A 115,075-nucleotide genomic window follows, 5' to 3' on the forward strand; every position below is an offset into this window, starting at 1 on the left:
CGTGCGACCCTTTCGCTTTTTTACGACATTTCAACAGCGCTGATTTTCGGAGGCACCCCATGAATGAACGACCCGATCGGAACGAAGCCTCGGATCGTGGACCCCGAAACCAGCGCAACGACTCCCGTGGGGGAGGCGCGCGCCGCGATGATCGTGGAGGCCGCCAGCCCTACGACCGCGATCGACGCGACGGAGGCTCAGACCGTCGCCCCCAGCGCGATGGCGATCGCCCGCGTCGCGACTTTGGCGACCGTGATGATCGTCCGCGTCGTTCGTTCGATGACCGCGGCGATCGTCGTCCGCAGCGTGATGGCGACCGTCCGCGTCGTGATTTCGGCGACCGCAACGATCGTCCGCGCCGTGACTTCTCCGACCGTGATGATCGTCGCCCGCAGCGCGATGGCGACCGCCCGCGTCGAGACTCCGGCGATCGGAACGATCGTCCGCGTCGTCAGTTCTCCGACCGTGATGATCGTCGCCCGCGGCGTGACGGTGATCGTCCGCGTCGCGACTTTGGTGACCGTGATGATCGTCGTCCGCAGCGTGATGGCGACCGCCCGCGTCGTTCGTTCGACGACCGAGGCGATCGTCGCCCGCAGCGCGACGGGGACCGTCCGCGTCGCGACTTCGGGAACCGTGACGACCGGCCGCGTCGCGATTTCGGCGATCGCAACGATCGTCCACGTCGTGACTTTGGCGATCGTGATGATCGTCGTCCGCAGAGTGATGGCGACCGTCCGCGCCGCGATTTTGGCGCCCGTGACGACCGTCCGCGTCGTTCATTCGATGACCGCGGTGATCGTCGCCCCCAGCGTGACGGCGATCGTCCGCGTCGTGATTTCGGGAACCGTGATGACCGTCCGCGTCGCGACTTTGGTGACCGTGATGATCGTCGTCCCCAGCGCGATGGCGATCGCCCGCGTCGTCAGTTCTCCGATCGCGATGATCGTCGCCCGCAGCGCGATGATCGCGCCGACTACGGTCGCGGCGGCACCCGTGGCGGCGGCCGAAGCGACCGTGGCGGCAAAGACCGCGTGTTTACCGAGGCGGAGCGCCTCCAGCACGAGCTCCGTCCGGTCCGCGCAGACCACCAGGATCCGGTACTCCCGGAGACCGTCGAGCCGCGCGACCTGCACCCTGCCGCACGCAATGAACTGAAGACGTTGCAGGCTGACGTGCAGGAGCGCGTCGCGCGCCACCTCGCAATGGTGGCGTTCCTGATCGACGATGATCCCGAGCTGGCGCACCAGCATGCGCTCTCGGCAAGTCGACGTGCGGGGCGCATTCCCGTCGCACGCGAGACGCTCGCGATCACGGCGTACCGCACCGGCGACTTCGCACTCGCGCTCCGGGAGCTCCGCACGTACCGACGACTGAGCGGTCTCGATGGGCACGTCGCCATCATGGTCGACAGCGAGCGCGGCCTCGGGCGCCCTGATAAGGCGCTCGAGACCGGTCTGGCCGTCGACGCGTCGGCGCTCGACACCGACCAGCGAGTGCACCTGGCGATTGCGATGTCAGGCGCGCGCCTCGATCTCGGGCAGACCCAGCAGGCGCTGTTCGAGCTCGAGATTCCAGAGCTGAACCCGACCAAGGCGTTCTCCTGGAGCCCCGACCTCTTCTCGGCCTACTCCGCAGTGCTCGAAGACTTGGGTCGCTCGGAAGAAGCCGCGAAGTGGCTCGAGCACGCGAACCACGCCGCGCGGGCGCTGCAGGCGCACCACGGCTCGCAAGACGAACTCGAGGTATTTGAGGTGTACGAGTCCGAGCCCGAAGAGTTCGCCGCTGACGCCACAGACGACATCGCAGACAGCACCCACGATGATGACGCGACCGCTGGAGCTGAGCCCAGTGCCGCGAGTGAAGCAGTCGAGGCCGAGGCTGAGGCCGAGGGTGAAGCTGAGCCCAGCGTCTCGCCGATTGACGCGGCTCGCGCTGAAGAAGCCCACCTGCCCGAGGACATGTCGATCGAAGATGAGGTCGACGAACTGCTCGCCGCGGCCGGCATCGGCGCGCTCGACGCGGATGAGTCGGATGACGACGCGGATCGCAAGAACTGATGGGGTTGTTCGGCAAACGCTCCACAGCCCTCGGCGACACCCCGATCGCGGGGCGCGAGCTGCTGCTCGCGGACCTCGATGGGGTGATCTATCGCGGGCCGAAGGCGATCCCGCACGCGGTTTCCGAGTTGAACCGCGCGGGTGAGCACCTGCGACTGGGCTATGTCACGAACAATGCCTCGCGCACCGACGCGACGGTGGCGCACCACCTGCAGGAACTCGGATTGCGCGTCACGCCCTCGGACGTCGTGACATCTCCGCAGGCGGCCGTGGCACTGCTCGCGCGCACGGTCCCCGCAGGCTCGCGCGTGCTGGTGATTGGTGGAGACGGGCTCGTCGATGAGCTCACGAAGGCCGGGTTCGAAGTCACTCGCAGCGCGGATGACGCGCCTGCCGCGGTGGTGCAAGGATTCGCGCCCGACGTGGGCTGGGTACATCTCGCCGAGGCCGCGTTCGCGCTTGCCGAGCAGCCGGGTCGCGAGCCGCTGCCCTGGATCGCCACGAATACGGACTGGACCATCCCCGTCGAGCGCGGTCTGGCCCCGGGCAACGGCACCCTGGTCTCTGCGGTGCACACCGCGGTGCAACGGCTTCCTGTGTTCGCGGGAAAGCCCGAGACGCCGATCTTCGAGGCCGCTTTCGAGCGATTCGGCACGCGCAATGCGCTGATGATCGGGGATCGTCTCGACACCGACATCAAGGGTGCGGTGGCGGCCGGTATTCCTTCGCTCCATGTGCTCACCGGGGTCGATCGCCCAAAGCAGCTCGTCGCCGCGTCGCAAGACATGCGCCCGGAGTTCATCGTCGCGACGCTGGCCGAGTTGCACGAGCCCTATCCGACGACCGAGCGCCTGAAAGACGGCACGATGCAGGTGGGCACGGCGAAGGTGCGGATGGACGGACACATCGCCTCGGTCGTCGCCGAAGGCGATTCGCCGATCAACCTGCTGCGGGCGGGGTGCGCGGCGATTTGGGCCTCCGGTCTCGCGATCTACGGGCTGCAAGTGCCAGAGATTCTGTATGAGGATCACTGGCGCGTTTAGCCTGTGGACAGCGCGGGTGGATGTCCCCGGTCATCGCTAGTCTGGAGTCATGAACGAATCAGCCGCTCCTGACACCGACTCGGGTTCTGCCGGGGCTCCGGCGACTCCGGCGGTGTCTGAGGACGGGCTGATGAGTCGTCTCGATGTGATCGAGTCGCAGCCGCTGGCGCAGCGGGCGGCAGGTTTCGAACAGGTGCACGATGAGTTGCTCTCCGAACTCCAGAGAGGCGACCGGGGTGAAGGCTGACGTCAACCGATCGTCGGGCGCTGCCGAGCACACTCGCGAGGCGGTGTGGAGTGCGGCACCCGAACGTCTTGATCGGGTGCTCTCGGAGCTCGGCCTCGCTCGCTCCCGCAGCCGGGCAGCCGAATTGATCGCAGCCGGTGGTGTCACGGTCGATGGCAGCGGCGCTGCGAAGGCTTCGCTGAGCGTGCCTCGTGGGGCCCGGGTCGAAGTGTCGGGTGACGATCACTACGTCGGGAGAGCGGCACACAAACTCATCGCCGCACTCGAGCAATTCGACGTCGAGCCGGCAGGCCGTATCGCCCTCGATTTGGGGGCGTCCACCGGCGGGTTCACGCAGGTGCTGCTCGAACGTGGGGTCACCGCGGTGCAGGCCATCGACGTCGGGCATGATCAACTCGCCGCGCAGTTGCGGGGCGATGCGCGCGTGCATCTGGTGGAGGGGCGCAACGCCCGCGATCTCACCCCTGAAAATCTCGCTGCCGACACCGGGCTCGACGAGCGCCCCAGTCTGGTGGTCGCCGACCTCTCATTCATTTCGCTGAGTCTGGTGCTCCCCGCAATCTCGGAGTGCGCGGCTCCCGAAGCCGAGCTCCTGCTGCTCATCAAACCGCAGTTCGAAGTGGGGCGCGTGCGCGACGGGGTGGTGACTTCGCCCGAGCAATGGGCCGAAGCAATTCGCATCGTGCTCGATGCCGCGGCGCGATACGGTTTCGCGGCCCGTGGCATTGCCGAATCTCCGATCGAAGGCGGGGCGGGCAACCGGGAGTATCTGGCGCACTTCGAGCGCGCCGCGGCACCGGTTCCGACAGAATGGGAGTCGCGCATCGCTGCACTCACCGGTGCGGCGGCGACGGTTGAGCCCGATGCGGGTGCGGTCGAAACGGCCGGCACGCAATCGACAGCGGATGGAGGGCGATGAACGTGCAGCAGCAGTCCGAGCAACGGCGTATTTTGATCGTCTCGCACACGCACCGCGATGAGGCGGTATCGGCGACGGTCGAAGCGGTGACCACGCTGATCGGAGCAGGAGTACTGCCCGTCTTTGATGCGCCGGATCGCGAGGCGTTCTCCCCGCATCTCGAAGTCGAGCAGATCGGCCGACTCAGCGACGACGTCACGATCGATGAGCTTGAAGCGGCGATCGTGCTCGGAGGCGACGGCACGATTCTTCGCGCTGCGGAACTGCTTCGAGGCTCGGAGTGCCCCATCATCGGGGTCAACCTCGGGCACGTGGGGTTTCTTGCAGAGATGGAGAGCGTCGATCTCACGACCACGATCGATCGCGTACTGCGTCGCGACTACACCGTCGAAGAACGCTTGACGGTCGACGTGCAAGCCAGCCACGACGGCGTCGTGATCGCTGAGACCTGGGCGCTCAACGAAGCCAGCGTCGAGAAGCAGCGGCGCATGCTCGAAGTCGAGATCGGCGTTGACGGCAAACCTATCTCGACCTTTGCCTGCGACGGCGTCGTGCTCGCGACCCCGACCGGGTCGACGGCGTACGCGTTCTCTGCGGGCGGCCCCATCGTGTGGCCGTCGGTGCAGGCGATGCTGCTCGTGCCCATTGCCGCGCACGCACTCTTCGACCGCCCGCTCGTCACCGGCACCGACTCCGAACTGCGCGTACGCATTCTCCCCGAGAACATCGGCCCGGGAGTGCTGTGGTGCGACGGACGCCGTCGCACCGAGCTGCCAGCAGGATCGATGGTCACGGTGCGACGCTCGGACCTCTCCGTGCGCCTGGGGCGCCTCACCGGGGGCGTGTTCTCGGACCGACTCGTGCGCAAATTCCACCTGCCGACCTCGGGGTGGCGGGGCAGCCGACGCGGAGGGGAGATCGCGTGATCGAGGAACTGCGCATCAGAGACCTGGGCGTGATCGTCGATTCGACCGTGCCACTGGGGCCGGGCTTCACCGCGATCACCGGTGAGACCGGCGCCGGCAAAACAATGGTGGTGAGCGCGCTGGGGCTGCTCATGGGTGAGCGCAGCGACGCCGGCGCCGTGCGATCCGGTGCCGCTCAGGCCCGCGTGCACGGCATCGTGCGTACGCAGGATTCCGTGGTCATCGACCTCGTCGACGAGCTCGGCGGAGAAGTCGAAGACGGTGAACTCGTGCTCAGCCGCACGGTGAGCGCCGAGGGGCGCAGCCGCGCCGGCATCGGCGGAGCGAGCGCACCGGTCGGCAGCCTCGGCAAACTGGCTGACCGGCTCTTCGCGGTGCACGGCCAGTCCGAGCAGCTGCGCCTCAAATCAGCGTCGGCACAACGAGAAACGCTCGACCGTTTCGGCGGCGAGTTGCTTGCGACGACGCTGGCGGAGTACCGCGAGTCGCATCGAGAGCGTCAGCTCCTCTCCGCACGCGTGCACGAACTCACCGAAGCACGTGAGGAGCGTGCCGCAGAGGCGGTGCGCCTGCGCACGGAGCTCGATGAGATCGCCGCGGTCGACCCGCAAGCGGGCGAAGAGATCGAGCTGTCGGGCCGTATCGAGCTGCTCAGCAATGTCGAGGCGTTGCGCTCCGCAACCGCGACCGCCCACGAGGCTCTGGCGAGCGAATCCGACGACCCGCTCGCGCGCGATGCCTCGGGGTTGATCGACGAAGCCGCCCGCGAACTCGAACGGGTCGCGGAGTATGACCCGCGCCTCGCCGCCGTGCTCGAATCGCTGCGCGCAGTGAGTTTTCAGGTCGCCGATGCGGCTCGAGAACTCGCCGCGTACGCCGGCGACCTCGATGAGGAAGGCCCCGGAGAACTCGCGCGAGCGAACGAGCGCCTGGCCGCGCTGAACGTGCTCTTCCGCCAATACGGCCACGATTCGGCCACCGTCATCGCTGCTGCCGAAACGGCCGCACAGCGACTCGCGGAGCTCGACGGAGACGGTGATCTCGTGGACGAGCTCGCTGCGCGTCTCGACTCCGAGGCGGCCCGTGAGCGCAGCCTCGCCGAGCGGCTGACCGAGCTGCGCACGGCCGCAGCCGAACAGCTCTCGGAACTCGTCAGCGCCGAATTGCGCCAGCTGGCGCTGCCGGATGCCCGATTCGTCGTGCAGGTCGCGCCCTTGCCAGCGCTCGGTGGCTCTGGAGCCGACGAGGTGCAGCTGCTGCTCAGTCCGCATGCCGGAGCGGCACCTCGCCCGGTCGCGAAGACAGCCTCCGGTGGTGAGCTCTCGCGCGTGATGCTCGCACTCGAGGTCGTCGTCGCGGCGGTCGATCCGGTGCCCACATTCGTCTTCGACGAGGTTGATGCCGGCGTCGGCGGGGCGGCCGCGATTGAGATCGGGCGTCGTCTCGCGCGCCTCTCGCGCACGTCGCAGGTCATCGTGGTGACGCACCTCGCGCAGGTCGCCGCGTTCGCTTCGAATCATCTGCAGGTCATTAAAGACTCTGCGGGCGGATTCACCGAGAGCAGCTGCCAACGGCTCGAAGGAGACGCGCGGCTTGCCGAGATGGCGCGACTGCTCTCGGGGCTTAGCGACTCCGGGAGCGCGCTCGAACACGCCGCCGAACTGCTCGCACTGCGCGACGCCGCGTGAGGCGGTACCGGGTGTCCATGGTCACTGCTACGCTCCCCACATGGTGAAGTTCCTCGGCCGTCTGCGGCCCTCGGCGCCGAGAAAGCCCGACCTCAACGACAATGCCGCGACGAAGGCGGCATATCTCGATTCGCATCCCGATGTGAAGCACGCCGACATCGAGCAGATGGACGCCGACACGCGAGAGATGTACCGCGACGCCCGAGAAGCCGCAGTCGATGCGCGCGAAGAGCGGGCGAAGGCGCAGACCCGTGAGTTCGTCGTGCGCGGGCCGTTCCAGCTCGGGTTCACCATCACCCTGGGCGTGCTCGTCGCGATGCTGTTCGGCGGCATGATCGAGCAGCTGACCACGATCATCATGTACGTCGCAGCGGCGCTCTTCGTCGCGCTGGGGCTCGACCCGGTCGTGCGATCGCTCGAACGCCGCGGGCTCAAGCGCCCGCTGGGCATCGCCGTCGTGTTCGGCGGCTTCGTGCTCGTCATCGCCGGTCTCCTCGCGATCATCATCCCGATGATCGCGAGTCAGATCACGCTGCTCGTGCGCAGCGCACCGGGGCTCTTCCGCGACATCACGCACCAGCAGTGGTTCCTCGACATCAACGACCGATTCGGGCAGTTCGTCGACTTCGACGGACTGCTGCAGATGGGGCAAGATCTCGTCAGCAAGCCCGAGAACTGGGCGCAGGTCGCCGGTGGGGTGTGGCAGGCCGGCATCGGCATTGCCAACGGGCTGACCGCGGGCCTCATCGTGCTCATTCTCACGCTGTACTTCCTCGCCTCGCTGCAGTCGATCAAGCGAGCGTTCTACTCCCTGGTGCCGCGCTCCGGCCGGGCCAAGGTGATCGACATCACCGAGCAGGTCACCAAGTCCGTCGGCGGCTACGTCAACGGCATGGTGATCCTGGCATTCGTGAACGCCGTGCTCGGCTTCGTCATGATGACGATCGTCGATGTGCCGTTCGCGGGCCTGGTGGCGGTCGGCGTCTTCTTCCTCGCGTTGATCCCGCTGATCGGTTCAGTCATGGCGACGGTGCTCGTGACGATCGTGGCGCTGTTCCAGTCACCCTCCGCCGCGATCATCGCGGCGGTCTACTACCTCATCTACATGCAGATCGAGTCGTATCTGCTGACCCCGCGCGTCATGAATCGGGTGGTCTCGGTTCCGGGCGCGCTCGTGGTGATCGGTGCGCTCGCCGGCGGCACCTTGCTCGGCCTGCTCGGTGCACTGATCTCCATTCCCGTCACTGCGATGGTGCTGATGATCATCAAGCAAGTCTGGGTGCCGCGGCAAGAGCTGCGATAGGCCCGAAGCGAACACGTCCGAGTTGAACTGATAGGATTGAAGCCCGTGGGAACAGAGCAGAGCGCGGACCAGGCCGGAATCACCAAACACATCTTCGTCACCGGAGGTGTCGTTTCATCGCTGGGCAAGGGCCTTACGGCTGCAAGCCTCGGAAATCTGCTCACCGCGCGCGGGTTGCGCGTCGTGATGCAGAAGCTGGATCCCTACTTGAATGTGGATCCCGGAACGATGAACCCGTTCCAGCACGGCGAGGTGTTCGTCACCGACGACGGGTCGGAGACCGACCTCGACATCGGGCACTACGAGCGATTCCTCGGCATCAACCTCTCGGAGGCGGCAAACGTCACCACCGGGCAGATCTACTCGACGGTGATCGCCAAGGAGCGTCGCGGCGAGTACCTCGGGGACACGGTGCAGGTGATCCCGCACATCACCAACGAGATCAAGCGCCGTATGCGCCTCCAGGCGTCGGAGACCCCGCGCCCCGACGTCATCATCACCGAGGTCGGCGGCACGGTGGGCGACATCGAGTCGCAGCCGTTCCTCGAGTCGGCGCGCCAGGTGCGTCACGAACTCGGACGCAAGAACGTGTTCTTCGTGCATGTCTCGCTGGTGCCCTTCATGGGGGCTTCGGGCGAGCAGAAGACCAAGCCCACCCAGCACTCCGTGGCGGCCCTCCGCTCGATCGGTATTCAGCCCGACGCACTGGTGCTGCGCAGCGATCGCCCGGTCACCGACGACAACCTGCGCAAGATCGCGCTGATGTGTGACGTCGATGAGAACGCGGTCGTCAACGCGATCGACGTACCGAGCATCTACGACCTGCCCCAGCTGCTGAACTCGCAGGGGCTCGACAGCATCATCGTCGAGAACCTCGGGCTTTCGGATCGCTCGAGCGACGTCGACTGGACCGGCTGGCAGCCCGTGCTCGACGCCGTGCATCAGCCCAAGGGCGAAGTCACACTGGCGCTCGTGGGCAAGTACATCGATCTGCCCGACGCCTACCTCTCGGTGACCGAAGCGCTGCGCGCTGGTGGGTTCGCGCACTCGACCAAGGTCAACATTCGTTGGGTGCCCTCCGACAACTGCGAAACGCCCGAGGGTGCGCGTGAGGCGCTCGGAGACGTCGACGGCATCTGCATCCCAGGCGGCTTCGGCATCCGCGGCATCGAAGGCAAGCTCGGCGCACTGCGATTCGCCCGCGAGAATCACGTTCCGACCCTCGGCCTGTGCCTCGGCTTGCAGTGCATGGTGATCGAGTACGCCCGCAACGTCACGGGTCTCGAAGGTGCCTCGTCGACCGAGTTCGACCCCGAGACGACGGTTCCGGTCATCGCGACGATGGCCGAGCAGGTCGACATCATCGACGGCGGCGACCTGGGCGGCACGATGCGCCTCGGCTTGTACGAAGCTGCGCTCGCCGACGGGTCGCTGGCCGCGAAGCTCTACGGTGCGCCGAGCGCCAGCGAGCGTCACCGTCACCGCTACGAGGTCAACAACCGCTACCGCGATCAGATCGCGGCATCGGGCCTGTCGTTCTCGGGCACCAGCCCCGATGGCGCGCTGGTCGAGTACGTCGAACTGCCGACCGACGTGCACCCGTTCTACATTGCGACGCAGGCCCACCCTGAGCTGCGCTCGCGCCCGGGCACCCCGCACCCGCTCTTCGCCGGGCTGGTCGGTGCCGCAATCGATCGCCGCGAGGCCGCGAGCCTCTTCGAGGTCGAGCCCGAGGAAGCCGCCGAGCACGGTGAGTGAGTCGTTCGGCACGGACATCGTCGGCGAGGCGGGCCGCAGCGGCGGCCTCCTCGCCGACTCCCGTGCCGACGACGTCGTCGTCGCCGCGAGCGAGGTGCTCGCCGAGGGGCACGTCTGGGACATGCGACGAGATCGCTTCCTGTTCGGCGACACCGAGCTCACTCGCGACTACCTCGATCACACCGGCGCCGTGTCGGTGCTCGCACTCGACGCCGACGATCGCGTCCTGCTGATCAAGCAATACCGTCACTCCACCGGGCACCGGCTCTGGGAGATCCCCGCAGGGCTCATGGACGTCCCCGGTGAATCGGGCCTCACGGGAGCTCGCCGCGAGCTTGCCGAGGAAGCCGATCTGCAGGCGGACTCTTGGCATCTGCTGCTCGATCTGTTTCTGGCGCCCGGCAGCTCGACCGAGGCCATGCGCGTCTTTCTTGCCCGAGACTTGACGCCGATAGCGCACGACTACGTGCGCTCGGAAGAAGAAGCCGAGCTCACCCCGGAATGGGTGCCGCTCGACGAAGTCGTGGCAGCAGTGCTCGACGGCCGAGTGCAGAACACGGTGACCGCGAATGCCGTGCTCGCCGCAGAGGCCGCACGGGCGCGCGGGTGGTCGACACTGCGCGATCCCGCACTCCCGTGGAATGGCCGCGCGGCCGTGCGCGGAGAACGTTCGCGCTGATGCCGCTGAGCCCGGAGCAGGGTGCGGAGCGCTATCTGCGCCACGTCGCGCTCGAACTCGGGCTGTCGGCCAACAGCCAGGCCGCGTATCGCCGCGACCTCATCGCCTATGGCAGCTGGTTGCGGGAGCGCGGCATCGATGACCTCGCCGAGGTGCACCCCGACACCCTCGCGGCCTACGTCGCCGACCTCGCCGAACCGCCTCGGCCGAGCGAGGGGCACCCGGTGCCGGCACTCGCTCCGGCGTCGATCACGCGTCGACTCTCGACGGTGCGCGGAATGCACCGCTTCCTGTTCGAGGAGGGGCTGCTCGCCGAGCACGCCGGCAGCGGACTGCGCACCCCGAAACGCGCGCAGCGCCTGCCCAAGGCCCTGCCCTTCGAATCGGTGGAGGCGCTGCTCGGCGCGGTCGGCGGTGACGATCCCGTGGACCTGCGCGACCGTGCCCTGCTCGAACTGCTCTATGCGAGTGGCGCGCGCGTGAGCGAGGTGACGGCGCTCGACGTCGACGATCTGCTGGCGGTTCCGGGCCGTGCCGACGCGGTAAGCGAACCCGAAGCCGCGCTTGGCGACGGCGGGTTTCTGCGGGTGACCGGCAAAGGATCGAAGCAGCGCATCGTGCCCTACGGCAGCTACGCGGGGCGCGCGCTCGCCGCCTACCTCGTGCGCGCCCGTCCGACCATGGTCGCGCGTGGCCGGGGCACACCGGCGCTGTTCGTTGGCCCGCGCGGGGCGAGATTGTCGCGCCAGAGCGCCTGGCTCGTGATCCGAGCCGCCGCCGACCGCGCCGGCATCACGCAGGAAGTGTCTCCGCATACCCTGCGGCACTCCTTCGCCACGCACCTGCTCGCCGGAGGCGCCGACGTGCGCACCGTGCAAGAGCTGCTGGGGCACGCCTCGGTCACCACGACGCAGATCTACACGCAGGTGACCGCCGATACGCTGCGCGAGCACTACCTGCTGTCGCACCCGCGCGCGAAGTAGACGCCGTCTGGGACCGGTGGGTGTTGGGTGCCGGTGGCGACTGTGCGGGTGAGGCGCGCTGGCAGCGCCCGTCAGGTGAACGCAGGGTAGCCAACAGGGAAAGACTCGGTGCTGCGAGCGGAAATCTCGGCAATACGGGCCTGCGAGCTCTCGTGCGGGTGACATTCTCGAAGCAGCACCCGCGCGCGCCCGACCGGTCGCGTCGCGCCCGAACGACTGCGAGAAGACGCCGCCTCTTGAACGACTCACTGCGCGAAGATCCTCAGATCCCGCTGACCCGCGGTGCGCACGCCGCCCCCGAACGCACACTCATCGACGTGCTGCGCGCGACAGCAGCGGCGTACCCCGAGGCCTCGGCGATCGACGCCGGATCGGGTGCGCTGAGCTACCGTGAACTCGTCGCAGCGGTCGATGAGCGTGCCAACGAACTGCGGGCGGCCGGGGTGCAGGTCGGCGATCGCGTCGGTGTGCGTGTGGACTCGGGATCGCAAGATCTTTACATCGCGATCCTCGCGATCATGCGCGCGGGGGCGGCGTACGTGCCGGTCGACGCCGACGACACCGATGAGCGGGCCCGCCTGGTATTCGGCGAGGCCCGAGTGGTGGGCATCGTCGGCAACCACGGCTTCGTGCCGCGCGCGAGTGATGCATCGGCAACTGATGCGCCCGCGGTCATCGAAGCCGAGAGCGAGGTGCTCACAAGCGAGGCGATTGAGGCCGAGGCAGCCCCCCCTAGTCGACCCGACCCCGGATGATGATGCGTGGATCATCTTCACCTCGGGGTCGACGGGCGTACCGAAGGGCGTCGCCGTAACCCACCGATCCGCCGCCGCATTCGCGGATGCCGAGGCGCGCATGTTCTTGCAGCGCGAGCCTCTCGGCCCCGGCGACCGGGTGCTTGCGGGCCTGTCGGTCGCGTTCGATGCCTCGTGCGAGGAGATGTGGCTCGCGTGGCGGCACGGGGCCTGCCTGGTGCCGGCTCCGCGGGCGATCGTTCGGGCCGGTGAAGACCTGGCGCAGTGGTTGGTGCGGCAGAGCATCAGCGTCGTGTCGACGGTGCCGACGCTCGCCGCCATGTGGCCGCGAGAGGCGATCGAGCACGTGCGCCTGCTGATCTTCGGCGGCGAGGCGTGCCCGCCCGAGCTCGCCGCCCGCCTCGTGGAAGACGGTCGCGAGGTCTGGAACACCTACGGCCCGACCGAGGCGACGGTGGTGGCCTGCGGGTGCCCGCTCGACGGCGTCTCGCCGATCAGTATCGGTCTGCCGCTCGACGGCTGGGATCTGGCGGTCGTCGACGCCGAGGGCCGCCGTGTGGCGCCGGGGGAGTCGGGCGAGCTGATCATCGGCGGCGTCGGCCTCGCGCGGTACCTTGACCCTGCGAAAGACGCGGAGAAATACGCGCCGATGCCCGAGCTGGGCTGGGAGCGCGCCTATCGTTCGGGCGACCTGGTGCGGTACGAGCCGACGGGGCTCATGTTTTTGGGCCGTGCCGATGACCAGGTGAAGGTGGGCGGTCGACGCATCGAGCTCGGCGAGGTCGAGAACGCGTTGCAGGATTTGCCCGGCGTGACGGCCGCTGCCGCCGCGGTGCGCTCGAGCGACGCCGGTGTGCCGGTGCTCGTCGGGTACCTGGTCGTCGAGGGGGAGGCACCGCTCGATCGCGCACTCGCCCGTGAGCATCTCGCCGCGCGACTCGCGGCCGGAGTGATGCCGTTGCTCGCCGTGGTCGACGAACTCCCCATTCGTACCTCGGGCAAGGTCGACCGCGCGGCGCTGCCGTGGCCGTTGCCCGGAGTCGACGCTCCGGCGGCCGAGGGGCTGAACGCGAGCGAGGCCTGGCTGGCGGAGCAGTGGCAGGCCGTGCTCGGGGTGCCCGTGCCGGGCGCCGACGCCGACTTCTTCGATCTGGGCGGCGGCTCGCTGCCCGCCGCGCAGCTCGTCTCGCGCATTCGCACCCGGGTGCCCGAGTTCACCGTGGCCGACATCTACGATGTGCCACGTCTCGCAGCGATGGCGAAGGCGATCGCGGCGGTCGATGACGCGGGTGATGCGAGCAGCTTCCACCAGCCCGCCCCGACGCCGCGCGGCACGCAGTGGGCGCAGACGCTGGCCGGTGTGCCGCTGTTCATCGCGAGCGGGTTGCGCTGGCTCGTGTATCTGCTGACGGCGGGCACGATCCTGAATCTCACGACCGGGTTCGAGGTGCTGCCGAGCGTGCCGATCTGGATGCTGCTCCTCGGCATCCTGGTGCTGTCGACGCCGTTCGGCAAGATGGCGATCGCGGCGATTGTGGCGCGCGTGCTGCTCGTCGGGGTGCGCGCCGGCGATTACCCGCGCGGCGGCGTGACGCACATGCGCCTGTGGCTTGCGGAGCAGTTCGCGCAGCAGATCGACGCGGTTGGGCTCGCGGGTGCGCCCTGGATCACGATCTACGCCCGTGCCCTCGGCGCGCAGATCGCGCGCGATGTCAGCTTGCACACGCTGCCGCCCATCACGGGAATGCTCGAGGTCGGCGCGCGCTCGGCCATCGAACCCGAGGTCGACCTCACCGGCTATTGGATCGACGGCGACCTGCTGCGCATCGGCGGTGTGCGCATCGGCAGCGATGTCACGGTCGGCTCGCGCAGCACGCTTGCGCCGGGCACCCGAATCGATGACGGCGCGGAGATCGCGCCCGGTTCGGCGGTGTTCGGTCGCGTGAAATCGGAGCAGACCTGGGCAGGATCGCCGGCCGTGCGCATCGGTGGCAATCGAACGGAGGAGTGGCCCGATGGCCAGCCGCATCGCGAGCCCGTGTGGCGCTTCGCGTACGCGGGGTCGTCGATCGTGCTCGCCCTGCTGCCGTTCGTCTCGTTCGCCGTCGGCGGCCTGCTCATCGCTGCCGGAATGCGCGGCGCGGAGTCGCTCGGTGCTGCATTCGGTGCGGCACTGCTCTGGTTGGTCCCGGCTGTACTGGTCACCGGTGTCGTCTACGCCGGCGCGGTCGTGCTGTTCGTACGGCTGCTCGCGATCGGGCTCGACGAGGGCACCTTCCCCGTGCACAGCCGTATCGGCTGGCAGACCTGGACGACGGAGCGCCTGCTCGACGCGGCGCGCACCTTCCTCTTCCCGCTCTACTCGAGCCTCTTCACGCCGGTGTGGCTGCGCCTGCTCGGCGCCCGCGTCGGCCGCAATGTCGAGGCGTCGACGGTGCTGCTGCTCCCGAAGATGACGCGCATCGACGATGGCGCCTTCCTCGCCGACGACACGATGGTGGCGTCGTACCAGTTGCACCGCGGGTGGATGCGGATCGGCCGCGTGCGCATCGGCAAGCGCGCCTTCCTCGGCAACTCGGGGATGGCCGGCCCAGGGCACCGCGTGCCCAAGGACTCGCTCGTCGCCGTACTCTCGGTCGCACCCGGCAAGGCGAAGGCTGGCTCCTCGTGGCTCGGTTCGCCACCCGTGCGACTGCGCCGCCTGGCGCAGGACGGGGACGACAGTCGCACCTACCACCCGGGTGCTGCACTGCGCATCGCACGGGCACTCTGGGAGCTCGGACGCATTCTCGCCGTCTTCGCGACGACCGCGCTCGGCCTCACCGTGCTCTTCGCGTTTGCGTGGCTCTGGACGTCGGTCGGAGCGGTCTGGACGATCCTGCTCTCGGGACTCGTCATGCTCGCCGCGGGCGCCGTCGCCGCCGGCATCTCGACCGCGGCCAAGTGGATCATCGTCGGGCCGATCCGGGCCGGCGAAGCGCCCCTGTGGTCGAGCTTCGTCTGGCGCACCGAGGTGAGCGACACGTTCACCGAGATGCTCGCGTCGCCCTGGTTCGCCCGCGCGGCCGCCGGTACCCCCGCGCTCGCCGTCTGGCTGCGCTCGCTCGGAGCGCGGATCGGCGCGGGTGTGTGGTGCGAATCGTACTGGCTGCCGGAACCCGACCTCGTGACACTGGGCGACGGATCCACCGTCAACCGGGGGTGCGTCGTGCAGACCCACCTGTTCCATGATCGAATCATGAGCATGGATACCGTCGAACTCGCCGCGGGCGCGACCCTCGGGCCGCACAGCGTCATTCTGCCCGCCGCCGTCATCGGCGCCCACGCGACCGTCGGCCCCGCATCGCTCGTCATGCGCGGCGAAAGCGTGCCCGTCGGTTCGCGCTGGAGCGGCAACCCCATCGGACCCTGGCGCGCCATCAAACTGCGCGCCTACCAGTCGACGAAGTAGTCGACGATGCACCTGCGAAAGACCGGCATGAGCGACCCCTACACTCCCACCAGTGGCGACCCGAGATACTCGGTCGCGCACTACGACCTCGACCTGCGCTACACCCCGCGCACGAACCGGCTCGAAGGCCGCGCCTGCCTGCAGGTGCGCGTGCTTGAGGCCACCGACCAGCTGCGCATCGACCTCATCGGGCTCAGCGCGAGCAAGGTTCGCGTCGACGGCGCACTCCAGCGGCAGGCGAAGCAGGGGCCGCACGCGCTGACGATCCGGCTCGACGACCCGGCTGAGCCCGGTGCCGAACTGCAACTCGACATCGAGTACGCCGGCCGCCCCGCACCCCGGCGATCGCGCTGGGGCCAACTGGGCTGGGAAGAACTCGAACACGGCGCCCTCGTCGCCTCCCAGCCAACCGGCGCACCCACGTGGTTCCCCTGCAACGACCGCGTCGACGACCGCGCCACCTACGACGTCTCGTTCACCACCGATCGCGGCTTCTTCGTCGCCATCACAGGTGTGCCCGGCACCGTGACCGGGCGATCCGGCAAAACTCTGCGCACATTCTCGACGACCGTGCCGACCGCTACCTACCTGCTCGCCGCACACATCGGCGAATACGCCGAATACCGCCTCGGCGACCGCGCCCGACTCATCGCACCACCCGGACGATCACGCGCCGTGCAGCGCGCCTTCGCACCCGTGCCGCGCATCATCGACATCTTCGAAGAATGGTTCGGGCCGTACCCGCAAGAAGACCTCACCATCGTCGTCACCGAAGAAGAACTCGAGATTCCCCTCGAAGCGCAAGGCATGGCGACATTCGGCCGCAACCACGAAGCCCCCAGCGAGCAACGCCTCATCGCGCATGAACTCGCCCACCAGTGGTTCGGCAACTCCGTCGGCCTCGCCCGCTGGCAAGACATCTGGCTCAACGAAGGCTTCGCCTGCTACTCCGAATGGATCTGGTCAGAAGCCTCAGGCGGGCCGAGCATCGCCGACCTCGCCGAACAGCACCACGCACGACTCGCCGCACTGCCGCAGCACCTCGTGCTCGCCGATCCCGGCCCCGCCGACATGTTCGACGACCGCGTCTACAAACGCGGTGCCCTCGTGCTCGAAACGCTGCGACGCACCCTCGGCGACGACCTCTTCCGCGCCGTACTGCTGCGCTGGGCCACCGAACGACGCCACACCCTCGTGCGCACCCCTGACTTCATCGCCCTCGTGCAAGAGATGAGCCCCGTGCCGATCGACGGGGTGTTCGACTCCTGGGTGTTTGCTGCGGCGTTGCCTGCGCTGCCGGATCGGTAGGTCTGCTGGGCGTCCGCGGGCCCGTGCGCCCTCCGGCGTCGCTCATTGCGTAATCGTCGCGTGCCGCTTCGCACGCTCCTCTTCCGCAAATGCGACACCGGAAGGCGCACGGGCCCGCGTCCGCCCGGCCGCTCGTGTGGGGCGGTGCTCAGCGACTGCCTGGGTGGGCGCTTGTCGGTCAGCGTGTTGGGCGGCGTGGGGTTTGTGCGGCGACGGTGAGGATCGCCCGGGGCATGGGGGACGGGAGCGTCAGGGGCAGGTCTGCGCCGACGAGTCGGGGCTCCTCGGTGGTGTGCCAGGTGCCTTCGGTGCGAGTCTCGACTACTGGCTCGCGCAGCGACGTGCCCAGCCCCGCGCCCGAGGCCTTCGCGATGGCTTCGAGGCGGGTCCAGGAGCGGGTATCGGCGTCGGACGGGTGCAGGTCGAGCGCTTCCGCAATGCGGGCGCGCGTGCGGTCGTCGTCGAGCTCGACATCGATCGCGAAGGCCATGGCCTCGGGCGGGGCGACGCCGACCGCGACGAGGCCTGCGGCGTAGCTGATGCCGATGCGGGGGAGCGCCTGGGCGGGCGAGCTGTGCTCGCCGACGAGGCGGGCGCTCGGCATGCCGTGCGCGGTGCTGCCGCACGACGGGCACCGGCGCACGAACACGAATGCCTCGGGCGCGATGCCGTGGTGCAGCTCGTGGAGCAGGCCCGCGAGGAGTTCGTGGGCGATCGCTTGGCGATCCGGCGCGTGCGTGTCATTCGACTCGTCGACGGGATATGCGCGCCACGCGAGGTGCGCCCCGAGGGGGGTCTCGGTGTGCGCGACGGGTGTCATTCGCCCAGCAGCGCGAGGCGGCTGACGGTGCGGAAGAGGTCGGCCGGCGGGTCGGCGATATCGACGAGCCCGGCCCGGTCGGTACTCGCGAACACCGTCAGCGGCAGGTCGGCGTGCACGAGCACGTCGAGCAGCGCGACGAACCGCTGACGTGCCTCCCGGCTCGCGCGCGACAGCGGCGGCACGTCGACGAGCACCCAGCGATCGTGCTGCGCGGCGAGGTCGAGGAAGTCTTCGGCGATCGACGACGCCTCGAGCAGATCGTCGAAGGCGAACCAGATCTCCGAGGAGGAGGGAGAAGCCGCGGAGTCGATCGGGCGCACCGCGAGCGCGCGCAGGGCGCGGTGCCCATCGAGCACCTGCGTGGCCTCGGCGGCGGTCGGCGGGGTGAGCTGGGCGGCGCTGACGGCGCTCGCCGCCGGAGTGCCGGTGGGCACCGCGATCCAGCGCCCCGATGCGAACCCGGTCGCGGGCCGCGCATCGCCCGCAGCGGAGCCCGCCGTGCGATAGTCGGTGCCGCCGTCGAGGGTGCGCACCGCGAAGTGCTCGCGGATGAGGCGCACGCTCGGCTCGACGACGTGGTGGAACACCGGGTTCGCGAGCAGCCCCTCGGGGACGTAGTTCGAGGTGAAGAGCGTGGGGATGCGGCGCTCGACGAGCTCCGCGATGAGCCGGTTGAGCAGGCTCGCCCCGCCCGGATCGTGCACGTGCAGCTCGTCGAAGAAGAACAGTTCGGCGCCGTCAAGCAGTTCGGCGACCGTGTCATCGATCGCCTCGCGCGCGGTCATCTGCGCGCCGAAGCGGCGCTGCAGCTCCTGGAAGAAGGTGTGGAAGTGCACGCGGCGCTTGGCGGCCTCGGGCACGTCGACGGCGGTGAAGATCTCGCTCGTGAGCCAGGTCTTGCCGCGACCGGCGGGCCCGTGCACGAAGGCGCCGACGGGCGCTGCGGGATCGGCCCAGTGCTCGGCGAGCTCCGCGATCTCGGCGAGCAGCTCGCGCTGCGGCGCATCGAGGTCGATGCCGCGAGCGGCGGCGGCGTGCCCCACCCGGTCGGTGAGCTTCGAGAGCGTGGGTGCGTCGGTTTCGGTCACGTTCCCCGATCCTAGCGACGGCCGCTCCAGGCTAGGATGGAATGTCAGCGAGCGGGAGGAGGCCGGGTATGGCGAAGCAGGTCGAACTTGGGCCCACCGGGCGACCCGATCGCATCATTCCGGCGCCGAAAAAGCTCGACCGCCACGGCCCCGCGCGCATCATCGCGATGTGCAACCAGAAGGGTGGCGTCGGCAAGACGACGAGCACCATCAACCTGGCCGCCGCGCTCGCGCGCTACGGTCGCCGCGTGCTCGCCGTCGACTTCGATCCGCAGGGTGCGCTCTCGGCCGGCCTCGGTGTCCAGGCGCACGACGTGCCCACGATCTACGACCTCATGCTCGGCAAGGTGAAGGATCCGCGTGAGGCGATCCAGCACACCGAGACGGCGGGGCTCGACGTGATCCCGGCCAACATCGACCTGTCTGCCGCAGAGGTGCACCTCGTGACTGAGGTGGCGCGCGAGCAGATTCTCGCCGGCGTGCTGCGCAAGGTCGCCGGCGACTACGACGTCATTCTGATCGACTGCCAGCCCTCGCTCGGGCTGCTCACGGTCAATGCGCTGACGGCGAGCCACGGCGTGCTCATTCCGCTCGCCTGCGAGTACTTCGCGCTCCGCGGCGTCGCGCTGCTCGTCGAGACCGTCGACAAGGTGCGCGATCGCCTGAACCCCGCGCTCGAGCTCGACGGCATTCTCGCGACCATGTACGACGCCCGCACGCTGCACGCGCGAGAGGTGCTCGAGCGCGTCGTCGACACCTTCGATGACAAGGTCTTCGACACGGTCATCGGCCGCACGGTGAAGCTGCCCGACGCGCAGATCGCCGCGAAGCCGATTCTCGACTACGCCCCCTCCAACGCCGCATCCGAGGCGTATCTCAAGCTGGCCCGCGAGCTCGTGCAGCGCGGCGTCGTCGCCTAGCGCCATGGTGGTGAGCACCGATCCGGGCGCCGCTGCGGCAGGTACGGATCCGGTGCCCGCGGCGAATGCGGCCGCGCCTGCAGGGGGAGCGGCCGATCCGGCATCTGCGTCAGCAACTGCACCGGCGACCGCGGAAACGACCGAGACCGCGCCCGCCGGCTTCCGCGTCAGCCTCGAAATCTTCGACGGGCCCTTCGACCTCCTGCTGAACCTCATCGGCAAGCACGAGCTCGACATCACCGAGGTGTCGTTGAGCCTCGTGACCGACGAGTTCATCGCCTACCTGGCAACGATCGAGGGCGAGGGCGTTGAGCATCTCGACCGTGCCTCGGAATTCTTGGTCGTCGCCGCAACCCTGCTCGACCTGAAGATCGCGAGCCTGCTGCCGCAGGGCGAGGCGGTCGACGCCGAAGACATCGCGCTGCTCGAGGCGCGCGACCTACTCTTCGCGCGTCTGCTGCAGTACCGGGCGTTCAAACAGGCGAGTGCCTGGTTCCGCGATCGGCTCGAGGCCGAGGGGGCGCGGCACGCGCGTCTCGTGCCGCTCGACGCGAAGTACCGCGACCGCGGGCCCGAGCTCGTCTGGACGCTGAACGCCGCCGACTTCGCGGCGCTCGCGACGCTGGCGTTCGCGCCGCGCGAGATTCCGACGGTCGGGCTCGACCACCTGCACGCGCCACTCGTGTCGATTCGCGAGCAGGCGGCGGTCGTCGTCGCCCTGTTGCGCACCGGCGGCGTGCGCAGCTTCCGGGAACTCATCGCGGGAGAGCCCGAGCGGGGTGTGGTGGTGGCGCGCTTCCTCGCCATTCTGGAGCTGTATCGCCGGGCCGCAGTGACATTTGAGCAGGCCGAGCCGCTCGGAGAGCTGCACGTGCAGTGGGTCGGCGAGAGCTGGTCAGACGACGAACTTGCTACGTTAGGGAACGATTATGACTGAGGCGACACTTGAGCAGACGGCCGAGCCGGGCGCGAACCCCGAGCTCGAGCGCGCCCGCGCCGCGCACTCGCTATCGCAGCAGCTCGAGGCGCTGCTCATCGTCGCCGACGAACCGCTCAGCGCGGTCGCCCTGGCGACTGCCACTGACCGGCCCGTGCGCGAGGTGCGGGCGGCCTTGTCGGCGCTCGTTGCCGAGTTCAACGGTGACGCGGTGGGGTCTGGTGCTGCGGGCGGGGCGGTCGCAGCAGGCGATGGCGCGGGTGCCGGATCGCCCCGCGGGTTCGAGCTCCGCGAGGTCGCGGGCGGATACCGCTTCTACGTGCGCGAGAGCCTCGACCCCGTCGTCGCCGATTTCGTGCAGCAGCAGTCGCCGTCGCGCCTCTCGCAGGCGGCACTCGAAACGCTCTCGGTGATCGCCTACCGTCAGCCGATCTCGCGCGGCGCGATCGCGTCGATTCGTGCGGTGAACGTCGACTCGGTCGTGCGCACGCTGCTCGGCCGCGGCCTCGTGACCGAGGTCGGTCAAGACGGCGAGACCGGCGCAATTCTCTACGGCACCTCTGACGCGCTGCTGGGGTACCTCGGCATCGGCGACATCTCGGAGTTGCCGCCCATTTCACCGCTCCTCGATGAGCCCACGGAAGGATTCGACGAATGACGCGCTCGGAGGGCCTCGGCGGATCATTCTCCGTCGACGGCGAGAACATCGAAGTCGACCTCGCGGAGTTCGGGTGGGATCGGCCCATCACCGGTGCCGGTTCGGGTGCTGCTGGTGGCGAGGGCGGCGACTCGGCGCACGACGATGATGGCCGCGTTCGCCTGCAGAAGGCGCTCGCGCACGCGGGGGTCGCCTCGCGCCGTGCCTGCGAGACGCTGATCACGAGCGGTCGCGTCACCGTGAACGGCGTGGAGGAGCGCGAGCTGGGCTCGCGCGTCGATCCGGATACCGATGAAGTGCGCGTCGACGGCGTCGTCGTGCAGCTCGACGTCTCGAAGCGCTACTTCGTGCTCAACAAGCCCACCGGCGTCGTCTCGACCATGAGCGACGAGAACGGCCGCCCCGACCTGCGCGAGTTCGCCGATCAGGTCGAAGACCGCCTCTACAACGTGGGTCGCCTCGACGAAGACACGAGCGGCCTGCTCATTCTCACGAACGACGGCGATCTCGCGCACCGCCTCGCGCACCCCAGCTTCGGGGTGCAGAAGACCTACATCGCGAAGGTGCGTGGGCGGGTGACGGCTGCGGTGATCCAGCAACTCAAAGACGGGGTCGAACTCAAAGACGGGCGGATGCACGCCGATCGTGCGAAGCTGCTGCCGAACGGCACGGGCACCGCGCACTCGCTGGTCGAACTGACGCTGCACTCGGGGCGCAACCGCATCGTGCGCCGCATGCTCGCCGAGGTCGGGCATCCGGTCGTCGAGCTCGTGCGTCGCCAATTCGGGCCGCTGCACCTTGGAACGCTGCGCTCGGGCGAGCTGCGCGAGCTGGCGCCGGCCGAACGCGGGGCGCTGCTCTCGGCGGTTGCCGACGGCGGTGCTTCGGGCGACAGTGCTGAGGGCGGTGCCGGATCGCAGAGCGCCGACACCCGCGGCCGCGCGGGCGGTGCCTCGTCCGACGCCGGCAAGCCCGCGAAGAAGCGTCGCGAGGTGACCGCGGGTCGACCGGGCGACGGCGCCGGCGCGCGCGGCATGCGCGGCACGGCGGCGCGCGGCAACCCGCATGGGCGCGGCGGCCCGAAGGGTGACGGGGCGCGTGGCGCGAGTGGCGCGGATCGCGCAGGCGGTCGCGGGCGTTCGAGTGACGGCAACGGCGGCTCCGGTGGCTTCGACGGTTTCAGTGGGCGCGGCGGTTCGGGCGGGCCCAAGCAGCAGAACAACGGTCGAGCCCCGCAGCGCGGTGGCAGCCAGGGACAGCAGCGCGGTGGCTCGAACGGGCCGCGCGGTGGCCGGAAGCAGGGTGGACGATGAGCGCGGAACCACAGGCGACGGGGAGCGTGGCGGGGCCGGGTGATCCCGCGCCTCAGGCTGCCGCAGCCGGTGCGCATTTGCGTGCGCCGGGGGAGCGTGCGCCGCTCGCGGCCCGCACCCGGGGCACGGTGCACATCATCGGTGCCGGGCTGCTCGGGGCGAGCGTCGGGCTCGGCCTCCGTGAGCGCGGCGTCGACGTGACGCTCGAAGACCTGTCGCCGACCACGGTCGCGCTCGCCGCCGACTACGGCGCCGGCCGACTGCGCACCGCCGACGATGCGGCGCCCGCACTCGTGATCGTGGCGACCCCGCCCGACGTGACCGCCGACGTGGTGGAGCGCGCACTGCGCACCTACCCCGGTGCGGTCGTCACCGATGTCGCGAGTGTGAAGCTGGCGCCCTTCGAAGAACTGACCCGTCGCGGCATCGACCTCGCCAACTACGTCGGCTCGCACCCGATGGCGGGCCGCGAGCGCGGTGGGGCCATCATGGCCCGGGCCGACCTGTTCGTCGCACGCCCCTGGGTGATCTGCCGCGACGGCGAGACCTCGGCCGAGGTGCTGTCGGTCGTCGAGGCAGTCGCCCTCGATCTCGGCGGTGTGCTGCTCGAGATGACCCCTGCCGAGCACGACCGCGCCGTTGGGCTGGTCTCGCACCTGCCCCAGGTGGTGTCGAGCCTGTTGGCCGCGCGCCTCGTGCCGGCCCAGGAGCAGGCGATCGGGCTCGCTGGTGCCGGACTGCGCGACACCACGCGCGTCGCGTCGAGCGACCCTGAGCTGTGGGTGCAGATCCTGGGCGCCAACAGTGCACCCGTTGTCGAGCTGCTCGACGCGTTCGCCGCCGATGTGGCCGCGTTCGCTGATGCGCTGCGCGATCCCGCCCAGACCGGGGCGCGGCGCCGCATCGCCGACCTGCTCTCGGCCGGCAACAACGGGGTCTCGCGTATTCCGGGCAAGCACGGATCGTCCGAGCGATTCACCTCGATCACGGTGCTCATCGACGATTCTCCGGGCCAGCTCGCGAAGCTGCTCACCGAACTCGGAGAACTCGGTATTAATATGGAAGACTTGCGTCTTGAGCACTCGCCGGGCGCCCAGATCGGATTCGCCGAGATCGCTGTGCTGCCAGAGGTCGCCGAACGAGCCCTCGCTGATCTCGCGGAACGCGGATGGAGAACGCTGTGACTGTTGCTGCACTGCAGAACGCGGCATCGAGCGACCCCGCAACCGCGACCTCGATCTCGATCGCACCGTTGCTCGTCGCAATCGACGGGCCGGCCGGCAGCGGCAAATCGAGCGTCTCGCGCGCGGCAGCCGAGCGACTCGACTTCGGCATTCTCGACACGGGCGCCGCGTACCGCGCGCTCGCGTGGATGGCGACCGAGCTCGGTGCCGATCTCGATGATGCCGATGCCGTCGCGGCGATCCTGCGCGATTGGAACTACTCGATCACGCTGCGCGGGCCGCAGCAGGTCACCGTCGTCTGGAACGATGGCGAGACCTCTCGCACGTACGCGCTGACCGACGCGATTCGCGAGCACGCCGTGAGCGGGCTCGTCAGCCGGGTGTCGAAGCATCCGGAGGTGCGCGAGCGGCTCAACGCGATGTTCCGCGAGATCGTCGCCGCGTCGGGGCTGCCCGGCGTCGTCATCGAAGGGCGCGACATCACGACCGTGGTGGCGCCCGATGCGCCCGTGCGCATCCTGATGACCGCGTCTGCCGACGTGCGGGCGCAGCGCCGCGCCGGCGAGCTGCCGGGCCTCACACACGCCGAGGTGCTTGCCGCGATCGAGGCGCGCGACGCGAAGGACGCGCTCGTCGTGGACTTCTTCACCCCGGCCCCGGGGGTAACGCTCGTCGATACGAGCGATCTAGACTTCGAGCAGTCGGTGCAGGCTGTGGTCGATATCGTACGAGCGGCGCAGGGTGCCGCAGAAGAGAGCGAATGATGAGCGAGCAGACCCCTCAGCGTGCGGGCAAGCACGCCGCCGACAGCGGCGATACCCCCGTGAACGGCAGCGACGGAGCCGAATTCGACGGCCCCGAGGTGATGCAGGTGAACCCCGACGGCAGCCAGGTGGCGGCCGCCCCCGAGTTCGACCCTGAAGACTACGAAACCGAGAGCGTCTTCAACGCCGCCGACTTCGCCGACGACGTGATCGTGGGCGAAGGGTTCGACCCGTCGGTCACCGATGAAGAGCGCCTGCGCGCCATGCGCTCGAACCTCGACGGCTTCGACCTCGAAGACGACGACCTCGCGATGATCAGCGACGAGTGCGAGTTCCTCGGGTTCCGCGAGCCGGTCGCCGAGGCGCTGCCCGTCGTCGCCATCGTCGGCCGCCCCAACGTGGGCAAGTCGCAGCTCGTCAACCGCATCCTCGGCCGCCGCGAGGCCGTGGTGCAAGACAAGCCCGGCGTCACGCGCGACCGCGTCACCTACCCGGCCGAGTGGTCGGGCACGCGCTTCAGCCTCGTCGACACCGGCGGCTGGGAGCCCGACGCCAAGGGCATCGACGCCTCGGTCGCGCTGCAGGCCGAGGTCGCCATCGAGCTCTGCGACGTCGTGCTGTTCGTCGTCGACTCTCGCGTCGGCCCGACCGCGACCGACGAGCGCGTCGTGCAGCTGCTGCGCCGCACCGACAAGCCCGTCTTCTTGATCGCCAACAAGGTCGACGACGCCGTGCTCGAGGGCGAAGCCGCGCAACTCTGGTCGCTCGGCCTCGGCGAACCGCACGCCATCTCGGCGCTGCACGGCCGCGGCGTCGCCGACCTGCTCGACAAAGTCATCGCCGCGCTGCCCGACGAATCCGCCGTCGCGCAGCCCAAGCTGCTCGGCCCCCGCCGCGTCGCCCTGCTCGGCCGCCCCAACGTGGGCAAGTCGAGCCTGCTCAACAAGGCCGCCGGTGAAGAACGCGCCGTCGTGAGCGACATCGCCGGCACCACGCGCGACCCGGTCGACGAGCAGGTCGAGATCGCGGGCCGCGTCTGGACCTTCGTCGACACCGCCGGCATTCGCCGTCGCGTGCACCTGCAGAAGGGCGCCGACTTCTACGCCTCGCTGCGCACCGCCGCGGCACTCGAAAAGGCCGAGGTCGCCGTCGTGCTCATCGACGTGACGCAGGAGATCTCGGATCAGGATCTGCGCATCATCGATCTCGTTCTCGAGTCGGGGTGCGCGCTCGTGCTCGCCTTCAACAAGTGGGACATGCTCGACGACGACCGTCGCCGCTACCTCGAACGCGAGATCGAGACCGACCTGGCGCACGTCGACTGGGCGCCCCGCGTCAACATCTCGGCGCGCACTGGCCGCCACCTCGAGAAGCTCGTGCCCGCGCTCGAGCAGGCCCTCGAATCGTGGGATACGCGCGTGCCGACCGGCAAGTTCAACGCGTTCGTCGCCGAGCTCGTGCAGGAGCACCCGCACCCGCTGCGCAGCGGCAAGCAGCCGCGCATCCTGTTCGGCACCCAGGTGCAGAACCGCCCGCCGACATTCGTGCTCTTCACGTCGGGCTTCCTCGACCCGCAGTACCGCCGCTTCATTCAGCGACGCCTGCGCGAACGCTACGGCTTCGAGGGCAGCCCCATCGTGATCAACATGCGCATTCGCGAGCGGCGCCCGCGCCCGTAGGGCGAGTGAGGTGCGAGCGGGGCTCGGGATCTGAGGATCCCGGGCCCCGCTTCCGTGTGTGGGGCGGGTGGTTGCTTGGCGAGGTCGCTGGGTGGCCGGGTGGCTGGTTTCCACCGCGAGTGCACCACTTTTACGCGAGCGTACCCTTTCGTGCCTGGTGCACTCGGGAGAAAGTGGTGCGCTCGCGGGAGGGCGGGGGCATGGTCGCGAGGGGGGCGAGGTGCGAGGTGGCGGGGCCCCTTGCGAGGAGTACTTGGACAGTGCACGCGGTGGTGACCCTCGCCCCTGCAATGGGTTCCCGGCCGCGAATGCACCACTTGTGCGCAAGTGCACCCCTTTGTGGCTGGTGCACTCGGGAGAAAGTGGTGCGCTCGCGAAGGGGTTGGGAGTCGGGAGTTGGGAGGGGGCGCAGGGCGCAGGGCGCGGCACGCAGCCAAGCAGCCAGGCAGCCAGTGCAGGATCACCCAGCCGGTGCACGCTAGCCTCTCTGCATGGGAGATGCTGCGTCAACGCCGGGGGAGGCGGGGGAGCCTCGCGAGCGCGCGGAGCAGTCCGGGAGTGCCGGCGAGCGACCAGAGACGCCCGGGGACCGTGGGTCTCGGGGCCACCGGCTCAGCAAGAGCGGAGCTGGGGAGAGCGGAGCCGGGGAGAAGAGCCCCGGGGAGCGCGGCGCCAGGAAGAACATGTCCAGAGACAACAGCCCCACTGACCTCACCCTCGCTGAGACCTCGACCCGCCAGCTCACGCCGCTCGAGCGAGTCATCGACCGCACCGCCCATCGCCTGCTCGCGGGGAAGCCGGCCAGTGGGGTGCGCGCGGTGCTCATCGAGGTCGCCGTCTTCCTGTTGAAGCAGGCGTGGGCCTGCGTCTTCGGGGCGCTCATGCTCGTCGTGATCGTCGCGGTCCGGCTGTGGTACCCCGACGATGCGGTGCTCGCCCGCAATGACGCGATGACGATCGCGGCGGTGGCGATCCAGGTCGGAATGCTCGTCGGCAAGCTCGAGAGCGGGCGCGAGCTCTGGGTGATCGTGCTGTTCCACATCACGGGCACCGTGATGGAGCTGTTCAAGACCGACGTGGGCTCGTGGGCGTACGCGGCCGACGGAGTGCTGCGTCTGGGCGCGGTGCCGCTGTTCAGCGGGTTCATGTACGCCGCGGTCGGGTCGTACATGGTGCGTATCTACCGGCTGCATGACCTGCGGTTCACGCGGTATCCGCCAATCTGGGCGACCACCGTAGTGGCGGTGGCGATCTACGCGAACTTCTTCACGCACCATTATGTGTTCGACGTGCGGTGGATCCTGCTCGCCGCCGTCGTGCTGCTGTGGTTCCCGACGATGATGCACTTCCGAATCTGGCGCGCGACGCTCAAGGTGCCGCTGCTGCCCGTGTTTCTCGGGGTGGCCGTGTTCATCTGGATCGCCGAGAACATCGCCACCCTCTCGGGCGCCTGGCTCTACCCGAACCAGGCCGAGGGGTGGGAGTTCGTGTCGGGGCAGAAGATCATCTCGTGGCTGCTGCTCATGATCATCTCGGTCGTCATGGTCACCTGGGTGTATCGACCCAGGCGACCTGACGCGGTCGAGGTGACGCACGCGCGGTGATCCGGCAGCCGTGGGCGGGTTAGACCGCGGCGAGATGCGCGAGTGCGGCGAAGCCGAAGACTGCGGCTCCGGCGAGGGCGATGACGGCCCAGATGGCGAGCATCGCCGCGTTCAACCAGACACCCCAGAGTGCGAGGGCGCGGTCTTGCGTGCCGCGGCGCAGGGCGAGGATGCCGAAGATGAGTCCGGTGATGGGGGCAAAGAAGGTCCAGCCGCTCGCGACCGACGCGATGCCGAGCACGAAGCTGGTGATCGTGAAGGCGCGCGAGTGGTCGTTGGCGACCGGCCCGTTCGGGAACGGCACTGAGCCGGTCGATGCGGCGTTGCTCGCGGGCACCGGCGCCGTGTCGGGGGCGACGGTGGTGTGTGCGGTGGTCTCGGTGACGTCGGGGGTCAGGGTGGCGCTCATGGTGTGCTCCTCTCGATGCGGGGCGAACCGGCTGTTCGTCCGCGATGATTCCAAGGTACGTTCGCACCCCCGGTCACCGCGTCGGCCCGAGGTATCAACCGCATGAGACCCCGGTACCGCTTCGCGCAGTACCGAGGTCAGGGTCGTTCGGGGTGCGGCGAGGGGTCGGCTCAGGGTCACCCGGGTGCCGGATCGCCGCACCCCGTTCGCTCAGCCTTCGCGCGCAGTGCTCCGTGCGAGGCCGTTGAAGGGCTGCGGTCGCGTGCGAATTTGATGACCCGTGTGGTGCGCTAAACGGGGTTTTAGTGCATCACACGGGTCATCAGGTGCTGGTGCTCTGCACTCGGGGTGGCTTCGGAACCCGCGCTAGAAGGTTTGATGGCAGTTTGGTGCGCTATTAGTGGTTTTAGCGCACCAAACTGCCATTAAGTTCTCGCGCGTTGGGCGCGGGCTCGGGGGCAGCTCGGGGCCAGCGCGCCTAGTGCGAGGCCTCCGAGACGTCGGTGCCCTTGGGCGTCGTCACGAACACGGCCACGGCGACGGCGAACATGATGATGCCTCCGGCGATCCCGGTCGACTGCATCGCGTGTGTGAACGCGACGCCCGCCTGCTGGCCCAGCTCGGGGAGGTTGAGCTCGGCCGCGATCGAGACCGCGGCCCCGAGCGACTCCTCGGCCTGCGTGGCGAGAGTGCGGTCGATGCCCGTGAGCACGCTCGCGCCCATGAACTCGGTGCGGTAGAGCAGCGCTGAGATGCTGCCGAGGATCGCCACGCCGAGCACGGCGCCGAGCTCGTACGAGGTCTCCTCGATTGCGCCGGCGTTGCCCGCCTTCTCTTCGGGTGATCCGTGCATGATCATTGCGGAGGCGATGGCGAGGGATCCGGTGCCCGCGCCCACGAGGCACAGGCCGATGATCACCGTGAGCAGTGAGAGCGTGCCGGGTTGCACGCCGATGAGCAACATGCCGAGCCCAGCGAGCCCGAGCCCGCCCGAGAGCACGGCTCGCGCGCCGATGCGGCGTGCAACAGCCGGGGCCGCGAGCGATGCCAGCGCGCCCGTGATCGCGATCGGGAAGAGGCGCACGCCGGCCTCGACCGGCGAGGCGCCGTCGACGAGCTGCAGCCACTGCGCGATGAGCAGCAGCGCGGCCATCATAGCGAACGTCGAGCCGAGTGCGGCGATCGTGCCGGCCGAGAACACGCGGTTGCGGAACAAGCCCAGGTCGAGCAGTGGGGCGTCGCTGCGCAGGCAGCGCAGCACGAACCACACGAGCAGCCCGGCGCCGGCGACGAACGCGACGATCGCCTCGGGAACGAGCACGCTCGCCTCCTTGCCGAACGTCTTGATCGCCCACACGAGCAGCGTCATGCCGACGAGCGACAGCGCGGCCGCAATGAAGTCCCAGCGGCCCGGGTGCGCGACGCGCGACTCGGGGAGGATCAGGATGCCCGCGATCACACCGATCGCCATCAGCGGCACGTTCACCAGGAACGCCGCGTGCCACGAGAAGTGCTCGAGCAGCACGCCGCCGATGAGCGGCCCGAACGCGGCGCCGAGGCCCGACACCGCAGCCCAGATCGCGAGGGCGGTGGCGCGCTCACGGGCGCTCGTGAAAATGACGCGAATCAGCGACAGCGTAATCGGCATGATCATCGCGCCGCCGATGCCCAAGATGGCGCGAATGGCGATGACCGACTCCGCGTTCGTCGCGAACAGCACCAGCAGCGACGAGGCGCCGAAGATCGTATAACCAAGCAGCAGCATGCGCTTGCGGCCCCAACGGTCGGCGATCGCCGCGAACGAGACCAGCAGGCCGGCGAGCACGAGGGAGTACACGTCGATGATCCAGAGCTGCTGCGACGACGTCGGGTGCAGCTCGGCCGCCATTTCGGGCAGCGCGATGTTCAAGATGGTCATATCCATCGTGATCACGAGCAGGCTCGCGGTGAGCACGCTGAGCGCGGCCCAGCGGCGGCGCTTGCTGAGCGGGGCGCGGGGTGCTTCGGCGCTCGCTGCGTGCGTGCTGCTCGACTGCTCGTTGCGCGGGGTCGGGGTATGGTTGGTGTGCAGATCGGACATGGTCACGGCCTTTCCAGGGTCGCTGTGTTCCGGGGTGGGAGGTGTGGTGCAGGATCGGGCCGGCCGCGGTGCGGCCGAGCCCCACTACGTCGCGGGGTCGGGAACCGGCATCGTCGCGAGCGCCGTCAGTGTGCGCATGATCTGATCGCGGCTGAGCGGGGCCCGGGTGAGGCCAGCGTGCATCGTTGCCCCGTCGAGGAAGACCGCGATCGCAATGGCGCGCTCTTCGCCGACGCACGGCCCGAGAATCTCGATGAGGCGCTCCGGCCAGCGCAGCGCGAGTGCGCGCAATCGTTCGTCGGTGGTGCCGGCGGTCATCAGCGCGATGTCGGCGTGCACGGTGCGCTCGTCGCTGAGGTAGCGGAGCATCTCGTCGACGACGGGCCCCGGATCGTCGATGAAGTGCTCGGCGAGCGGCTCAAGGCGGGCGAGCGCCTCGTCAATTTCGTCGGCGAGGGCCTGCAGCGCTGACTCGCGCAGGTCGTCGATCGACGTGAAGTACTGGGTGGTCGACCCGAGCGGCACCGACGCGCGCGCGGCGACGGCGCGGTGGGTGAGGGCGGCAGGACCCTGCTCGACGATGATCGCGGTGGCTGCCTCCAGGATCGCCCGGCGTCGACCCTCGGGGTCGCGGCGACGCGGTGCGGCCTGCGTGGCGGTCTCTGCGTTCATGGTGCTCCGGGGTCGGGGTTTGCTTGCTGCATTTGCGGATCGGTGTCACTTTCTGCGCGAAACCGTGGTGATTTGGCGCAGAACGTGACACTGATCCGGGGTGGGGTGCGGGTCTGCCAGTAACTGTACATGTGTACATGTACTTTTGTACAGTTCGGGATCGCTTCACGTGTTGCCTACCGATGACGACCTCGCACCGGATTGCCTCCGATTGCCGCGCCTCACCCGAATGTCTGAGGATGCAGGTAACGTCAGACGCACACACCGCCACCACGTCGGTACGCGGTCACCGGAAGGGGTGGCCGCAAGAGGGGAGCAACATCATGGCGCAGGTCAGCACCGCAGACTTATACGACGAGCGCGGCAGCGAGCTGGAGTCGGTCTCGCTGCAGTTCCAGAACATCGGCGGTATGACCGGCTTCACGGGTGTCGTGCGCACGGTCAAGTGCCATCAAGACAACGCGCTGCTCAAAGAGGTGCTCTCGGGCCCGGGTGAGGGTGCCGTGCTGGTGATCGATGGTGGCGGATCGCTGGAGACCGCGCTGGTCGGCGACATGATCGCGGAGCTCGCCTGCGACAACGGCTGGGCGGGTCTCATCGTGAACGGCGCCATTCGTGACCGTGTCGCGATCGGTACCCTGCCGTTTGGAGTGAAGGCGCTCGGGTCGAACCCCGCGAAGTCCACGAAGACGGGCGCCGGTGAGTTCGACGTGCCGGTCGAGATCGGCGGCGTGACGTTCAGGCCAGGCGCGCAGGTCTGGTGCGATGACGACGGCATCTTGATCGAGCCGTAGCCGCGTGCGAGCGACACGAGACCTCTGACGATTTCGAGCGCTGCGATGATGCCCCGCGAGCCCTATGATGCGAGTATGACCGAGCGCACCCGTGCCCTGTGGCCATTCGTACCGTACGCGGTGATCTCCGTGGTGCACGTCATCGCGTGCTTCGGCCAGTACGCCTTCGAGGGGTGGACGAAGCTGCTGCTCATGCCGCTGCTCGTCGGCGCCGTCGTCGCGTCGCTCGTCTTCGTGCCCGGGCTGCGTGTGCGGCCGGTGCCGGTGGGCGCGCTCACGGTGCTCGTCATTGCCATCGTGTTTTCGTGGCTCGGCGACGGGGCGCGGTGGTTCTTCCCGATGTTCCGCGACGAGCTGCCAATGATGCTCGCGTGCTTCGGCATCGCCCACATCGCGTACGTGCTGCTGATGTGGCGCGGTCGCGGCATCGCCGCGCGCCGACTGCCGGCGTGGAGCCTGGTCTACGTAGTCGCGTACCTCGTACTCATCGCGCTGCTGCTGCCGCACACGAAGTCGCTCTCGGGGGCAGTGATGGCCTACGGGGTGCTGCTCGCCGCCACCGCCGCGATGGCGACCCGGTGCGGCCCGATCGTGGGGCTCGGTGGCGCGCTCTTTCTGCTCTCCGACGCAATCCTCGCGTTCCGGCTCTTCGTGCCCGGCACGTCGATCTGGACGAACGGGCTCGTCATGCTCACCTACACGCTCGGCCAGGGCCTCATCGCGTTCGGTATCGTGGCGGCGCTGCGACGACGCGATACCGCTGAGAACGCGAGTGGCGCTTCGGGCGCCGGCGACCCCGCATCGCCCGCGACGCCGCTGACGGCTTAGCCGCGAGTCGCGCAGCTGCCCCTCCGCTGCGGCCAGCACCCAATCTGCAGTCATCACCCTCTGTGGGAGTGGATGTGTTCTGCTGCGTGCAGATTGGGTGATGAGCGCCGGTGGCGGCGCTGGTGGGGCCGCGCGCGGCCCCACCAGCGCCTACGCGAGTTCGGCGCGCAGCAGCTCCGCGCCCGCCGCGAGCGCCACCATCTTGTCGCGGGCGACGCCGCGCGAAAGGGGGGCCATGCCGCAGTTGGTGCTCGGAATGAGCTTGTCGGCGTCGACGTAGGGGAGCGCGCGGCGCAGCGTCGCGGCAACCTCCTCGGGCGTCTCGATGGTGTCGCTGGCGACGTCGATCGCGCCCAGCATGACCTTCTTGCCGCGCAGCATCTCGATGACCTCGACGGGCACGCGCGAGTTGTGCGACTCGAGTGAGATGATGTCGAGCGACGACTGCTGCAGCAGCGGGAACGACTCCTCGTACTGGCGCCACTCCTCGCCGAGCGTGGCCTTCCAGTCGTTGTTCGCCTTGATGCCGTAGCCGTAGCAAATGTGCACAGCGGTCTGCGCCTTGAGACCTTCGGTGGCGCGCTCGAGGGCGGCGACGCCCCAATCCTTCAGCTCGTCGAAGAACACGTTGAACGCGGGCTCGTCGAACTGGATGATGTCGACGCCGGCAGCCTCAAGCTCCTTCGCCTCCTGGTTCAGGATCGTCGCGAACTCCCACGCCAGCTTCTCGCGGCTCTGGTAGTGCGCGTCGTACAGCGTGTCGATCATCGTCATGGGACCGGGGAGCGCCCACTTGATCGGCTGGTCGGTCTCGGCGCGCAGGCGCTTCGCGTCTTCGGCGAACACGGAGTGCTCGCGGCTCACCGCACCCGTGACGGTCGGCACGCTCGCGTCGTAGCGGTTGCGAATGCGCACGGTCTCGCGGCGCTCGAAGTCGACCCCGCTGAGGTGCTCGATGAACGTCGTGACGAAGTGCTGACGCGTCTGCTCACCGTCGCTGATGATGCTGAGACCCGCGCGACGCTGCTCCTCGGCCGCGAGCGACTGCGCATCGAGCTTGCCGACCGCGAGGTCGTCGCCCTCGAGCTTCCAGGGCGACCACAGCTTCTCGGGCTCAGAGAGCCACAACGGCTTCGGCAGGCTGCCAACGATCGCGGTGGGCAGGAGTGCGTTCATCGATGATTCCTCAGGGTTGTGACGTGCGGTCAGTGGCGCGGCGGGCCAGGGCCGCGACGCGGCCGCTGGCGGTCGGGGTTAAGCGAAGGCGGGTGCGGGATCCGCCACCGACTCTGCAGCACCCGCGTCGCCGGCGACCCACTCTTCGAGCACCGAGCCGTAGGGCTGCATCAGGTTCACCTCGGTGAACTTGCCCTGGATCGTGCCGAGCTGGCTGCGCTCCACGCGGTCGTAGTAGACCTGCGTGGGCGAGAAGTCGGCGTTCTCGAGGGTCGGCCGGTAGACGTCGGCGGCCGAGGTGGTGGCGTTGTAGATCTCGGGGCGGTAGATCTTCTGGAAGGTCTCCATCGTGCCGATGGTCGCCGCCAGCGCGAGCGGCGAGTGGTCGTTGAGCAGGTCGCCGCGGTGGTAGAACGCGAGCGGGGCTGCGGCGCCGCGCGGCATGAAGTAGCGCACGTTCAGGCCCATCTTCGCGAAGTACTGGTCGGTCAGCGAGTACTCGTCTTGCTGGTACTCGACGCCCAGCACGGGGTGCTCGTTCACGAGTCGATGATACGTGCGCGAGGTCGAGACGCTGATGCAGATGACGGGAGGTTGCGTGAAGCGATCCCGGTACGCGGAAGACGCGAGGAAGCGCTCGAAGACCTGGCCGTGCAGATCGCCGAAGTCGCCCGGCAGGCCCTTCGCGCCGCTCGCCTTGTGCGCGGGGAGCACGACGCTGAAGTCGTAGTCGCGGATGTACGACGAGAAGTTGTTGCCCGCGATGCCGGGCACGCGCTGGCCGGTGTGCGTGTCGAGAATCTGCACGTCGAGCACTTCGATGACCGGGAACGCGCTGTCTTCGCCGGCGGCCGGGATGTGCAGGTCGACCGAGACGATGTCGAGCTCGACCTTGTAGCGGTCGCGGGTCGGGTTGTCCCAGTGCACGAGCTCGTTGCAGCGGTTGTCGATCATGGTGAGGGCGTTGCGCAGGTTCTGCTGGCGCTTTTCGCCGCGGGCCAGGTTCGCGAAGTTGGTGGTGCTGCGCGAATTCGCCGACGGCGCGTAGTCTTCGTCGAAGCGGGTGGTGCTGATGCTGAACGTGCACTCGGATGTCATGTTTTCGAGTGTAGGCAGAACCCGGAGATATAGCCCCATCGGTATGGGCGATGCTCTGCCAGAGGCAAAACCTATGTCAAGAGCTCGACACCGAAATCGGCAACGACGTCGCGCATCTCGTCGACGAAACGCTGCGCCTGTGCGGTGAGCGCGATGTGCGTCTGGCCGATCCACCCAATCTCAATGCGCTCGTCGACGTCGAGCGGCACGGCCACGATCGAGGGGTCGAGATCGTCGGAGATGATGCCGGTCGAGATGGTGTATCCGCCGAGGCTGATCATGAGGTTGAAGATGGTGGCGCGGTCGCTGACGCGGATGTCTTGCGCGACCGAGCGGGTCGAGAGAATCTCTTCGGCGAAGTAGAACGAGTTGTTGGCGCCCTGGTCGAAGGTGAGGCGGGGCAGCTCGTCGAGGTCGTCGAGCGTGACCCGCGCGCGGCCGGCGAGCGGGTTGGTGCGCGCGATGAAGATGTGTGGGGTGGCGAGGAACAGGGGAGTGAAGGTGAGCCCCGAGTCGCGCAGCAGCTTGTCGATGACGTTGCGGTTAAAGTCGTTGCGGAAGAGTACGCCGAGCTCGCTGCGTAGAGTGCGCACGTCTTCGATGATGTCCCAGGTGCGCGACTCGCGCAGGCTGAACGCGTACTCCGCGGCGCCCGAGGCCTTCACCATGCGGGCGAACGCGTCGACGACGAACGAGTAGTGCTGCGTCGACACCGCGAGTAGGCGGCGCGAGGGTGCCCGACCGAGGTAGCGCTGCTCGAGCAGCTCGGCCTGTTCGGTGACCTGTCGGGCGTAGCCCAGAAACTCGGTGCCGTCTTCGGTGAGCGTGACCCCGCGGGTGGAGCGGACGAAGAGTGTCGATCCGACGCGGTTTTCGAGGTCTTTGAGCGCGGCCGACATGGTGGGCTGCGAGACGTAGAGCAGGTCGGCGGCCGCGCTGATGGAGCCCTCGGCGGCGACCTCGACGAAGTATCTCAGCTGCTGCAGGGTGATGCCGCGGGCCGCGCTCGTGCCGGTTCTAGCCATAGAGCGAGGCTATCGCGAGTTGCTGGGTGGCTCGCTTTCCTGATAGTCGGAGCGGGAGTGTGGCGAACTGTTACAGTTCCAGCGCACCCGTGACGGGTGGCTCGGTGAGCTCTTCGGGCAGGATCCGCAGCAGCTTCTTGACCCCGCGAATGGCCGTGGCCCCCGCGGCGGTGACCCGCACGCGCAGCTCGGCGTCGCTGGTGACGACGGTGGTGATTGATCCGCCGGCCTTCAGCATTTCGACGGCTCCGACGATGGTGTCGTCGCCCGTCTCTTCGGCGCTGAGCACGTGCACGGCGTCGGTGCTCTCAATGCCGCGCGCGGTGCCCTCGACGACGAGGATCCAATCGGGGTAGACGCGCTCGAGGCCGGGCACGCGGGGCTCGGCGAGGTCAAGGAACCCGGCTCGAATGCCATCGCGGGAGTGCACGAAATCGGTCAGGCGATCCCGCAACCGCACTGCGGCGCCCCTGCGGTCTTTCCACCAGCCGTTGGGTACGCTGCCGATGACGTTCGCGGCGTCGACCACGACCGTGGGCGGCGGGCCGAGCAGGGGGCGCAGCAGCTGCCAGCTGGTCGCGAACGCGGGGTGCAGGGGGAGGTCGTCGACCTGGTCGAGCGGCACCCAGGCGAGGGCGTGGCTTTCGGGGTCGGTGATCTCGGGTTCGAACGGGGTGGTGACGTCGGCGATGAGGGTCGTGTACGTCCATCCGCCGCGGTCGAGCACGTGGGTGTAGCGGGCGCGCACGGCGTCGTCGGGCACCCCGGCTTCTTCTTGCGATTCGCGGATCGCCCCGGCAATCGCACCCTCACCCTCGTGGCGGGCGCCGCCCGGAATGCCCCAGGTGTCACCGTGATCGCTCCAGGTGACACGGTGCTGCAGCAGGATCGCATCGCGTGCGTGATCGTAGGCGAGCAGGCCGGCGGCGCCGAAGCGGCCCCAGTAGCGGCCTCCGTCGTCGGCGGTGACCCAGGCATCGCCGGAGTTTCGGAGGTCGCTCATGGTCTCAGCGTAGTCGGGTTGGCGGGCTCGGTGCTGGGGTTGCGGGTGCTTTTGCTGCGGGCGGGTGTGGGCGGGGCTCAAGCGGGTACGGATGGGGTGCGGGAATGCGCGAGCGGTGGGGCGGTGTTGCACTCGACGTGGCCCGCGGGTTTGCTCGCGCCTTTTATTCATTTCCACGCTGCCGCCCTGCGCCCTGCCCAAGGAGTATCGATGACCGCCCCTGAATCGCCCGCCGCTGTGGCGCTCGCCGCCGCCGATGCCGAGGCCCGCGGGCTCGCGGTCGAGTTCGTGCCGCGCGAGCCGGGGCAGCGGCCCGCGCCGGTCGACGGGCTCGAGCTCGTGAAGACGATCGTGGTGCAGGCGAAGGATCGCTTCGTGCTCGTGCTCACCCCCGTCGATGCGCAGTTCTCGTGGGCGAAGCTGCGCAAGCTGCTCGGCGTGAACAAGCTGTCGCTGCCCGACGCCGACGGCGCGTTCGCCGCGACCGGCTACGTGCGCGGCACCATCTCACCTTTGGGCGCTGCCGGTTCGTGGCCCGTGGTGATCGACGCGCGGCTCGCGGGGCGCCGGATCGCGATCGGCTCGGGCAGCCCCGCGTTCGGAGCGCTGGTCTGGGCCGACGAGCTCGCAGTTGCGTATGGTGCGAGTGTGGTGGATCTCACGTCGGAATGAGTGGCGCGCCCGGGGTGCATTCGCGCTCTCGCAGTGGAATCTCCGGCGGTGCTTGGGTTTCTGGCCGGCTGGTTATTTGCGTCGCCGGAATGTGGGTAATATAGAGGGGTTGCCTCGGCACCAGATCAGTCTCTGATCGGCTCGCTGGAGAACAACGGGCTGTGGCGCAGCTTGGTAGCGCACTTGACTGGGGGTCAAGGGGTCGCAGGTTCAAATCCTGTCAGCCCGACCGTGTGATGTCTCAGGACATCATGGACACCCGGACCCACACTGTGTGGGTCCGGGTGTTTTTCGTTGGTAGTCCTTTTCTGGGTCGATGTCGTATTCCCCAAGGAAGTCACCGGTGTGCGTGATCACGGTCGCGTGATGTGCGTGGACGAGGCAGATGATCTCGGTGCGCGCGTGTTCCCGGCCGATCCCGAGATGTTTGAGGCGGCCTGCGTGCCGGAGCGAGATCGTCCCGGTTTTCCCCACGATGTCGTATCGGACCTGCCACGTGTCCGGGGTATCGGGTTTCACGGGTGTCGCTTTCGGGATCAACGTGTACGCGTCATGCGGGGTGCGCCGGCTGATCGCGCGATGCGGGCGGACCTCGTAGTAGTGCTCGCGGAAGCGATCGAGCACGAGGTGGAGCTCGCTCAGGGTCGCGACATTGTTCTGCGCGAGATACTTCTTCAGGGTCTGCCAGAACCGTTCGATCTTGCCCTGCGTGGTGGGTTTGTAGGGGCGCCCGTTTTTCTGGGTGATGCCCTCGAGCTTCAGGAGCGTTTCGAACGCGTTCAGGCCGGCCTGCTGCCCGCCGCGTGCAAGACGGGTGGTGTAGACCATGCCCTTATCGGTGAGTGTTGATGCGGGATGCCCGTGAGAGTTCGCGGATGACGTGAATGTATCGACCACGATGCGTCCGGTCACGCGCGGATGCGCGGTGAGGTGCAGGAGATAGCGGGAGTGGTCGTCGAGCCAACCGATGATCTCGATCTCTTGCCCCGTGGTGAGGCGATGGTGGGTGAAATCGGATTGCCACATCTCGTTGGGTTGCTGTGCTTGGAGGCGTTGCCAGGACGAGCGCGGCCGTTTCTGGGGTTGCGGGGTGATCTGCCCGGAACGTTTCCGGATGCGCCAGATCGTTGCCCGGGACACGACGATGTGTTCTCGGGCGAGGTAGGTGTGGATGGTGTCGGCCCCGGCATCGCTTCCGTGGGCGTGGAGCTTGGTTCGGAGTTCAAGGATGCGCTGGCGCACTTCTGGTGGGGTCTGGTTGGGGCGGGTGCGGGGTGCGCGAGAGCGTGGCGCCAGGCCCGCGTCGCCTTCAGTGAGGAAGCGTTGGTGCACTTTGTGGACGAGTGATTTGGAGACCCCGTACACGCGGGCTGCTTCACGGTAGGACAGGCCCTGGATGGTGATCGCGTGGATGAGGAGTTGGTTGCGGTGCACTGTCCATGATGTCCCGAGACATCAGCAGTAAGGGGAGTTGGGTGTCCACGATGTCGTGAGACAGGTGTCCACTATGTGCTGAAACCAGACAAAGCCGTGCTTCGCGCGACGACCTACGGCAGCCAGATCTCCAGCGAAGCATTGCTGCCGGTCAACCGTGTCCAGTACGCGTGACCGAGCGCCAACCCAACCGACGTCAGCGTCAACGATCGAAGACCCGTCTTGTCATCATCCCATGTATCACGAAGGGTGCTGAGTTCTGGCACTCTTTCGACTACCTCGTCCGACACCTCCCCTTCTGACATGCGCCCGAGACTAACCACATTTTTCAGGTCTGGGATCCGTCCTTCGAGCCCGAGCGCTGTGGCACGCTTCTCGAGATCTTCATCCGCAAGAAGGGCCAACTGAAAGCGGCTCTGATCTCGCAACGCCGGGATCACGAATTGGCATGCCTGCAGTTCGGTCAGCAGGGCCGCATCAATATCGTTCTCGGCGAAGCCTTTGGTGTAGAGGCCTTCAACGCCCGACATGATCCCATTGGCGAAGCTATGGCTCGAGATACTCAGCGATCCAGCGCCGACGTATTCGATGTGCTGGTAGTCTGCGTGGCCCGTAGGGAGTGAGATTCCGAGAGCGGAAACTTCATTCTTCAACCGTAAGTAGTGGTCCTCAGGCGTACCTACATTTGTGGGTCGCGTGTACATCAAGTAGAAGACCCAAGCGATCGCTCGTCGTTGCCTCTCGGTCAGCTTCGGTGCAGACACAATAGCCTCGTTGAGCGCCAGAGTTCGTAGGTTTCGATCCTCCTCACCAACGCGTGCTGCCAAGAGATCCACGAGCGCCACGCGAAGATCGTCTTCACCGGAGCGAGCGAACTCCTTCTGCGCCTGGAAGACGACGCTTTGGACGTCGGGATCCGCAAGTTGATCGACCCGCTCGGGTATCTCTGTTTCAAGCTTGGTCAGAAATTCATTGGTCAGCTGCTCAGCGCGCGCTACGGCCAGTGTCTGGGCAACGCCGGCAAGTTCGAGCGCGTTGCTCCTAAACACGTCAAGCGCGACAGTGCGGGCTTCGTCGATCGAAAGGCCGTGCACATGAATATCCTTGCCCGCTTGATAGTTGGTGGAATTGTCGCCGGCTTTTTGCGCCTGATCGCGCCTACCCATCTGCATCTTCGCTCCGACCGATCGTCATGTCTCTTCCTGCCTGGTAATTAGTCGACGCCTTGCCGCCGCGCTGTCGTTGAGCAGCGGAAGGCGTATCGCGTCGAAGAAGTCCCGCTACGAGAAGGATCAGGCCAAGTCCTGTCACGACAAGAGCGACGACGCCTTGCCAAGACCAAAAAGTAAGGTCGTTCTCAAGCGTGTAGATGTAGTAGGCCACCCCTAATGCGCCCCCAAGGCCGACAACGACACCGCCTGCAGTGACAAGTCTGTCTGGTGTGCTCATGTCAGAACCATATCGATCTTCGGTCGCTGCTCTGAGAGTCAGCCGGTCGTGGCCTCCGCTCGCACGCCCGACACGGCCCCGACGGAGACGTCAACGGCTGAGGCGATCACCCGGATCGACTTGCCCTTCTCGCGGCGAGCGAGGATCACCGCTCGCTTGTCGTCGTCGACCACCCGAGGTCGACCCTCGACCTTGCCGCAGGCACGTGCTGCGTCCAGCCCGTGCCTGGTCTTGTGCACGATGTCGCGCCGACGATCATCGGCCAGCGCGAGTGCCAGATCAAGAATCAGGCTCCGCTCGTTTTGCTCGCCCTGCGCGATGCCGTCGAGTACCTTCACGGCGACGCCACGCTCGAAGCGGTCGGTGGCGACAATCAGCCCCTCGAGGAGGCTACCTCCTAGCCGGTCCACCTCGTGCACAGTGAGCATGTCGCCTTCGTGCATGTACTCCAGTGCGGCTGCCAGGCTTGGGCGATCCTCGACCTTGAGCTTCCCGCTGACCTTCTCCTCGAAGACCGTCACGCCGATGGGGGCGAAGGCGTCATGCTGTCTCGCCGTCTCCTGGGCCCTGGTGCTCACTCGCATCAGTCCTACCAGTGCCATGGTCGTTGCTTCGTTTGATAAACGTGTTCAGTTGTCATCTCCAATGAGTACCTGTTTATGAACGTGTTTTTGCACACCTGCAGCTGCTTTGTGCGTGTCATTTTGACCATGCCCCCGATGCTCAGTAGGCGACTGATTTCTGAACGCCGGAGGTGCGGCGGTCCGCTGTCGTGGGTCGACCGCATACTTGTGGCATGGAACTGACCCCGGCCGCCGCGCGAGACTTCTGGAAGTCGCTGGTAGACAACGCGACGAACCTCATCACCGACGCGAACCTGCTGCTCGAGCATGGCTCGTTCGGCAGAGCGCGCTCCCTGACCGTGCTCGCCCAGGAGGAGCTGGGCAAGGCGCTGTGGCTGTACGAGACGTTTGAGTCCGCATGGAGCAGCGGCATCGAAGAGTCCAAGGTCGTCGAGCGCCTTGCCTCGGACGGGCGCAGGCACGCGGTCAAATACATGGTGGCGTTCGTCTTCGGCCAGGAGCTCGAGGCTTTCTGGGGCGACTACGGGTCGCTCTACGAGGACGCCCCCGTCGACGGCACGCAGGCCGACTGGGACGCCTGGTTCGCCGCGCGCGACGCCGAGGCGAAGGCCGCCGGGAAGGTCGCCAACGAGGAGAAGATGCTCGGCTTCTACGTCGACCTCGACGCCGACGGGACGATCCTCAGCCCGAGCGACATCGACGCGGGGACGATCGCGGACGACCTGCAGACCGCCGCGCAGGTGGTGGAGATGCTACTGATCAAGGACCACAGCCGGATGAAGCTTGAGGCCGACACCCCCTACGACAGCACGCACGCGCAGCAGCACAAGTTACTCAGTATCAGCCACCCCGAGGACTGGGCTGGCGCGTCGGAGGCGTTCAGGAACGGAGCGTACTTCCAGGCCGGCGAGGAACGCCCGATGGAATGAAGCCTTGAAAAGGTTGACATTAGTAAACGTCGACGGCTTCTAGCTCGACGAGCACCCGGCGTCGGTGCAGGCGATGCTCTGAACAACGACCCTGCGAGTATATCGCATTTCTGGACGGGCTGAGTCCAGCTGCGGCCATCCCACCATCGGTTGCGACCCTGGCTGTCGTGGTACCAGCCTGCGGGGACAGCGGGGGTGACCGCTGCAGCCTGCTTGGCCGTCGGCTGGAAGTGATCGGTCCAAGTGTCGCCGTCCCACCACCTCAATAGTTACGAGCGCCCGTCCTGGTACCAGCCAGCAGGAGACAGTGAGCGGGTCGCGGGAGGGGCCGGCGGTGCCGACAGCATGATCGTCGACTGTGGCAGCTCGGATGAAGCTTCGTCCGCACCTTCGTCTTCGGTTTCGGCGTCGGAGCCCTTCTCGCCGAAGATCTTCGACGCGCTGATGACTAGGGCTGCGCCACCGGCGATGACAACGGCGCCTTTGAGGGCGAATGGCGTGCTCTCGCTTCCGCCGAAATCCCTCGGCATCGGATGTTCTTGTGTAGATGTCGCAGTCATAGTCGTACTCGCGGCGCTGATACTCGTACTCGTGCCAGCGTCAGTGGTCGCACTCGCATTCACACCTGTACCTCAGAAGTCCTGATCCCGAGAGGCGTTCGCCGCCAGCCGGAGAATGTCGGTGGTTCGATCTAGCGTTGTAAGTGACACGAGAGTAAACGAAGCAGGAGCACCTCAGGATGAGCGCAAGTCAATACCGCGGACAGTTGGACCGCAAGCGCAAGCAACGGATCGAAGCGGACAAAAAGGCGGGCGAGTACCGGTCGAAGGAGTCCTCGAAGCGTGCTGATGCCGCTAGAGCAAGGCAAGCTGCCGCAAAGACCACGAGCAGCTCCACCCTCAGTAGCAAGTTGCGAGAAGCCGAGCGACGAGAGAAGGAAGCTGAGGCTGCAGGCAAGGAGGTAAGCCGCTGGCAAACCCGTGCGGCCGGCTACGCCAAAGAAGAAGCCGCGCTACAGACCAAGCTCTCCCGTGCTGAACAATCGGAGGCCGATGCCGCCGAGCGACGTCGCAAGAACGCGCAGCAGCGGGCCGACCGTCGCGCGGCGGCTGAGCGGGCTGAGCTTGAATCGAGGATCAGTGGTGCCGAAGTAGTCGTCAACACCGCGCTGCGTCACCTTCCAATGCCCAAACCCGAGAAGCTCCGAGTGCTCATGCTGGGTGCCTCCGCTGAAGGCGACCTCCGCGTGGGGCGCGAACAGAAGCGCATCCGCGCTGCCGTTGAGTCCGCGCTACATCGGGACCAAATCGAACTCGACGTCCGGCCTGCAGCAACCACGGCTGACTTGCTGGTCGGCATTACGAAGTTCCGTCCTCACGTGGTCCACTTCTCGGGCCACAGTAACGATGACCTGATTGTCTTCGAGGACGAAGTAGACGAACTTCATGAGGGAGTGGTCGTGACAGCGCGAGCGTTCGCTCGAGCGATCAGCGCAACCGACGATCCTCCGCTCCTCGTCCTTCTAAACTCCTGCCGCTCCGCAGCCCAGATCGACGAACTAGTGGCACAAGTCGTACCATTCGCTATCGGGATGGCGGACCGCATTGAGGATGCCGATGCGATCAACTACGCAGCACAGTTCTATGCGGCAGTCGCAAACGGGCAGTCCATCAACTCGTCCCATTTGTCAGGTCAAGCTGCTCTTGAACTTGCAGGCCTGGAGAGCGCCGACTTGCCGACGCTTGCCTGGGCACCCGACGTCGATCCATCAACCACGATCCTCGTCAAACCCGGGATCGAAGGTTGACTTCAGGTACCCCCACGTGGACGCAGCTCCCAAGGGATATTTCACAGACGCGCTCACGCTCCAAGCATCTCGTCTTGGGCCTGTTCGGTACTCTTCTTGCCACCGAAAGTGTGCACGCAAGTGTGCACGCAAGGTCCGGGATTTCGACAGATTCAGCGGGAATCGGCGGGAACGGCCGAGGCCCCTCGATTCTTACTCCCATAGAGGATTTCCGGGTACTGAGAGCTCCCGAGAGAGATCCTGCCCATGGCTCGAAAGGTCGCCGGTTCGAATCAGTAGCTCGGATTCACGCACAACGGGTCTCGTTGATCTGAATTGACAATGCGATGTTGGTAGAAGCCCCACCGCCGAGCATTCAACCCGGCGTCACCCGATCCCACCTTCGCGGCGCCTTCGTCACCTTCCCGAGCACCCACTCGAGCGGCCCCTGCTTAAAGAGCAGCGCCCAGAGTGTGCACCCCGCAATGACCCAGAGCGTCATTGGCCAGAACGGGTCGAGGGCTCGGAAATCGAGCCAGGGATCCCAGCTCGGGTCGCGGGCCGTTTCTGCGGCGAGCCAGATCGCCCAGATGCCGATGTGGGCGACGTAGGCGGTGAGCGGCATGGAGCCGACCGCTCGCAGGGGTAGGGCGATCCAGCGCACGGGAGTGAGGCACAGCAGCACCGCCGCACTCGTCACTGCGAGCGCGAAACCTCCCGAGCCGAGCGCCTCGCCGATGCCGGATGAGTGTGGGGCGTCTTGCCACACGGCGAACCACCACTCGGGGGTGCCAAGCGCGGCATACTCGATCTCGTCGGGGCCCGCGGCGGCGAGCACCGCTGAGCCGATGACGCCGTATCCGACGACGGCGAGCACGATGCCGGCGCCCAGCAGCGCCCACGCGTAGCGCACCGAGCGCACGAGCAGGGTGCCGGCGGCCATGCCGCAGAACATGAAGGCCATCCAGAACGGAATGGGGTAGTTCCACGCGATGAGGCGCAGCGACTCGTCAATATCAAACGCATTCGGGCTGGCTGCGACGGTGGAGTTGATCCACCACACGGCAAACGGGGCGATGAGCGCGAGCGCCGCCGAGAGCGTGAGGAGGTACCGGGGTGCGAGCGACGTGAACGGGATCGCCAGCACAAACAGCACCCCGTACGCGGGCAGAATCACGTACACCGGCACATCGAGATCATCGAGCCAGATACCCAGCAGCCACATGAGGATGCCGCGCAGTAGCAACTGCACGCGCAATCCCCAGAGCGGACGAGCGGCGCCGGGGCCGCGAGCCTCGCGGCGGCGCTTCGCTGACGTCGACACGATGCCGAGCGACACCCCGGCGAGCATCGCGAACAGCACCGACGAGCGCCCCTCAACCACGCCCGACCAGGTACCGGGGTCGCTCCACTCGAGTGTCTCGATGAGGGCGAGGTGAGCGGCGAAGACGCCGATCACGGCCAACCCGCGGGCGAGATCGACGCCGGCGATGCGGTGAGGGGGCTCGAGACGTGCGAGATTCGTGCGGATGCGCGAGCGACGCTCGGGTGCCGGTCGGGTGACCGGGAGCGGGGCGTCGACGTGCGTCATGGAGGCGACGCTACTGGGTGAAGCTGCGCGCGGGGCGGAAGAAGTTGGCGCGGCGCGACGTGAGACGCGCGCCGCACCAACTGCCACTACCGCGGAACCGCGTCGCGCCTCCATGAACTGCGGCGCAGCATCTCGCCGATCACATTGCCGATCACCGTCGACACACTGTTGTCGTAGTTGTTGTGCGAAAGCGAGCCGGTGAAGCAGATCGACCCCACGCTGAAGACCGCGCCCCCGCCGGGCTTGTCGAGCCACGTCATGTCTGACCGCACGTCGTCGCACTCCGAACCACCGAGACCTGCCCGCGAGGCGAGCACGTCTTCGCCCGCGAGCAGGTAGAAGTCGCTGTGTCCGGTCGAGCTCGCAAGCACCACCGTTTCAGGCGGACTGCCGCGCTCGGGGTCGAAGCGATCGATCTCGTCACCCGACGACCCATTCATAATGAGCCCGAACTCACCAATGACCTCGTCGGTGATACCCGCGAAGACGAACTCGAAGCCCTCGGGCAGGTTCTCGGCAGGGCGGAACCCGGGCGCCTTCGAATCCCAACCCTGCGCCGTCATGCCGATGCCGGTCAGCGCATTCGGCCAACGGCCCCGACCGCGCCACAACCCGCCGGGCTCGCCGGTGGTGCTGTGATGGCCCTGGCCGGGAGCGCCCTCCGAAGGGCGCGTGCCTGCCGCACCTCGCCGAATCTCGAGCAGGTGCGGGCGATCCCGATCTTGACTGGTCACCCAGTAGAACCCATTGCCACCGAGATACATGAGCGAACCGCCCGCCTCGCCGAGCGCGTCGAACGCGTCGAGCATGCGGCCGCTCACGTACTCGGGGTGACTGCCTGTGATCACGATGTCGTACTCGGTGAGCAGATCGGCGCCGTCGCGGTGCACATCGTGGTCGGTCAGCACGTCGAATACGAGCCCCTGCTCCATGAGCCAATCCACGAGATAGAGATCTGCGCTGAGGTGACGCGGGGCATCTTGCAGCCAGGCGCGGTAGTCGGGCCTGAGATTTGGGATCGGCCGCAGGTGGGTGGAGTACGAGCAGGTGCTGCCATCGGAGTGCACGTCGTACATGCTGAGCCCCCACTCCGGGTGTTCGGCGAGTTCGAGATCGCGGTGACCCGGGTGAATGGGGTGATCGCTCATCTGGTCGCCCTCGAAATCGAGACGCGTCACCATGCGCTCGTTGCCGTAGGCGATGTAGGTGAAGGTGGGCAGCAGCACGGCGATGCGTGCGCGCGGCCCGCTCGCCTTGGGGCGCACGACGAACGGCACGTGATCCACCTTGCCCGTGGCCCGCAGCTCGACTGCATAGACCCCCGATTCGATCCCTTCGGGCACTGCGAACTGCAGACTCGTCGGCCAGCCGGCATCGTCGAGGTCGTCGTCGTGGAAGTGGATCGCGCCGTACTGATCGGGCACCTTGGTGAAGTCGATCTCCTCGTGCGTCCAGGTCGACCCGGTTGCGGCACGCAACGGTGCGTTGATGATGGTGCCGTGCGACGCGTGCGGCCCCACGTCGATGCACTGCGCACCGCCTATCTCGTGCTCGAAGCGCCATTCGGCGACGATCGAGCGCTCGCCGCCGGCACTGATGTGCGCGACCACCGGGTGCTCGAGCTTGCCATTGAAGGTGCGGTCGGGCACCCACTGCGATCCGGCGCGCTCACACCCCACTGCGGCGATGACCGCCGACGCGACCTCGACCGCGGTGGCATCGGCTGAGAGCGGCACCGGCGCACTCTCGACACTCTCTCGTTCGCGACGGTCACGCAGTTCGGTGCATCGCGCGACCAGGCCGCCCTCGCCTGACACCTCGACGTCGAGACGGTACCAACTGCCTCGCCGCCAGGGCACCGCGAGCGTCGCGCCAACGCCGTCGCGTTCACTCACCGTCACGGCGCCGTTCGCATCGATCGCCGCGGCCAGTGCCACGCTGCCGTCGGCCGCGAGCAGGGAGAACAGGCCCTGCTCGCGGCCCAGCGTCGGCGTCGTCGGCTGCAGCGTGATCTGCAGCGCGAGACCCCCGACCGGAGTCGCCGGCAGCTGGGGCACCACGACGCAGGACCCGAGATAGGTATTGCGCAGACCGCCGGGTACCGTGCGCGGCTCGAACCCCGCAACCGCGTCGATGCGCCGACCGGGTCCGTTCGGGTTGTCGTCGCCGTGCCGTAAGCGCACCAGCGCAAGCTCCACGGTTTCGGCACTCGCGCTGATCTTGAGATCGACGAGCTCGCCCGGCTCAGCCGAGAGCGTGTTGAGGTATCCGGTCAGCGTCATGTGGGTCTCCTTCTACGGGTGCGCGGTGTGGCGGTGCGGCGGTCTCGAGTCGATCAGATCAGCTGCACTCGGTCTTGTACCAGAGCTTCTGGCCCTCGGGCGTATCGACGTCGTCGCTCGTGAGAATCTCGACCGGAGCGTCGACCGTCTTCTCAGTCTCTTCACCCTTCAGGTGCGCCGCGATCTGCTCGATCGCCAGCTCGCCCATCGCGAACGGCTGCTGGGCCACGGTTGCCTGCAGCACGCCCTCCTGTAGCAGCTCGACGTTCGGGGCGCCGGCATCCCAGCTGACCATCTTCACGTCGCCCACGAGGTCTGCGTTGCGCAGCGCGACCGCGGCACCGGTGGAGTTCAGGTAGTTGGTCGTGTAGAACGCTTTGAGTTCGGGGTACTTCACGAGCGTTGATGCGGCGTTGGCCTGAATCACATCGGCGGCGATTTCGGGGTATGAAATCGAGACGACCTCGATGTCGGGGTACTCCTTCAGGGCGTCCTCGAAACCTGCGATGCGCGCCTGCGTAATGGGGTTCGTCGCGAGTGAACCGATCGCCGCGATCTGCCCCTTGCCGCCGATCATCTCGGCGAGGTGCTTCGTGATCTCTTTCGCGCCCTCGTAGTGATTCGAAGCGACGAACGAGTCGTACAGCTCTTCGTCTTCGAGTTGCGCGTCGACATCGATCACGGTCACACCGTCTGCGCGCGCATTTTGAATCGGGATCGCGCCCGCCACCGGGTCGGCGGGGGTGTAGATGAGCGCGTCGGGCGCCTTCGTCAGCATGTTCTGCACAATGGTTGTCAGCTGCGCCTGGTTCTGGTTCTGCGGGGCCTGAAGCTCACCGACCTCCATACCGAGCTTCTTGCCCGCGGCTTGGGCGCCGCAGGCCACCTGCGAGTAGTACGGATCGCCCGACTGCGGGCCGGCGATGCTGACCGTGGCGCCGGTGACGGCGTCGTCTGAACCACCGCCCGCGGCCTCAGAACCGCCCGAGTCGCTCGAGCAGGCGGCGAGTGGGGCGATCAGCAGTGCTGAGGCTGCGAGAGCAAAGAGTGTGCGCCGGTGGCGCGGAACGGTGGGGTGCATCATGACTCCTCTGTCGTGGGTGCGGGGTGGTGCGGAAGTGGGGTGGTGCGAAAACGGGGTAGGAGAAAACGGAGTGGAGCGGGAAAGGAACGGGTCGGGATCAGCGCGGCGCGACGACGAGCCGCCCGGTCACGCGGGAGCAGCGCTTGATCGGCGCACACTGCGCAGGCGCCGCAGGCGATCGAGATACAGTGCCCCGACGAGCACGGCACCCGTGACGACCTGCTGCCAGAAGCTCTGGAGGCCGGCGATCACCAGGCCGCTGGCGAGCACGACCGGAATAGCGTTGCCGAGAGCGGTGCCCGCTATCGTGCCGACGCCACCGAAGAGGCTTGCGCCGCCGAGAATCGCCGCTGTCGCCGCGGTGAGCGCATCGAGCGAGTGGCCCGAAATGTTGGTGGTGCCGTAGACCGAGAGCGAGAGCCAGCCTGCGAGACCGGCGAGCAACCCCGATAGTCCGTAGATCACGGCGAGATGACGCTTGACGGGGATGCCCGCGCGAACGGCAGCCTCTTTGTTCGAACCGATCGCGTAGGTGTGCCGGCCAAAGGCGGTCGAGTGCAGAGCGATCGCAGCGACGATGGCCACTGCGGCCGCGATGATCACGACCCACGGCACTCCGACGAGACGCCCGACACCGAACTGCGACATCACCGTCGGCATGCCGCTGAGGTCTTGCCCGCCGGTGAACACCTGCGCCATGCCGAGGGCTGCGCCGAACATACCGAGCGTCACGATGATCGGGTTGAGGTCGGCGTAGGCGACGAGGAGGCCGTTGATCCACCCCAGCACCAGGCCACTCGCGATCGCGACCCCGAGCCCGACGAGCGCCGTGCCCCAGCCGTCACCGCCCATGCGTTGCATCACGATCATGCTGACGACGCCCGAGAAGACGAGCACCGAACCGACTGACAGATCGAAGCCGGCGGTGACGATCACATACGTGACGCCCACGGCGAGCACGAGCATGATTGAGCCGGCCAAGAACATGTTGCGCACGTTGGCGGCGCCGAGAAACGGTGCGCCGTTGACGATGGCGAATACGACGACGAGCAGGATGAGCGCGCACGTGACGACGAAAAGGGGATGCTGCCAGGCACGATCGATGCGGTCTCGCCAGGTGATCGGCTGCTGGGTGGGTACGGGGGCGCCCATCGTGTCGAGGGAGGTCATGATTCTGCTCGCTTCTCTGCGGAGTCGGGGGAGGTCGGGATTGGGCTGCCGCCCGTCATGGTCGAGACCAGGAGTTCGAGACTCGCCTCGCTGCGGGTGTAGCTCGCCACACGTTGGCCGAGGCGGAGCACCTCGATACGGTCGGCGACGCTGAGCACATCGCTCATGTTGTGGCTGATCAGCACGACCGCGAGCCCGCGATCGGCCACGCGTTTGACCATGTCGAGCACACCGCGGGTTTGCACAACGCCGAGCGCCGCCGTCGGCTCGTCGAGCAGCACCACGCTGCGCGCCCAGCTCACCGCCCGTGCGACGGCCACGCCCTGGCGTTGACCACCAGACATGTCGCTCACCGACCCGCGGCGCGGGTCAGCGGTCACGCCGAGCTGAGCGAATTCGCTTCGGGCCACCTCGGCCATCGCGCGATTGTCGAGGAAGCCGAGCTTGCCGAGCAGCCCCTTGCGACGCACTTCGCGCCCGAGAAACATGTTCGCGACCGGACCCATATCGGGTGCGAGCGCGAGGTCTTGCCAGACGGTCTCGATGCCTGCGGCCTGCGCATCCGTAGGTCCGTTCGCACGGAACGGCTGCCCGGCGACGAACACCTGGCCGTCGTTGGGTGCGAGAGCCCCCGACAGCACTTTGACAAGGGTCGACTTGCCGGCGCCGTTGTCGCCGATGAGCGCGGTGACCTCGCCCGGACGGCAGTCGAAGTCGGCGCCGCGCAGTGCGTGTACGTGCCCATACGAGACGCGGATCCCGCGCGCACTGAGCGCGGTGCCCTCGGGTGGCGACAGCGTCGATGCCGCTGCTGCGTGAGTGGATTCAGTACTCATCGAACGTGTGTCCTTTCTGCTCGCCGAAGCGAAGGTGATTGCTCAGACCGCGGTGTAGCCGCCGTCGATGGTGACCTGTTGAGCGGTCATGTAGCTCGACACGTCTGATGCGAGGAAGACGACGAGACCTGCCACGTCTTCGGGCGTCGCCATGCGGCCCTGGGGAATAAGCGACACCCACTCGGCCTCAAGCGAGGGCTCGCGCTCGATGATCTGACGCGTCAGGTCGGTGAGCACGTAGCCGGGGGCAACCGCGTTCACGCGGATGCCCGATGCCGCCCACTCGACGGCGAGCGATTTCGCCAAGTGAGCGACGGCCGCCTTCGACGAGTTGTACGAGGCCGCCCACTGGGGCACATTGACGATCGACCCCGACATCGACGAGATGAGGATCGCGCTGCCGGTCTGGCCCGCTCGCAGTAGGGTCTCGCCAAACGCTTGCGTCGAGAAGAAAGTGCCGGTGAGGTTCACATCGATCACCTTGCGCCACTGCTCGGCCGTCACGTCGACGGAGTCGCCGTTGATCTCGATGCCGGCGGCGGTGAGCAGCACACGGGGAACGCCGAGGCGTTCAGTGATGAGTGCGAAGGCCGCCCGCGTCGCCGCTTGATCAGTGACGTCGAGACGGTGCCCGATCGCGCGCACACCGAACTCCTGAGCAATCTGCGCGGCGGTCTCTTCGACGGTATCCAGCAGGTCGAGCAAGGCGATATCAGTGCCTTCTGCGGCGAGTGCGCGGGCGACGGCGAGGCCGATGCCGCGCCCGCCTCCGGTGACGACGGCGACGCGGCCGGCAAGGTCGATGTTCATGAATGGCTCCTTCGGAGGGTGGGATTCGGGGAGAGATGCGGGGGTTATGCGGCGATGAGGTCGCGCAGCCGTGACGCGGTGCGCGGCAGGGTGTGCGCCGGATCGCCTTCGGTCGAGCACTCAAGGTTGATGGCACCGGTGTAGTCGATGTCGCGGAGCGCCCCGAAGATCTCGGTCCAGTCGAGCGCGCCGCTACCGGGCAGCAGGCGATTGCTGTCGCCGAGATGCACATGACGCACCTGGTCGCCCGCTGCGCGCAGGGATGCTGGCACACTCGCCTCTTCGATCGACATGTGGAACGTGTCGGGCAGCAGCCCCGCGTTCGGGTGCGCGACCTGCTGGAGCACAGCCAGATTGTCGCTGACCGAATTGAGGTATCGGCTCTCATAGCGATTCAGTGGTTCAAGCAGGATCGCCGCATCGGATCCTGACACTCGATCGAGCAGTTCACGGTAGAAGGCGGTGAATTCTTCGGCTTCTGCGTCGGCAGGCTGCTGATAGGGGTCGAAGAGAGGCATCGGGTTCTGAGGTCCGTACTCGTACTCGATTTCGGTGACCAGGCTGAGCTCGGCGCACACGTCGGCAGCACGGCGGTACATGTCGCGGCACTGCTCGCGCAGCGCGGCGTCGGGCGACATCGCGTTGCCGTAGATATCGCCGACGAGCACGAACTCGACCGGGCGCACCCCCGTGCGCGACTCGAGATCCCGGAGTTCCTGATGCACATCGGAATTCCACAGTTCAATCGGCTGGAACACCGCGATCGCATCGTAGCCCCAGTCGCGCAGCGACTCGGCCTGAGTCGTCAGCGTCGCGCTGGGGAGCATCGGGGTGGAGCAAGAGAGCAACATGGGTTCAACTTTCGCGTGAGGCATGGTGGGGAAGGTTCTGCGGGTAGAGGCAGCCGAGTGCGGCCTCGAATTGCTCGTACCGCTGTGAACGATGCGCCGAATCGGATGGCACGAACGAGCGGACGTTCGGGGTCGAGAAACTCGTGAGGGCGTCGATTGCGGGTGTATAACCGGCCGCGACGAGCGCGAGCAGTGCGGCGCCGCGGCAGGCGTCTTCAGGTTCTTCGGCGACAGCGAGCGTGATGCCGCAGGCGTCCGCTTTCAGCTGGTTCCAGAAATCGGATGATGTGCCGCCGCCCGCGCTCACCATGCGATCAATGGTCTGGCCGTCGACAGCGAGATCCTCGATATTGCGTCGGAGCAGGTGTGCGACGCCCTCCATGACGGCAAACGCGAGATCTGCACGGTCGTGCTGCACCTGCAGATCGACGAAGGCGCCGCGCGCATCTGAGTTGAAATCAGGCGGATTGATTCCGGTCAGGTACGGAAGGAAGAGCGGAGCGTCAGTGCGGTCTCGAGACGAGAGCTGCGGCTCGAGATCGCCGTAGCTGATCCCGCCCGCGATGCGTTCGCGAAACCACTCGAGCGAGATGCCGCCGCTGTCGGCGCAGCTGAACTGCACAATGTCGTCAGAGCGAAGCCCGGCGTGGAACGAGACGCGATGCTGGGCATCGAACGTCCAGTCTGTTGCGAGCCGCGACAGTGCGAGCACGGTGCCGGCGGACACCCCCACGGTGCCCGCGTCGTAGGCGCCCAGCCCGAGCAGCGCGCTGAAGTGATCGAGGGCCCCTGCATTGACGGTGTACGAAGTGGCCGCCGGCAGATGAGCGACGACTTCGGGAAGCACCGGTCCGATGTCGGTGCCCGCCGGCACGATCGGGGGCAGCTGATCGGGGTCGACACCGCAGAAGGTCAACATCTCGCCCCAGTACGCGCCCTCGCGCACATCGGTCCAGTAGGTGAAGCCGCGAGTCGTCTCTTCGCCGACAGTCGAACCCGTGAGGCGCAGCAGCACGTAGTCCTTGATCATCAGCACGCGCCGCGTTGTGCGGAGCACCTCCGGCCGGTGCTTCGCGAACCAGCGAAGTTTGGCCGCCGGCCACGTCGCCGATGCTTCCGGTTGCCCGGTGATGGCGAAGGCCTCAGCAGCGGAAAACCGTGCGGCAATCTCCTCTGCCTCCTGGGTGGCGCGTTCATCCATCCACGAGAGGCCCGGCACCAGGCTGCGATCGTCGGCACCGGTGAGCACGGTTGCCTCGGCCTGGCCGGTGAGCGAGATCGCCGCCCGGCTATCTGCGGGTGGCCCAGCTTGGCGGGCGCATTCAGTGATGAGCGCGAGCACCGTATCGAAGACGGCTTCGGGATCGAACTCGACCGTGCTGCCGTCGCGCCGATAGTCCATCGGCCTCCGTGACACTGCGAGCTGACGGGCGCGCTCGTCGTACAGCACGACCTTCAGGTTCGTCGTGCCCAGATCGACCGCATAGACCAGCATCGTTATTCGCCCATCAACGTCAGCACCACGGTGCGCTCGCGCTCACGCACCGCGTCGAGATCACCGAAGTACACGCGCCCGAACTCGCCCAGAACCGGCGTGCCCTGAGCAACGGGAACTGCCTCGGAGCGCCCCAGCACCGAGGAGACGATGTGCCCGTCGGTATTGAGCCCCCACGATGGATGCTCGTTGCGCAGTTCCGCGGCGTTCTTGATGTGAATCGGCCCGGGATGCAGGTATTGCCCCTCATGGCGGGTGGGCGGCACGATCTTCGCAAACACGTTGAGTGTGTCTTGCAGCAGCAATTGCGTGCCGTAATAGGTGACGTCTTCTGATTCCTCTTGAATCAACACGCAGCAACTTGTGTGCGGCGTGAAGGCGTACAGCATGCCGTCGGCCACACCCGAAGATTCGACGAAGCTGATCACCTGATCGGTGACGTCGAAGAAGTCTTGGCGGGCCGGAGTCGAGAGGGTGAACGAGTGGCTGAGTACGACCATGAGGCGTCCTGTCTGCTGCAGTGCATTCGGGGAGGGGCTAGTCGCAAACTGTGAACGTGCTTCCATGCCCGGAACTGCTCAGCATGCGAGTCGAACTTCGTTGTGACCTTATTTCAGTGAAATGTAATTCATTCACATCAACACCGCAAGCCTCGGGGTGAAGTTTGTTAATTTGTAACATTTGTTGCGATTGCTGTGATAGATTCTCGGGAAATGCACGCCGATTCCGGCGGACGAACGCGACGTCAGGAGGGCGCGAGTGGGCGCAATCTCTCCTCAGCGCAGGCGCGCTGAGATCGAAACGCTGATGAACGATCGCGAAGAGGTCGACATTCACAGCCTGGCGATGCACTTCGGCGTCTCCGAGATGACGATTCGACGAGATCTCGGTGTGCTCGAAGACGGTGGGGTGGTACGGCGTCTCGTGGGCGGCCGCGCGCTGCTGCTCGATACCAAGAGCCGCGAGCCCGCGCTGTCGACGCGCAGCCAGGCCGCGTACGAGACGAAATCGCACATCGGGCGCGCAGTCGTCGAGTTGCTCTCGGACGACGAGGTCGTGTTCATCGACGGGGGCAGCACCGCCCTCGCCGTCGCACACGCCCTCCGCGGAAGCGGGCGTGCGCTCACGGTGCTGACGCGCAGTCTGCTCGTCGTCGCCGAGCTAGCCGAAGAGCCAAACATCGAGATATTCATGCTGGGCGGCCGGGTGAAACTCTCAGAGATGTTGACGACCAGCGCGACGACGAGCGACGACCTGCGCCACTACAACGTCGATACCTACGTGATGGGCATCAGCGGCGTGCATGCGACGCGAGGGCTCACGGACTACGACCCCGACGAGAGTCAGGGCAAGAGGCTCGCGATCGAGCGCGCGGATCGTGTGGTGCTCGTCGCCGATCACTCGAAGCTCGGGCGGGTGCTGATGTCGCGCGTCGCGGGTCTCGAAGATGTGAGTGTTCTCGTAACCGACGCCGACCCGAATGACGAAGTCGTTCGTGCGTTGCCTGCAACGGTGTCGGTGGTGCTCGTGGAGCCGCAGTCGTGAGTCGATCAGCCGTCCAGCAAGCATCCCTGCCGGCGACCGTGTCACAGGTTCGCCGGCTGTCGGCACCGATGTTCGAGATCGGGCCGAAGAACCTTATGCGGCTGGCCGAAATCGTGGAACTCGCGGTGGCGGCGGGCCGCGCGGGTGAGACGCACGGCGTCTCGGTCGTCGTGACCGTTCCGACAGCGCTCATCTCGCGGGTCAGCAGCGCCGCGCCGAACGTGTTCGTGTTCGCCCAAGAGATGAGCGTACAGTCGCTCGGTGCCAGTGTCGGGCGCACGACTGCTGAATCGCTCGTCGACGCCGGGGCACACGGGGTGATGCTCAACCACGACAGCAATCCGTTGGACGCGGAGGCGCTCGCCGCAGCGGTCGAGCGAGCTCACGACAACGGTTTGCTGACAATGGTCTGCGCAGGCAGCGACACCGAAGCGAGAACCGTCTTCGAACTGCAGCCCACCATTGTCTTGTACGAACCTCCGGAACTCATCGGCACGGCTGGTGGCGCGGATCGCCCGTGGATCGCAGCCATCAATCGTGAGGCTGCGACCGTGGTGCCTGAAACCCTGATGATGCACGCGGGCGGGGTCGCGGTACCCGACGATGCTTATCGCATCATGAGCGCGGGGGCACACGCGACCGGCGCAACGTCAGGTGTCATTCGCGCCGCATCTCCATCGGAGGCAGCCGCGGAATTCATCGCCGCCACGCGCAAGGGCTTCGATGCGGCGCGCGCGCAGCACTCGCGGTGACGCGTTTCACCCGAACGCCGCACGCACCTCGTCATGCGGCAGCGCGTAGCTCGCGTGCCCCTCACGCCCGACCGTATCTTCGGCGGCGACGAGCGCGTTGAGCACCGCCTCCTCCGTCGCCTCGACCACAGCCGTGTAGATCGCGTCGATGCCACCCCAGCTCAGATGCTCAAGCGTCGCCACCGTGCCCGTTGGCGTGCCCATGCGCGAACCGAGCGCATCAGGGTTCGCCGTCGAGAACGCCAAGAAGATATCGCCCGAGAAATGGCTGCCCGTCGTGCCCGTGCGGGCGAGCCCCAGCGACACCCGGCGAGCGAGCGCGCGGCACTGATCGGGCAGCAGGGGAGCGTCGGTCGCGACCACCACGATCACGCTGCCCGCGCCGGCGACCGCGTGTGCCGCCGATGCGGTCTCGAGTTCGAACCAGTCGCTCGTCTCCATCGGGTTCGGTGCCGCCGACTGCCGCCCGAGCGTGCGGCCGGCGACGCGCAGCTCCTTGCGCGAGCCGAAGTTGGCCTGCAGCAGCACGCCGACTGTCCACGACGGGTCGCTGTCGCGGTCACCTTCGCCAGCAGCACCAGCGCCACCTCGCACCACGCGTGACGCCGTGCCCGTGCCGCCCTTGAACCCATAGCAGTTCATGCCGGTGCCGCCACCGACGTTGCCCTCGGCGATCGGTCCGCTCACTGCGGCATCGAGCGCGGCGTGCGCGTGCTCGGGCGTGACGGTGTCGGCGTTGATCTCGTTCAGATACCCGTCCCACGTCTCGCCGACGACGGGCAGCATCCACTGCGCGGCGGCCTCGGAGTGGTGCTCGGCGAGCCACTGGTCGACCCCACGGTGCACGGCGCCGACGGCGTGCGAGTTCGTGATCGCAATGGGGGTCTGAAACTGGCCCGACTCCTCGATCCAGCTGCGCCCGGTGAGCTCGCCGTTGCCGTTGAGTACGGCGGTGCCGGCGGCGCACGGCCGTGCGGCCTCGGCGCGGCCGCGGGGCAGGATCACCGTAACCCCCGTGCGCGCCACGTGCGGGGTGTCGGTCACGATCGTGGCGTACCCGACCTCGAGACCGGGTACGTCGGTGATGGCGTTCCACGGGCCGGGCTCGCCGTCAAACGGGATGCCGAGATCGCGGGCGCGGGGCGCGCGCGGGGCACGATCGACGGCAGCGTCGAAAGCGGAACGTTCGGCGGCGGTGCCTGCGGCGCGGGGGGCGGTGTCGCTCATTGCGGCTCCTGAGGGTCGAGGGTGGGGGCTGAGGCGGCGGCTGATCCCGCATCTGCAGACTCGGATGCCTCATCGCTCAAGCTGCAATCGAGGGCGATTTCGGCGAACTGCAGCGTGTTCGCGAGGTACCGGTCGCGCTGCCAGTTGTCGGGGTCGAGCAGGTAGAGGTCGTAGGCGTCTTCGAGCGCGACGAGGTTCGCGGCGATCGCAGCGACGTCCATGCGCGGGCGAAACACCCCGAGCGCCGCCCCGACCTCGATGATGGTCGTGTAGAGCGCGACCTGGCGCTCGAGCAGCAGCACCATGTCGGCGCGGAAGCGCGCCTGATCGCGCACCACGGCCGACGCCTCGTACACGATGCGCAGGTCGTCGCTGATGGTGGCGGGAATGCCCGCCTCGATGGTGCGGCGCAGGCGCGTGAGCGGATCCGGATGCCCCTCGGCGAACTGGCGACGCCGGTCGATGAACTCCTCGATCGCCCCGCGCACCGCCGTCTCGACCAGGTGGTCGAAGCTTTCGAAGTGGTAGAGCACGCTGCCCGCGCTCACCTCGGCGCGCTCGGCGACGGCGCGCACGCTCACGCCCGCGAGCCCGCGCTCGCTGAGCACGCGCGTGGTGGCCTCGAGCAGATCTTTGCGACGCTGGGCACTCTTCGCTGCGGCCATGACTACTGCTCCGTTCGGTCGTCGGCAATCACGGTGACCGACTGCGTCAGCGCCGCGTAGCGCTCGGGGGAGCGCCGTCTCATCACGATAGCGACTGCCACGCCGCCCAAGAAGACGACCGGCACGCACGCGAGCATGACGCCGTTGATCGGCCCCTGCACCCCCGAGACGAGGTCGAAGTGGGTCGCGATCACGGCAAAGGCGCTCAGCAGACCGATGGCGCCGAGGATCGGGGCGACGATCACCTGCCACACGCCGTGCCCGCGGCGATCTTTCCAGAAGAACCCCACCACCGAGACCGCGGCGACGCCCTGCGAGAAGACGAGGCCGGCGACGCCGATCGCGTAGCACCAGAGGCCGACGCCGAGAAACGGGTCGGCGCCCGAGACCGCGGCGACGAGAATCGCGACGAGCGAGAGCGTGGTCAGCGTGAGGCTCGCGACGTGCGGCGAGTGCATGCGGGGGTGCGTGCGTGCGAGCCGTTCGGGCAGCAGGCGCTCGCGGCCGAGCGAGAAGAGGTAGCGCGAGCAGGCGTTGTGGAAGGCGAGGGTGCAGGCGAAGAAGCTGGTGACGACGAGGATCTCCATGACCACACCCGCCCACGCGCCGAGCGCATTGCCGCCGGCGATGAACATCATCTGCTCGAAGTCCTCTGACTGCGCGAGCGCCATGATGCCGTCGACACCGAACGCTACGGTCAGCGTGAAGAACGTGAACGCGTAGAACACCGCGAGGAAAGCGATCGCGATGTAGGTCGCCCGCGGCACCGTGCGGCGCGGCTGCTTCGCCTCCTCGGCGTAGATGACGGTGCCCTCGAAGCCGAGGAACGCGCCGAATCCGAAGACGAAGAGGGCACTCGCCCCCGACGCGAAAAACACGTTGCGCGGGTCGAACGACGCGGCGGCGGCCGGAACGATCGCGGTGCCGTGCTGCACGATGATCGCGATCGAAATGACGAGCAGAATCGTGACCTCGGCCGTCAGCAGCACCGCGAGCACCTTCGCGCCGACGTCGATGCGCCGGTACCCGAGCAGCCCGATCACGCACACCGACACGACCGACCACACCGCCCAGTGCACATCAATGCCGAAGAGGTGCGCGAAGGTGAGGTTCGCGAAGAAGCCGAGCAGCGCGTAGAAGCAGATGCAGAGAAACGCGTACGAGACGATCGTGATGAACGCGACGCCCACCCCGACGGGCTTGCCGAGCCCGGCCGCCGCGTACGCGTAGAAGGCCCCGGTGTTGCGCACGTAGCGCGACATCGCGGTGAATCCGACGGCAAAGAGGATCAGCACGAGCCCGCTGGCGAGCATCGCCCCCGGGGCTCCGATTCCGCCGACCAGAAACGCGAGCGGTGAGGAGCTCACGGCCACCGTCAGTGGAGCCGCCGCCGACACCACGAAGAAGACGATGTCGAAGGTGCCGAGCTTGCCCGGAGCGAGGGCGCCGGGTGGCGCGGTACGAACGTCAGATGACACGAGAAACTCCCTTGTTTCTGGGCGACGGGGCGATCCCGAAGCATCGTGCAGATTTCTGAACGACTGTATCACTTTTAATCTGAATCGCAATGTTCTCGGAGATTTTCAGGCCTGAATCACGCTCGCAAGCGTTCAAGTTTGGTCAGTGCATGCGACGCAGTGGCCTCGGAATGGGCTGCTCTCGGCGGCAGCCCTGAGCGCGGGGCCGTGCACCGCCGGGGCGATCCGGAATACCGTGTACGACCCTGCGAGGCCTTGACGCGGGCCGGTGACGCCTTGCTAACGTTGCAGTGGTGACCTCCGAAGCCACCACCACAGCACCCGAGCGCGAGACCTGGGGCAAGCGCAGCGCCTTCATCATCGCCGCCATCAGCTCCGCCATCGGGCTGGGCAATATCTGGCGATTTCCCGGCGTCGCCTACGAAAACGGCGGGGGCGCGTTTCTCATCCCGTATCTCGTCGCGTTTCTGACGGCGGGGCTGCCGATCCTCTTCCTGGACTACGCCATCGGGCACAAGTACCGCGCGGCGCCGCCGCTCGCGTTCAAGCGCCTCAACCGCAAGGCCGAACCGCTCGGCTGGTGGCAGGTGGGGGTCTCGTTCCTCATCCTGACCTACTACGCCGTGATCATCGCGTGGGCGCTCGGCTTCGTGTGGTTCAGCTTCGGGCGCCAGTGGGGCGACGACGCCGTCGGCTTCTTCACGGGGGAGTACCTGCAGCTCGCGAGCGAACCCGGGGTCACCTTCGAATTCGTGCCGGCGGTGCTCGTCACCCTGCTGATCGTGTGGATCGCCGCCATCATCGTCATGTCGCTTGGGCTGCGCCGCGGCCTCGACCGTGCGAACCGTATCACGCTGCCGCTGCTCGTCATCGTCTTCACGATCATCGTGATCTACGCCATGACGCTTCCCGGCGCGTGGGATGGCATCAACCAGTTCTTCGCCCCCAATTTCCCGGCTCTCGCCGACCCCGCCGTGTGGCTCGCGGCCTACGGGCACATCTTCTTCTCGTTCTCGATCGCGTTCGGCATCATGCTGACCTACTCGTCATACATGAAGCGGCGCAGCGACCTCGCCGGGTCGGGGCTCGTCGTCGCCTTCGCGAACTGCGGGTTCGAGATGCTCGCCGGCATCGGCGTGTTCGCGGCCCTCGGCTTTCTCGCCTTCACGCAGGGCGTGCATATCGACGACCTCGAGGGCATCAGCGGCGTCGCGCTCGCGTTCATGACGTTCCCGACCCTGCTCAGCGAGATGCCGGGTGGCACCGTGATGGCGCTGCTGTTCTTCGGGTCGCTCGTGCTCGCCGGGTTCACGTCACTGCTCTCGATCTACCAAGTGGTCACCGGGTCGCTGCAAGACAAGACCGGCTGGTCGAACCGCCGCGTCGCCATCGTGGTGGGCCTCGCCGCGGGCATCCCGTCGGTGCTGCTCTTCGGCACCACGTCAGGGCTCAACGTGCTCGATGTGCTCGACGCATTCGTCAACAACATCGGCGTCACAGGGTCTGCCGTCGCGATGCTCGTGCTCGTCGCGTGGGTGTTCCGCGCAGTGCCGGGCCTGCGCGCCCACCTCAACGCGCTCTCGTCGCTCAAGCTCGGGCCGGTCTGGACCATCGCGGTGTCGGTCGTCACCCCCGTGATTCTCGCCGTCATTCTGGTGCGCGGCGTCGAGACCTACATCGTCGACGGGTACGGCGGCTTCCCGACCTGGTTCATCTCGGTGATCGGGTGGGGCGCCATCGCGCTGCTCGCCGTGTTCTCGTTCGCTATGAGTTACCGGCGATACCGGCGGCGAGACATCGACAGTTTCGTTCCCGACGAACCCGAACACCTGGAGACGCAAATGAACGAACTGGTCGCCGAAGCCCGCGATGCACGCGAGGCCACCGCACCGCGCAGCACCTCAGGAGGCACCCGATGACCACGAGCGCGATCGTGATGATGGTGCTCTCGCTCGGGGTGCTCTGGGGCGGGCTGGGCTGGGCGATCCTGCGCCTGCGCAAACACCCCGACGTGAGCGGATTGAGCGACGACTGACCTCGGGGTTCTGGCAAGACTGCGCGACCCCGCACCGTATGCGCAGATTTGGTGACGGCCCTGGTGCGCTATTCGGGAAATACAGCACCAAGGCCGTCACCAAACTTGCGGGTCACGCCGAACAGCCTCGCTCAGGCATCGCTTTGAGACGGCGCCGCCGGGAAATCGAGCGGCACGTCGAGCAGTGCGAGCTGGCCGAGCTGCCGTCGCGTTTTGGTGTCAGTTTGATGCAGTAAACGGGGTTGTAGCGCACCAAACTGCCATTAAGTCGGTGTCTCGGCCGCGTCGAGCACGAGGTCGAGCGCGAACGCGAACTCGTGGGCGCTGTCGCACCCGGCGGCGGAGTGCTGCGCGGCGTCGAGCGCGATCTGCACGATGAACGGGTAGCGCTCGCGCATGTAGGCGAGCACTGCGGGCTCGCCTCGTGCCGCGGGTGATTCCGATCATTGGGCTCGTCGGTGCGCCGGTGTTGACGGTGTCTGCGTTGCTGACCGTTGCGGGCGTACTCGATCAAGTGTCGCCCGTCGCCGGCTTGCTCGCGCTGCCGATCGCGCTCTAGGAGCTCGCGATCGGGGTGTGGTTGCTCGTGCGCGGGGTGCTGAGTGGGGTGCTGCCGGATCGTCCCGACGAGGTGAGTCCTCGATCGTGAGTGCCTCGCTCGATCGGTCACTTACGTGCACTATTTCGCGTTATGCAGCACCAAATTGACCGCTCAAGCGGGGCGGTGCAGGCCAGAGTCATGCCGCCCGCCCGCTGCCCGTTGCTAGGCTCGCACCGTGAGTGAGCACGCATCCGCCCCCGCGCCTGGGCAAGCAGCGCCGTCCCCGCACCGCGTCTTCTCGTACGGCACTCTGCGGCAGGCCAACGTGCAGCAGACGCTCTATGGCCGTGCTGTGCCGACGGTCGATGACACGCTGACAGGGTGGCGTCTCGAGTGGGTGCAGATCATCGACCCCGCGGTGATTGCGGCGTCGGGCTCCGACCGGCACCCGATTCTGCGCCCCGGATCGCCGAGCGATATGGTCGCCGGCGCCGCCCTGGCGCTCAGCGATGCCGACCTCGCCGCAACCGACGACTACGAGGTCGACGACTACGTGCGCGTGCTCGTGCGACTCGCCTCGGGCGTCGACGCGTACGTGTACGTCGCAGCGAATGACGCGGCGAGCGGCGCGGTGATCTGACCGATGCCGGGGCTGCACCACGTCGAGGTCTGGGTGGCCGATCTGGCGACCGCCCGCACCGAACGGGGCTGGTTGCTCGCGCGGGTCGGGTTCTCACGGCAGAGCGAGTGGGACGAGGGCGAGACGTGGTCGGCGGGCGGCGCCTACGTCACACTGACGACGTCGCCGAACCTTGCGAGAGCCCCGCACGATCGACGGCGACCCGGTGTGAACCACCTCGCCTTTCTTGGAGGATCGGCGGCGGCCGTTGATGCCCTCATGCTCGATGCTCCGGCGCAGGGCTGGACCCCGCTCTATCACGAGCGGTATCCGCATGCCGGCGGCACGGCGCACTACGCCGGCTGGCTCGAGAACGCCGCCGGGTTCAAAGTCGAGGTCGTCGCCGAAGCGGAATAGGGCGGTCAGGCGGGCAACGCACTGCGCCCCCGAGATCGGCGAGGATCCCGGGGGCGCAGTGCGTGCGCTCGAGCGTTAAGCCGAGCGGCGGCGACGGCGAGCGACGAGCACGCCACCGGCGAGCAGCAGCAGCCCGCCGATGAGCGCGACCGGTGCCAGCTCGGTGCCGGTCGACGCCAGAGCGGCGCCTCCCTGCGACCCGTTCGCTGCGGCACCCGACGCAGCGTCGGCGTCGCCGGCGGCGGCCGCGAGTACTTCGCCCGAGAACGCGAACGTGAGCACCTCTTCGGTGCCGTTGTCGACCGTCACGATGAACGAGTAGACGCCCGGGTGCAGCGGGGTGCCGCTGAGAACGCCGGTTTCAGGATCGAGCGACAGACCCTCGGGCAACTGCCCGCTGGTCACGCGGAACGTTGGCTTTGGATCAGATGCGATGCCCGCGCTGAGGTCGACCGAGACCGGCTCGCCCTCGCGCAGCACGGGCAGCTTCGGCGTTCCAGCGTCGCCGGGGCGCGTCGGCGACTGCACGATCTTGCCCGAGAACTCGTGCGTGATCGCCTCGCCGATGCCGTTCGACGCGGTCACCGTGAAGGTGTACGCGCCGGCGGCTGTCGGTACGCCGGTGATGTCACCGGTGAGCACGTTCAACGTGAGACCCGAAGGCAGAGACCCTGCGGTGACCGCATACGTCGGTGCGGGGGTGCCGCTCGCCGCGACTGCGTCGGTGAACGCAGCACCGACGCGCAGCTTGCCAATCTGCGTATCCACCCACACGGGTGCATCCGTGACGATGCCGGTGAGTTCGAGCAGTGCATCGTCGCCGATGCCGTTCGACGCGGCGAGCGAGAACGAGTACGAGCCGGGCACGGTGGGCGTGCCCGTGATCTCGCCCGTCGTCTCGTCGAGCGCGAGACCGGCGGGCAGCGTGCCTGCCGCGACCGAGTAGGTCGGAGCCGGGGTGCCCGTCGCGGTGAACGCCGACGAGAACGCGACGCCGGTCTGCAGCGCGATCGCGTCGTGCGTGTTCCACACGGGTGCAGCGTCGACGATGCCGATGAAGCGCTGCGTGGTCGCATCGCCGATGCCGTTCGACGCGGTGACGACGAAGTCGTACGCGCCGGGGGTGGTGGGAGTGCCCGAGAAGAGGCCCGTGGCGGGATCGAGCTTCAGGCCCGCGGGCAATGCCCCCTCGGTCACGGAGTACGCGGGGGCGGGAGTGCCGGTCGCGTGCAGCGTGTCGGTGTCATCAGTAGCGGTCACTTCGGTGCCGACGATCCAGTGACCCGGCTCGCCGGTGATCGCGCCGGGAGCCTCCACGACGGTGCCCGAGACCAGCAGATCGGCCTCACCGCGGGTGTTCGTCGCACGCAGGGTGAACGAGTACGTGCCAGCCCTAGTCGGGGTGCCCGTCACACGACCCGTCGCCTCGTCGAGCGTGAGGCCGGCCGGGAGCGAACCGTTGACCACGGCGTACCCCGGAGCGGGGGTGCCCGCGGCGGTGAAGGTGACGTCGAGCTCAGCGCCCACGCGCGGTGCCCATCCGCTGGTCACGTTCCAGCCCGGAGCCTGGTCGACCGTGCCGGTGTACTCGCGCGTTGCCGCGGTGCCCACCCCATTGGTCGCCGAAATGGTGAAGGTGTAGGGCCCGGCGACGGTCGGAGTTCCCGACAGTGCGCCTGACACCGTATCGAGTGTGACGCCATCGGGCAGCGTGCCCGCCGACACCGAGTAGGTCGGTGCCGGGGTGCCGGTCGCGGCGACCGCCCCGGTGACCGCGGTGCCCACGACGAAGTCGTCGGGGCCGCCGGTGATCGCACCGGGCGCCGCGTTGACGGTTCCGCTGACGAGAAGGTCTGCCGAGCCGGTCGGGTTCGTCGCGGTCAAGGTGAAGGCATACGGGCCGGCAGCGGTCGGCGTGCCCGCTACGACTCCCGACGTCGCATTGAGCGTCAGGCCGGCGGGCAGCGTGCCGGCGGTGACCGCGTAGGTCGGCTTCGTGACACCGGTTGCGGTAAACGTCTGCGAGAGCGCGTCGCCCACGACCGGAGTGCCGAGCGCTTGCTGGGTCCACTGCGGTGCGGCAGGGGCGCCGCAGGTGTACCCGTTCAGCGGTGTCGACGACGACGTGGTCGAGCCGATGGCGTTCGTTTTCGTGACGGTGACGCGAAGCTGGCTGCCCGGGGATTCGACCAGGTAGCAGCTCGCGGCGGTGGCGCCCGAGAGCGAGGTGGTGGTGCCGCCTACGGTCTGCGTCCACTGGAAAGCGGTGCCGGTGATCGGCGAACCGCCATCGAGCCAGGTGCCCTCGTCAGCGGTGAGCGTCTGCCCCTCGGCAGCGGTGCCGTTGACGAAGGGAAGGCCGGCGTTGACCGGAGCCGTGCGCGCGGCGAGCACGCGGAATGACTGCGTCACGGATTCTGCGGGAACATAGTCGGCGTCGCCGGCCTGATTGGCGACGATGCGGCAGGTGCCGACCGTGCCGGTGAAGCTGACGGTCGAGCCGCTCACCGTGCAGATGTTGGTGGTCGTCGAGGTGTAGGTGACCGCGCCAGCCGGTGCCGTCGCGCTGAGCGTCAACTGGCCGTCGGCCGCGACACGGTCGGAGAGCTGGCCGAAGGTGATCGGGTTCTCGGTGCCGAGCTTCAGCACGTTGGCGATATACATGTTCGAGCCGATCGCCTGGCCACCGGTCTGATCGTAGGTGCCGTTGACGAAGCGGAAGCGGTAGGTGCCGTCGGCCGGAATCTTCTTGCTCGACGTCGTCCAGCCCTGAGTGTTGCCGCGGCCGTAGGCGATCAGGGTGTGGTCGGCCGCCGTGCCGAAGCCGGTGCCGTCAACCTTGACCAGGAAGGCGTAGACCTCGTAGTCGTCGACGACGTTCTGCGCGGCCCAGTCGAACGACACGGCCTGGCCGACGCTCGCGGTGAAGGGCTTCGAGTACACCTCGGGGCCGAAAGCCGAGCAGTACGTCGTCTTGCCATCGAAGAAGTTGCTCCCGGTGCACCCACCGTTGGAACCGAGCTGCAGTGCGCCGTTGCGGCCCTGGAATGAGGCATTCGTGTTGGAGGTCAGTGTCAGCTGGCTGCCGGGGCGCTCATCGCTTTCGTACTGCCAACCAGCGTTGGTCGCCTGGTAGTTCCAGTCGGTGACGAACTCGTACGGCTCGCCGCTCACCGCGTCGGTGCCGCGCACCGTGTAGGGGCCGATGCCGCTGATCGCGACCGGGCCGCGCTGCGAACGGCTCGCAAGCGAACCGAGCTGCACGATCGTGCTGCTTGGGGTCTCGAACTGCACGTTCTCGACGGCGGCTGCAGCGGGTGATGCCGCGCCGAGTACGAGGCCCGAGAACGCGACGGCCGATGCCGCCAGAATCGCGATCGAGCGTCTGCCGCGCGATCTTGTGTTGCGCGCGCCGACGTGCGGCGCGCCCCAGAGTGTGTTCACCGATTACTCCCAAAGTGGCTCGCTCGGAGTCACCAGAAGCGAAGCGCGACCCCGAAATCATCAACGAAATTCGTGATCGCTCACGTCCCCCGCGTGAAAATTAGCAGTGAGATGCATGGGTGACGGCACCGCAAGCACTGTTATTCACCCGCGGTTTCACCCGGCGTGTGCGCGATGCGAGACGCGATTGCGCGAATCGTCACGCGACGCAGGTGCTCCGGCTCGTACGACACGATTTCTCAGAACGCGATGCGCTTGACCCGGCCCCCCTCAAGTGGTCGACTGGCCGCAGGCGACACCGAGTGCGGTGCCGCGGTGAGGGGAACGAAATGCGCTGGTGGAGCGGGCGGGATACCGCGGACGAACAGGGGAATGGCACGGGGGATCGGGCCCCGTCGACCCCGGGGTACACCCCGTTCGGCAACAGCGCCCGCATCAATCCGTTCACCTTCGGCCTGCTCGGTGCGCTCGGTGTGCTCGTCGCGCTGCTGATCGGTTCGATCATTGGTCAGCTCGGCACGGTGCTCGTGTACGTCGGCGTCGCACTGTTTCTCTCACTGGGTCTTGACCCCATCGTGTCGTTCTTCGAGCGCAATCTGCCGCGACCGGCAGCGGTCGCTGCGGTTGTGGGAGCGGTGATCATTGCGTTCGCCGGCATACTGCTCGCGATCGTGCCCGTGCTGGTGAAACAAATCACGAATCTGGTCGACAGTGCGCCCGACATGGTTGACGACATCACCCACAGCGACTGGTACGCCTGGCTCACCGACCAGTTCGGCTCGAACTTCGATCAGGCCATATCGGGCGTGCTCGACTTCTTGCAGGATCCGACGAACCTCGGCCAGATTGGCGGCGGGCTCGTCGCGGTCGGTGCGGGCATCGCCGGCGGGGTGACGGGTGTCATCATCGTGCTCATTCTCACCCTCTACTTCATGGCGTCCATGCGTGCGATGAAGCGCCTCGCGGTGCGATTCGTGCCGGCGTACCAGCGCCCGCGCTTTCGCGACCTGCTCGAAGACGTGTCAAGCGCGGTCGGTCGCTACGTCATCGGCCAAATCAGTCTCGCCCTCTGCAACGGCATTCTGAGCCTCATTTTCTTGAGCATCATCGGGGCACCGCTGCCGGCGCTGCTCGCGCTCATCGCATTCATCGGCTCACTGATTCCGCTCGTCGGTACCCTGTCGGCCTCCGTGATCATCTCGGTCATCTGCTTGGTGAGCTCTCCGACCACGGCGCTCATCGCGGCCATCTACTACCTCGTCTACATGCAGATCGAGGCGTACGTGCTCAGCCCGCGCATCATGAGCAAGGCCGTCGCGGTGCCCGGCTCGCTCGTGGTCATCGCGGCGGTCGGCGGCGGTGCGCTCGGCGGGGTACTCGGTGCGCTGGTGGCGATCCCGGTCGCTGCATCGGTCATCATCATCGTGCAGAAGGTGGTGTTCCCGGCGCAGGATCAGAAGACGTTGCCGCCGAAAGAACGCGGTGCGGCGCCGATCGAAGAGGCGACCGCACCCGCTGAATAGTGGGGTTCACGGACGCCATACCCAAGGATAATTACGGAGCCTTGGGTATGGAGCCGGATCGCACCCCCGCTACAGCACGTCGTTCGACCGCCCGTAGCCCTCGAGCAGCCGCAGCCAGACCTCGCTGATCGTGGGGTACGCGGGCACCGCGTGCCAGAGGCGCTCGAGCGGTACCTCGCCGACCACGGCGATGGTGGCCGACTGCAGCAGCTCCTGCACGTCAGGGCCGACGAATGTGACGCCCACGATGACGCCGCGGCTTTCGTCGACGACCATGCGGGCGGTGCCGCGATAACCGTCGCGGTGCACACTCGCGCCCGCCACACCGCCGATCTCGATGTCGACGACGCGAGTCGTGAGGCCCGCGCGCTCGGCAGCGGCTGCGGTGAGACCGACCGAGGCGACGGGCGGATCCGTGAAGGTAACCTGCGGCACCGCCGCGTGATCAGCGGTCGCCACGTGGCGCCCCCACGGCTCGTCGCGCAGATCCGTGCCGTTCGCGCGCGCCGCGATCGCGTCTCCGGCGGCGCGCGCCTGGTACTTGCCCTGGTGCGTGAGCAGGGCCCGGTGGTTGACGTCGCCGACGGCGTACAGCCAGTCGCCGTCGAAGTGGGCGCTGCTCGTGCCCGCGACGCGCATGGTGTCGTCGACGTCGAGCCACGCGCCGGGCTCGAGCCCGAGCTGATCGAGGCCGATATCGCCGGTGCGGGGCACGCGGCCGGTGGCGACCAGGATCTCGTCGGCGTCGACCACGTCGCCGCCGTCCGTGGTGACGTGCACGATGCCGTCGGCGTCACGCGACACCGAGGTGGGCGAGACGCCGAGGCGCACTTCGACCCCAAGCTCGCGAAGCGCGTCGCCGACGAGTTCGCCCGCGAATGGCTCTTGCCCCGAGAGCAGGCCGCTGCGCACGAGCAGGGTGACCTGCGCGCCGAGGGTGGCGAAGGCGGTCGCGAGTTCGGCGGCCACTACACCGCCCCCGACGATAGCGAGGCGACGCGGCACCTGCTCGACGGCGGTGGCTTCGCGGTTCGTCCAGGGCTGCGCCTCGGCGAGGCCCGGAATGTCGGGGAGCAGCGCGGCCGACCCGGTCGCCACGACCACCGCGTGCCGCGCCTGCAGCACGGTCTCGATGCCATCGCTGGCGGTCACGGTGACTTCACGTTCGCCCGAGATGACGCCGTGCCCGCGCACGAGGTCGATGCCCGCACCGTCGAGCCAGCGCACCTGGCCAGAGTCGTCCCAGTTGCTGGTGAACGAGTCTCGTCGCCGCAGCACCGCCGCGGCGTCGACCGCTCCCGTCACGGCCTGGCGAGCGCCGTCGACGCCCTGAGCGGCGCGCACCGCTTCGCCGGCGCGTAGCAGCGCCTTTGACGGCATGCACGCCCAGTACGAGCACTCGCCGCCGACGAGCTCTGACTCGACGATCACCACGCTGAGCCCGCCCTGCACGGCGCGATCGGCGACGTTCTCGCCGACGGGGCCCGCTCCGATCACGATGACATCGAACTGCTGCGGCATAGTGCTCCCCTCGAACGGGCGATCGCGCGTGCGCTGGGTGCGCGGGCGCTGACCGCCGATAGGCCGGAGTCTATCGACGGTCGCGGCGATCCGGCACCCATTGTGCGGTGTTACCGTGGAGGGGTGCAGTACGCAGAATCAGCGGCCCTCGGGCGTCAGGAGGTCGGCGGCGGTTCTTCCGCCCTCGGCGCCTGACGCGAACCCAGGCCCAGATTCATCACGTACGAAAGGGCATCATCATGCTCGCACTCACCGCACCCGTCATCCGATCAAGCTTTATCAACGCGTCTCGCAAAGAGTCGACCGTCGCGGGGCTGCCCGACGATCTCGACACCCGTGATTGGTCGCAGTTCGACTACCTCGGCTGGCACGACCCCAAGTTCGCCAAACGCGCCTACGTCGTGCTGCCTGCCTTCGATGGCGCCCCGACCGGCATCATGCTGCGACAGGCCGACGCCTCGCCGCAGCGACGCCAGATCTGCGAATGGTGCCGCGATACGCGCCTCATCAACGAGGTCGTGTTCTTCGCCGCGCGCCGCGCGGGGGAGTCAGGCCGTCGCGGTAACACCGTCGGCACCCTGATCTGCCAGAACTTCCAGTGCTCCTGGAATGTGCGCACCGACCCGCCGCTGCCCTACGATGGCTTCGACATGGCCGTTGAGCGTCAGCGGCGCATCGAGCACCTGCAGCATCGCGTCGCGAGCTTCGCCGACATGCTCGTCACCGGGCGGTAGCGCACGCGCGTCGGCGCGGTCTAGCGTGGAGACATGCGCGCGATCACCATCACGGACGACCATCGGCTCGAACTCGTGGATATCCCCGAGCCCGTACCGGGCGAGGGCGAGATTCTCATCGATGTCGTGTCGGCCGGGGTGAACCGCGCCGACGTGGCGCAGGCAGCTGGCGTCTACCCGCCACCACCCGGTGCCTCGGAGCTCCCCGGGCTTGAGGTCTCCGGGCATCGGCGCGACACCGGCGCACCCGTCGTCGCGCTGCTCGCGGGCGGCGGGTACGCCGAGGTCGTCGCGGTGCCCGAGGTGCAGGTGGTTCCCGCGCCCGTCGGGCTCTCGCTCGCCGATGCAGGCGGCATCATCGAGGTCGCCGCGACGGTGGTGTCGAATCTGGTGCTCGAGGCCGGGTTGCGCACCGAGCCCGCAGGGGGTGACGGGGGAGCGGCGCCGGATCCGCAGACCGTACTCATCCACGGCGGCACGGGCGGCATCGGTGCGTTCGCCATCCAGTTCGCGCACGCCCTCGGCGCCCGGGTGCTCACCACCGTCGGATCCGACAACGCCGTCGCGCGCGTTCGCGAACTCGGCGCCGATCTCGCCTGGAACCGGCACACCACCGACGTCGTCTCCGCCGCGCGCGAAGCGGGAGGCGCCGACATCGTGCTGGATGTCGTCGGTGGCCCCGCGCTCAACGACAACGTGAGAATGCTGCGTGAGTTCGGGCGTCTCGTGATCATCGGCACGCTCGGCGGGGCGACCGGGGAGCTCGACGTTGGCGCGCTGATGGCGAAACGCGTACACCTCATCGGTACGACCGTGCGCTCGCGCGCCCCGCACGACAAGCAGCGGATTCTCGACCGCACGCGCGAACTCGTCTGGCCGATGCTCGAGCGCGGGCAGATTCGGATGCCGGTACAGACCCGGTTGCCGCTCGCTCGAGCGTCTGAGGCGCACGATCTGCTACGCGCCGGCGGGCACTTCGGCAAGGTGATCCTCGATGTCGCCGAGTGAGCCGGGCGCGACGAGCGGAGCATCTGAACCCGAACTGCTCGTGTTCGCCGATGCTGATGCCTGGCGCGCGTGGCTCGAAGCGGTGGAGCACGAGCACGACGGCGGCTGGGTGGTGCTCGCGAAAAAGGGGACGACGACGCCGACCTCGTTGAGCTATCAAGACGCCCTCGAGATTGCGCTCTGCAGTGGGTGGATCGACGGCCAGAAACGCGCGCACGACGCGGCCACGTTTCTGCAGCGGTTCACCCCCAGGCGGGCGCGATCGATCTGGTCGCAGCGCAACGTCGAGATCGTTGCTCGCCTGGAAGCTGCCGGGATGATGCGCGAGCGCGGACGCCGGGAGGTCGAGCGCGCTCAGGCCGATGGTCGCTGGGAGCGGGCCTACGCCGGATCGGCAGACATGCAGGAGCCCGACGAACTGACCGCCGCGCTCGCCGCAGACCCAGCTGCGCGCAGTGCCTTCGACGCGTTGAGCCGCAGTGCGCGATACAGCGCGCTGCACCCGATCGTCACCGCAGTGCGCGCGGAGACGCGCACGCGCCGCGTCGCCGCGCTGGTGGAGCAGCTGCGGCAGGCGTAGGCGCCCGCCGCAACCACGGGGTTACTGCACCGACCACCCGCCGTCGGAGGCGAGCACCGCGCCATTGATGTTGACGGCGTCGTCGGAGAGCAGGAACGTGATCGACGCCGCGAGATGCTCGGCCGTCGCGACCGTCGGGATCGCCTGTTGGAACGGAGCGAGTCGTGCTGAACCTGATTCCGACATGTGGGGCGGCATCGGGATGCCCGTCGCCACCCCGCCGGGAGCCACGGAGTTCACGCGGATGCCCTTCGGGCCGTACATGAATGCCGCGGAGCGGGTGACGCCGACGATGCCGTGCTTGCTCGCCGTGTAGGCGTTGCCCGATGCATTGCCGCGCAGCGCGGCTTCGCTCGACACGTTGAGGATGGCTCCGCACCCGGCGCGCTCCATCGCGGGGAGCACCGCGCGCATGAGCTTGAACGGTGCGGTCAGATTAATCGCGATGACGCGATCCCACACCGCGTCAGTCGTCTCGCCGGCGGGGGAGAAGTCGTCGTTGATCCCCGCGATGTTCGCGAGCGCATCGATGCGGTCGCCGGCAGCGGCGATCACGTGGTCGATCGCGTCTTGCTGCGTCAGATCGCCGGCAATAACGGTGATGTCGGCATCGGCATGCTCGGCGCGGAACGCCTCCAGCTTCTCTGCGGCAATGTCGCACGCGATCACCCGGCCGCCCTCGCGTGCGATGCGGGATGCGGTCGCGCGGCCGATGCCCGAGGCGGCCCCGGTCACGATCACGGTCTTGCCGCTGAAGCGCTCGGGGGTGATGCGCTCGGCCCAACCGCTCGGTGCGGCATCGTCGGGGATCTCGCCACCGTTCGCGGCGCGCACGAGGTCGTCGACCACCGACTGCGGCATCGCGCCCTGGCTCAGCACGACCAGCTGCTGCAGTGGGAGGCCGAGCACCGGCGTCAGGCTGTCGGGGTCTGTACCGGACTGTGCGAGCAAGCCGCGCACGAGGTCGCCGCCGGTCGGGTCTGCGAGCCAGTCGCCGATCGAGGATTGTGCGGTGAGGGCCATGAGATCTCCATTCGTCGAATTCCGGAGTGGGTTCCCGTGCTAAAGCAGTTATAACGCAACGGTGCGTCCACTTATGTAGCACGATACACCCCGATACCCTGAAGCCGTGCCGAGAACCCGAAGTGAAACCGCCCGACGCTCAGTGCTCGCATCGACGCGCGCCGCGCTCGCCGCAGACGGGTACGCGGCGCTCACCATCGAGGGGCTCGCCGCCGAAGCTGGGGTCTCGAAGCAGACGATCTATCGCTGGTGGCCCTCAAAAGCCGCCATTCTGGCCGAAGCGTTGCTCGACGATGCGGCGCCCGACTTCGTGCAGGGCGCGTTCGGCGCGGCGCTTCCCGTTGACGATTCAGCTGGCGATCTGGCCGAGCAGCTTGCCACGTGGTTGCGCACCTCCGCTGAGCATCTCGCCACCCCCGAAGGTCTCGGCGTCGCACGCGCGCTCATCGCGGTCACCGCGACCGACCCCGAGGTCGGGGCCGCGCTCAACGCTCGCCTGGCGGCTCCGATTCGAGACTGGATGGGGGAGCGACTCGCCAAGGCGACGGCCCACGGCTCAGTGCGCGGCAACGTCGATGCGACGTTGCTCGCAGATCACCTCATCGCGATGACGTCGTACGCCGCTCTCACCGGCCTGCCGCTCGACACGACGCGGGTGCGCGCAACGGTCGACCTGGTGATGCGCGGGATCGCCGCGCCCCGCGCGAACTAGCCGTTGTCGGCCGCACATGTTCTTGGGGGGAATGCGGACGTGTGACGAGCGGTCACGCTATTCCGCTAGCCCACCCCGCCGCTTACGATAGGTCGCATGGGGAAAAATCGAGGACGATGGGGAGCCCTGGCCGCGGTGCCGGTGCTGTTGCTGAGCGGGCTGATCGTGGGGGCGGCGCCCGCTGCGGCCGAAACCACGAGCCGCTGGGCCGAGTGGGCCGACCTGACCGGTACGGGCGGCAACTACCAGACCACGGTGCAGATCGCCGATTCGCCCGCCCTCACCGCGCAGGTGCGGTCGGATTCACGCGCGGGGCAGGTCGGTGTCATTTCGGGCGCGAGCACCTGGCTCTCTGCGGGAACCGAGGTGGGGCAGAAATACGGCGACAGTCGCGACCAGCAGTACCTCAACCTCCGCCCGAAAGTCGATACTCCATCGGGCGCTTCGACCACGACCTACACGTTCTCGAAGCCCACGCCCACCGCCAACTGGACGTTCGTGCTCGGTGACATCGATGCAGATCTGGTGAAGATCCGCGCCATCGGCCCGAATGGCGTTGCGCTGAACGCGACGCAGCTCGGATTCAATGGCGGATTCAACTATTGCGCGCCCGGTCTTCCAGGCAAGCCGTCGTGCACGGGCGACGCAACCGACGTGCCGAACTGGGACCCGTCGACGCTCACGCTCACCGGCAACGACGCCGCCGCTGACACTTCCGGGGCAGCGGCATGGTTCGAACCCTCCGCGCCGATCAGCTCGCTGACCTTCACGTTCCAGCGCCGCGCGGGTTTCCCGGTGTACCAGACCTGGTTCGCCTCGCTCGCTCGTGATGTGTCGGGCACGGTGACCGACGCCGGCGGCGATGGCAGTGGGGTCGTCGTGACGCTCACGGATGCGAACGGTACGGAGGTCGGTACCGCAACTACTGGCATCGGTGGCACCTACGAGTTCCCGGGCGTGCAGGCGAGCGACGGGTACGTCATCCGCGCGAAGGCGCCCGCGGGCAAGATTATCGAGGGGGCGACCAGTCGGTCGGTTGACCTCAGCGACACCGACGCGGTCGAAGACTTCTCGATGCGCGACATCGTTCCCGTTGCGGTGGCGGGCGTGGTGGAGGATGCGGACGGAAACCCGATTCCGGGAGCCACGGTGACGCTTGACGATGGTGCGGGTAGCGTGGTGACCGCCACCACCGGCGCAGACGGCACCTACCTCTTCGACTCCGTCGGCACCGGCACGTGGACTCCCGCAGTTACGCTGCCCGAAGGCTTTGTGAATCCGTCGACGCAGCCGCCGTTCACTATTGACGGAACCTCGGAAGATCCCATTGAAAACGTCGACTTCACCGGCGAGCGTGTGACGTATCAAACGATCTCGGGATCGGTCTCGACGCCGGGCGGGCCTGCCGCTGGAGTGACGGTGACCGCCGTCGGGCCTGACGGCACGCTGACCGCGGTCACAGATGCAGATGGCCGGTACGTGTTTCCCGGCTTGCTGCCGGGCGAGTACGTCATCACGGCCGAAGGCGACGGCACCTCGCAGACTGTCGACGTCGTCGACACGAACGTGACGGACATCGATTTCGAGATCGTGAAAGTCGGCGCTGTCAGGGGCACGGTGACCTCTGGCGGCGAACCGGTTCCCCAGGTGATGGTGAAGCTCAGTGGCGACCTTTCGTTCCTCACCGGCAGTGACGAAGACGGCTCGTTCACGTTCGGCGACATTCCACCGGGAACCTACGAGATGACCATCGAGGTGCCTGAGGGGTACACGCTCGACGGGCCCGCTACCCGCACCGTGGTGATCGATGGCTCGGGTGCGCTTGTCGCCGATCAAGACTTCTTATTGATCGCTGTGGCGGCAGCGGATGCTCAGGCGGATGCCGACAGCGGAAGCGCTGCACAGGGCACCGCAACTGCGTCGGCGCGGGCAAATGCTGCGGCCGATGCGACGGCAGGCGGTTCCGCCGATACCGGCGCGGGGAGCGCTGGGGCTCAGGCGACTGCGGGGACGCAGGGCGAGCGCCCTGGCGCCGGCAATCGTGACCTCGCGAACACGGGCACCGACTTCGCCCCGATGCTCGGCACCGGCGGAGTGCTGCTCGCGATCGGCGCCGTCGTGCTGCTCGTCGCGCGTCGACGCAAGGGCACACCGAGCGCGTAATTCGGGGAGACTGCTCAGTCGCGCACGCGGTGGGTCGGGAATGCGTTCCCGACCCACCGCGTTTGCGTTGCAGGAGTCGGCGACGATACGCTGACTCCAAACGAATGTTTGGAGAATGATGTCAGCCGCGCCCACCCCTGAACCCGCTGCACCGATGCCGGCGATGCCGCACGTGCCGCTCGCGATTCGCATGCTGCTGACGTGGACCGCGATCCTGCCGCTCGTGCTGCTGGTGCGCTTCGCGCTTGCTCCCCTCGTCGCCTCGTGGCCCGACGTGCTCGGCTTCGCGCTCACCGTCACCATCGTGGTGCCGATCGCGGTGGGCTTCGCCGTGCCGATGCTGACGCGCGGGTACCACGCGATGCGTCGTCGCTCGCGCTGATCAAATACTGACGGAGGGGAGCCCTGAGGGGTTGTCTCTCCGCAGATCGTCAGCGATGCGTGAGCTTCCTGGCGATCGCCGTATGGATTCCGCGAGGACCATCGCCCAGCACGTCGCACCGGTGTTCGATCGGAAGTGAGCCCGACAGTCGGGTTCACGGCCGAGGGGCCGGAACGACTCTCAGGGGGAACCCGTGCTGGATGTGGTCGCCGTTTGCGGCGTGATCGCGGTCTTCGCGCTCATCGGACTGGTGGGACGGGCGGTGGAGCGCCTGTGATCGTCTTCGACATCGCTGCCATCGTGCTGGCGCTGGGCGCGCTCGTCGTGCTCGTGGTCGCGCTCGTGTGCCCGGAGCGTTTCTGATGGTCGCTCTGCAGGCCGTCGCGGCCCTCGCCACCGTCGCGCTCATTCTTGTGGTGACGCATCGCCCGCTCGGCGACTACCTCGCCTGGGTGTATACCTCCCGGAAAGACTGGCGCGCCGAGCGCCTCGTCTATCGACTCATCGGGGTCGACGGCGGCGCCGAACAGCACTGGCGCGCCTACCTGCGTGGCGTGCTCGTGTTCTCGGCCGTGGGGGTGCTGCTCGTCTACGCGCTGCAGCGCCTGCAGCCGCTCTTGCCGGCGGCACTCGGGCTGCCCGCGCCGTCGCCCGATCTCGCGTTCAACACGGCCGCATCGTTCGTGGGCAACACGAACTGGCAGTCGTACTCGCCCGAACTGACCCTCGGGTACACGGTGCAATTCGCGGGGCTCGCGGTGCAGAACTTCGTCTCGGCCGCGGTCGGCATGGCCGTCGCCATCGCACTCGTGCGCGGATTCGCGGCCCGGCGATCCGGCACCATCGGCAATTTCTGGGTCGACCTCACCCGAGGCACGACCCGCGTGCTGCTGCCGATCGCTGCGGTCTCGGCCATCGTGCTCGTGATCGGCGGAGTGGTGCAGAACTTCAACGGGTTCGTCGACGTCACGACGCTCACCGGTGCGACTCAGCAGCTGCCCGGAGGCCCGGTCGCGTCGCAGGAGGCGATCAAACTGCTCGGCACGAACGGCGGCGGGTTCTTCAATGCGAACTCCGCTCACCCCTTCGAGAACCCGACCGCCTGGACGAACCTGTTCGAGACCGTGCTGATGCTGCTCATTCCGTTCGCCCTGTCGCGCACCTTCGGGCGCATGGTGGGAGACACCCGTCAGGGCACCGCGATCGCCGCCGTGATGGCGCTGCTGTTCGTCGGGTCGTTCGTGATGCTCACCGCCCTCGAGAGCGCAGGGCGCGGCACCGCGCCGCAGCTCGCCGGGGGCTCGCTCGAAGGCAAGGAGTGGCGATTCGGGCTCGTCGGTTCGACGCTGTTCGCGACGACGAGCACGGGCACCTCGACGGGGGCGGTGAACTCCATGCACGACTCTTACACCGCGCTCGGCGGCATGCTGCCGCTCGTCAATATGATGCTCGGCGAGATCTCGCCCGGCGGGGTCGGCTCGGGGCTCTACGCGATCCTCGTGCTCGCCATCATCGCCGTGTTCATCGCCGGCCTGCTCATCGGCCGCACCCCCGAATACCTCGGCAAGAAGCTCGGCGCGCGCGAGATCACGCTCGCCGCGCTGTACATCTTGGTCACGCCGACGCTCGTGCTCACCGGCACCGCGCTCAGCTTCGCGCTCCCCGGCATTCGCGAGAGCGTCATCGGCACCTCGATCTGGAACCCCGGCGTGCACGGCCTCACCGAAGTGCTCTACGCCTTTACCTCGGCGGCGAATAACAACGGCTCGGCCTTCGCCGGGCTCACCGCGAACACCCCGTGGTTGAACGTGGCCCTCGGCACGGTGATCTTGCTCGGCCGGTTTGTACCCATGGTGTTCGTGCTCGCCCTGGCGGGCGCGCTCGCAGCGCAGGATCGGGTGCCCGCCACCGCGGGCACCCTGCCGACGCACCGTCCCCTCTTCGTCGGAATGCTCACCGCCGTCACGGTGCTCGTCACCGCGCTCACCTTCTTTCCCGTTCTCGCGCTGGGTCCCCTGGCGGAAGGGCTGATGTAACCATGACCGCCACACTCGAACCCGCCACGACGGCGGCCGAACCATCTCGCGCCCGCCGCGGCACCGCCCTTTCGTGGGCGCAGTTGCGCGCCGCACTGCCCGGCGCCTTCCGCAAGCTCGACCCGCGTCGCCAGTGGCACACGCCGGTGATGGGTATCGTCTGGCTCGGCGCGGCATTCACCACCGTGCTCGCCATCGCAGAGCCCTGGCTCGGCGGGCCGGAAAGCTCGGGCGGCACCCCGGTGCCCGTCACGTTCACCGCCGGAATCGCGTTCTGGCTCTGGGCGACCGTGCTCTTCGCAAACCTCGCGGAGTCGGTCGCCGAGGGCCGCGGCAAGGCCCAGGCCGACACCCTGCGAGCGACGCGCACGCAGACCACCGCGCACCGACTCGTCGCATACGATTCGCGGAGTGACGCCGCAGCCGAGCGTGCCGCGGTCGATGACGCGCCCTCCGCGGAGCTCAGAGTCGGAGACCACGTCGTCGTCAGCGCCGGCGAGCTCGTTCCGGGCGACGGCGACATCGTGTGGGGAATCGCCTCGGTCGACGAGTCGGCGATCACCGGCGAATCGGCCCCCGTCGTGCGCGAGTCGGGCGGCGACCGCTCGGCCGTCACCGGCGGCACCCGCGTGCTCTCCGACCGCATCGTCGTGCGCATCACCGCCAAGCCCGGGGAGTCGTTCGTCGATCGCATGATCGCGCTCGTCGAGGGCGCCGCGCGCCAGAAGACCCCGAACGAGATCGCCCTGAGCATCCTGCTCGCGAGCCTGTCGATCATCTTCCTCGTCGTCGTGCTCACCATCAACCCGATCGCGTCGTACGCCGCCGCGCCTGTCAGCCTGACCGTGCTCGTCGCACTGCTCGTGTGCCTGATCCCGACCACGATCGGGGCGCTGCTCAGCGCGATCGGCATCGCCGGGATGGATCGGCTCGTGCAGCGCAACGTGCTCGCGATGTCGGGCCGGGCGGTCGAGGCGGCCGGCGACGTCACGACGCTGCTGCTCGACAAGACCGGCACCATCACCTACGGCAATCGCCGGGCCACGGCCTTCCACCGGCTCGACGGCGTCTCGGAGTCGCAACTCGCGACGGCCGCCGCCCTCGCCTCACTCGCCGACCCGACCCCCGAGGGCGTGTCGATCGTCGCGCTCGCCACCGAGCTTGCTACGGAGCAGGGCGCCGGCGAGCCGGGCGTCACGTTCGCATCGCACCCCGAAGGCGAGATCGTGCCGTTCACGGCACAAACGCGCATGTCCGGGATCGACCTGGCCTCGGGCGAGCGCATCCGCAAGGGTGCGGCGTCGGCCGTGCTGCAGTGGGTCGAATCGTGCGGGGCGGCGGTCGCGCCCGTGGTGCGCGCCGACCTCGACGCTCGGGTCGCAGAGGTCTCGGAGAGCGGCGGCACCCCGCTCGTCGTGGCCGTCGCCGAGAAATCAGGCGCCGCACGGGTGCTCGGCGTCGTGCAGCTGGCCGACGTCGTGAAGGCGGGTCTCCCCGAGAAGTTCACCGAGCTGCGGGCCATGGGGATCCGGACCGTCATGATCACCGGTGACAACCCCGTCACCGCCGCCGCGATCGCCCGTGAGGCCGGCGTCGACGACGTGCTCGCCGAGGCGACGCCCGAAGACAAACTCGCGTACATTCGGCGCGAGCAGGCGGGCGGCAGCCTCGTCGCGATGACGGGCGACGGCACGAACGACGCCCCGGCGCTCGCGCAGGCCGACGTCGGCGTCGCGATGAACTCGGGCACATCTGCGGCCAAGGAGGCGGGCAACATGGTCGACCTCGACTCCGACCCGTCGAAGCTCATCGACATCGTGCGCGTCGGCAAGCAGCTGCTCATCACGCGCGGCGCGCTCACCACGTTTTCGATCGCGAACGACGTCGCGAAGTACTTCGCCATCATTCCCGCGATGTTCATGGGCGTCTTTCCGCAGCTCGCGGCGCTCAACCTCATGGGCCTGCACTCGCCGGCGTCTGCGGTGCTCTCCGCGGTGGTGTTCAACGCGATCGTGATCGTGTGCCTCATTCCGCTCGCCCTGCGCGGCGTGCGGTTCCGGGCCGGGTCGGCCTCGCAGACGCTGGGCCGCAACCTCGCCATCTACGGGCTCGGCGGCCTCGTCGCCCCGTTCGTGGGCATCTGGATCATCGACCAGGCCGTGCGCCTGATCCCCGGGTTCTGACCCCGGCCCGCCTCGAACTGGAGAACACTATGTCACTGCACCGCACACCCCGCCCGGCCACCGGCACCACACTCCGCACCATCGGCGTCGGCGTCCGCGCGATGCTGCTCGCCACGCTCGTGCTGGGGGTCGGCTACACGTTCGTCATCACCGGCATCGCCCAGGTGATCGCGCCCGCACAGGCGAACGGTTCCCGGGTCTCCGATGCCACCGGCGCCGTGGTCGGGTCGGCGCTCATCGGCCAGTCGTTCACCGATGCCGACGGTGCACCGCTCGCCGCGTACTTCCAACCGCGCCCCTCAGCCGCGGGCGACGGCTACGACGCGGCGGCCTCCTCGGGCTCGAATCTCGGGCCCGAGCACCCCGACCTGATCGCGCAGATCGCCGAGCGCCGAGCGCAGATCGCGGCGTTCAACGGGGTCCCCGAGTCATCGGTTCCCACCGATGCCGTGACCGCCTCAGGGTCGGGGCTCGACCCCCACGTCAGCCCGGCGTACACCGACCTCCAAGTGCGCCGCGTGGCGGAGGCGCGCGGCGTCGACAGCGAGCGGGTGCGCGAACTCGTCCACGCGCACACGCACGGCCCCGACCTCGGATACCTCGGCGAGGCCCGAGTGAATATCCTGGAACTCAACCTGGCGCTCGATGCCGCATTCGGCAAGGCGCCCCGGGCGGCGGAGGAGTGAGGATGACGAGACGGGGGCGACTCCGCGTGCTGCTCGGCGCCGCCCCCGGCGTCGGCAAGACGTTCGCCATGCTCGAGGAGGCGCGGCGCCTGCGTGCCGACGGCCTCGACGTCGTGGTCGCCCTCGTCGAAACCCACGGACGCGAGGCGACCGCCGCGATGGCCGACGGACTGCCCGAGGTGCCGCGGCTGCAGCTCGCGCACCGCGGGGTCACGCTCGAAGAGATGGACCTCGACGCCGTGCTCGCGCGGCACTCCGAGGTCGCCCTCGTCGACGAACTGGCACACACGAACGCACCCGGCACACGGCACGCGAAGCGCTGGCAAGACGTCGACGCACTGCTCGAGGCCGGCATCGACGTCATCTCGACGCTGAACATTCAGCACATCGAATCGCTGAATGACGTCGTCGAACAGATCACCGGCGTGCCCCAGCGCGAGACGGTGCCCGACCGCTTCCTGCGCGGCGCCGACCAGATCGAGGTGATCGACCTCGCCCCGCAGGCGTTGCGCGACCGGCTCGCCGGGGGAACGGTCTACCCGGCCGAGCGCATCGACGCGGCGCTCGCGAACTACTTCCGCCTCGGCAACCTCACCGCGCTGCGCGAGCTCGCCCTGCTGTGGCTCGCCGACGAGGTCGACCAGGCCCTCACCGGATACCGCGCCGAGCACGGCATCCGCCGCACCTGGGAGGCGCGCGAACGCGTCGTCGTCGCGCTCACCGGCGGGGCCGAGGGAGAGACGCTCTTGCGTCGCGGGGCGAGGATCGCCGCGCGTTCGGCCGGCGGCGAGCTGCTGGCGGTGCACGTATCGAGCCAAGACGGGCTGCGCACCGCGCACCCCGCGCTGCTCGCCCAGCAGCGCGCCCTCGTCGAAGAGCTGGGCGGCAGCTTCCACCAGGTGATCGGCGCCGACGTGCCGAGCGCGCTCGTGGAGTTCGCGCGCTCGGTCAACGCGACGCAGCTCGTGCTCGGCGCGAGCCGACGCGGGCGGTGGCTCGCGGCGGTCACCGGCCCCGGCATCGGCGCGACCGTGGTGCGCGAGTCGGGCGACATCGACGTGCACATGGTGAATCACGCGGAGGGATCCCGTGGCTTCGCACTGCCCCGCCGCACCGGGGCACTCACTGCGAAGCGCCGCGCCCTCGGGTTCGCGCTCGCTCTCGTCGGCGGCCCCCTGCTCACCTGGCTGCTCGCCACGTTCCGCAGCGACGACTCCATGACGAGCGACGTGCTCAGCTATCAGCTGCTCGTCGTGCTCGTCGCCCTCACCGGCGGCATCTGGCCGGCGGTCTTCGCCGCCGTGCTCTCAGGGCTGACGCTCGACTTCTTCTTCCTCGAACCCATTCATACCGTGCACATCCACGAGCCGCTGCACCTCCTCGCCGTCGCGCTCTACGTGGTCATTGCGATGCTCGTCAGCCTGATCGTCGACCGAGCGGCCCGCACCACCCGTGCGGCGCGGCGCTCGGCTGCGGAATCCGAGCTGATCCAGACAATCGCCGGCAGCGTGCTGCGCGGCGACGACGCCCTGCAGGCCCTGGTTGAACGCACGCGCGAGGCGTTCGGACTGCGTCGCGCGCGGCTGGTGGATGCAAGCGGGGAGGTGCTCGTGGATGCGGTGGGTGGTGCTGCGCCCGCTGACGTTCCTGCAACTACCACGCGCGCCGAGACCGTGATTTCGGTCGGCTCCGGCGCAGAACTCGAACTCTTCGGCACCGAGCTCGCCGCCTCCGAGCGGCGCCTGCTCAGTGTGGTCGCCACGCAGCTCGAGGCCGCGCTCGAACACCGGCGTCTTGAAGAAACCGCCCGAGAGATCGAGCCGATCGCGGCCTCCGACCGCGTGCGTGGGGCACTGCTTTCCGCGCTCAGCCACGACCTGCGACGCCCGATCGCGGCAGCCACGGCCGCGATCGGCGGTTTGCGTGCCGCAGGAGTGCAATTGAGTGCGGCAGACCGGCGCGAGCTGCTCGACACCGCAACCGAGAGCCTCGATGCGCTCGCGGCGCTCGTCACCGACCTGCTCGACGTGAGCCGCATCCAGGCCGGGGCGCTGGCGATCCGGCTCGCCCCGACCGACCCCGAGTCGGTCATCGCAGCGGCGCTCGACGAACTCGACGCGGGCCCCGCCGATGTCGCGCTCGCCATACGGCACGGCGATGCCGCTGTGCAGGCCGATCCTGTGCTGCTGCAGCGCGTCGTCGTCAACCTGCTCGCCAACGCGCTGCGCTTCTCTCCGCAGGGAGCGAACGTGCTCGTGAGCACCAGCACGTTCGCCGACCGACTCGAGATTCGCGTCGTCGATCACGGGCCCGGGGTGCCCGCCGAGAAGCGCGACGACATCTTCGTGCCATTCCAGCGCCTCGGCGACACCGACAACACCACGGGACTCGGCCTCGGCCTCGCCCTCTCACGGGGCTTCGTCGAATCGATGCAGGGAACGCTTGCGCCCGAAGACACCCCCGGTGGCGGGCTCACCATGGTGGTGTCGCTGCCGGTGGTGTCAATGCCGGTCGTGCCGCCCCCGGCATTCGGTGATGCGGCGCCGGGCGATCCGGCGCCCGCACCCCCGCACCCGTCAGCCAGCGAAAGCGAGACCCCGCGATGAAGATTCTGATCGCCGACGACGACCCGCAGATCTTGCGAGCACTGCGCATCACCCTCACCGCGAAGGGCTACGACGTGTTCGTCGCCGCTGACGGGGCGCAGGCCATCGCCGCAGCGATCGACCACCGCCCCGACCTCTTCCTACTCGACCTCGGCATGCCGAACCTCAACGGCATCGAAGTGATCGAGGCCGTGCGCGGCTGGTCGCAGGCGCCGATTCTCGTCGTGTCGGGGCGCGCGGGGGCCGCCGACAAGGTCGACGCGCTCGACGCCGGGGCTGACGACTACGTGACGAAGCCGTTCGCGATCGAAGAACTGCTCGCGCGCATCCGTGCGCTGAGCCGGCGCATCGTGCACGACGACGCGGTGCCCGTGGTGCGCCTCGGCAACGTCACGGTCGACCTCGCCGCGCGCGCCGTGACGCGGACGACGCCCGAGGGGGAGCAGCAGATTCGGCTCACCCCGACCGAGTGGCAGGTGATGGAGCTGTTGATTCGGAACCCCGGGCGGCTCGTCACGCGGCAGACGCTACTCACCACGATCTGGGGCTCGGAGCACATCGAAGACACCGGGTACCTGCGGCTCTACCTGTCGCAGCTGCGGAAGAAGATCGAGGCGGATCCGGCCAACCCCGTTCACCTCATCACCGAGGCCGGCATGGGCTATCGCCTGGAGCGCGTCGAGAGCTGAGGCTGTGGCGCTGCGCCCTCTGTGGGCCGCGCGCCCTCTGCGGCGCCGCGCCTTTTGTGCGATTGGGGTAACTTCGGACCGGTGCGGAGGCCGAAATCGGCCCTGCAACTGGTCCGAACTTACCCCAATCCGTCGAGCGCTGAGGCTGAGGCTGCTCGGCGGCGGCGCAGCCGCTATTCAGTGTTGCCAAGTAGTGGTACCTAGTGTTACCGTCTACCTGTAGTCAGCATCACTGAATAGCAGGGAGGTGGCCGATGGCAACCCAGATGACCGAGATGCTCAAGGGCACGCTTGAAGGGATCGTCCTGGCGATCCTCGCCGACCGCGCCGCGTATGGATACGAGATCACCGCGACCCTGCGCGAGCGGGGCTTCGATGACATCGCCGAGGGCACGATCTACGCGCTCCTCGTGCGCATCGAGCAGAAGGGGCTCGTCTCGGTCGAGCGCGTGCCCTCCGAGAAGGGGCCACCGCGCAAGGTCTACACCCTGTCGGGCGCAGGCCGTGACCGTCTCGCCGAATTCTGGGAGTCCTGGGACTTCCTCGCCGCGCACATCGCCGCGCTGCGCACCGCACACACCGCACACGCCGCACCCGCCGCACCCAACGCATCGCCGCACGAAGGAGCCGCATCATGACCGCGAAATGGATCGAAACCCTCACCGGATCACTCGATGAGAAGAAGCAGTACAAGTCCGCAATCACCCGCATTGCCGCGCTGCCGCAGCCGTACGCAACCGTGGCGCAGGCGCTCTCGCGCTACTTCACCTATTTCGGCGCGATCGGTGACGGGCGCACCCTGGTCACGATGGTCGGCGACCACGCCGACCTCTGGGAGCGCGCCGCCATCGATGGCACGCCGGTGCGCGACATCGTCGGAGACGACCCGGTCGCATTCGCCGAAGATTTCGTCAACGCGTACTCCGGCAAGCAGTGGATCGACAAGGAGCGCGAGCGCCTCACCCGCGCAATCGCCGAGGCCGAATCGGTGGCACCGAGCGCTCCGCGAGAACCGGACGGCGGCGCATCATGACCGCCGTGCTTGAGTCGCCCCCGCGCATCGATGCACCGGCGATCTCCGTGCGCGGCCTCGAGAAGTCGTTCGGAGAGACCGCGGTGCTGCGGGGCGTCGACTTCGAGGTCGCCCCGGGCGAGGTGTTCGCGCTGCTCGGCTCGAACGGGGCGGGCAAGACGACGCTCATCCGCGTGCTCGCGACACTGCTCGCCGCCGATGCGGGCGAGGCGAGGGTGCTGGATCACCGAGTCGACGAGCATCCCGACGCCGTCCGCAGAGCGATCAGCCTGACCGGACAGTTCGCCGCCGTCGATGAGGTGCTCACCGGGCGAGAGAACCTGGTGCTCGTCGCCCGGCTGCGACACGTGCCGCAACCGGCGGCAGCCGCCGACGCGCTGCTCGCGCGCTTCGCGCTCGCCGATGCGGGTGGACGGCGTGCGGGGGAGTACTCGGGTGGCATGCGGCGCCGGCTCGACATCGCGATGAGCCTGGTCGGCGACCCGCGGATCCTCTTCCTCGACGAACCGACGACCGGGCTCGACCCGCAGTCGCGCGCCGAGGTGTGGCGGCTCGTGCGCGAGCTCGCCGATAGTGGCACCACCGTGCTGCTCACGACCCAGTACCTCGACGAGGCCGAGCACTTGGCCGACCGCATCGCGATCCTCCACGAGGGGTGCATCGTGCAGCAGGGCACGCTCGCGGCACTGCAGCGCTTGCTGCCGCCCCATGAGCCCGTGCTCGTGACACCGCAGCCGACGCTCGAAGACGTGTTCCTCGCCATCGTGGGGGCGGGTGCGGCGGCGCCCGGTGATCCCGCACCGACCGAAAGGAGCGCATCATGACCGCGCACGCCATCACCGACACCGGGGTGCTCACCGGGCGATCGCTGCGGCACATCCTCCGCAGCCCCGACACCATCGTCACCACCGTGATCACGCCCATCGCGCTCATGCTGCTGTTCGTCTTCGTGCTCGGCGGGGCGATCCGCACCGGCAGCGATGGCGCCTACATCGACTACCTGCTGCCGGGAATTCTGCTGATCACGGTCGCGTCGGGCGTCGCCTACACGGCCTACCGGCTCTTTCTCGACCGGCAGGGCGGCATCTTCGAACGGTTTCGCTCGATGCCGATCGCGCGGTCGAGTGCGCTCTGGGCCCACGTCATCACGTCGCTCGTCGCGAACCTCGTGTCGGTCACGGTGGTCATCGGTGTGGCGCTGCTGCTCGGCTTTCGCACCGGCGCCTCGATCGGGGCCTGGCTGGCGGTCGCCGGCACCCTGACGCTGTTCACCCTCACCCTCACCTGGATCGCCGTCGTCGCCGGCCTCGCGGCCAAGACCATCGACGGGGCGAGCGCGTTCAGCTACCCGCTCATATTTTTGCCGTTCATCAGCTCGACGTTCGTGCCGACCGACTCGATGCCCGGCCCCGTCGCCTGGTTCGCCGAGCATCAGCCGGTCACGGCGATCGTCGAAACGCTGCGCGCGCTCTTCGCCGGTCAGCCGGTCGGGGCCGCGATCTGGGTCGCCCTGGCCTGGCTCGTCGGGCTGCTGGTCGTTGCCGCGACCGGGGCGATGCTGCTCGCGCGGCGCCGCTGAGGTGCGTGGCTGCTGCGCTGCCGCACCGCTGCGCCGCTGCGGCCGCGCTGTGATGCGATTGGGGTAACTTCGGACCGGTGCGGAAGCTCAAATCGCCACTGCAACTGGTCCGAAGTTACCCCGATCGCAGGGGCGCGGAGCGCGGTGGCCGATGCGGAGGACATCGCACCCACGGAACGCCGCAGCGGGGTCAGCTTCGGAGGGTTGCGATGGTGCAACACCCTCCGAAACTGACCCCGCTGCCAAAGTGGGGCGACGCGCGGCCGACGCGCGACAGTCGCGCCGCCGCCGCTAGCCGCCGCTAGCCGCGCGGCTGGTGGGCCGGCTGCCAGATGTAGATGCCCTCGTGCTGCTCTTCTTCGTCGCCCGGGCGCAGCGAGATGCCCTTGCGGTCGCGCAGCAGCAGTGTCGCGATGAGGCCGAGCGCGGTCATGCCGAGCAGGTAGAACGTCACCGAGGTCGAGGTGCCCGTCGTTTGCTGCAGCCAGGCCGCGATCGTCGGGGCGAAGGCGCCGCCGAGAATCGCGCCGATCGCGTACGAGATCGAGACCCCCGAGAAGCGCACCGATGCCGGGAACATCTCGGAGTACCACGCCGACTGCGGGCCGTAGGTGAACCCGAGCCCGACGGTCAGCAGCATGAGGCCGCAGGCGAGCAGCAGGGGGTTGCCGGTGTTGACGAGCGGGAACAGTGCGAAGAGCGCGGCGCCCTGCAGTACCCAGCCGAGAATGTAGGTGGTGCGGCGGCCGATGCGGTCGCAGATCCAGCCGGCGATGAATGTCGAGATGAGCCACGTGACCGACGACGCGGTGACCGCCCACAGCACGTCGCCGCGGTCGAGACCGACGGGGCCGTCGGGGTTGGTGGCGTAGTTCTGCACGTAGCCGCCCGTGGTCATGTAGCCCACGGCATTGTTGCCCGCGAAGACGAGTGCGGCGAGGATCACCAGGGGAGTGAAGCGCGCGAACAGCTTGACGACGGGGGCGCCAGTCTGCTCCTTGCGCTCCGCGATCTCGGTGAAGACCGGGCTTTCTTCGACGCGGCGACGCACCCAGTAGCCGACGAGAATCAGCACGATCGAGAACAGGAACGGAATGCGCCAGCCCCACTCGATGAACGCGTCGCCCGGGAAGATGATGTTCATGATGGCGAGCATCGCGCTGGCGAGCAGCAGGCCGATCGGCACGCCGATCTGCGGCATCGCGCCGAAGAGTCCGCGGCGATCGCGCGGTGCGTGTTCGACGGCCATCAGCACGGCGCCGCCCCACTCGCCACCGGCTGAGACGCCCTGCAAGATGCGCAGCAGAATGAGCAGGATCGGCGCGGCGATCCCGATCTGACCGTAGGTGGGCAGCAAGCCGATGAGCACCGTTGCCGCACCCATGAGCATGAGGGTGACGACGAGCACGATGCGACGCCCGAAGCGGTCGCCGAAGTGGCCGGCGAGGAAGGCGCCGAGCGGTCGGAACAGGAAGCTGATGCCGACGGTGAGGAACGACAGGATCGTGCCGATGCCCTGGCCCGCCGGTTCGAAGAACAGCTGGCTGAAGACGAGGCCTGCGGCCGAGGCGTAGATGAAGTAGTCGTACCACTCGACGGTGGTGCCGACGACGGTGGCGAAGGCGACGCGACGACGATCGTGGGTCGTCGCGATGGTTCCGGTCGGGGTCAGCGATCCCTGGTGGGGAGCTGTGGACATTCGGGCACTCCTTTGTGACGAGGTACTGCGGCGCATACCGCACGCTCGATAATATACGATTTCGAATACGTTGCCGCAAGGTCTCGGGTGCGCATAGAAGGCGAGTGCATATTTCTTGGACTCGGTCCGTATTGCGTCATTCGATTTCACATTGCACGATCTTTGACTTATCATTCTCGGGTTATTCCCAGGCCCGCGAAGTGGGCCGGACGCGAGCGAGTAAGGCACCTCTCCCGGTAATGAATTCCGCATCACACGACCCGAAGTCCGCATACTCGAGGCCCGTGTCGCCCGAGACCTCGGCCGGCTCCGTGCAAGTAGCGCAGAAGAAGCTGCGCTCCCGTCACGTCACCATGATCACCCTCGGCGGCATCATCGGCGCGAGCCTCTTCGTCGGTTCGGGCAACGTCATCCGCACCGTCGGCCCAGCCGCCGTGCTCTCGTACCTCATCGGCGGCCTGCTCGTCTTCCTCGCCATGCGCATGCTCGGCGAGATGGCGGCGGCTCGGCCCGCGATCGGCTCGTTCATGGAGTACGCCCGCGTCGGTCTCGGCGACTGGGCCGGGTACCTGGTCGGTTGGCTCTACTGGTACTTCTGGGTCGGCGTGCTCGCCTACGAGGCGGTGCTCGGGGGTGAGACCCTGCACGGCTGGTTTGGTTGGCTGCCGTCGTGGGCCGGCTCGCTGCTGCTGCTCGCCATCTTCGTCGGTGCGAACCTCATCTCGGTGCGCACGTTCGGCGAGGTCGAGTTCTGGCTCGCCAGCATCAAGGTGCTCGCGATCGTCGTCTTCTTGGGCGCCGGCGTGCTCTTCGCGTTTGGCCTCTGGCCGAACGCATCGTTCTCGATTCCGAACCTCTGGGAGCACGGCGGCTTCGCGCCGAACGGGTACGGCGTGGCCTTCACCGGTGTCGCTCTGGTGATCTTCTCGTACTTCGGAACCGAGATCGCCGTCATGGCGTCGGCCGAATCGGAAGACCCGGCCAAGGGCATCCGTCAGGCGAGCAGCACGGTCATCTGGCGCATCCTGCTCTTCTTCGTGGGCGCTGTGCTCATCATCACCACGATCATCCCCTGGGACGAGCTGCCCGAGCCCGTCGATGTCGCCTCGGCGCCCTTCACGAAGGTGTTCGAACTCTTCGGCCTGCCGGGTGCCGCGATCGTCATGCAGCTGGTGATCTTCACCGCCGTGATCTCGGTGCTGAACTCGGGCCTCTACTCGGCGTCGCGCATGTTCTCGTCGCTCGCGGAGCAGGGCTTCGCGCCGAAGTTCATCGCGAAGAAGGCGAAGAACGGCATCCCGGTCGCCGCACTGCTGGCGTCCACGATCGGCGGCGTCGTCGCGACGATCGTGAACTTCGCTGCTCCCGATTCGGGCGTCTTCTCGTTCATCATGAACTCGGCCGGTCTCGTCGCCCTCTTCGTCTACGGGTTCATCGCGCTGACGCAGATGCGCATGCGCCAGAAGATGACGCCGGAGGAGGTCGCGGGCCTCAAACTCAAGATGTGGCTGCACCCGTGGCTCAATCTGCTGCTGATCGCCGCCATCATCACCGTGCTCGTGATCATGCTGACCTCGGAGTCGGGCCGCACGCAGGTCTGGACGAGCCTGATCGCGACCGTGGTGCTCGTCATCTGCTGGCCGTTCGTGCGACGCGGGCTGGCGAAGCGCAAGGCCACCCAGGCCGAAGCCGCGCAGGCAGAGGCAGCGCTCGAGGCGTAACGCGTCGTTCGCGCGCACCGTGCGGCGGCGGGATCGGGCTCGCCCGAACCCGCCGCCGTTTGCGTGCGCGCCGAAGCCTGACAGACTGGGGGCGTGGCGGATACCCAGAACGGCCGCGTCGCGGTCTACCTCGACTTCGATAACATCGTGCTCTCGTGGTATGACCGTGTGCACGGGCGCAATTCATTCGCGCGGGATCGCCAGCGCATCGCCGAGAATCCTTCGGAGCCCGAGATCGCCGAGCGCCTGCGCGCAGCGGTTGTCGACGTCGGCGCCATCATCGACTACGCCTCATCGTTCGGCACGCTCGTGCTGACGCGCGCTTACGCCGACTGGTCGGCGCCGATGAACGCCGAGTACCGCTCTCAGCTCGTCTCGCGCGCCGTCGACCTGGTGCAGCTCTTCCCGGCTGCGGCGTACGCCAAGAACGGCGCCGATATTCGCCTCGCGGTCGACGCGGTCGAAGATATGTTCCGCCTCGACGACCTCACCCACGTCGTGATCGTCGCCGGTGACTCCGACTACGTGCCGCTCGCGCAGCGCTGCAAACGACTCGGCCGTTACGTGGTGGGCGTCGGCGTCGCCGGTTCGACGGCGAAGGCGCTCACTGCGGCGTGCGACGAATTCGCCTCGTACGACGCGCTCCCCGGCATCGAGTCAATCGCGCGGGCGACGAACGCGTCGGGACGCTCGCGCAAGCCCGCGTCGCAGTCGGCGAATCAAGGGGCCTCCGAGGCACAGCAGGGCGGCACTGCGACCGGAGAGTCAGAGACGCCTCGCGAGGAGCCGCCGAAGCGCTCGCGCGGCCGAGGCGGGCGCGGGGGCCAGTCGACGGATGCGCCGGCCGCCTCGGAGACTGCAGACGAGACCTCGTTCGAGCAGGGCCTCGAAACGGCGCTCTCGGCGGCCCAAGAAGCAGCCCTCGACGTCGAGCCGGGTGACGCGATCGAGTCGGCTGAAGATGCTGAGCTCGCGGTCACCGGCCTGCTGATCCGTGCCCTCTGGCTGAGCCAAGACAAGGATGACTCGGGCTGGCTCTACAGCTCCGCGGTAAAGCAGCAGATGCGCCGCATGGACCCGTCGTTCAGCGAGAAGGCCCTCGGGTTCCGCTCGTTCTCCGACTTCCTGAAGTCGCGCTCCGACGTCGCCGAGCTCGAAGAGACCGGGCACGAGCGCCTGGTGCGCCTCCGCGACCAGAGCGAGTAAACACCCCCGAGCGGCGGGGCGAGGGCGTGGGGTGATCCCGCGCTGATATCGGCGAACCTGGGAACACGCTTGACGTGGCGCTCAGGGTCGCTCTACCGTGGAATCCACACGAGTTCGCGAGGAGGTGCGGAACATGGACGCCATCGATTTCATCCCAGTGCAGGGAGCCACGCGTGCTGCGGTCGTTTTCCGCTCAGCATTCGCCGGCCCCTTCTCGGCCGCCGCGTAGGCCACCGGTGATCGTCGCCGCAACGCGGTGACCGGGCCGACGCAGCCGGACCCTCCAGGCGCTGTTCGCCCCTCCGCATGTACAGCGGATGCGTGAGCGCGCCAAGCGATTCCGCACCGGATCGCCCAGCCCGAATCGTCGACCGATCGGGCACGCAGTTCACTTCATCGAAGGATCTCATCGTGAGTACCCACTCGACGACCGAGCGCGCCCCGCGCCTCGCCTCGTCAGCGCCGCAGCCGGCGCACCCCGTCCATCTGTCCGTCACCGTGCCGAGCGGCGCAGCGCTCGCACGACTCTCACTGCTCGACCGCGCGAAGCTGCGGGTCGGTCTCTGGTTGCTGTTGCGCTCGGGTGCGACCGCATCTGGCCGCGCGGAGCATCAGCCCACCCCGCACGAGCTCGCGGTCGTCGCGCGCGAGGCCCGTGCCGCCTACGACGCGGCCGCTGCGCAGCACCCGCGGCTGCATCGCACGCTGTAAGTCGTTGCCGCGCGTGCACACGTCTGAGCCGGTCGCCTCGACTGCGGGTCGAGCGGCCGGCTCAAGCCGTGAGCGGCGCTGCGGTCTGTGGCGCTGCGGTCTGTGGCGCTGCGTCGTGCGCTTTTCTGGTACGCGCGTCTGTGGTGACCACATCCGCTGCGCCCGCACCAGCGATGCCCTTCAGGTACCGGCGCACGCCGGTTGCCGCGGTGCGTCCGGCACGGTTTGCCCCGATGGTGCTCGCCGACGGGCCATACCCCACGAGTTGCACGCGCGGGTCGGCAACGGCGGTCGTGCCGCGCCCGCCGCGATCGAGTTGGATGCCGCCCGCGGCACTCCGGAGGTGCAGCGGCGCGAGGTGAGCGATGGCGGGCCGAAAGCCCGTCGCCCACAGAATGATGTCGACCGGTTCGAATGACCCGTCGGCCCAGCGCACGCCGCGCGGCTCAATACTCGCGAACATTGGGCGTCGTGCGCGATACGCGCCGAGGCGCTCGGCCTCGCGCTCCTGCTCGCGCAGCATCAGGCCGGTGACGCTCACCACACTCTGCGGGGGCAGCCCTGCGGCGACGCGCTGCTCGACCAGTGCGACCGATGCGGCGCCGGCTTCAGGCGTGAAATCGTCGGTGCGCCACACGGGCTCGCGCCGCGTCACCCAGACCGTGTCGGTGATGGGGGCGAGGGCGCCGAGAAACTGCACAGCCGACGCCCCGCCGCCCACGACGAGCGTGCGCTTACCGATGAAATGCTCGGGGCCCGGGTACGCCACCGTGTGCACCTGCTCGCCGGCAAATGATTCCATGCCGGGGTAACGCGGTACGAACGGCTGCGACCAGGTGCCGGTGGCGTTGACAATCGTGCGCGAGCGCCACACTCGGTCGTGCGCGTGAGTCTCGAGCAACTGCGGATCCTGCGCGTCGTTCTCGACGCGTTCGACGTGTACGGGGCGGATCACCGGAAGCTCGTGCGCGCGCTCGTACTCGGTGAAGTACTCGGGGATCGCGAGGTTCGCCCGCTCAGCCGTGCGCGGGGGAGGGGCGCTGCCCGGAAGCTCGGCGACGCCGTGGACGTCGCGCATCGTGAGGGCGTTCCAGCGATGCTGCCAGGCTCCGCCGGGGCCGTGATCGGCGTCGAGCACCACGTGATCGATGTCGAGTCGCTGCAGGTGGAACGAGGCGGAGAGACCCGCCTGCCCGGCGCCGATCACGAGGGCGGGCAGGATCTCGGGGGCGTTCACACGCGGTACAACGGCTGCACCGTGCACCCCATTCCCGTGCGCACTACCTGATCACGGGAATCGACCAGGCACGAAACTCCTTGCCACTCGATGCCCGCACGAGGCCGACGATCGAGAACACGACGTGCACGATGCTGAGCAGTAGCCAAATAGTGATCGGGATGCCGATCGGGAAGAAACCGCGTGCGTACTCGGTGTCTGTCAGCGAGAGGAGCAGTGCAAGGTGGGCGATGAGCAGCACGATGGTCGCGAACAGGTAGGTGAACGCCCAGTTCATCGCGGCACGCCCATTCGCCTCGGCCAGGCCGCCGCGCTTGCGCGCCTGCGCCCCGACGATGAGCATCACGATGCACGCGGCGATCGCTGAGACGCCCGGGATGAACGAGCACGCGATCAATCCGACCGCCCACGCCGCGGCGCCGGTCGCGGGGCGCGCGTACTGGGCGTAAGGATTCGGCTGGCCCGGTGCCGCGTAGGCCTGCTGGGGCTGTGGGTGTGCGTACTGCGGCGGTGCGTACTGGGGCTGCGCGTATTGCGGTGGCGCGTACTGGGGCTGGGGCTGAGACACCTGAACCTGTGGGGCCTGCGGCGGTGCATACTGCGGCTGGGGCTGCTCCTGCTGCGGCTCAGCGGGTTCGGTAGCGCTCATGCCTCAATGCTAGGCGAGGCCGCCGACACTCCGCGGAGCGTTCCGTTCCGTTTCGTTCATCTTGCGGGAGTACGCTCGTTGCGGCCGCCAGAATCCCGACGCGCCGTTCGCCCCGCGCACGCAGCCGTGCGCAGACGCCGGGTCACGAGCCCGGAGAAAGCAGGAGCCCCATGCGCGCACTGCAGTACCGTGAAATCGGAGGCCGGCCCGAGCTGGTCGAGGTGGAGAAGCCCGTTCCGGGGCCGGGCGAGATCCTGCTCAAGGTGACTGCCGCCGGCGCCTGCCACTCAGATGAGTTCATCATGGGGGCGAGCGCTGAGGACTACTACTTCAAGCCGTTGCCGCTCACCCTGGGCCACGAGGTCGCGGGCACCGTCGACGAACTCGGCGCGGGTGTGACCGGGCTCGAGATCGGTGAGAGCGTCATCGTCTACGGTCCGTGGGGCTGCGGCCGCTGCTATCCCTGCGCGAGCGGCGAGGAGCAGAACTGCGAGCACGGCATGCGCGCGCCCGGCATCTTCAGCGATGGCGGCATGGCCGAGTACATGCTCGTCGACGATGCCCGCCACCTCGTGCCGATCGGCGATCTCGATCCGGTGCAGAACGTGTCGCTCACCGATGCCGCACTCACCCCGTACCGCGCTATCAAGTCGGCCTTGCCGAAGCTGACGCCCGGCACCACTGCTGTCGTGATCGGCTCGGGCGGGCTGGGCCACGTGGCGATTCAGCTGCTGAAGGCGCTGTCGCAGACGCGGGTGGTGGTATTCGATGTCGCGCAGGATCGTCTCGACTTCGCCCTCGAGGTCGGTGCTGACGAGGCATTCCTCTCGAACCCTGATGCGATCTCCGCGGTCAAGGATCTGACCCGCGGTCTCGGCGCTGACGCCGTGTTCGACTTCGTCGGCATCCAGCCGACGGCCGACCTTGCGGCGGGCATGATTCGCGTGGGCGGGCAGATCGTGGTCGTCGGCGTCGCCTCAGGGTCGGTGCCGATCGGTCAGACGACGGTGCCACTCGATGTGAACGGGCGCGCCATCAACTGGGGCTCGCGCACCGAGCTCATGGAGGTCGTGGAGCTCGCGAAGCGCGGGGCCATCAGCATCCACGTTGAGGAGTACTCGCTCGACGATGCTCCCCGGGCGTACGAGCAGCTCCACGCGGGCAAGGTTCGCGGCCGCGCCGTGATCGTGCCGGGCAAGTAGGCGAGCCCGACCCTGACATGCGCGAACGGCCTGCCCCATCATCGAGATGGGGCAGGCCGTTCTGCTGCGATGGGCGCTTAGGCCGCTTGCGCGCGCAGCTCGGCGAGCTCGCGGCCCGAACGAGTGGCGTGCTCTTCTGCCTGCTCCTTGAGCGAGGCGCCGAGATCAGCGAAGGCGTCGAGCGCAGGGTTCACGCCGACAAGCGTGAAGGGGCGCTCCACCACGCGAAGGTCGAGCCCCCAGACATCCTCGAGCACGCGGCGCAGCCACGGCGTCGAGTGGTCCCAGCCCTCCTTGGGTGTGCCGGGGCTGTAGTTGCCGCCGAGCACCGTGACGAGCGTCGCCGGCTTGCCCTGGAGCGCGGTGCCCTCGGGGTTGATGCGTGGATCGGTGTACGCGACGTCGAACCAGGTCTTGAAGTGCTGCGAGACGCCGAAGTTGTAGAGCGGCACGGTGAAGAGCAGGGCGTCGGCCGAGATGAGCTCGTCGGCGAGCGTGGTCGCGAGCTCGGCTGCGGCGCGCTGCTGGTCGTTGCGGTCGGCCTCGGGTACGAACCCGGTGGTGACGGCGGTCTGCCAGACCTCAGCCGAGATGGGGTTCGCGGCCACGTCGCGGCGCACGATCGCGGAGTCGGGGTGGGCCGCGGTCCACTCCTGCTCGACAAGGTCGCCGAGTGCACGGCTGGCGGAGGTGGCGGGGAGGATGCTCGCATCCAGGCGGAAGAGGGTCACACTGACTCCAATCAAGTTGCTCATAGTCGCTATGTTTTTCTGAGCGACTCGGCTGAGTGTAGCACGGTACAATCGGAGCATGGCAGACCCCCAGCACGACCGGCACGAATGCGATGCCGCCGTCAGTCTCGCCTTCTCCATTCTCGGCAAGCGCTGGAACGGCATGATCATCGACGCGCTCGGCAGCGGGGCGCTGTCGTTCGCCGAGGTGCGACGAGCTGTGCCCGGTATCAGTGACGCCGTGCTCTCCGACCGCCTCACCGAGCTGGCCGAGGCGATGCTCGTCTCGCGCACGGTCGACGCGGGCCCACCCGTCTCCGTGAACTACGCGCTCACTGTCGGCGGCGAGCAACTCCTGCCCGTGCTCGACGATCTCGGCCGCTGGGCCGAAGCCAACCTGCCGGCACGCAGCTAGGATCATTGCGCCGCCGGGCACCGCCTGGCTCGTCGCTGCGTCTACGCTCGCCGCGAACGTCGTCACGCCCCCTGGAACCGCTCGCGGCACCGGCGTAGGGTCGAAGACGCGGGAGAGCGGGATGACTGCTGGTACCGGACCGAAGGCGATCCTGCCCTCCGTAGAGAGGGAACCACCATGCGAGCAGCTCGGTACTACGGCCGTGAAGACATCCGTATCGAGGACATCGACCCCCAGCCCCTGCAGCCAGGCACGGTGCGCATCGAAGTCGCCTGGACCGGCATCTGCGGCAGCGACCTGCACGAGTACTTGGACGGCCCGATCTTCGTGCCGCCGGCGGGCCACCCGCACCCGATCTCTGGCGAGGATGCGCCGGTGACCCTCGGGCACGAGTTCTCGGGTGTGATCAGCGAGCTCGGTGAGGGGATCACCGACCTGGAGGTCGGGCAGCACGTCGTGGTCGAGCCGTACATCATCGACTCCTCGGTCGATACCGGCCCCGAAAGCACCGACTATCACCTCTCCGAGCACATGAACTTCATCGGATTGGGTGGGCGCGGTGGCGGGCTTTCCGAGAACGTCGTCGTCGAACGCCGCTGGGTGCACCCCGTCGCCGAGACGGTGGCCCTCGACGAGGCAGCGCTCATCGAGCCCCTCTCAGTGGCCCACCACGCCGTCAAGCGCTCGGGTGTCGAGGCCGGCAAGTGGGCGCTGATCGGCGGTGCCGGGCCAATCGGGCTGCTGACCGCTGCGGTGCTGAAGGCCGAGGGGGTCAACGTCATCATCTCTGAGATCAGCTCGCTGCGTCGCCAGAAGGCGCTCGACGCGGGCGTCGCCGACGTCGCGCTGAACCCCGCCGAGGTCGATGTCGTTACCGAGGTGAAGGCACTCACCGGCGGGCGAGGGGCCGACGTCGCTTTCGAAGCCACGAGCGTGCAGGTGGTGTTCGACACGTTGGTCGACGCGGTGCGACCCCAGGGCGTTATCGTCGTCATCTCCATCTGGGGTCACCCGGCAAGCCTCGATATGCAGAAGCTCGTGCTGAAGGAGATCGACCTGCGCGGCACCATCGCGTACGTCAACGACCATCCGGCCACCATCGCGCTCGTCGAGAGCGGCAAGATCGACCTGAAGCCGTTCATCACCGGAAAGATCGCGCTCGACGATCTCGTCTCCCAGGGCTTCGATACGCTCATCAACCACAACGAGACCGCGGTGAAGATCCTCGTCTCGCCGAGCGGCGCCGGCCTCTGAACTGAGTGCCTCCCGGCGGTGCGGGCAACTCGCGCCGCCGGGTCGTCACCCCTCCCGGGAAAACCGCACTTACACAACACCGAAGTGCCGCAGTAGTACTCGCTCCACCCACACCCCACCGACGCTCCACCGAACAGAGAGGTCGCCCCATGACCACCGTCGCCGAACACATCGTCGCCACACTGAAGTCCAACGGAGTCGAACGGGTCTATGGCCTGCCGGGCGACTCTCTGAACGGGTTCACCGACGCGCTCCGCAAAGACGGGTCGATTCGCTGGGTGCGTGTGCGGCACGAAGAATCGGCGGCGTTCGCTGCCGCCGCCGACGCGGCGACGACGGGTGAGCTGGCGGTGGTGGCCGGATCCTGCGGCCCCGGAAACCTGCACCTCATCAACGGGCTCTACGACGCGAACCGTTCGCGCGTGCCCGTGCTCGCGATCGCCGCCCACATTCCGACGAGCGAGATCGGCACCAACTACTTCCAGGAGACGCACCCGCAAGACCTCTTCCGCGAGGCGAGCGTCTACAGCGAGTACGTCGCGAGCCCGAGCCAGATGCCGCGCGTGCTCGAGATTGCGATGCGCACCGCCATCGAGCGCCGGGGCGTCGCCGTCGTGGTGATCCCGGGCGACGTCGCGCTGGCCGACGCGCTGACGACCGCGACCCATGTCATCGAACGGGCCCGCCCCGTCGTGGTGCCGAACGATGCCGAGCTCGATCGCGCCGCCGAGATATTGAACGGTGCGAAGCGGGTCACCATCCTCGCCGGTGCCGGCGTCGAAGGCGCGCACGAGCAGGTGGTCGCGCTGGCGGATCGCCTCGGCGCCCCCATCGTGCACGCGCTACGGGGCAAGGAATTTATCGAATACGACAACCCGTTCGATGTCGGCATGACCGGTCTGCTTGGGTTCGCCTCGGGGTTCCGCGCGATGGATGGCGCCGACGCCCTGCTGATGCTCGGCACGGATTTTCCGTACGCGCAGTTCTATCCCGAGAAGGCCCGCACGATCCAGGTCGATATTCGCGGCGAGCAACTCGGCCGTCGGCACCCCGTCGATCTGGGGCTGGTCGGTGACGCGGGCGCGACGGCTCATGCACTGCTCGAGCGCATCACGGGTGGTCGCGACCGCATGCACCTCGACGACGCCCGGGCGCACTACGTGAAGACCCGCGCGAAGCTCGACGAGCTCGCGGTGCCGTCGAAGCGCGCGCAGCCGATCCACCCGCAGTACCTCGCCAAGCTGCTCGATGACGCGGCGGCCGACGACGCCGTCTTCACCGCGGATGTCGGATCACCCACCGTGTGGGCCGCCCGCTACTTCACCATGAATGGCAAGCGCCGACTCATCGGCTCGTTCAGCCACGGCTCCATGGCGAACGCGCTGCTGCACGGCATCGGTGCGCAGGCCGCGCACCCCGGCCGGCAGGTCATCGCGCTCGCGGGCGACGGTGGGCTCGCGATGATGCTCGGCGAGCTCATCACGCTCACGCAGAACCGCCTGCCGGTGAAGACGATCGTCGTGAACAACTCGTCACTGAACTTCGTGGAGCTCGAGATGAAGGCGGCCGGATTCGTGAACTACGGCACCGACCTCGAAAACCCGAACTTCGCCGATGTGGCGCAGGCGCTCGGCATCTTCGCGCGGCGCGTGGAACGGTCGGAGGATCTGCCCGCGGCGCTCGCCGAGGTGCTCGCTCACGACGGCCCAGCGCTGCTCGACGTGGTCACCGAGCGACAGGAGCTCTCGATGCCGCCCGCCGTCACCGCCGAACAGGTGAAGGGGTTCGCGCTCTACGCGATCCGCACCGTCATGTCGGGCCGCGGCGACGAACTGCTCGACCTCGCCCGCGCGAACTGGCGCCAGCTGTTCTGAGCGGGATACTGCACCCAACGCCCCTGATCTGAGCCGCTGAACCCCTGCAATCTCGCCGAGCCCCTCCTATCTGTGCGCACAGATGAGAGGGGCTCGGCGAGAATGGAGGGGCTCGGCGGAGGGGACGGGGTGTGCGCAGCTGCCGCGGCGGCGGCTCCGCGGGAGGGGCCGGATCGGGGTGCGCGGCAGGCCGGGCTAGTTCGGGAGCGCCGGGCGCTGCTCCTGGCCCGCACCGCGCGGAATGAACAGCGACAGCACCAGCGCGATGACGCCGGCGCCGATCGCGAGCCAGAAGCACACATCGAACGCGGCGCGGCTCGGCATCGCCTGACCGTTGAACTCCGTCGTCATCGCGGCGAGTACCCCGCCCATCACGGCTGACGCGCTCGACGTGCCGACGGAGCGGAACAGCGCGTTGAGTCCGTTCGAAGCGCCGGTTTCGTGCGCGGGCACCGAACGCATGATGATCATCGGCATCGCGGCGAAGGTGAACCCGATGCCCACGCCGATGAGCAGGTTCGCGGCGAAGACGTGCCATACCTCGCTCGACCAGATCAGCATGAACGCGTAGGCGAGCACGATCGTGGCCGTGCCGGCGGTGAAGAGTGGCCGCGGGCCGACAGTGCGCTCGAGCCACCCCGAGAGCGGCGAGATGATCATCATCACGATGCCGGCGGGCATCACGACGAGAGCGGCCTGCATCATGTCGAGGCCGAAGCCCGACCCCGAGGCGACGGGCAACTCGAGCAGTTGCGGAAACGCGACGTTCGAGGAGAACAGTGCGAAGCCCATGCCGATCGCGGCGATGTTGGTGAAGAGCACCGCGGGGCGGGCGGCGACCCTGAGATCGAGCAGCGGATCCTTCGCCCGCATCTGGTACCAGCCCCACAGCAGCAGCACCGCGATGCCGCCGATGATGGTGGTCAGCGTGAGCGGCGACGTCCAGCCCCAGTCTGCGCCGCGCGACACGAACAGCAGGATGCCGGTGAGGCCGATCGCGAGCCCGATCGCGCCCAGCACGTCGAGCCGACCGGAGCTGCGCAGCACGTCACCGGGCACGAGCCAGGCGATCAGCGGCACACCGAGCACGCCGAGCCCGGCGGCGAGCCAGAACAGGGCGTGCCAGTCGGCGTTGATCGCGAGATATGCGGCGAGGGGCATCCCCACCGCACCGCCCACGCCCATCGTGGCGCTCATGAGCGCGACGGCCGTGCCGAGTCGCTCGGGCGGCAGCACGTCGCGCATGATCGCGATGCCCAGAGGAATCACGCCGGTCACCACGCCCTGCAGCGCGCGCCCGATGATGACACCCACGATCGTGCCCGACACGGCGGCGATCACCGAGCCGACGATGAGCACCGCGAGCAGCACGACGACCACGCGCTTCTTGCCGAAGAGGTCGCCAAGGCGACCCGAGATCGGCGTCGCGACCGCTGCGACGAGCAGGGTGATCGTGACGACCCACGAGGTATCTTCGCGCGAGGCATGCAGCAGCTCGGGCAACTCGGCCTGCAGCGGCACGACGAGCGTGAACATGAACGACGAGCAGAGCCCCGCGTATGCGAGTGCGGCGACGGTGGCCCACCGGGGAGGGGTTCGTGAAAGCCGATTCCGTTGATTCTCCGCCGCATTCCCCACGCGAGGAGTGTATCGGGTGCGTGAAGAGGCGAGCGGGCGGCGGGGCGGGCCCGCCGGTCAGGCCTGCGGCGTCAGCTCCTCGGCCAGCGCGACGATGATGCCCTCGGGGCCGCGCAGGTAGCAGAGACGATACTGGTCTTCGTAGCGGGCGATCGACCCGATGAGCTCGCCGCCGACCGCGCTCATGCGGTCGACCGTGGCGTCGACGTCGGTCACCGCGAACATGATGCTGCGCAGCCCGAGCGCCTGGGGCGTGTCGGGCGAGGGCGTCGTCTCGACGGCGGCGGGCTCGTCGAACCGGGTGAGTTCGATGATCCCGCTGCCGTCAGGGGTGCGCATCATCGCGATTTCAGCGCGCAGCCCAGGGATGCCGACCACCGTGTCGACCCAGTCACCCGAGATCGGGGAGCGGCCGTCGACGTTCAGGCCGAGCTCGACGAAAAAGTCGATCGCGGCCTCGAGGTCGCGCACGACGATGCTGATGTGATCCAAACGCTGCAGTGCCATACGGCAGAGAATACGCGTTCGAAACCCCCGGTGCCAGAGTGGTGTGCAGTGCGGAACTTACGCCGCGAGACGCGACGGCGCGATACCCGCGAGCACGCCGAGCAACGAGTCGGGCACGAGGCCGGTGTCGGCGCGGCCGTCGCGCACGATCGCCGCGATCTGCGATCCGAGCTCCGCGGTCGTCGCACCCATGTCTGCGCCCGCGAGTGCGGGCAGCGATCCGAGCACCTCGACGGTCGCGGCCTCGACGGCGCGCGCCGCCTCGCCCTCGCCGAGGTGACCGAGCATGAGGGCGAGCGAGAGGATCGCCCCGGCGGGATTCGCCCAGCCCTTCCCAGCGATGTCGGGCGCCGATCCGTGGATCGCCTCGAACATACTGGGGGCGGTGCCGTCGAGATTGAGGTTGGCGCTGGTCGCGACGCCGAGCCCGCCCTGGATCACCGCGCCGAGATCGGTGATGATGTCGCCGAAGAGGTTGTCGGTCACCACGACGTCGAAGCGCTCGGGGGTGAGCGGCAGGTGGAAGCACATCGCGTCGACGTGCACGTAGTCGAGCTCGACCTCCGGGTAGCGCTCGCCGACCTCGCTGACGACCTGCTGCCAGAGCTGCCCGGCGGCGACCAGGATGTTGGTCTTGTGCACGAGCGTCAGCTTCTTGCGGCGGCCGAGCGCGAGGCGGAACGAGAAGTCGACCACGCGCTCGATACCGGCGCGCGTGTTCAGCGACTCCTGCATCGCGACCGCATTCGGGGTGCCTGCGTGCACCGTGGAGCCGCGGCCGACGTAGGCGCCCTCGGTGTTCTCACGCACGATGACCATCTCGCACCGCTCGGGAGCCAGATCGGCGATCGGTGTGGGCACGCCGGGGTAGAGGCGCACCGGGCGCACGTTCGCCGCCTGCTGGAAGCGCTGACGCATCTCGAGGATGAATCCGCGCTCAAGAATGCCGGGGGTGACGCGGGGGTCTCCCATGGAGCCGAACAGGATCGCGTCCTTGTCGCGCAGCTGCGCCTCGACGGCGTCGAACAGTTCGCCGGTCTCGAGGTAGTGGTTTGCGCCCGCGGCGAAGGTGCTGCGGTCGGTCGTGAACCCGAAGCGCTGCTCGGCGGCGTCGAGCACCTCGAGCGCGCAGCCGACCACCTCGGGGCCGATGCCGTCGCCGGGAAGTACCGCGATCGTGTAGCTGTTCGTCATGGTCGATCCTTTCGACGGCGGTCGGCCGCACACGCCTTTGAATTGGGCCTCTTGGTGATCTATATTAAATGGTAAGACCACTCAGCGCGACGTCTCGGGTGCACCGCAGCACCGCGAACCGCGCGCTCACGCCGCAGGGAGCCGCCATGTCACACGCACTCGATCTTCTCGCGCCCGCCGGCGCACTGCCGATCGGCGACGGGTGGCGGGAGCTCGCGGCGAGCTCCGACGTCGTCTTCCCGTTCGACGGCACGGTCATCGGCACGGCCCCGGTGAGTGGCGAGCAGGATTCGCGCGACGCCCTCGATGCCGCCGATGCGGCTCGGGCCGCGGTCGCCGCGCTCACCACCGCGCAGCGCAAGGCGATCCTGACCGAACTCACCGCCCGGGTGCGCGCCGAGGCGCAACACCTCGAAGACCTCTTGGTGCTCGAGACCGGCAAGCCGCGCGTCGACTGCCGCACCGAGGTGAACCGCACCATCGTCACGCTCGAGGCGACCGCCGAAGAGGTCTCGCACATCCATGGCGAGACGGTGCCGCTCGACCTGCAAGAGCTCGGTCGCGGCATGATCGGCTACTACACCCGCAAGCCAGCCGGCATCGTCATCGGAATCGCCGGGTTCAACTACCCGCTGCTGCTCGCGACCCACAAGCTCGCGCCCGCCATCGCCGCGGGCTGCCCGGTCATCATCAAGCCGGCGCCGAACACGCCGCTCGCCACCATCGAACTGCTCGCGATCACCCGTGAAATCCTCGCAGCACACGGCGTCACGCCCGCCGCGGTGCAGCTCGTCAACGGCGACCCGATCGTCGGCGAGACCCTCGTGCGCGACCCGCGCGCGGCCATCGTGTCGTTCACGGGCTCGGCCAAGATCGGCCACCTCATCGCCCAGCAGGCCGCACCGCGCAAGGCCGTACTCGAACTCGGTTCGAACACCGGCTTCATCGTCGCGAACGACGCCGACCTCGAAGCCGCCGTCGACGCCGTTCTGCGCGGTGGCTTCTACGCCAACGGGCAAGCGTGCATTTCGGTGCAGCGCGTCGTGCTCGAGCGCGGGATCGCCGAGCACTTCTCGGCCCGCCTCGTCGAGCGCATGGGCGAGCTCGTCTTTGGTGATCCCCGCGACCTCGCGACCAACGTCGCCCCCGTCATCAACGTCGCCTCGGGCGAGCGCATCCGCGCGATGATCGACCGCGCGCTCGCCGCGGGCGCCACGCTGCTGACCGACGGACCCGGTGCCGTCTCGGAGCAGCGCGGTGCCGCGCACCTCGCCCCCATCGTGCTCGGCGACGTGCCCGCCGACGTCGACGTCTGGTGCGAAGAGATCTTCGGGCCCGTCGTGTGCCTCACGACCGTCGACTCCATCGACGACGCGATCGACCTCGTCAACGACTCGCGCTACGGGCTGCAAGCTGCCATCTACACCGCGTCGCTCGAGAGCGCGTTCGCCGCGATCGACCGCCTCGAGGTCGGCGGCGTCGTCGTCAACGAGATTCCCGGGTTCCGATCCGACATCATGCCCTACGGCGGCGTGAAAGATTCGGGCATCGGGCGCGAAGGCCCCCGCTTCGCCATCGAGGAGTTCACAGTGACGCGCATGGCGATGATCCGCCCGCGGGCGCGCGGCTGACGCCGGCCCGGCGATCCCGCACCGCCGCGCAGCACATCGAACTGCAGCGCAGCGCACTCGATACCCAGATACGAACCGAAATCCAGGAGAACCCCGCATGAGCCACTCGCCGATCGACTACTCGCAGCTCTTCCGCCTCGACGGGCGCACGATCGTGGTGATCGGCGCCGGCAGCGGCATCGGTCGCGAGTCGGCGCAGGCGCTCGCCGCGCAGGGTGCGCACGTCGTGGTCGCCGACTACTCGCTCGAGGGCGCCGAGGCGACGGTTGCGCTGATCGCTGAACAGGGCGGCGTGGCCGAGGCCTACGAGCTGAACGTGCTCGACGACGACGCGGTCGCTGCCGCCGCCGAGCGCTTCGGCACGGCATCCGCGCTGGTCTTCACCGCTGCGACCAACGTGCGCAAGCGCATGGAAGATTACACTCTCGACGAGTTCGACCGCGTCGTGAACCTCAACCTGCGGGCGTCGTTCCAGCTCATTCGCCAGTTCGGCACGAAGTTCGCCGCCAACGGTGGCGGGTCGATCATCGGCTTCGCGTCGATTCGCGCGCAGGTCGTCGAGCCCGGGCAGGGCGTCTACGCGGCGACCAAGGCCGGGCTCGTGCAGCTCGCGAAGACCGCGGCCGCCGAATACGGCGCGCAGGGCGTGCGCGTCAACGTGGTGGCACCCGGCGTCGTCGAGACCCCGCTGACCGCCCAGATCAAGGCGAACGACGAGTGGTACGGCGCCTACGCGCAGAAGAGCGCACTCGGCCGCTGGTCGCGCCCCGACGAGCTGGCCGGCGCCGTGGTGTACCTCGCCTCAGACGCGTCATCGTTCGTGACCGGCTCCACACTGACCGTCGACGGCGGCTGGACCGCGATCGACGGACGCTTTACGCCGCCCGCGTCGTAGGGTTTCGGGTTGGTCCGGGGCGCACCGAGGCGTCCCGGCTCGACGCTGCCGTGCCTGGGGACCGCAAGCTGTTGCCTTCGCGCACCTATTCGACGAATGACTACCAGTTCTCGGCAATAGTGGTATTCATTCGTCGAATAGGTGTCTCAAGACGAAATCTGGTGGTGCCGAGGCGCCCCGCGCCCGGCACTCAGGCTACGCGGGCCCAGTCCACCTCGGCATCGGCCCCGCGCGCGCCCTCGAACCACAGCGCCACCCGCATGAGGTGATCGTCGGTGCCGATGCGCCCCGCGATCTGCAGGCCGATGGTGCGACCGTCGGCCTGCACGCCGGCGCCGACCGACACGGCGGGCTGCCCCGACATGTTGTAGGGCACGGTGAACGAGATGTGCCCCATGGTCTGCAGCGGGTCGGTGATCGGCATCGGATCCTCGGCAGCGAACGCGGCGACCGGCGTCACCGGCGACAGCACGAGGTCGAACGGCTCGGTCGCGGCGCGGGTGAGGCGCGCCATCTCATCGGCCATGCCCCGGTTGCGCACGGTCTGCGCGGCCGAGAAGCCTGCTCCGGCTTCGCACCAGGCCGCGATGAACGGCAGTACGGCAGCGCGGTCGGCCTTCGAGAGCACTTCGAAATCGGCGAAGGATCGGCTGCGCCAAAAGTTCACGAGACCGTCGAGCACCGTTGCGGGTACGAAGGGGTCGAGCGGCACGACCGTTGCACCCGCAGCCTCGAAGAGTGCTGCGGCGCGCTCGACGGCGGCGCGGGTCTCCGGCTCGACGGCAAGGCCTGACCCGGCGTCCAGCTGCAGCGCGACGCGCAGGCCGGCGGGCGAGAGCGGCTCCGTCGACCACTCCATCGGCTGGTACGCGCGGGTGAGGTAGTCGCGGGGGTCGGGCTGCGCCACGATCGACATGAGGCGGATCGTGTCGGCGGCCGAGCGCGTCAATGGGCCGGCCGCGCGACCCGTGTAGGGCACGTCAAGCGGAATGAGCCCCTCGCTGGGCTTCAACGCGGTGAGCCCCTGCCACGAGCCGGGGAGGCGAATGGATCCGCCGATATCCGTGCCGATGTGGAACGGCCCGTAGCCCGCTGCGGCGGCCGTGCCCGCGCCGGCGCTGGATCCGCCCGACGTGTGCGCGGGGTTCAGCGCACCGCGCGTGATGCCGTGCAGGCTCGAGACGCCCGACGACAGCATGCCCCAGTCGGGCATGGTGGTGGTGCCGACGATGACCGCGCCGGCCTCGAGCAAGCGGACGGTCGTGGGCGCGTTCTGGGCTGCGATCGGCGGGTTCGGGATCGCCGTGCCCGCCGGCTTCGGCTGACCGGCCCGGGCGATGTTCTCCTTGACCGTGGCGGGCACGCCATCGAACGAGCCGAGCTGGGTGCCCGAACGCCAGCGCTCCGTCGACGCGGCGGCGTCGGCGCGCACCTGCGCGGCGTCGAACAGGTACAGCGCGTTGAGTTCAGGCTCGCGCGCCTCGACGCGGGCGATGACGTCTTCGGCGACCTCGGAGGGGCTGAGCGATCCGTCGGCGTAGTGCGCGCTGAGCGCGGCGGCGTCGAGGGAGGCGGGGCGGTTCGAGGTCATCCTGGGCCTTTCGTTCGGGTGAATGGTCGGGCTGGGGGAGCGCGCACCGGCGACGCGGGTCGGGGTGGGGAGCCGCGTGGTCGCGCCGCGCCCCACCGCGTCAGGCGCTCTGTGCGAGCTCCTGTCGCAGCGTCAGCGACGAATCGATGAGGCGCTGCGTGTAGGGGTGCTGCGGGGCGCGGTACACGGTCTCTGTGTCGCCGGCCTCGACGATCTCGCCCGACTGCATCACAATCACCGAGTCGCAGAGGTGCCGCACCACGTTGAGGTCGTGCGACACGAAGACGAGCGTGAGCCCGTACTCGTCGACGAGGTCGGCGAGCAGGTTCAGCACCTGCGCGCGCACCGAGACGTCGAGCGCGCTGACGGGCTCGTCGGCGACGACCACCTTCGGGCGGCAGATCAGTGCGCGGGCGATCGAGATGCGCTGACGCTGGCCACCCGAGAACTGGTGCGGAAAGCGCTCGGCCGACGAGGCGGGCAGCCCAACCGCCTCCAACATTTCGGCGACCATGCGCTTGCGGTCGGCTGCCGACTCGCCGCGGCCGGGCACGAGCAGCGGCTCCGAGATGATCTGTTCGACGGTCATGCGCGGGTCGAGCGACCCCATCGGATCCTGGAACACGATCTGCAGGTTCTGCCGCAGCTCGCGCAGCTGCGCTTCCTTCGCGCCCTTCACCTCGTTGCCGGCGACGATCGCGCTGCCCGAAGTGGGCTGGTCGAGGCCCGCGAGGATGCGCAGCAGCGTCGACTTGCCCGAGCCCGATTCGCCGACGACGCCGAGGCGGCCGCCCTCGGGCACCTCGAACGAGATGCTCTTCAGTGCGTGCACCTCGGGCGCCGGCTTGAACAGGCTCGTGCGGCCGCGGGTGTAGGTGCGCACGAGGTCGGTGACGCGCATCGCGGGCTCGGCGGCCGAGGTGCTTGCGGTCGCAGTGCCGGCGGGCGCGCGTGTCGCGGACGCTGCGGTCTCGGGCGTACCAGCGACGGGTGCCGGATCAGCGGGCGCCGGGTGATCCGCCGCCGCACCTGCGGGCAGGCCGTCGGCACCGAGAGTCGCATCCGCGGTCGGCGGCACGTACTCCTGCGCTGTCGCGACGGTGAAGAGCCGCCCGTTCGCGTCGACCGCGTCGAGGTCGGAGGCCGCGAGCAGTCCCCGCGTGTAGGGGTGCTGCGGGCGGGTGAAGACGTCTTCGGTGGTGCCCTCCTCGACGACGACGCCCTGATTCATCACGAGCACGCGCGTGCACATGTTCGCGACGACGGCCAGGTCGTGCGTGATGAAGAGGAGGCCGGTGCCGCGCTCACGCACAAGCTCGAGAATGAGATCGAGCACCTGACGTTGCACCGTGACGTCGAGCGCCGTCGTGGGCTCGTCGCAGAGCAGCAGCGACGGGTCATTCGCGAGCGCCATCGCGAGCATGACGCGCTGACGCTGACCGCCCGAGAGCTGGTGCGGGTAGGCGCGCGCGGCCTGCGCCGGGTCGGGCAGGTGCACGGCATCGAGCATCTCGACGGCGCGGCGATTCGCCTCGGCTTTCGTCGGCGCAAGCTTGTGCTGCAGAATGATCTCCGCGATCTGCGCCCCCGCCCGCATCAGCGGGTTGAGTGCCGTGAGCGGCTCCTGGAACACCATCGCCACGTCGTTGCCGCGCAGCTTCATGAGATCGCGCTCGGGCGCCTCGAGCAGGTTGCCCGCGTAGCCGTCGATCTCGACCGAACCGTCGGCCGTGACGCCGTTCGGCAGGAGGCCGAGGAGCGCGGTCGTGGTCATCGACTTGCCCGACCCCGACTCGCCGATCAGGCCGATGCGCTCGCCGTGCGCCATATGCAGCGAGAAGTCGGAGACGAGGGTGCGGTGCGGGGTGCGCACGTTGAGGTCGTCGACGCGGAGCAGCAGGTCGCCGCGCGCGGCGGGTCCGGCAGCGCCGGCGGTGGATTCGGTGCGCATCAGCCGCGGCTCCCGTTCAGTTTCGGATCGAAGCGGTCGCGCAGGCCGTCACCCAGCAGGTTGAAGCCCATGACCGCGATGGCGATGGCGATGCCCGGCCACACGGCCAGCATCGGCTCGGTGCCGAGGAACTGCTGCGACTCCTGCAGCATGCGCCCCCACGACGGGGTGGGCGGCGGCGTGCCGAGGCCCAGGAAGCTCAGGCCGGCCTCTGCGAGCACGGCGAGGGCGAACGAGACCGACGACTGCACGACGACCATGCCCACGATGTTCGGGAGCACGTGACGCAGGGCGATCCGGAACCGCGACTGGCTCGCCGCGCGCGCCGCGAGCACGTACTCGGTCGTCATCACCTGCAGGGTGCCCGAGCGGGCGACGCGGGCGAAGCCCGGAATGGTCGCGATGCCGATCGCCACCATGGCGGTCAGCGTCGAAGCGCCGAAGACCGCGCTGAACATGATCGCCAGCAGCAGTGCGGGGAAGGCGAGCGCGATGTCGGAGGCGCGCATGATGACCTCCTCGATCCACCCGCCACGGATGCCCGCGAGGATGCCGAGGGGCGTGCCGATGACGATCGCGATGCCGACCGAGATGACGCCGACGAAGAGCGTGATGCGCGCGCCGTACAGCATCGCCGAGAACACATCGCGGCCGTACTTGTCGGTGCCCATGAGGTGCGCGGCGCTGGAGCCCTGGAGGCGATCCGCCGGCATCGCCTGCGTGGGGTCGTAGGGCGTCCACACGAACGACACGATGGCCGCGAGCGCGACGAGCCCGATCAGTACGAGACCGATGATCAGCGTGGACGACAGCTTGCGGCGGCCGGGCTTCGCGGCCCCGCCGCTCAGGCTGGAGTTGCCCGGTGCGCTGATCGCGCTGGTGCGCGGCGCCTGGGAGGGCGGGGTGGGAACCTGTTGCGTGCTCATGGCTAGGCGCTCCTTCGCAGACGCGGATCGATGAGCGTGTAGAGCACATCGACGACGAGGTTGAGAATCAGGGTGATTGCGACGAGCACCATGACCACCGACTGCACGGTGAGCATGTCGCGGTTGCCCACGGCGTCGAGCAGCATCGAGCCGAGGCCCGGAATCACGAACACGCGCTCGATGACCACGGCTCCGATGATGAGCGCCGCGATCTGCACGCCCGTCACGGTGATGACCGGAATGGCGGCGTTGCGGAGGCCGTGCTTCAGCAGCGCGCCGTTCTTGCTCAGGCCCTTCGCGCGGGCGGTGCGCAGGTAGTCCTCGCTCATCACCTCGAGCACGGCCGAGCGTACATAACGGGTGAGGATCGCGCCCTGCACGGAGGCGAGGGCCACGACGGGCAGGATCAACCGGCGAATGAAGTCGCCGAAGTCTTCAGATGGTGCGGTCCAGCCGTTCGCCGGGAGCCAGCCGAGGCCGACCGCGAACACCATGACGAGCAGGATGCCGGCGAGGAAGCCGGGGATCGCGACACCGATCTGCGATCCGAGGCCGATGGCGACGCCCGAGAAGTTGCGGTGCTTCACCGCGGCCCAGGTGCCGAGCGGAATCGCGACGAGCAGGGCGACCACCATCGCGGTGAGCACAAGGATCAGGCTGACCTGCACGCGATCGAGCACCATCGGGCTGATGTCGGTGCGCGTGACGTAGGAGGTGCCGAAGTCGCCCGTGAGCAGGCCGCCGAACCACTCGAAGTACTGCACGATGAGCGGGCGGTTCGTGCCGAACTGCTCGCGCGTCTGCTCGAGGAGCTCGGGTGTGGCGTTGACGCCGAGCGCGATCTGGGCGGGGTCGCCCGGAATCAAGCGCATGAAGAGGAACACGACGACCGTGGCGACGACGTACGTCACCGCGAATCTCGCGAGATTGATCAGGATCCGTATGGCCATGCGGGTTCCTCGAGTTCAGGGGGAGGGGTGCGGGGTGTTGCGTCGTGCACACTGTGGGTGGTGCAGGGTGCTGGGTGAGCAATTACTGCCCGAACCCGTGGGGGTTCGGGGTAGCAATCACTCACCCAGAGTCTGGGCGAGAAGTGTTACTTCCAGCTCAGGTTGGTGAGGTCGAGCGCCTCGATGATCGCATTTTCGGGCATGCCCTGCAGCCCGGCCTTCGCGACCGTGATGTTCGGGAAGAGGAACAGCACGCCCGATGCGGCGTCGTCGACGATCTGCTCGGAGACCTGCTTCATGCCCTCGATGTAGCCCGCCTCGTCGGCGGCGTCGGCCTCCGCAGCGATGGGGGCGATCTTCGAGTTGTCGTACCCGATGTAGTAGTTCGGGTCGTTGAACACGGTGAGGATGTCGCGCGCCTCGACGGCGAGCACCGTGGTCAGCTGGTAGTCGTGCTGGGTGAAGACCTTGTCCAGCCAGACGGCGGGGAACTCGGCGGACTCGATCTTCGCGTTGATGCCCACGTCTTTCAGCTGCGACACGACGATCTCGGAGACGGCCTGCGCGTAGGGGCGGGTCGGCACCGTGAAGGTGATGTCCAGGTTTTCCTGGCCGGCCTCCTTGAGGAGCTCCTTGGCCTTCTCGGGGTCGTAGGGGTACTTGTCGTTCAGATCCTCGTAGTACGGATCGGTCGGCGTCGCGTAGGTGGCGACGAGCGAGCCGTAGCCGTTCCACGCGGTGTCGAGGATCGCCTGCTTGTCGAGGGCGTAGAGCACTGCCTGGCGCACGCGCACGTCGTCGAAGGGTGCGGCCTTGTTGTTCATGGAGAGCGATACCTCGCCGCTCGACGTGCCGGTGGTGACCACGAACTTGTCGTCGGCTTCGAAGCTTGACAGCAGCTCGGGGGCCTGCAGGTTCGCGATCGCGTCGACGTCGCCGGTCTGCAGCGCGTTGGTGGTGGCCGTCGCGTCGGCGAAGTACTTCAGCGTGACCTGCTCGACGCCGGGCGCTTCGCCCCAGTAGTCGTCGCGGGTGTCGAAGACGAGGCTCTCGTTCGGGGTCCACTTCTCAACGGCGTAGGGTCCGGTGCCGACAGGGGTGTTGGCGAGGTCGGCTACGCCGTCCTCCGAGAAGATCGCTCCAACGGGAGTCGCGAGGCTGAAGAGCCAGGCGTTCGACGGGGTGCTCAGCGTCACTGCCACCTCGGTCGGCGAGACGACGTCGACGCTGTCGACGACATCCATCTTCGCCTTGAGGCTCGAGACCCAGTCGGTCTTGACTCGGTCGAAGCTGAACTTCACGTCATCGGCGGTGAACTCGTCGCCGTTCGAGAACGTCACGCCCTCTTGCAGGGTGAACGTGTAGGTCTTGCGATCGTCGCTGACCGTCCACTCTTTGGCGAGCAGCGGCTGGATCTCGCCCGACTGGTCGAGCTCGACGAGGCCCTCGTAGACGTTCGACATGAGTGCCTGCGGAATCGCAGAGCCCGCGGTCGTGGTGAAGTCGAGGTTGGTCGGTGTGCCGGTGAGCGCGATGGTCGCGGTCGTCGGGGTGTCGCCGTCGCCGCCCGAGCTGCTGCCGGCGCCGGCGGAGCAGCCGGCCAGGCCGAGAACGGCCGCGGTGGCGAGCGCCGCCGTGGTGAGAATCGCATTCTTACGTCGCATCATTGCTTTCCTGTGGCTGCTTTCCTGTGACTCAGGCCTCGGGATCCGTGGCCGTTGATGGGTGAGTATTCGGGCGACGATGCCCGATCACCGTTCCGCACAGCACAGCGTATGCGCGGAACGGGTACTGCGGGGTACTGCAAATCCCAAGAGATTTCGAACCAGGATACATGGTAAGACCACTTAAGTGGGCGCTATCATCGGATCACGCGACCGGTGACCCCGAGTCGTGACACAGCCGTAACCGAGCGCAGTCGCTCAGCCGCCCGCGGACCGCCGACCAGCCGTCGCCGCTCCGCCCACCAGGAAGAGACCAGGTGTCCACGACCCACAGCTTCGAGCCGGCGGTGCCCGTGCACACCTATCAGCGCATCGTCGATCAGATCGAACAGGCGATCGTCTCGGGCGACATTCCTGTCGGATCTCAGCTGTCGAGCGAACGCGACCTCATGGTGCAGTTCGGCGTCAGCCGGCCGACCGTGCGCGAAGCGCTGCGTATTCTCCAGAGCATGGGGCTGCTCGAGTCGCGGCCCGGTACGCGCGGCGGCCCCGTCGTGCTCGCGCCCTCGTCGAAGACCCTGTCGCGTTCGCTGCGGGCGCTCGTCGGTACCGATGCCCTCGACGTTTCAGCGCTCGTCGAGTACCGCGTCGTGCTTGAAGGCACGACGAGCCGCCTCGCCGCCGTGCGCCACACGCCGGATCAGCTCGACCGCATGCGCGCCGCGATCGAGCAGATGGAGCGCGACGCCGAGGCGAACGCCGATACCTTCGCCGCCGCCGACGTCGAGTTCCACGAGGCGATCTGGGAAGCGAGCGGCAACGAGGTGCTGCGGCTCACCGGTGAGGCGGTATCGGGAGTGCTCCGCGCGATCATTCAGCGTGACGTCGAGAACGAGCACCACGACAACAGCCTCAAGCTCGAATCCGCCACGATCGACCGTTCTCTGTTTACTGCGATCGAGCAGCGCAACGCCGAGCTCGCGAGCCGTATCGCCCGACGAGCCGTGGCCGATCGCTTCGGGCTGCTGGTCGAGAACGACATCGACCGCCGTGCCCTGGCCGCGCTCGCCGAGTAGCGCCCGCCTGCGCTTGGCGCTGCCTGCTCAGCTCTGCCGTGCGCCGACTAGCGCCAGCACGACGCTGAGCGTCGCGGCCCCCAGGGCGAACACGGTGACGGCCGGCGCCAGACCGAGCGACCCGACTAACACGCCGAGTCCGATCACCGGTACAGCGCTGCCGAGGTAGGTGACTGTGTAGATCGCGCTCACCGTCGATGCGTGGCGCTGCGGATCGACGGCCACGGTCGCGGCCGTGAACGCCGACTGGAACGCGATGCCCTGCCCGGCGCCGGCGAGCGCGCAGGTGACGATGAGGAACCAGACGGCACCGATCGTGCCGGCCGCGGCGAGGCCGATGAGCGCGATCGCGAGCACTGCGAGCCCGACCGGCAGACGCCAGCGCCCACGCAAGGGCAGCACCTGCACCAGCGCCGAGGCGGCGAGGGTGATGGCGGCGAGTGCGCCGATGACCGGACGCGACTCGGTGCCGGCGATCACGGCGAAGTGCGACGGTGCGAGCGACAGGCAGAATCCGAAGACGGTGAAGCTCAAGAACCCGGTGGCCGCGGCAAGACGGAATGCGCGTGCGGCGTGCGGGTGGTTGCGGCCCGGCGATCCGACACCATCTGACTGAGGTTCGGGGGCATCCGCGAGGGCGATGCCGAGATACTGCGGCGCGCATTCAGGGTGCGGCGCGATGATCAGCACCAGCGGCACGAGGGTGGCCAAGAGTGCCGCGACAATCAAATAGGGGGTGTGTAACGGAACACCGACGAGTGAGAGCAGCCCGCCGGCGACTGGCCCGGCCGCCACACCGCCCGACGTTGCGAGCAGCGTCAGACGACCGACGAGCGCCGGGCGGCCGGGCAGCAATGCGCGCAGCGCGCCCGACCCGATGCCCGTCGCGCACGCCACCGCGATGCCCTGCACGGCGCGGGCGACGCAGAACCAGCCGAGCGTCGGAGCGAAGGCGAGGGCCGCGGTGGCGAGCGCGGCGGCCGCGAGGGCGGCGACCAGCACGGTGCGGCGATTGACCCGGTCG

At 68.1% G+C, this 115,075-nt stretch carries 101 protein-coding genes, 1 tRNA gene and 3 pseudogenes (1 of these 105 cut by a window edge); 61 read left to right on the plus strand and 44 right to left on the minus strand.

What is annotated here, in order from left to right; all coding sequences use genetic code 11:
• Positions 1-96 precede the first annotated feature (96 nt).
• The 13 genes and pseudogenes from CH42_RS02890 to CH42_RS02950 all read left to right on the plus strand — a co-directional run bounded on the left by CH42_RS02890 (position 97) and on the right by CH42_RS02950 (position 17,120).
• Entirely contained in the window at positions 97-1,158 is a 1,062-nt protein-coding gene (locus tag CH42_RS02890) for a hypothetical protein (RefSeq protein WP_156322449.1), read from the plus strand.
• Positions 1,159-1,163: 5 nt separating this feature from the next.
• Complete coding sequence (locus tag CH42_RS02895; protein WP_306455191.1) at positions 1,164-2,060, plus strand: hypothetical protein; 897 nt, start codon at positions 1,164-1,166, stop codon at positions 2,058-2,060.
• Positions 2,060-3,103, plus strand: a complete 1,044-nt coding sequence (locus CH42_RS02900) for an HAD-IIA family hydrolase (protein ID WP_053351728.1) — start codon at positions 2,060-2,062, stop codon at positions 3,101-3,103. The genes CH42_RS02895 and CH42_RS02900 overlap by 1 nt, the downstream gene beginning before the upstream one ends.
• Before the next feature lie 49 nt (positions 3,104-3,152).
• Positions 3,153-3,350, plus strand: coding sequence for a hypothetical protein (locus CH42_RS02905; RefSeq protein ID WP_053351729.1), 198 nt, complete (start codon positions 3,153-3,155; stop codon positions 3,348-3,350).
• A complete protein-coding gene (locus CH42_RS02910; RefSeq protein ID WP_239683929.1) occupies positions 3,340-4,269 on the plus strand; it encodes a TlyA family RNA methyltransferase in 930 nt (309 codons plus the stop codon). The genes CH42_RS02905 and CH42_RS02910 overlap by 11 nt, the downstream gene beginning before the upstream one ends.
• The gene (locus CH42_RS02915) at positions 4,266-5,195 is read left to right on the plus strand and encodes an NAD kinase (RefSeq protein WP_053351730.1); all 930 of its coding nucleotides are present in this window, start codon (positions 4,266-4,268) and stop codon (positions 5,193-5,195) included. The genes CH42_RS02910 and CH42_RS02915 overlap by 4 nt, the downstream gene beginning before the upstream one ends.
• Complete coding sequence (gene recN, locus CH42_RS02920) at positions 5,192-6,883, plus strand: DNA repair protein RecN (RefSeq protein ID WP_053351731.1); 1,692 nt, start codon at positions 5,192-5,194, stop codon at positions 6,881-6,883. The genes CH42_RS02915 and recN overlap by 4 nt, the downstream gene beginning before the upstream one ends.
• Positions 6,884-6,923: 40 nt before the next feature.
• On the plus strand, positions 6,924-8,186 hold the full coding sequence (locus CH42_RS02925) for an AI-2E family transporter (protein WP_053351732.1): 1,263 nt from the start codon (positions 6,924-6,926) through the stop codon (positions 8,184-8,186).
• Between the two features lie 45 nt (positions 8,187-8,231).
• Positions 8,232-9,944 carry a CTP synthase gene (locus tag CH42_RS02930; RefSeq protein ID WP_053351733.1) on the plus strand — a complete coding sequence of 571 codons (1,713 nt, stop codon included), beginning with the start codon at positions 8,232-8,234 and terminating at the stop codon, positions 9,942-9,944.
• The gene (locus CH42_RS02935) at positions 9,937-10,623 is read left to right on the plus strand and encodes an NUDIX domain-containing protein (protein ID WP_239683930.1); all 687 of its coding nucleotides are present in this window, start codon (positions 9,937-9,939) and stop codon (positions 10,621-10,623) included. The genes CH42_RS02930 and CH42_RS02935 overlap by 8 nt, the downstream gene beginning before the upstream one ends.
• Positions 10,623-11,606, plus strand: a complete 984-nt coding sequence (locus CH42_RS02940) for a site-specific tyrosine recombinase XerD (RefSeq protein WP_053351734.1) — start codon at positions 10,623-10,625, stop codon at positions 11,604-11,606. Before CH42_RS02935 ends, CH42_RS02940 begins: the two co-directional genes overlap by 1 nt.
• A gap of 163 nt (positions 11,607-11,769) precedes the next feature.
• A pseudogene (locus CH42_RS17015) lies at positions 11,770-15,812 on the plus strand (Pls/PosA family non-ribosomal peptide synthetase).
• Positions 15,813-15,839: 27 nt separating this feature from the next.
• Entirely contained in the window at positions 15,840-17,120 is a 1,281-nt protein-coding gene (locus CH42_RS02950) for a M1 family metallopeptidase (RefSeq protein WP_053352026.1), read from the plus strand.
• A gap of 178 nt (positions 17,121-17,298) precedes the next feature.
• Here the strand turns inward: CH42_RS02950 and CH42_RS02955 are convergent, their stop codons facing one another.
• Positions 17,299-17,940, minus strand: coding sequence for a hypothetical protein (locus CH42_RS02955; protein ID WP_053351735.1), 642 nt, complete (start codon positions 17,938-17,940; stop codon positions 17,299-17,301).
• Positions 17,937-19,079 (minus strand): cell division protein ZapE, encoded by a 1,143-nt coding sequence (gene zapE, locus CH42_RS02960; RefSeq protein WP_306455193.1) that lies wholly within the window; start codon positions 19,077-19,079, stop codon positions 17,937-17,939. The genes CH42_RS02955 and zapE overlap by 4 nt, the downstream gene beginning before the upstream one ends.
• A gap of 20 nt (positions 19,080-19,099) precedes the next feature.
• Between zapE and CH42_RS02965 the strand changes: the two genes are divergently transcribed.
• The 8 genes and pseudogenes from CH42_RS02965 to CH42_RS03000 all read left to right on the plus strand — a co-directional run bounded on the left by CH42_RS02965 (position 19,100) and on the right by CH42_RS03000 (position 28,090).
• The gene (locus tag CH42_RS02965; RefSeq protein ID WP_193392066.1) at positions 19,100-19,951 is read left to right on the plus strand and encodes a ParA family protein; all 852 of its coding nucleotides are present in this window, start codon (positions 19,100-19,102) and stop codon (positions 19,949-19,951) included.
• Between the two features lie 4 nt (positions 19,952-19,955).
• Positions 19,956-20,888 carry a segregation and condensation protein A gene (locus CH42_RS02970; protein ID WP_082309261.1) on the plus strand — a complete coding sequence of 311 codons (933 nt, stop codon included), beginning with the start codon at positions 19,956-19,958 and terminating at the stop codon, positions 20,886-20,888.
• A complete protein-coding gene (scpB, locus tag CH42_RS02975) occupies positions 20,881-21,546 on the plus strand; it encodes an SMC-Scp complex subunit ScpB (protein ID WP_053351738.1) in 666 nt (221 codons plus the stop codon). The genes CH42_RS02970 and scpB overlap by 8 nt, the downstream gene beginning before the upstream one ends.
• Positions 21,547-21,707: 161 nt before the next feature.
• Positions 21,708-22,409: pseudogene (locus CH42_RS15890) on the plus strand (pseudouridine synthase); the annotation flags it as partial.
• 446 nt (positions 22,410-22,855) lie between these two features.
• Positions 22,856-24,043: a prephenate dehydrogenase gene (locus CH42_RS02985; RefSeq protein WP_082309262.1), complete on the plus strand. Its 1,188-nt coding sequence runs from the start codon at positions 22,856-22,858 to the stop codon at positions 24,041-24,043.
• The gene (gene cmk, locus CH42_RS02990; protein ID WP_082309263.1) at positions 24,028-24,807 is read left to right on the plus strand and encodes a (d)CMP kinase; all 780 of its coding nucleotides are present in this window, start codon (positions 24,028-24,030) and stop codon (positions 24,805-24,807) included. Before CH42_RS02985 ends, cmk begins: the two co-directional genes overlap by 16 nt.
• Positions 24,807-26,486 (plus strand): ribosome biogenesis GTPase Der, encoded by a 1,680-nt coding sequence (der, locus tag CH42_RS02995; protein ID WP_275575609.1) that lies wholly within the window; start codon positions 24,807-24,809, stop codon positions 26,484-26,486. The genes cmk and der overlap by 1 nt, the downstream gene beginning before the upstream one ends.
• A 683-nt stretch (positions 26,487-27,169) precedes the next feature.
• Positions 27,170-28,090, plus strand: a complete 921-nt coding sequence (locus CH42_RS03000; RefSeq protein ID WP_053351739.1) for a DUF817 domain-containing protein — start codon at positions 27,170-27,172, stop codon at positions 28,088-28,090.
• Between the two features lie 19 nt (positions 28,091-28,109).
• Here the strand turns inward: CH42_RS03000 and CH42_RS03005 are convergent, their stop codons facing one another.
• The 3 genes from CH42_RS03005 to CH42_RS03015 form a co-directional block, all read right to left on the minus strand.
• Positions 28,110-28,499 (minus strand): DUF4190 domain-containing protein, encoded by a 390-nt coding sequence (locus CH42_RS03005; protein ID WP_053351740.1) that lies wholly within the window; start codon positions 28,497-28,499, stop codon positions 28,110-28,112.
• Positions 28,500-28,977: 478 nt separating this feature from the next.
• Positions 28,978-30,579 (minus strand): MFS transporter, encoded by a 1,602-nt coding sequence (locus tag CH42_RS03010; RefSeq protein ID WP_053351741.1) that lies wholly within the window; start codon positions 30,577-30,579, stop codon positions 28,978-28,980.
• Between the two features lie 84 nt (positions 30,580-30,663).
• Complete coding sequence (locus CH42_RS03015; protein ID WP_053351742.1) at positions 30,664-31,251, minus strand: TetR/AcrR family transcriptional regulator; 588 nt, start codon at positions 31,249-31,251, stop codon at positions 30,664-30,666.
• Between the two features lie 323 nt (positions 31,252-31,574).
• Between CH42_RS03015 and rraA the strand changes: the two genes are divergently transcribed.
• Both rraA and CH42_RS03025 read left to right on the plus strand, forming a co-directional pair.
• Positions 31,575-32,045, plus strand: coding sequence for a ribonuclease E activity regulator RraA (gene rraA / locus CH42_RS03020; RefSeq protein ID WP_053352031.1), 471 nt, complete (start codon positions 31,575-31,577; stop codon positions 32,043-32,045).
• A 75-nt stretch (positions 32,046-32,120) separates the two neighbouring features.
• Entirely contained in the window at positions 32,121-32,873 is a 753-nt protein-coding gene (locus CH42_RS03025) for a lysoplasmalogenase (protein ID WP_053352032.1), read from the plus strand.
• A gap of 150 nt (positions 32,874-33,023) precedes the next feature.
• Here CH42_RS03025 and CH42_RS03030 read toward each other — a convergent pair whose 3' ends face one another.
• The 4 genes from CH42_RS03030 to CH42_RS03045 form a co-directional block, all read right to left on the minus strand.
• Entirely contained in the window at positions 33,024-34,049 is a 1,026-nt protein-coding gene (locus CH42_RS03030; RefSeq protein ID WP_053351743.1) for a methionine synthase, read from the minus strand.
• Between the two features lie 78 nt (positions 34,050-34,127).
• A complete protein-coding gene (locus CH42_RS03035; RefSeq protein WP_053351744.1) occupies positions 34,128-35,147 on the minus strand; it encodes a putative oxygenase MesX in 1,020 nt (339 codons plus the stop codon).
• Positions 35,148-35,218: 71 nt separating this feature from the next.
• Positions 35,219-36,172, minus strand: a complete 954-nt coding sequence (locus CH42_RS03040) for a LysR family transcriptional regulator (protein WP_053351745.1) — start codon at positions 36,170-36,172, stop codon at positions 35,219-35,221.
• 70 nt (positions 36,173-36,242) lie between these two features.
• Positions 36,243-37,175 carry an NUDIX hydrolase gene (locus CH42_RS03045; protein WP_053351746.1) on the minus strand — a complete coding sequence of 311 codons (933 nt, stop codon included), beginning with the start codon at positions 37,173-37,175 and terminating at the stop codon, positions 36,243-36,245.
• Between the two features lie 210 nt (positions 37,176-37,385).
• Here CH42_RS03045 and CH42_RS03050 point away from each other — a divergent pair, with 210 nt between their 5' ends.
• Positions 37,386-37,847, plus strand: coding sequence for an aminoacyl-tRNA deacylase (locus tag CH42_RS03050; RefSeq protein ID WP_053351747.1), 462 nt, complete (start codon positions 37,386-37,388; stop codon positions 37,845-37,847).
• Between the two features lie 155 nt (positions 37,848-38,002).
• A tRNA-Pro gene (locus CH42_RS03055) sits at positions 38,003-38,076 on the plus strand.
• 20 nt (positions 38,077-38,096) lie between these two features.
• On the opposite strand, the gene CH42_RS03060 is transcribed toward CH42_RS03055, so the two are convergent.
• From CH42_RS03060 to CH42_RS03070, 4 genes are all read right to left on the minus strand, one after another.
• Entirely contained in the window at positions 38,097-39,281 is a 1,185-nt protein-coding gene (locus tag CH42_RS03060; protein ID WP_053351748.1) for an integrase core domain-containing protein, read from the minus strand.
• Positions 39,282-39,394: 113 nt separating this feature from the next.
• Positions 39,395-40,453: an LPO_1073/Vpar_1526 family protein gene (locus tag CH42_RS03065; RefSeq protein ID WP_053351749.1), complete on the minus strand. Its 1,059-nt coding sequence runs from the start codon at positions 40,451-40,453 to the stop codon at positions 39,395-39,397.
• Positions 40,440-40,730, minus strand: a complete 291-nt coding sequence (locus CH42_RS16310; RefSeq protein WP_156322450.1) for a hypothetical protein — start codon at positions 40,728-40,730, stop codon at positions 40,440-40,442. Before CH42_RS16310 ends, CH42_RS03065 begins: the two co-directional genes overlap by 14 nt.
• Before the next feature lie 38 nt (positions 40,731-40,768).
• On the minus strand, positions 40,769-41,332 hold the full coding sequence (locus CH42_RS03070) for a recombinase family protein (protein WP_053351750.1): 564 nt from the start codon (positions 41,330-41,332) through the stop codon (positions 40,769-40,771).
• Positions 41,333-41,526: 194 nt separating this feature from the next.
• Between CH42_RS03070 and CH42_RS03075 the strand changes: the two genes are divergently transcribed.
• Positions 41,527-42,243 (plus strand): AbiV family abortive infection protein, encoded by a 717-nt coding sequence (locus CH42_RS03075; protein WP_053351751.1) that lies wholly within the window; start codon positions 41,527-41,529, stop codon positions 42,241-42,243.
• Positions 42,244-42,362: 119 nt separating this feature from the next.
• Here CH42_RS03075 and CH42_RS17115 read toward each other — a convergent pair.
• Positions 42,363-42,509 (minus strand): annotated as a pseudogene (locus CH42_RS17115) (DUF2510 domain-containing protein); the annotation flags it as partial.
• 3 nt (positions 42,510-42,512) lie between these two features.
• A complete protein-coding gene (locus CH42_RS03080) occupies positions 42,513-42,773 on the minus strand; it encodes a hypothetical protein (RefSeq protein ID WP_053351752.1) in 261 nt (86 codons plus the stop codon).
• Positions 42,774-42,982: 209 nt separating this feature from the next.
• On the opposite strand from CH42_RS03080, the gene CH42_RS03085 reads away from it, so the two are divergent.
• Complete coding sequence (locus CH42_RS03085; RefSeq protein WP_053351753.1) at positions 42,983-44,050, plus strand: hypothetical protein; 1,068 nt, start codon at positions 42,983-42,985, stop codon at positions 44,048-44,050.
• Positions 44,051-44,405: 355 nt separating this feature from the next.
• Here the strand turns inward: CH42_RS03085 and CH42_RS03090 are convergent, their stop codons facing one another.
• From CH42_RS03090 to CH42_RS03130, 9 genes are all read right to left on the minus strand, one after another.
• Positions 44,406-45,620, minus strand: coding sequence for a heparan-alpha-glucosaminide N-acetyltransferase domain-containing protein (locus CH42_RS03090; RefSeq protein WP_053351754.1), 1,215 nt, complete (start codon positions 45,618-45,620; stop codon positions 44,406-44,408).
• 86 nt (positions 45,621-45,706) lie between these two features.
• Complete coding sequence (locus CH42_RS03095; RefSeq protein ID WP_053351755.1) at positions 45,707-47,902, minus strand: N,N-dimethylformamidase beta subunit family domain-containing protein; 2,196 nt, start codon at positions 47,900-47,902, stop codon at positions 45,707-45,709.
• A 58-nt stretch (positions 47,903-47,960) separates the two neighbouring features.
• Entirely contained in the window at positions 47,961-48,986 is a 1,026-nt protein-coding gene (locus CH42_RS03100) for a substrate-binding domain-containing protein (RefSeq protein ID WP_053351756.1), read from the minus strand.
• A gap of 126 nt (positions 48,987-49,112) precedes the next feature.
• Positions 49,113-50,156 carry an ABC transporter permease gene (locus tag CH42_RS03105; RefSeq protein ID WP_053351757.1) on the minus strand — a complete coding sequence of 348 codons (1,044 nt, stop codon included), beginning with the start codon at positions 50,154-50,156 and terminating at the stop codon, positions 49,113-49,115.
• On the minus strand, positions 50,153-50,992 hold the full coding sequence (locus tag CH42_RS03110; protein ID WP_082309265.1) for an ATP-binding cassette domain-containing protein: 840 nt from the start codon (positions 50,990-50,992) through the stop codon (positions 50,153-50,155). The genes CH42_RS03105 and CH42_RS03110 overlap by 4 nt, the downstream gene beginning before the upstream one ends.
• 42 nt (positions 50,993-51,034) lie before the next feature.
• A complete protein-coding gene (locus CH42_RS03115) occupies positions 51,035-51,802 on the minus strand; it encodes an SDR family oxidoreductase (RefSeq protein ID WP_053351758.1) in 768 nt (255 codons plus the stop codon).
• Between the two features lie 44 nt (positions 51,803-51,846).
• Entirely contained in the window at positions 51,847-52,653 is an 807-nt protein-coding gene (locus tag CH42_RS03120) for a sugar phosphate isomerase/epimerase family protein (protein ID WP_162231057.1), read from the minus strand.
• A gap of 4 nt (positions 52,654-52,657) precedes the next feature.
• Positions 52,658-54,148: an FGGY-family carbohydrate kinase gene (locus CH42_RS03125; RefSeq protein WP_053351760.1), complete on the minus strand. Its 1,491-nt coding sequence runs from the start codon at positions 54,146-54,148 to the stop codon at positions 52,658-52,660.
• Positions 54,149-54,150: 2 nt separating this feature from the next.
• Entirely contained in the window at positions 54,151-54,648 is a 498-nt protein-coding gene (locus CH42_RS03130) for a secondary thiamine-phosphate synthase enzyme YjbQ (RefSeq protein WP_053351761.1), read from the minus strand.
• Between the two features lie 259 nt (positions 54,649-54,907).
• Here CH42_RS03130 and CH42_RS03135 point away from each other — a divergent pair, with 259 nt between their 5' ends.
• Both CH42_RS03135 and CH42_RS03140 read left to right on the plus strand, forming a co-directional pair.
• Positions 54,908-55,693, plus strand: coding sequence for a DeoR/GlpR family DNA-binding transcription regulator (locus tag CH42_RS03135; RefSeq protein ID WP_075205218.1), 786 nt, complete (start codon positions 54,908-54,910; stop codon positions 55,691-55,693).
• Positions 55,694-55,731: 38 nt separating this feature from the next.
• On the plus strand, positions 55,732-56,445 hold the full coding sequence (locus CH42_RS03140) for a triose-phosphate isomerase (RefSeq protein WP_156322451.1): 714 nt from the start codon (positions 55,732-55,734) through the stop codon (positions 56,443-56,445).
• Positions 56,446-56,451: 6 nt separating this feature from the next.
• Here the strand turns inward: CH42_RS03140 and CH42_RS03145 are convergent, their stop codons facing one another.
• From CH42_RS03145 to CH42_RS03155, 3 genes are read right to left on the minus strand one after another with little or no spacing between them, the layout of a single operon-like run.
• Entirely contained in the window at positions 56,452-57,672 is a 1,221-nt protein-coding gene (locus CH42_RS03145) for a DmpA family aminopeptidase (protein ID WP_082309268.1), read from the minus strand.
• Positions 57,669-58,337: a TetR/AcrR family transcriptional regulator gene (locus CH42_RS03150; protein WP_053351764.1), complete on the minus strand. Its 669-nt coding sequence runs from the start codon at positions 58,335-58,337 to the stop codon at positions 57,669-57,671. The genes CH42_RS03145 and CH42_RS03150 overlap by 4 nt, the downstream gene beginning before the upstream one ends.
• 2 nt (positions 58,338-58,339) lie before the next feature.
• Positions 58,340-59,815, minus strand: coding sequence for an APC family permease (locus tag CH42_RS03155; protein ID WP_053351765.1), 1,476 nt, complete (start codon positions 59,813-59,815; stop codon positions 58,340-58,342).
• A gap of 293 nt (positions 59,816-60,108) precedes the next feature.
• Here CH42_RS03155 and CH42_RS03160 point away from each other — a divergent pair, with 293 nt between their 5' ends.
• Together CH42_RS03160 and CH42_RS15900 are read left to right on the plus strand one after the other, a co-directional pair.
• The gene (locus CH42_RS03160) at positions 60,109-61,734 is read left to right on the plus strand and encodes a sodium-dependent transporter (protein ID WP_075205234.1); all 1,626 of its coding nucleotides are present in this window, start codon (positions 60,109-60,111) and stop codon (positions 61,732-61,734) included.
• On the plus strand, positions 61,731-61,850 hold the full coding sequence (locus CH42_RS15900) for a methionine/alanine import family NSS transporter small subunit (protein ID WP_075205219.1): 120 nt from the start codon (positions 61,731-61,733) through the stop codon (positions 61,848-61,850). Before CH42_RS03160 ends, CH42_RS15900 begins: the two co-directional genes overlap by 4 nt.
• Before the next feature lie 263 nt (positions 61,851-62,113).
• On the opposite strand, the gene CH42_RS16315 is transcribed toward CH42_RS15900, so the two are convergent.
• Positions 62,114-62,260, minus strand: a complete 147-nt coding sequence (locus CH42_RS16315; RefSeq protein ID WP_156322452.1) for a hypothetical protein — start codon at positions 62,258-62,260, stop codon at positions 62,114-62,116.
• A gap of 14 nt (positions 62,261-62,274) precedes the next feature.
• On the opposite strand from CH42_RS16315, the gene CH42_RS16320 reads away from it, so the two are divergent.
• The 3 genes from CH42_RS16320 (at position 62,275) to CH42_RS03170 (ending at position 63,427) form a co-directional block, all read left to right on the plus strand.
• Positions 62,275-62,409, plus strand: coding sequence for a hypothetical protein (locus CH42_RS16320; protein ID WP_204374520.1), 135 nt, complete (start codon positions 62,275-62,277; stop codon positions 62,407-62,409).
• Positions 62,410-62,626: 217 nt separating this feature from the next.
• Positions 62,627-63,031: a gamma-glutamylcyclotransferase family protein gene (locus tag CH42_RS03165; protein ID WP_053351767.1), complete on the plus strand. Its 405-nt coding sequence runs from the start codon at positions 62,627-62,629 to the stop codon at positions 63,029-63,031.
• A gap of 3 nt (positions 63,032-63,034) precedes the next feature.
• The gene (locus CH42_RS03170; protein WP_053351768.1) at positions 63,035-63,427 is read left to right on the plus strand and encodes a VOC family protein; all 393 of its coding nucleotides are present in this window, start codon (positions 63,035-63,037) and stop codon (positions 63,425-63,427) included.
• A 75-nt stretch (positions 63,428-63,502) separates the two neighbouring features.
• On the opposite strand, the gene CH42_RS03175 is transcribed toward CH42_RS03170, so the two are convergent.
• Entirely contained in the window at positions 63,503-66,871 is a 3,369-nt protein-coding gene (locus CH42_RS03175) for an Ig domain-containing protein (RefSeq protein WP_053351769.1), read from the minus strand.
• 329 nt (positions 66,872-67,200) lie between these two features.
• Between CH42_RS03175 and CH42_RS03180 the strand changes: the two genes are divergently transcribed.
• Complete coding sequence (locus CH42_RS03180) at positions 67,201-68,394, plus strand: AI-2E family transporter (RefSeq protein WP_053351770.1); 1,194 nt, start codon at positions 67,201-67,203, stop codon at positions 68,392-68,394.
• 69 nt (positions 68,395-68,463) lie between these two features.
• Here the strand turns inward: CH42_RS03180 and CH42_RS03185 are convergent, their stop codons facing one another.
• Complete coding sequence (locus CH42_RS03185; RefSeq protein WP_053351771.1) at positions 68,464-69,915, minus strand: dihydrolipoyl dehydrogenase family protein; 1,452 nt, start codon at positions 69,913-69,915, stop codon at positions 68,464-68,466.
• Positions 69,916-70,154: 239 nt separating this feature from the next.
• Between CH42_RS03185 and CH42_RS03190 the strand changes: the two genes are divergently transcribed.
• Genes CH42_RS03190 through CH42_RS03200 form a run of 3 tightly spaced genes read left to right on the plus strand, consistent with a single transcriptional unit; the run spans position 70,155 to position 72,237 of the window.
• Positions 70,155-70,649 carry an FBP domain-containing protein gene (locus CH42_RS03190; RefSeq protein ID WP_053351772.1) on the plus strand — a complete coding sequence of 165 codons (495 nt, stop codon included), beginning with the start codon at positions 70,155-70,157 and terminating at the stop codon, positions 70,647-70,649.
• Between the two features lie 33 nt (positions 70,650-70,682).
• On the plus strand, positions 70,683-71,657 hold the full coding sequence (locus CH42_RS03195; protein ID WP_053351773.1) for an NAD(P)H-quinone oxidoreductase: 975 nt from the start codon (positions 70,683-70,685) through the stop codon (positions 71,655-71,657).
• Positions 71,644-72,237 carry a YdeI/OmpD-associated family protein gene (locus tag CH42_RS03200; protein ID WP_053351774.1) on the plus strand — a complete coding sequence of 198 codons (594 nt, stop codon included), beginning with the start codon at positions 71,644-71,646 and terminating at the stop codon, positions 72,235-72,237. Before CH42_RS03195 ends, CH42_RS03200 begins: the two co-directional genes overlap by 14 nt.
• A gap of 21 nt (positions 72,238-72,258) precedes the next feature.
• Here the strand turns inward: CH42_RS03200 and CH42_RS03205 are convergent, their stop codons facing one another.
• Entirely contained in the window at positions 72,259-73,260 is a 1,002-nt protein-coding gene (locus tag CH42_RS03205) for an SDR family NAD(P)-dependent oxidoreductase (protein ID WP_053351775.1), read from the minus strand.
• A 106-nt stretch (positions 73,261-73,366) separates the two neighbouring features.
• Here CH42_RS03205 and CH42_RS03210 point away from each other — a divergent pair, with 106 nt between their 5' ends.
• The 13 genes from CH42_RS03210 (at position 73,367) to CH42_RS03270 (ending at position 87,329) form a co-directional block, all read left to right on the plus strand.
• Positions 73,367-73,972: a TetR/AcrR family transcriptional regulator gene (locus CH42_RS03210; protein WP_239683931.1), complete on the plus strand. Its 606-nt coding sequence runs from the start codon at positions 73,367-73,369 to the stop codon at positions 73,970-73,972.
• A 96-nt stretch (positions 73,973-74,068) separates the two neighbouring features.
• Complete coding sequence (locus CH42_RS03215) at positions 74,069-76,135, plus strand: carboxypeptidase-like regulatory domain-containing protein (RefSeq protein ID WP_082309269.1); 2,067 nt, start codon at positions 74,069-74,071, stop codon at positions 76,133-76,135.
• A 118-nt stretch (positions 76,136-76,253) separates the two neighbouring features.
• The gene (locus tag CH42_RS03220; RefSeq protein ID WP_156322454.1) at positions 76,254-76,517 is read left to right on the plus strand and encodes a hypothetical protein; all 264 of its coding nucleotides are present in this window, start codon (positions 76,254-76,256) and stop codon (positions 76,515-76,517) included.
• 273 nt (positions 76,518-76,790) lie between these two features.
• Positions 76,791-76,880, plus strand: a complete 90-nt coding sequence (locus CH42_RS03225) for a hypothetical protein (protein ID WP_053351779.1) — start codon at positions 76,791-76,793, stop codon at positions 76,878-76,880.
• Positions 76,880-78,553: a potassium-transporting ATPase subunit KdpA gene (gene kdpA / locus CH42_RS03230; RefSeq protein ID WP_053351780.1), complete on the plus strand. Its 1,674-nt coding sequence runs from the start codon at positions 76,880-76,882 to the stop codon at positions 78,551-78,553. Before CH42_RS03225 ends, kdpA begins: the two co-directional genes overlap by 1 nt.
• A gap of 2 nt (positions 78,554-78,555) precedes the next feature.
• Complete coding sequence (gene kdpB, locus CH42_RS03235; protein ID WP_053351781.1) at positions 78,556-80,736, plus strand: potassium-transporting ATPase subunit KdpB; 2,181 nt, start codon at positions 78,556-78,558, stop codon at positions 80,734-80,736.
• Between the two features lie 29 nt (positions 80,737-80,765).
• A complete protein-coding gene (kdpC, locus tag CH42_RS03240; protein ID WP_053351782.1) occupies positions 80,766-81,422 on the plus strand; it encodes a potassium-transporting ATPase subunit KdpC in 657 nt (218 codons plus the stop codon).
• Positions 81,423-81,424: 2 nt separating this feature from the next.
• Complete coding sequence (locus tag CH42_RS03245; RefSeq protein ID WP_082309270.1) at positions 81,425-84,028, plus strand: ATP-binding protein; 2,604 nt, start codon at positions 81,425-81,427, stop codon at positions 84,026-84,028.
• Positions 84,025-84,717, plus strand: a complete 693-nt coding sequence (locus tag CH42_RS03250; RefSeq protein ID WP_053351783.1) for a response regulator — start codon at positions 84,025-84,027, stop codon at positions 84,715-84,717. The genes CH42_RS03245 and CH42_RS03250 overlap by 4 nt, the downstream gene beginning before the upstream one ends.
• Positions 84,718-84,971: 254 nt before the next feature.
• The gene (locus CH42_RS03255; RefSeq protein ID WP_053351784.1) at positions 84,972-85,355 is read left to right on the plus strand and encodes a PadR family transcriptional regulator; all 384 of its coding nucleotides are present in this window, start codon (positions 84,972-84,974) and stop codon (positions 85,353-85,355) included.
• Complete coding sequence (locus CH42_RS03260) at positions 85,352-85,750, plus strand: DUF1048 domain-containing protein (protein WP_053351785.1); 399 nt, start codon at positions 85,352-85,354, stop codon at positions 85,748-85,750. Before CH42_RS03255 ends, CH42_RS03260 begins: the two co-directional genes overlap by 4 nt.
• Positions 85,747-86,574 carry an ABC transporter ATP-binding protein gene (locus tag CH42_RS03265; RefSeq protein WP_053351786.1) on the plus strand — a complete coding sequence of 276 codons (828 nt, stop codon included), beginning with the start codon at positions 85,747-85,749 and terminating at the stop codon, positions 86,572-86,574. Before CH42_RS03260 ends, CH42_RS03265 begins: the two co-directional genes overlap by 4 nt.
• Positions 86,571-87,329, plus strand: a complete 759-nt coding sequence (locus CH42_RS03270; protein WP_053351787.1) for an ABC transporter permease — start codon at positions 86,571-86,573, stop codon at positions 87,327-87,329. Before CH42_RS03265 ends, CH42_RS03270 begins: the two co-directional genes overlap by 4 nt.
• Positions 87,330-87,630: 301 nt before the next feature.
• Here CH42_RS03270 and CH42_RS03275 read toward each other — a convergent pair whose 3' ends face one another.
• Entirely contained in the window at positions 87,631-89,028 is a 1,398-nt protein-coding gene (locus CH42_RS03275; RefSeq protein ID WP_053351788.1) for an MFS transporter, read from the minus strand.
• Positions 89,029-89,267: 239 nt separating this feature from the next.
• Here CH42_RS03275 and CH42_RS03280 point away from each other — a divergent pair, with 239 nt between their 5' ends.
• From CH42_RS03280 to CH42_RS03290, 3 genes are all read left to right on the plus strand, one after another.
• Positions 89,268-90,749 (plus strand): amino acid permease, encoded by a 1,482-nt coding sequence (locus CH42_RS03280; protein ID WP_053351789.1) that lies wholly within the window; start codon positions 89,268-89,270, stop codon positions 90,747-90,749.
• Positions 90,750-90,842: 93 nt separating this feature from the next.
• Positions 90,843-91,955 (plus strand): NYN domain-containing protein, encoded by a 1,113-nt coding sequence (locus CH42_RS03285; RefSeq protein ID WP_053351790.1) that lies wholly within the window; start codon positions 90,843-90,845, stop codon positions 91,953-91,955.
• Between the two features lie 411 nt (positions 91,956-92,366).
• On the plus strand, positions 92,367-92,666 hold the full coding sequence (locus tag CH42_RS03290; protein WP_156322455.1) for a hypothetical protein: 300 nt from the start codon (positions 92,367-92,369) through the stop codon (positions 92,664-92,666).
• 61 nt (positions 92,667-92,727) lie between these two features.
• Here the strand turns inward: CH42_RS03290 and CH42_RS03295 are convergent, their stop codons facing one another.
• Both CH42_RS03295 and CH42_RS03300 read right to left on the minus strand, forming a co-directional pair.
• The gene (locus tag CH42_RS03295; protein ID WP_082309271.1) at positions 92,728-93,903 is read right to left on the minus strand and encodes a flavin-containing monooxygenase; all 1,176 of its coding nucleotides are present in this window, start codon (positions 93,901-93,903) and stop codon (positions 92,728-92,730) included.
• Positions 93,904-93,946: 43 nt separating this feature from the next.
• Positions 93,947-94,552 (minus strand): DUF4870 domain-containing protein, encoded by a 606-nt coding sequence (locus CH42_RS03300; protein WP_053351792.1) that lies wholly within the window; start codon positions 94,550-94,552, stop codon positions 93,947-93,949.
• Positions 94,553-94,722: 170 nt separating this feature from the next.
• Between CH42_RS03300 and CH42_RS03305 the strand changes: the two genes are divergently transcribed.
• The gene (locus CH42_RS03305; RefSeq protein ID WP_053351793.1) at positions 94,723-95,754 is read left to right on the plus strand and encodes an NAD(P)-dependent alcohol dehydrogenase; all 1,032 of its coding nucleotides are present in this window, start codon (positions 94,723-94,725) and stop codon (positions 95,752-95,754) included.
• Between the two features lie 77 nt (positions 95,755-95,831).
• Here CH42_RS03305 and CH42_RS03310 read toward each other — a convergent pair whose 3' ends face one another.
• On the minus strand, positions 95,832-96,485 hold the full coding sequence (locus CH42_RS03310) for an FMN-dependent NADH-azoreductase (RefSeq protein WP_053351794.1): 654 nt from the start codon (positions 96,483-96,485) through the stop codon (positions 95,832-95,834).
• Between the two features lie 79 nt (positions 96,486-96,564).
• On the opposite strand from CH42_RS03310, the gene CH42_RS03315 reads away from it, so the two are divergent.
• The 3 genes from CH42_RS03315 to poxB all read left to right on the plus strand — a co-directional run bounded on the left by CH42_RS03315 (position 96,565) and on the right by poxB (position 100,028).
• Positions 96,565-96,900 (plus strand): winged helix-turn-helix transcriptional regulator, encoded by a 336-nt coding sequence (locus tag CH42_RS03315; RefSeq protein ID WP_053351795.1) that lies wholly within the window; start codon positions 96,565-96,567, stop codon positions 96,898-96,900.
• Positions 96,901-97,077: 177 nt separating this feature from the next.
• The gene (locus tag CH42_RS03320) at positions 97,078-98,154 is read left to right on the plus strand and encodes a 2,3-butanediol dehydrogenase (RefSeq protein ID WP_053351796.1); all 1,077 of its coding nucleotides are present in this window, start codon (positions 97,078-97,080) and stop codon (positions 98,152-98,154) included.
• Between the two features lie 149 nt (positions 98,155-98,303).
• On the plus strand, positions 98,304-100,028 hold the full coding sequence (gene poxB / locus CH42_RS03325; protein ID WP_053351797.1) for a ubiquinone-dependent pyruvate dehydrogenase: 1,725 nt from the start codon (positions 98,304-98,306) through the stop codon (positions 100,026-100,028).
• A 195-nt stretch (positions 100,029-100,223) separates the two neighbouring features.
• Here the strand turns inward: poxB and CH42_RS03330 are convergent, their stop codons facing one another.
• The 3 genes from CH42_RS03330 to CH42_RS03340 are packed head-to-tail and all read right to left on the minus strand — an operon-like array spanning position 100,224 to position 103,367.
• On the minus strand, positions 100,224-101,666 hold the full coding sequence (locus CH42_RS03330; protein WP_075205220.1) for an MFS transporter: 1,443 nt from the start codon (positions 101,664-101,666) through the stop codon (positions 100,224-100,226).
• A gap of 57 nt (positions 101,667-101,723) precedes the next feature.
• On the minus strand, positions 101,724-102,173 hold the full coding sequence (locus CH42_RS03335; RefSeq protein ID WP_193392067.1) for a VOC family protein: 450 nt from the start codon (positions 102,171-102,173) through the stop codon (positions 101,724-101,726).
• A gap of 57 nt (positions 102,174-102,230) precedes the next feature.
• Positions 102,231-103,367: a 3-isopropylmalate dehydrogenase gene (locus tag CH42_RS03340; protein ID WP_053351799.1), complete on the minus strand. Its 1,137-nt coding sequence runs from the start codon at positions 103,365-103,367 to the stop codon at positions 102,231-102,233.
• Positions 103,368-103,513: 146 nt separating this feature from the next.
• Between CH42_RS03340 and CH42_RS03345 the strand changes: the two genes are divergently transcribed.
• Positions 103,514-104,998: an aldehyde dehydrogenase family protein gene (locus tag CH42_RS03345; protein ID WP_053352036.1), complete on the plus strand. Its 1,485-nt coding sequence runs from the start codon at positions 103,514-103,516 to the stop codon at positions 104,996-104,998.
• A gap of 97 nt (positions 104,999-105,095) precedes the next feature.
• Positions 105,096-105,893, plus strand: coding sequence for an SDR family NAD(P)-dependent oxidoreductase (locus CH42_RS03350; RefSeq protein ID WP_053351800.1), 798 nt, complete (start codon positions 105,096-105,098; stop codon positions 105,891-105,893).
• Between the two features lie 190 nt (positions 105,894-106,083).
• Here the strand turns inward: CH42_RS03350 and CH42_RS03355 are convergent, their stop codons facing one another.
• The 5 genes from CH42_RS03355 to CH42_RS03375 form a co-directional block, all read right to left on the minus strand.
• On the minus strand, positions 106,084-107,484 hold the full coding sequence (locus CH42_RS03355) for an amidase (RefSeq protein WP_053351801.1): 1,401 nt from the start codon (positions 107,482-107,484) through the stop codon (positions 106,084-106,086).
• 100 nt (positions 107,485-107,584) lie between these two features.
• Entirely contained in the window at positions 107,585-109,435 is a 1,851-nt protein-coding gene (locus CH42_RS03360) for an ABC transporter ATP-binding protein (protein ID WP_053351802.1), read from the minus strand.
• Positions 109,435-110,361: an ABC transporter permease gene (locus CH42_RS03365; protein WP_053351803.1), complete on the minus strand. Its 927-nt coding sequence runs from the start codon at positions 110,359-110,361 to the stop codon at positions 109,435-109,437. The genes CH42_RS03360 and CH42_RS03365 overlap by 1 nt, the downstream gene beginning before the upstream one ends.
• Before the next feature lie 2 nt (positions 110,362-110,363).
• Positions 110,364-111,311 carry an ABC transporter permease gene (locus CH42_RS03370; RefSeq protein ID WP_053351804.1) on the minus strand — a complete coding sequence of 316 codons (948 nt, stop codon included), beginning with the start codon at positions 111,309-111,311 and terminating at the stop codon, positions 110,364-110,366.
• Positions 111,312-111,457: 146 nt separating this feature from the next.
• A complete protein-coding gene (locus tag CH42_RS03375; RefSeq protein ID WP_053351805.1) occupies positions 111,458-112,978 on the minus strand; it encodes an ABC transporter substrate-binding protein in 1,521 nt (506 codons plus the stop codon).
• A 314-nt stretch (positions 112,979-113,292) separates the two neighbouring features.
• Here CH42_RS03375 and CH42_RS03380 point away from each other — a divergent pair, with 314 nt between their 5' ends.
• Positions 113,293-114,051 carry a FadR/GntR family transcriptional regulator gene (locus CH42_RS03380; protein WP_053351806.1) on the plus strand — a complete coding sequence of 253 codons (759 nt, stop codon included), beginning with the start codon at positions 113,293-113,295 and terminating at the stop codon, positions 114,049-114,051.
• A gap of 27 nt (positions 114,052-114,078) precedes the next feature.
• Here CH42_RS03380 and CH42_RS03385 read toward each other — a convergent pair whose 3' ends face one another.
• A protein-coding gene (locus CH42_RS03385; protein WP_053351807.1) for an MFS transporter crosses the window boundary here: on the minus strand, positions 114,079-115,075 show its 3' portion. It continues 296 nt past the right edge of the window; 997 of the gene's 1,293 nt are visible here — the last part of the coding sequence; its start codon lies beyond the right edge, outside the window; its stop codon occupies positions 114,079-114,081.

It is taken from the genome of Leucobacter musarum subsp. musarum (assembly GCF_001273845.1).
Lineage (GTDB): Bacteria > Actinomycetota > Actinomycetes > Actinomycetales > Microbacteriaceae > Leucobacter > Leucobacter musarum.

Coding starts and splice junctions, on each gene's coding strand:
- CH42_RS16310 (WP_156322450.1), bottom strand. CDS start 40,730: ATGAGCACACCAGACAGACTTGTCACTGCAGGCGGTGTCGTTGTCGGC.
- CH42_RS03040 (WP_053351745.1), bottom strand. CDS start 36,172: ATGGCTAGAACCGGCACGAGCGCGGCCCGCGGCATCACCCTGCAGCAG.
- CH42_RS03250 (WP_053351783.1), top strand. CDS start 84,025: ATGAAGATTCTGATCGCCGACGACGACCCGCAGATCTTGCGAGCACTG.
- CH42_RS03185 (WP_053351771.1), bottom strand. CDS start 69,915: ATGCCGCAGCAGTTCGATGTCATCGTGATCGGAGCGGGCCCCGTCGGC.
- CH42_RS03280 (WP_053351789.1), top strand. CDS start 89,268: ATGAATTCCGCATCACACGACCCGAAGTCCGCATACTCGAGGCCCGTG.
- CH42_RS03005 (WP_053351740.1), bottom strand. CDS start 28,499: ATGAGCGCCACCCTGACCCCCGACGTCACCGAGACCACCGCACACACC.
- CH42_RS03065 (WP_053351749.1), bottom strand. CDS start 40,453: ATGCAGATGGGTAGGCGCGATCAGGCGCAAAAAGCCGGCGACAATTCC.
- CH42_RS03095 (WP_053351755.1), bottom strand. CDS start 47,902: ATGACGCTGACCGGATACCTCAACACGCTCTCGGCTGAGCCGGGCGAG.
- CH42_RS02900 (WP_053351728.1), top strand. CDS start 2,060: ATGGGGTTGTTCGGCAAACGCTCCACAGCCCTCGGCGACACCCCGATC.
- CH42_RS03300 (WP_053351792.1), bottom strand. CDS start 94,552: ATGAGCGCTACCGAACCCGCTGAGCCGCAGCAGGAGCAGCCCCAGCCG.
- kdpC (WP_053351782.1), top strand. CDS start 80,766: ATGTCACTGCACCGCACACCCCGCCCGGCCACCGGCACCACACTCCGC.
- CH42_RS03015 (WP_053351742.1), bottom strand. CDS start 31,251: ATGAACGCAGAGACCGCCACGCAGGCCGCACCGCGTCGCCGCGACCCC.
- CH42_RS03150 (WP_053351764.1), bottom strand. CDS start 58,337: ATGGCCGCAGCGAAGAGTGCCCAGCGTCGCAAAGATCTGCTCGAGGCC.
- CH42_RS03050 (WP_053351747.1), top strand. CDS start 37,386: ATGACCGCCCCTGAATCGCCCGCCGCTGTGGCGCTCGCCGCCGCCGAT.
- rraA (WP_053352031.1), top strand. CDS start 31,575: ATGGCGCAGGTCAGCACCGCAGACTTATACGACGAGCGCGGCAGCGAG.
- CH42_RS03110 (WP_082309265.1), bottom strand. CDS start 50,992: ATGAGTACTGAATCCACTCACGCAGCAGCGGCATCGACGCTGTCGCCA.
- CH42_RS03035 (WP_053351744.1), bottom strand. CDS start 35,147: ATGACATCCGAGTGCACGTTCAGCATCAGCACCACCCGCTTCGACGAA.
- CH42_RS02925 (WP_053351732.1), top strand. CDS start 6,924: ATGGTGAAGTTCCTCGGCCGTCTGCGGCCCTCGGCGCCGAGAAAGCCC.
- CH42_RS03180 (WP_053351770.1), top strand. CDS start 67,201: ATGCGCTGGTGGAGCGGGCGGGATACCGCGGACGAACAGGGGAATGGC.
- CH42_RS03025 (WP_053352032.1), top strand. CDS start 32,121: ATGACCGAGCGCACCCGTGCCCTGTGGCCATTCGTACCGTACGCGGTG.
- der (WP_275575609.1), top strand. CDS start 24,807: ATGAGCGAGCAGACCCCTCAGCGTGCGGGCAAGCACGCCGCCGACAGC.
- kdpB (WP_053351781.1), top strand. CDS start 78,556: ATGACCGCCACACTCGAACCCGCCACGACGGCGGCCGAACCATCTCGC.
- CH42_RS02940 (WP_053351734.1), top strand. CDS start 10,623: ATGCCGCTGAGCCCGGAGCAGGGTGCGGAGCGCTATCTGCGCCACGTC.
- CH42_RS03320 (WP_053351796.1), top strand. CDS start 97,078: ATGCGAGCAGCTCGGTACTACGGCCGTGAAGACATCCGTATCGAGGAC.
- CH42_RS02965 (WP_193392066.1), top strand. CDS start 19,100: ATGGCGAAGCAGGTCGAACTTGGGCCCACCGGGCGACCCGATCGCATC.
- scpB (WP_053351738.1), top strand. CDS start 20,881: ATGACTGAGGCGACACTTGAGCAGACGGCCGAGCCGGGCGCGAACCCC.
- poxB (WP_053351797.1), top strand. CDS start 98,304: ATGACCACCGTCGCCGAACACATCGTCGCCACACTGAAGTCCAACGGA.
- CH42_RS03345 (WP_053352036.1), top strand. CDS start 103,514: ATGTCACACGCACTCGATCTTCTCGCGCCCGCCGGCGCACTGCCGATC.
- CH42_RS03350 (WP_053351800.1), top strand. CDS start 105,096: ATGAGCCACTCGCCGATCGACTACTCGCAGCTCTTCCGCCTCGACGGG.
- CH42_RS03375 (WP_053351805.1), bottom strand. CDS start 112,978: ATGATGCGACGTAAGAATGCGATTCTCACCACGGCGGCGCTCGCCACC.
- CH42_RS03105 (WP_053351757.1), bottom strand. CDS start 50,156: ATGACCTCCCTCGACACGATGGGCGCCCCCGTACCCACCCAGCAGCCG.
- CH42_RS03195 (WP_053351773.1), top strand. CDS start 70,683: ATGCGCGCGATCACCATCACGGACGACCATCGGCTCGAACTCGTGGAT.
- CH42_RS03170 (WP_053351768.1), top strand. CDS start 63,035: ATGCCGGGGCTGCACCACGTCGAGGTCTGGGTGGCCGATCTGGCGACC.
- CH42_RS03360 (WP_053351802.1), bottom strand. CDS start 109,435: ATGCGCACCGAATCCACCGCCGGCGCTGCCGGACCCGCCGCGCGCGGC.
- CH42_RS02955 (WP_053351735.1), bottom strand. CDS start 17,940: ATGACACCCGTCGCGCACACCGAGACCCCCCTCGGGGCGCACCTCGCG.
- CH42_RS03010 (WP_053351741.1), bottom strand. CDS start 30,579: ATGTCCGATCTGCACACCAACCATACCCCGACCCCGCGCAACGAGCAG.
- CH42_RS03000 (WP_053351739.1), top strand. CDS start 27,170: ATGTCCAGAGACAACAGCCCCACTGACCTCACCCTCGCTGAGACCTCG.
- CH42_RS03200 (WP_053351774.1), top strand. CDS start 71,644: ATGTCGCCGAGTGAGCCGGGCGCGACGAGCGGAGCATCTGAACCCGAA.
- CH42_RS03265 (WP_053351786.1), top strand. CDS start 85,747: ATGACCGCCGTGCTTGAGTCGCCCCCGCGCATCGATGCACCGGCGATC.
- CH42_RS03215 (WP_082309269.1), top strand. CDS start 74,069: ATGGGGAAAAATCGAGGACGATGGGGAGCCCTGGCCGCGGTGCCGGTG.
- CH42_RS03100 (WP_053351756.1), bottom strand. CDS start 48,986: ATGATGCACCCCACCGTTCCGCGCCACCGGCGCACACTCTTTGCTCTC.
- CH42_RS02905 (WP_053351729.1), top strand. CDS start 3,153: ATGAACGAATCAGCCGCTCCTGACACCGACTCGGGTTCTGCCGGGGCT.
- CH42_RS03260 (WP_053351785.1), top strand. CDS start 85,352: ATGACCGCGAAATGGATCGAAACCCTCACCGGATCACTCGATGAGAAG.
- CH42_RS03275 (WP_053351788.1), bottom strand. CDS start 89,028: ATGTCCACAGCTCCCCACCAGGGATCGCTGACCCCGACCGGAACCATC.
- CH42_RS02985 (WP_082309262.1), top strand. CDS start 22,856: ATGAGCGCGGAACCACAGGCGACGGGGAGCGTGGCGGGGCCGGGTGAT.
- CH42_RS02950 (WP_053352026.1), top strand. CDS start 15,840: ATGAGCGACCCCTACACTCCCACCAGTGGCGACCCGAGATACTCGGTC.
- CH42_RS02970 (WP_082309261.1), top strand. CDS start 19,956: ATGGTGGTGAGCACCGATCCGGGCGCCGCTGCGGCAGGTACGGATCCG.
- kdpA (WP_053351780.1), top strand. CDS start 76,880: ATGGTCGCTCTGCAGGCCGTCGCGGCCCTCGCCACCGTCGCGCTCATT.
- CH42_RS03370 (WP_053351804.1), bottom strand. CDS start 111,311: ATGGCCATACGGATCCTGATCAATCTCGCGAGATTCGCGGTGACGTAC.
- CH42_RS03030 (WP_053351743.1), bottom strand. CDS start 34,049: ATGAACGCACTCCTGCCCACCGCGATCGTTGGCAGCCTGCCGAAGCCG.
- CH42_RS03090 (WP_053351754.1), bottom strand. CDS start 45,620: ATGACGCACGTCGACGCCCCGCTCCCGGTCACCCGACCGGCACCCGAG.
- CH42_RS03270 (WP_053351787.1), top strand. CDS start 86,571: ATGACCGCGCACGCCATCACCGACACCGGGGTGCTCACCGGGCGATCG.
- CH42_RS15900 (WP_075205219.1), top strand. CDS start 61,731: ATGACCACGAGCGCGATCGTGATGATGGTGCTCTCGCTCGGGGTGCTC.
- CH42_RS02915 (WP_053351730.1), top strand. CDS start 4,266: ATGAACGTGCAGCAGCAGTCCGAGCAACGGCGTATTTTGATCGTCTCG.
- CH42_RS03085 (WP_053351753.1), top strand. CDS start 42,983: ATGAGCGCAAGTCAATACCGCGGACAGTTGGACCGCAAGCGCAAGCAA.
- CH42_RS03070 (WP_053351750.1), bottom strand. CDS start 41,332: ATGGCACTGGTAGGACTGATGCGAGTGAGCACCAGGGCCCAGGAGACG.
- CH42_RS03075 (WP_053351751.1), top strand. CDS start 41,527: ATGGAACTGACCCCGGCCGCCGCGCGAGACTTCTGGAAGTCGCTGGTA.
- CH42_RS03125 (WP_053351760.1), bottom strand. CDS start 54,148: ATGCTGGTCTATGCGGTCGATCTGGGCACGACGAACCTGAAGGTCGTG.
- CH42_RS03045 (WP_053351746.1), bottom strand. CDS start 37,175: ATGAGCGACCTCCGAAACTCCGGCGATGCCTGGGTCACCGCCGACGAC.
- CH42_RS03080 (WP_053351752.1), bottom strand. CDS start 42,773: ATGCCGAGGGATTTCGGCGGAAGCGAGAGCACGCCATTCGCCCTCAAA.
- CH42_RS03120 (WP_162231057.1), bottom strand. CDS start 52,653: ATGTTGCTCTCTTGCTCCACCCCGATGCTCCCCAGCGCGACGCTGACG.
- CH42_RS03130 (WP_053351761.1), bottom strand. CDS start 54,648: ATGGTCGTACTCAGCCACTCGTTCACCCTCTCGACTCCGGCCCGCCAA.
- CH42_RS03190 (WP_053351772.1), top strand. CDS start 70,155: ATGCTCGCACTCACCGCACCCGTCATCCGATCAAGCTTTATCAACGCG.
- CH42_RS03365 (WP_053351803.1), bottom strand. CDS start 110,361: ATGAGCACGCAACAGGTTCCCACCCCGCCCTCCCAGGCGCCGCGCACC.
- CH42_RS03115 (WP_053351758.1), bottom strand. CDS start 51,802: ATGAACATCGACCTTGCCGGCCGCGTCGCCGTCGTCACCGGAGGCGGG.
- CH42_RS03220 (WP_156322454.1), top strand. CDS start 76,254: ATGTCAGCCGCGCCCACCCCTGAACCCGCTGCACCGATGCCGGCGATG.
- cmk (WP_082309263.1), top strand. CDS start 24,028: ATGGAGAACGCTGTGACTGTTGCTGCACTGCAGAACGCGGCATCGAGC.
- CH42_RS03205 (WP_053351775.1), bottom strand. CDS start 73,260: ATGGCCCTCACCGCACAATCCTCGATCGGCGACTGGCTCGCAGACCCG.
- CH42_RS03245 (WP_082309270.1), top strand. CDS start 81,425: ATGACGAGACGGGGGCGACTCCGCGTGCTGCTCGGCGCCGCCCCCGGC.
- CH42_RS03355 (WP_053351801.1), bottom strand. CDS start 107,484: ATGACCTCGAACCGCCCCGCCTCCCTCGACGCCGCCGCGCTCAGCGCG.
- CH42_RS03145 (WP_082309268.1), bottom strand. CDS start 57,672: ATGAGCGACACCGCCCCCCGCGCCGCAGGCACCGCCGCCGAACGTTCC.
- CH42_RS03255 (WP_053351784.1), top strand. CDS start 84,972: ATGGCAACCCAGATGACCGAGATGCTCAAGGGCACGCTTGAAGGGATC.
- CH42_RS03335 (WP_193392067.1), bottom strand. CDS start 102,173: ATGGCACTGCAGCGTTTGGATCACATCAGCATCGTCGTGCGCGACCTC.
- CH42_RS03315 (WP_053351795.1), top strand. CDS start 96,565: ATGGCAGACCCCCAGCACGACCGGCACGAATGCGATGCCGCCGTCAGT.
- CH42_RS03305 (WP_053351793.1), top strand. CDS start 94,723: ATGCGCGCACTGCAGTACCGTGAAATCGGAGGCCGGCCCGAGCTGGTC.
- CH42_RS03340 (WP_053351799.1), bottom strand. CDS start 103,367: ATGACGAACAGCTACACGATCGCGGTACTTCCCGGCGACGGCATCGGC.